The organism is Flavobacterium kayseriense, from assembly GCF_014305095.1.
GTDB lineage: Bacteria > Bacteroidota > Bacteroidia > Flavobacteriales > Flavobacteriaceae > Flavobacterium > Flavobacterium kayseriense.
This window is the reverse complement of the sequence record NZ_JACRUI010000004.1, coordinates 57,672-173,014: the sequence shown is the minus strand read 5'-3', so window position 1 is coordinate 173,014 and position 115,343 is coordinate 57,672. Positions and strand designations below refer to the sequence as shown.

Here is a 115,343-nt window from a genome sequence, read left to right as displayed (position 1 = left end):
AAATACTTTTCTCTGCAAGTATTCCTTTAAAAGATTTGCTACGCGATTCTATTTTAAACCCTACTAAATCAATTCCTGTTTGGAAGATGGAGAAACCGGGGTTTGACAAAAACGAACATGTGATTGCCAATACGGCTAAGCCAAATCCAAATGGTACTTTGGCAGAAATTAGAGCGTATCTAGAGAGGAATGCAGATGATAAAAAGGCTATTGTGCTAAATAAACTAAATTTTCAAAGTGAAACAAATCTATCTTCTGATGTAAATTTTAATCATTTTTTTGAAGTAAGTCCCAACAATAACGAAGAGCCAAAAGCAATCACAAAGGGATTTTATAGTTTTAGTACCGCCGATTATACTCCGAACGGAAAACAGATTATTCTGTCTGGAGATGTTGATGATACTGAAAATCCAGATCGCTCTCAGGAAAGTGAAATTTTTATTGTGGATACTGATGGTAGTAATTTTAAAATGATACTAGGCGAAACAGGTAAAAGATTTAGTGGTGCTTCATTATCTACATCCGGTAAATGGTTGGCATTTGTAACAAGTACCACTTCTTTTGTCACAGTACCTACATTAGCTATTATGCCTATTAATGGTACGGAAAAAGACATCATAACGATTTCGTTTGATCGTAATAAATCAGATCTTACTTGGAGTAAAGATGATAAGTTTTTATATTTCACAGCTCAAATGAATGGGGGGAATGTTCTACACAAACTAAACATTGGAACTAAAAAAATAGAAGCTTTATCCAGTGTTGATGAGGGGATTACTAGCTTTGATATAAACAATAATACAATAGTGTTTTCTAAAACGCAGGTCATCAATCCATCTGAATTATTTTTAGCTGATGCTAATTTAAAGAAAGAGCGAAAAGTAAGTAACTTTAATGATTGGGTTTTAACTAAAAAATTATCGATTCCAACAAAGAAATCCTTTGTGAACGAATTAGGAATGACGGTAGAGTATTGGGTAATGCAACCTTCTAATTTTAAGGCGGGAGAAAAGTATCCTTTGCTTTTAGAAATTCACGGTGGTCCATCAGCAATGTGGGGACCTGGAGAGGCAAGTATGTGGCATGAATACCAATACTTTTGTAGTAATGGGTATGGAGTAGTATATAGCAATCCCAGAGGTTCTGGAGGGTACGGTTTAGATTTCCTAAGAGGGAACATCAACGATTGGGGAACAGGTCCATCAAGTGATGTATTGACTGCACTAGATAAAACTGTAGACGAAGGATGGGCAGATAAATCAAAACTGCTAATAACTGGAGGATCGTATGCGGGTTATTTGACCGCTTGGATTATTAGTCATGACAATCGTTTTAGAGCAGCGTGTGCACAACGTGGGGTTTACGATTTAAATACCTTTTTTGGAGAAGGAAATGCTTGGAGATTGGTGCCAAATTATTTTGGAGGGTATCCTTGGGAACCAAAAGTAAAAGAGATTTTAGCACGTGAGTCGCCTATAAATTATGTACAAAATATAACAACACCTTTTATTATTTTCCACGGTGGTAACGACAGAAGAACAGGTTTTATCCAATCCGAGATGCTATTTAGAAGCTTAAAAGTGTTAGACCGTCCAGTAGAGTTTGTGGTACATCCCGGTGCTACTCATGAAATTACAAGAAACGGTGATAACCGCCAACGTATGGATCAAATGTTACGTACCTATGAGTTTTTCCAACGTAATTTAGATAAAAAATAGAGTATGCTATTTAGTTGAAGCATAATTTCAGATTAAATCAAAATACTATTTTCTATAAACGACAAATCCCTATCGAATTCGATAGGGATTTGTCGTTTATGAGATTATATCTTTTATTTTTCTAAGCACTCAACAGATGTGAATTTGTATTTTACTTTTTCGAAATCAATAGGTTCGCCTTTTGCGAAATAAGAAGCGCCTAATGCAAATTCGATCTTACCATTACCTAAAATTAATTCATTACCATTTTTTAAAAATGCCATGGGATTTTTAAACGTCTTTTTTTCATTAGTACCTTGAATAAAGGTATAGCTTGCAAATAAAGTGTCACCACGAAATTCTCCCACAATTTGGCCTAATTTTGTTGGCTTATTTTCGATCTTCATTTCGAGATCACCAGTAACCGTACCTGCTTTTAAGGTGTTTATTTTTAGATTAAGAGTGTCTTGCTCGTAAATGGCTTTGTAGCACTCAGTACTTACCGGAGTCTCAATACTAGTTTTGGCAGCATCGCCTTCCTTTGCAGTTGTATCATTTTTACAACTTGTGAATCCAATACCAGCCAATAGTAAACATAAAATATTAAAGTTTTTCATAATTGGTTCTCTTATTAATTAATAATTTTAATAGTAGTTTAGCTAATTTACAAAATTATTACATGCCATGCGTCACAGTCAAGACTAAAACTTTTTTTAAATGGCGGGATTAGTACTTAGGTACATACTTTCTCTGCTTTGGAGTCTGATTTTTTAAATTTTGTACTCATTGTTGATCCTACGGATGCGATTACAACACATATGACCGCTATGATTTCATTAGTTGTTAAGTACTCTTGCAAAAACAATAAACCGCAGATAGAAGCAGCTGCAGGCTCTAAACTCATTAATATACTAAAAGTTCGCGCCGGTAATTGTCCTAGTGCTTTCATTTCTAGTGTAAACGGAATAGCACTGGAAAGCAGTGCTAAGGCGATACCTAAGTAGAAAAAATCAGGAGTCATATTTTGAAATCCTTGTCCTATAATTCCAAAAGGAAGAATTAATAGTGTTGCAAAAAGCATTCCTACTGCGACAGCTTCTCCGCCTTTCATTATTTTGGATACTTTTCCTCCCAACACAATGTAAGCAGCCCACAGTGCACCTGCAACTAAGGCAAATACAACACCTAAAAGATCAACACCATTGTCAGACCAAGGCGCTATTAAGACTATTCCGGCTGCTGCTAAAAGGATCCACAAATAATCCAATAACCTTTTTGAACCTACTACTGCAACTACTAACGGACCTATAAATTCTAGTGTTACTGCCAGTCCAATCGGGATACGCTCTATAGCGAAGTAAAATATCAAGTTCATTGCTCCCAGCGATAATCCGTAAGGAATCACGACTTTCCACTGGCTAGCATTTATTTTAGACAAATTAGGTCTATATACGGCTAGTAAAATCAAGGCAGAAATTCCTATGCGTAACGAAGCGGTAGCAGCAGCACCTAATTCAGGAAAAAGCGTTTTTGCAATGGCAGCTCCAGATTGAACGCTTATTATAGCCAAAAGCACAGCAGGTATAGGAGGGATATTAAAAAGTTTTTTCACGTAGACAATTTCAATTTAGAACTGTAAAACTACAAAAAATAGAATTTGGTAACGGTGGTCTGTTGGCTAAGTATTTTAAAACGGGGAAAGAGGTTATTGTCTTCTGAAGTTTAGACTTGCGATGGAATTCAAACTTGGGAACGTTTTGACTACTTTTGAATAAAAATAATCCCCATGAGTTTTAAACATGTCTTTAACGCAAAATTAAATTGGACTTCAAAAGAAGAACTAGTGCCCTCTAGCGCTAAAAAGTATACTAAAAGTCATTCGATTGTTGTTGAGGGAAAAGAAATGATGCAAGTTTCGGCTGCCAAAGCTTTTAAAGGTGATCCATCCTTATATAATCCCGAGGATTTATTACTTAGTAGCGTCGTTTCCTGTCATATGATGTCGTATTTATATGTTTGCCAGCAAAACGGAATTGAGGTTTTGTCTTATCAAGATAATGCGGAGGCCACTTTAGAGGTTTTAGATAATGGTTCGGGACGATTCATTGAAGTTCGTTTATTTCCGCAAGTGATCATTAGTAACAAAGAGCAAATTGCTCAGGCACTTCTATTACACCAAGAAGCAAATAAGCTTTGTTTTATAGCTAACTCTTGTAACTTCTCAATTGTGCATCAAGCAAATTGTGAAGCTGTTTAACAATTGATTTTGTAGAAATAGAGGATAAATAAATTACTCTCCCATTTTATATCTCGGCAAATTAATCTCATGTGCTTGTGGGTAAGGTGCTCTTTGGGTACTACTCACATCTTCCTTCATTCGTTGTTGGGTGATAAATTGATGATCTTTCGAATCAGAATACCTTGGATCAGGTACAAAAGGGAGTTTTGCCATTTTTAAGATGGTTAGTGTAGGGAAGTGGTAATCAACTTCAACAGTTCCTAGTAGTAAATAGCAGCCGCCACCTTGAAAAGGGTATTCGATCAAATTATCCGGAAAATGAGTCGTGTCAAAATAAGTACCTTCATAATCTACCCAAGTGCCAAAATACATGGTTCCTCTAGCTGTGGGAACTTGTTTTCTCGAAATAAGGTAACCAAGCATACGCACTTGTTTTTTATGGTGTTGATCTAAATTTTGTGCCATAACATCGCCTCGATACGGACTTTGTAGTAATTCAAAAGTAGTAAATGAAGTAGGGAATCCTAAGAGTTCAATCTCGTCAAAAGCATCCTCAAAACGGGAGCGTTCTAATTTTGGTAATTGGTATTCCTTTACAGATTCTTGCAGCAGTAGCATTTGATGATCTGATGGCGCCGCATTAAACAATAAACTTGCTAAAACTAACAACTGATTTTTTGTTTTACCGGTTTCCCTGAAAGCACCTATAAAAATCAACAATTTCAAACTCTCTAATCCAATTTTTATTCGATTGCAAAAATCTTCTAACGAAAGGTATTCCCCATTCTGTGTTCGTTCGTTTACAATAGTCCAAGCTAATTTTTCTGCTAAGCCTTGCAAATGCATAAAGCCTAAATAAACGTCTTTGCCGTATAAGATAGTGGTAAATTCGCTTTTATTCACACAAGGATTATGGATTGTAGCTCCTGACATTCTCGCTTCGTGTACATACACTTCGGTTCGGTAAAAACCACCTTGGTTGTTTATGACAGCCACCATAAATTCTATAGGGTAATACACTTTTAAGTACAAACTCTGGTAACTTTCGACCGCATACGAAGCAGAGTGTGCCTTGCAGAATGAATAGCCCGCAAAGGATTCTATTTGGCGGTAAATTTCATGACTTAGTGCTTCGGTATGTCCTTGTTGTGCACAACTGATAAAAAAATCGTCTTTTACTTTTTGCAAAGCCGCTAGCGATCGTCCTTTGCCACTCATAGCGCGACGCAAAATATCGCCATCGGCAGCAGGCAAACCACCAAAATGCAGGGCAATTTTAATCACATCTTCCTGATAGACCATAATACCGTAAGTTTCGCCCAATTGTTCTTCAAAAACCTTATGGAAATATTCAAATTGACTGGGATGATTGTGCCTAAAAATATACTCTTTCATCATACCTGATTTTGCCACTCCGGGTCTAATAATAGAGGATGCGGCTACCAAAGTTTTGTAATTATCACATTTTAAACGGCGCAATAATCCACGCATGGCAGGGCTTTCGATATAAAAACAACCTATGGTATTTCCTTTTGATAAGTAGGTATTGGCTTTGGGTTCATTTTTAGAAATTTTTGTATCCCGAATATTAATTTGGATGCCTCTGTTTTTAGCAACCAGTTTTACTGTGTCGTCAATATGGCCAATGCCTCGTTGACTCAATATGTCAAATTTCTCGAAACCTATTGCTTCTGCCACATGCATATCAAAAAGTACTATTGGAAAACCTTTTGGAGGCATTTCTAGCGGTGTATAATTGGTAATAGGCTCTTCGGATATGATGATGCCACAGGAATGCATGCTACGCTGGTTGGGGTATTTTTCTAATAACATGCCGTATTCTTGCACCTCTTTGACCACGCTATTGCTTTGTTGCAAGCGCATGGGGTTTTTGGCTAGGTGATCGAGTTCCTCTTTGGGTAAACCAAAAACTTTGCCGACTTCTCTAAAGATCGAACGGTATTTGAATTCGACATTTGTACCACAAAAAGCCACATTTTCGTACCCATAACGATTAAAAATGTATTCTAGAATTACATCTCGCTCTTGCCAGCTCCAATCGATATCAAAATCAGGTGGGCTTTTGCGATTAACATTCAAGAAGCGCTCAAAATACAAGTCGAGTTCGATGGGACAGATATCAGTAATTCCAAGGCAATACGCAATGATAGAGTTGGCGCCGCTTCCTCTACCAATATGCAAGAAACCACGGCTATTACTGTACCTGATGATGTCCCAAGTGATTAAAAAATAGCCGCTAAATTGTAATTCGTGAATCACTTTAAGCTCTTTCTCGACTCGTGCTAGTGCGGCTTTATGACCTTTCCCGTACCGCCATTCCATTCCTTGATGCGCTAATGTTGTAAGTAATGCAATGTCACTTTCGGAGGAGTTGGTATAATTTTTTTTGTTTTTTGGTGTCTCAAAATCATACTGAAAATCACAACTATCAATAATCATTTGGGTATTAGCAAGCAATTGTGGATAGTCTTTGTAAACTGCCCGCAAGCGTTCCTCAGTTACCATGACCTCTGTAGGTGCAGCGATGTCTTGAGGAGTCAATTTAGACAACAAAATATTGTTATCAATTGCTCGAAGTATTTTGTGTAATTGGTATTCTTTTTTAGTGCGGAAAGTGACAGGTTGTAATACCACCATTTTATCTAAATGGCCTTTGTAGCCAAATAACTTCCCTACTTCTTCCGGTCGAATACCAATATATTCGTTCGTTTTTAATACCGATGGCGCTTTCGCGAAAGCGTAAATAATGATTACCTCTTGAAAATTTGGAGCCTCTAGAGGTAAAGGGGTTTGGTCGAAATTATGCTTGGTCAAAAACCGATTCATCTCTGCCAATCCGCTTGCATTTTTAGCCAAACCAATGTATCTAAATTCATTTTCCCAACGAAATTCGATTCCAACCAAAGGTTTTATGCCTGCATTTTTACATCCGATAATAAAATCATAAATTCCTGTAACGGTATTGATATCTGTTAAGGCCATAGCGGTAACGCCTGAACGAAAGCCTTTTTCGATTAAATCGTCAAGCGGAATCGTGCCGTATCGCAAGGAGTGAAAAGAATGACAGTTGAGGTACATGGTAGTTATATAATGAGATTTGTATTTTTTGGTTAACACAGATTCTACAGATTTTCTCAGATAGATCCAATAAAAAATCTGTATAAATCTGTAAAAGCTGCGTGCTGAAATATCTAGCACTTTTAATTAAACAGAATAATCATCACAATAAAGTGAAAATGCTTTTTTAGAATAATTATATTTTTATTTCACGCAGATCTAGCTAATTTTCGCAGATGTACCAATAAAAAATCTATATAAATCTGTAAAATCTGCGTGCTGAAATATCTAGCACTTTTAATCAAACAGAATAATCATCACAATAGAGTGAAAATGCTTTTTTAGAATAATTATATTTTTATTTCACGCAGATCTAGCTGATTTTCGCAGATGTGCCAATAAAAAATCCGTGAAAATCCGTGAAAATCTGCGTGCTGAACTATCTAGCACTTTTAATTAAACAGAATAATCATCACAATAGAGTGAAAATGCTTTTTTAGAATAGTTTACATTTTTATTTCACGCAGATCTAGCTGATTTTTGCAGATAGATCCAATAAAAAATCTGTATAAATCTGTAAAATCTGCGTGCTGAACTATCTAGTACTTTTAATTAAACAGAATAATCATCACAATAAAGTGAAAATGCTTTTTTAGAATAGTTTACATTTTTATTTCACGCAGATCTAGCTGATTTTCTCAGATGTACCAATAAAAAATCCTTGAAAACCTGTGTTTAATTTTAATAAATCGCAATCGCAATAAATTCATACGACAAACTAAAAATTCCGTTTCAAAATAACATCCTTCGTATTAGGTTTCAAGGCTGCACCTGCGCACCGCATGACGGCATCAAAGCCATACCTGCTTTTCATTTTATCCATCGCAGCGTAGAGCGATAACATTTCCTGCGTATCCTCAAAAAGATCAATTTGATAAGTTCCGCGTACCAAACCACTAAAACGAACACCCACTAATCGCAATCGCATTCGACGTTGGTACAGCACTTCAAATAAGCCTAAAACTTTTTGCGTTAGCAAATGATCGGCTGAGGTATAAGCAATTTTGCATTGCTTCGTTTCCGTATCAAAATTGGCATACCTTATTTTCACTACAACTGTTGAGGTTAGCCACTCCTCAGACCGCAATTGAAAAGCCAATTTTTCGACCATACCACACAAAATGGCTTTTAGATGTGTTATATCGATTGTGTCTTGTACAAAAGTATGTTCAGTAGCAATCGATTTGCGTTCGGTATACGGTTCGACTGGATTGTTATCGATGCCATTGGCTTTTTTCCAAATCTCGACTCCATTTTTACCAATCATGCGTTGCAACACTTCGGCTGGCATTTCGGATAACGTTTGTATGGTTCGAATTCCAATGCGCGACAAAGTCTGAAAAGTCACATCACCTACCATAGGAATTTTTTGGATCGAAAGCGGATTCAAAAAAGCACGTACTTGATCTTGTGGAATGTCTAAATGTCCTTTGGGTTTGCCTTCTCCAGTACCAATTTTGGAAACCGTTTTATTAATCGATAAGGCAAAACTTATCGGTAATCCTGTTTCTTTCAGCACCCGTTGTGCGAGTTCATTCGTCCATTGGTAACAACCATAAAAACGATCCATTCCTGTAATGTCGAGGTAAAATTCGTCGATACTTGCTTTTTCGGTAATAGGCGATTTTTCTTGAATTACTTCGGTCACCGTATGTGACAATTGAGAGTAGCGCTCCATATCACCTTTGATGACCTTGGCTTGGGGACAAAGTTTAAGCGCCATCGCCGTAGGCATCGCGGAACGTACTCCAAAACGCCTGGCTTCATACGAGCAGGAAGCCACAACACCACGATCACCTCCACCAATAATCAACGGAATTCCTTCCAATTGAGAGTTGTTCAATCGTTCACAAGACACAAAAAAAGTATCCAAATCCATATGTACAATTGCGCGAGCCATTTCGTTTTATTTTAGATTACAAAATTAGCACAGATAAGAACATTTTTTCATATATTTGTTGTTACAAATTATAACAAATTAGTTATGTCCTTATTTTCAGACAATATCAGAGCCTTGCGAGTGAAGCATAAAATTTCGCAGGAAAAAGTAGCAGAAAGCCTTTTGATTACTAGGGGAAGGTATGTGAAATACGAAGATGGAACCTCGGAGGCACCCTATGAAATCCTGAAGAAAATAGCGCAGTATTATCAAGTGAGCATCGACTTATTATTGTCGGTTGATATTCGGAAAGTAGAGGTCAGTGATTTGTTAAAACTCGAAAACAACCGACTTATTTTACCTATTCAAGTAGATCAAATGGGAGAAAACCGAATTGAAGTTGTTACCCAAAAAGTAAAAGCGGGTTACTTAAGCGGCTATGCCGATCCGGAATATATTGAGCAACTGCAGCAAATATCTTTACCATTTTTGGGAGTGGGCAAATACCGTGGTTTCCCTGTAGAAGGGGATTCGATGCCGCCACATCAAGACGGAGATATTATTGTAGGACGTTATGTAGAACGCTTGGGCGAAGTGCTAGATGGGAAAACCTATATTTTGATCACGAGGAGCGAAGGTATGGTGTACAAGCGATTAAATAAAAACAAAAAGAACGCTTTAGTAGTAGCCTCTGATAATTATTTCTATCCGGCTTATGAAGTCAAAGCTTCGGATATTCTTGAAATTTGGGAATACCAATGCAGTATTGCAAGAAGTGATAAAAAGACAGAAGCTTTAGAAAACGATACCATCAAAAATATGTTTGTTGAATTGAAACGAGACATTAACGAAGTAAAAAACACTATTGGGCTAACCACTTAGTATTGGTTTAAAACTATAATAAGAATCAATTGTATCAAGAACATAAAAGCTGTTTACCCTTTTATATTTAAAATGAAAAATCAAGAATACGCAATAGTAGATATTGAAACCACAGGCGGAAATGCCACTCATAGCCGAATTACCGAAATAGCAATCATAATTCATGATGGTGAGCAAGTAATTGATCGTTGGGAAACACTAGTAAACCCTCAAAAAGATATTCCGCCAGCTATATTTGCCTTAACAGGTATTACCAACGAGATGGTTAGTAATGCTCCTGTTTTTGATCTAATTTCGGATAAAGTATTTGAGTTACTGTCTGACCGCGTATTTGTGGCTCATAATGTAAACTTTGATTATTCTTTTGTGCGTCATGAACTAGAACGAGCGGGTTTAAAATGGACTGCCAAGAAATTATGCACCGTAAGAGCCGCAAGAAAAATTAGACCAGGACTGCTTTCGTACAGTTTGGGCAGACTTTGTGATTCATTAGCTATTAATTTAGACAACCGCCACCGAGCGGGCGGTGATGCTGATGCTACCGCTATCTTGTTTAGTCGTTTGTTAGAATGGGACACTGATCAGGAGATGGATAAAATGATCAAGAAAACCGCCCCAGATCAACGATTACCTCCTAATTTACCTAAAGAAGATTTTGAACAATTGCCTGAAAAACCAGGTGTATATTATTTTTATGACGAGCACCATAAAGTGATTTATATCGGTAAAGCCGTTAATTTAAAAAAACGAGTAGCATCCCATTTTACAGGACATAAAATCACACCACAACGACAAAATTTTTTACGTGAAATTTACGCGATTACCTTTGAACTATGTGGTACTGAGTTGATGGCTTTGTTGCTAGAGTGTACCGAAATTAAGAAGCTATGGCCCATTCACAACAAAGCATTAAAACGTTTTGAGCCTAAATTTGGTTTGTTTGAGTACGAAGCTAGAAACGGTTATCGCTACTTAGCTGTTGGTAAACTAGCTAAAAACCAAAGTTGTATTGAAACCTTTGATACTATTTACGGTGGTATTAATTTACTGCAAGACTTAGCCAAACAGTTCGATATAGATCAACGATTTTGTAAATACGGAAGCTTATCTGATGGTGTGTTTGCAACACCAATAGATGTTACTCCATTACCAGAAATTGATTACCACAACGACCAAATTCAAGCGGCACTAGATTTTCATATCTCTAACAGACCAAGTTTTGCTATTATTGATAAAGGACGAAATAATGAAGAACGCAGTTGTATTTGGGTCGAAAACGGACACTTTTACGGAATGGGATATCTTGATACTGATGTTGTAATTAATGACCTTTCTGAAATCAGAGAGTATGTGACGCCTTATCCTTCGAATCAATATATAACGGACCTGCTTTATTCTTTTGCACAAAAATATCCATCTAAGATTCAAATTCAGTCCAAAGAAAACGCAGAGTTATAGACTTCCCACTGTGGTTTTTAGATCGGTTATTACTTATTTAGTAGTACACTTTTCCAATTTCTATATTTGAGATAAAGCGACTTCTCACATGTAAGCTAAAAGTAACAATAGCAGCACGATTAGCGGTTAAAAGGAAAGATAATAGAAACAGTATGTGTTAAAACTAACAAAACTTTAGCAATTGTTTGAAAACCAAGACTGTAAATATGTCGTAAATTACAAAAGATACCTAATTGAGCGGAGTAAATTGACCGAAAACGTTATCTACTCATAATCAATTACTTATAATAATATTCAATCTTTAAACAGTATAAAATGAAAATACTAAGTTACTTATTTGTGTTTTTCACAGTGATAAGCTGCACTAATGCACAAACAAAAAAATTATCTCTTGAGCCTAAAAACGGACAAGCTGTTGCTGTTTTTGCATCAGGATGTTTCTGGTGTACAGAGCATGTTTTTGAAGCCGTTGTAGGCGTAAACGAAGCAATATCTGGATACAGTGGAGGATCAACTAAAAATCCTAGCTATGAACAAGTAGGTTCTAATAGAACGGGTCACGCTGAATCGATCGCTGTTTTTTACGATCCAAAGGTAATTTCGTATAAAGAGTTGGTGAATGTGTTTTTTGCATCGCAAGACCCGACAACACCTAATCAGCAAGGGCCAGATCGTGGATCATCTTATCGCTCGATTGCTTTTTATAAAACTCCAGCTGAGAAAAAAATTATTGAAGACAAAATTAAGGATTTGACTGCTAAGAAAGTATTTGCTAATCCAATAGTTACAGAGGTGAAGCCTGTTGTTGATTTTTATGAGGCAGAAGACTATCATCAAGATTACGTTAAAACTAATCCTAATCAGCCATACGTTAAAGGAGTTTCAGTACCTAGATATAACAAGTTCAAAGCTGCTTACAAAGGTAAATTAAAACCAAATAATTAAAATCATGAAAAGATACCATCAATTTATTGCTACTATATTAATCTCCTTTAGTTTTATTGCTTGTTTACAAGCTAGTAAGGGGAAAAAAGAAGTAGCCGAGACAGGGAAAGAAATACAAGTGGAGCAGTCTACTTTATCATTATCAGACACTATTTTGAAAAAAGTAGTTAAAACCGATGAGCAATGGAAAAAGGAGCTAACTCCTAATCAATATTATATTTTACGTGAAAAAGGGACAGAGCGCCCTTTTCAGAATGAATATCATGACAATCATAAAAAAGGAACATACTACTGCGCAGGATGTAATTTGCCTTTATTTACATCAAAAACTAAATTTGATTCAGGCACAGGATGGCCTAGTTTTTATGATGTTTTAGACATGAGCAGAGTAAAAGAAGTAGTAGATAAAAGTGCAGGAATGGTTCGAGGAGAGATCGTATGCGCGCGTTGCGAAGGACATTTAGGACATCTTTTTGATGACGGACCTAATCCTACAGGACTACGTTATTGCATGAACTCCGCTTCATTGACATTCGAAGAAGCAAAGTAATAATTTGGTTAATTATTCGAAAAAAGGGCGTTTGTTTCATCTGAAATAAACGCCCTTTTGGGTTTCATTCTTGTTATATTTTTAAAATTTATTCATAAAAGTGATGATACTAAACAAGTATTTAGAAGATTAAGTACTGCTCTTGTAAATTATGAAGGAATTTTGAAGCGATACAAACGATTGTTTTAACGGAACTCTAGGTAGAAATCGCAATACAAACCGTTAGATTGTATTTTTATATTTAATTAAAATATTTTTTTGAATTTTCCAAAATATCATTTTTACTATGTTCGCCTAAATAATAATAAAATTTACCATCTGGTTTGATCAAAATATAATTGCCGTATCTTATTTCATAGGGAAAAAATAATTTCTTAAATAAATTGTTTCGGTCTGCAATCCACTTAATCCTATCCGCATGATAATAGTGTAAATTATCAGATTCTGGAGCATTTATCCAAAATTGACTAATATCTGCTATTTTATGAAGATTTTCCAAGTAATCGTTGTCTAAAATATTCCAATTTGATCTCGATTTAGTATTAGCGGCTTTTTTAGGAAAAGCAGTTAAATAGTTTATCACAATATTTTGTGTTGTGTCAATTCGCTTAGCGCTTATTTCAGTCAAATACTCTTTTAAGTTCATAAACGTCATTTTGTCTAAATGACCAAATTTTTGACGAGTAACTAACATTCCTACTTTAGTGGTGTCATTTTCGTAATATACATCTAAATTTTTATGATGGTCAATACTTTCTGTGAATTTTTGTTTCTCAACTTTTTCTCCAATTTCATTGTAGAAAACTTTTTGTTTACGTTGTCCAAAAAGTAAGGAAGTAAAACAGATTAGGATAATTATTATTTTCATATTTTTTTTTAAATGAGTTATTAAGTTGGTTTATACTTGTAAGTAAAGTTAGGCGCGTAGCTTTTAGTTGGATTTCAACGAAAATACTAATATAATTGTGGCTAAGTACTAAATTTAGAAAATTGCAATTTGAGGCTAGTATTTATTACTTAAATAAATTTCCAACACTCCTAAAAATAGTTTTCTTTTTTCTTTTAACAATTATAACTTCACCCATTAATTGTTCTGCAGCACTCATTTCAACTTTTAACTCTTTTGTTGTATTGGTTACCTCTATTTCTTTTCTTTCCATGCCAATGTAACTAAAGGCTAATGTTATTTTTCGGTTAAAATACTTTGAAGGAATTTTTATTTTAAAATTTCCATTAATATCTGAATTAACATTATTCTCTGTGCCTAATTGTATGATGCTTACTCCTGGCAATGGATAACTTTTACTGTTTTCTGCCATGGATTTCTCAACGACTTTTCCGTTAATCTCAACATAATCGTTTTTGATATTTTTTAATTTGGAATTGTTTATACTATTTTCAACGATTTCGATTTTGTCCTTTTTGTTTTGTGAGAACGAAGGTTTGGCTAGAAAAATAAATGTAATGGTAAAGAATAATGCAATCCGATTAAAAATATTTTGACCTGTTGGTTGTAGTTCCTTATTGATTTGATGAGGTAAAAATCGCCCACAAATATTGTCTGATTTTTTAATGTTGTCTAAAAGGTGTTGGTCTGAATAAAATTGAAAATTAATAACTTCTTTTTTACACTTTGAGCAAAACTTACCTTTTTGAGATGAAGTCATTTCATCCCATTTCTCATTGCATGGTTTAGGTATTTTAATTGTGTAGAACATTCAAATTTTAGTTTTATTTGCCTTTTGGTAGACATATTTATTTTATATTTAGGTTTTAACCTTCGTTATAAATCGCTACAGTTTAAAGTTAAAATTTTTTTCGAGACGTAACTCTAATTTTACCAAAGAATCCGAAATATTTTAAAAAAAGCTATTAGCACTCGATTATCTTCAGAATAGTAGTTATTGAATTTCGTTTCGTAACATGAATAAAATCATCAAAATTACTAATGTAACTATGTTAGTTTTAGATTTAATATATTTCTGTTCGTTAACGTTTATAAATATTTGGATCATCAAATATCCACTAATTATTACGATGGGTAAATAGTCCAATATTATTTCAACATACCAAATTTCTGAAATTCTGCTTGCAGTGGCACTTTCGCCATAGATTCCGCAAAAAGCAAAAATCTCAATTACAAATAGTAATAAAAAAATCACAAAAAGTAGTACGCTTTTAATTGCAATACTTTTATATTCGGTTTCTAGTTTAGAGAGTTTTTGTAAATTCAAAATGAGTCATTATTACAATAAAAACATAAAGTAATTGTCAAAAAATGTCTTCCAAATAAAAAGTATTTGTATTTCGGTTTGGTCACTAAAATTCCACTATAAACTGGTATTTGGATTATAGTTGTGATAAACCGAATTAAACTTATTTCATTATTTAAGTTGGCTTGTATCATTGTAAAAGGTAAAATTACTTTTGCAGGAATATATGTTTCGTGTGCTCCAGCTGCAAAGATTATCGCTACATCATACATAAAACTGCAAGAATTAATATGTTCGATTCTATTTTCATTTGAGTGAGTTATAACTACAAACTCACTCAAGTTTATGTGTTTTTTCTTAATTCACAAAATAAATGTCAAAGTATTTTCTTTCAATTATTAATTTAAATCTTTGTATGATTGTATAATAACTGTTTAATTGCGTGAGGGATAGCAGTGAAAAGCCCACAAACAAGTGTAGCGATAGCGTAACTTGTTGCGGACTTGTAACGGATAGCCCGACCCGCTTAACCCATGAAATGAGGGTTTAGCGGGTCACGCCCAAAATAATATAATTGTAATTTCTGTAAATTAGTTAGCTATGAGAACGATTATCTTTGATAAGCCGCAACTAATTGTTTGGCTATCTCAAGAATATCAGCTGCTATAAAATTAGGTGCAATGGACAAAGGATAGATTGCTTGTCCTTCACGAGTGATAAAGCCTGTGGCTAATCCTGCATGTGCAGCGCCTGCTATGTCCCAACCATGCGCTGCGATCATAATCATTTGTTGAGGTTGTACCCCTAGCTTCTCGGCTGCCCATAAATAGGTTTCCTGCGCTGGTTTGTACTTAGCAATGGTGTCGATGCTTAATGCTTGCTCAAAATAGTGGGTGAGCTTAGAGTTTTTTAGTTGCTCTTGCAAGGCAGCATCTGGAGAGTTAGTTAAGGTTATTAATCGAAAACCATTGTCTTTCAATAATTGCAATCCCTTGATCACATCAGGGTAGGTTTGCAATGATTTGATAGTTGATAAAGTAGCTTTTATTTCCTCAGGAGTTACAGTAACTTGCAGGGAAGTGGCCGCCATATCGAGTGTTGCCGCTGCGATGGTCGTGAAATTATGGTATTCATTAATGCTGTTAGATACGGTTGAGTAATGCAGCAACATTCCAAACCAAATTCGGAAACCTTGTTCTTGCCGTAAAAGTGTATTGATGGCTTTTTTTAGGGGCGTCATATCGAGTAAAGTTTCGTTTACATCGAATATGATTACGGGCTTAGTTGTTATTTGGGTCATTGTTGTGTGCATTACTTATTTATACCATTTTTTAATCGTTTCAAGTGCAGGCTTGCCTTGCGGAGTATAATCGACATTGTTTTTCTTTTGTTTGTGATACTCATCAGCATACCATTTCCATGCAAATCCGCCTGCAAACCATGACTTTTTGCTTAAGGTCTGAAACAAAGCTTCGTACGCATTGGCTTGCGCCAAATTATTCATAGTTGTTTGGATTTCGGTCCAAGGTGCTTTTGCGGCTTCATCAGAATTGCGGTAGCCAAACTCGGTGAAAAGTATTTTTTTATTTATTTTAGTTTGGAGTTTTTCCATCTTTAGGATGTGTTCTTTCCAAGCTTTGTTTAGCTCTGCTACCGTTGGAGTAACAGCATCAGACAATGGAAAATACGCATCGATACCGATATAATCAAGTTCATTCCAGAATGGGACTTTATCAAAATCATCCCAGTTAGCAGCATAGGTTAATTTCCCAGTATATATTTTACGAATTTTTACAATTAATTGCGACCAGTATTGCGGACGTTTTGCGATTGAATTCCCTAGTTCAGTTCCAAAACAAAAGAGTTCCATCTTTTCGGATTGGGCTAAGCGTGCAAAATCAAGAATGTATTTCTCATAATCAGCCTCCCATTTTTCCCATTCGGCATCATTTGAAAAGTCAAGAATTCCAGTATAAAAGCCATGGTTAACCCATAAATGAGGTTTAAGCATTACGCTCATTTTATAATCGTGCGCTAATTTATTGCTCGCTATTATCCCCTCAGTCCTTTCACCCCACCATTGGCGTTTATTATTATATCGAATAGCGGCATTTTCAATGTCGACAAAAGCGTAGGGAATCAAGGAAACAGAATTGACGTGATGAGCTTGTAGCTCTTCAAGTGTTACGCTTCTTAACTCTTTGATGGGAGCAACTAAATTCATCCCTTTGTATTCTATCTTAACAGCACGAGGGATTATTGACTTTGCGCTATTAAAGTGAAAAAAGGCATAGCTACTACTAATAATTAATAGAGCCACAGAGAGTATGATAGCGTTTTTTTTCATAAAAGTAAAGTTACTCATTTTAAATAGTGAAACTAAATTATTGTCAAATTTTAAGTTTTTTTTTCGGTTTTTCTAAGCAATTTATAGTTTCTATTTTCACTTTAGAGGTAATTTAAGTTGCTTTTTTTGAAGCAGTTTTACGTAAAACCAATTTTTATATCGCTACCTTTTCAAGTATTCTCTTATCCCATAGCTTGCCACAACGCCTTCTCCTGTAGCTGCTGCCACTTGCGCAATAGCACCAAAACGACAATCGCCTGCGGCAAAAATACCCGGAATGCTAGTTTGATTTAGTCCTTTAGTGAGAATGTGACCACTTTCAGACAGGTTGATTAATCCTTCAAAAGGCTTAGTATTAGGAAGTAATCCAATGAAGATAAAAACGCCGTCGGCCTTTATTTCGTTCTCTTTGTCAGTTTCATTATCGGTGTAAGTCATTGTTTCAAAACTTCCGCTATCGTTGGCAATAAATGCTGTTGGCGTTTTATTTAAAAAAACTTCAATATTAGAGAACGTCTCTAGTTTTTCACTGTAGATTTCATTTGCCGAAAACTGCTCACCTCGATGAATGATACTTACTTTTTTGCAAAAGCCTGCTAAAAACATTCCTTCTTCGAGTGCGCTGTTTCCGCCACCAATTACAATTACTTCCTTGTCGCGATAAAAGGCGCCATCACAAGTAGCGCAGAAATGAATTCCAGAACCAATAAGTTCTTGTTCCCCATCGATGCCAAGGGTGCGATAAGTACTTCCTGTCGCAATAACAATTGATTTAGAGCGATATTCCTGGGAAGGGGTTGTTACTTTAAAAAAGTTTTGCGCTTTCTCTATGTTTTGTATTTCTTCTCCCGTTTCTATTTTGGCTCCTAGTGTTTCGGCTTGACTTTCCATTCGATCCATTAAATCAGGGCCAGATACCTCTTTGAAGCCGGGATAGTTCTCTATTTTTTTTGTTATATATGCATTCCCTCCAATATTGGTTTTTTCTAAAATGATGCTATCAAAACGATCTCTTTGTGCATATATAGCAGTAGTAAGTCCAGCCGCACCACCACCTATAATGAGTACATCATATATTTTAGTGTCGGCTACTTTATCGATACCGAGTAACTTTGTTAGTGTAGCGTTATCTGGGTTGGAATAGGCTTTGTCGTTGAACAAAATGGTTGGTATGATTCTTTTTCCATTATTAGCATTCATCACAAATTCACTCGCTCCCTCAGTTGTCTCAACATCTATGAATTCAAAATTTATTTGATTGTCTTGTAAAAAATGTTTTGCACGCTGGCAATCAGGACACCAATCGGCTCCATACATTACAAGTTTGCCTTGCTTGTTAATGCCTAATGTTTGGGCTAATTCATGATTTTGAGGATTACTATAGGCAGTATCATTGATTAAAACGGTTGGAATGATTCGTTTTCCTTTATTATAACCTTCTACCAGTTGTGATGCCTCAGGAGTAATGTCAATATTTATATATTCAAAATCAATTTTATTTTTTGCAAAAAGCTCTTTTGTTCTTCTGCAGTCTGGACACCATTCAGCACCATACATTTTTATTTTTTGTTCCATTTATTTTAGTTTTGTCAGCTATCGCTGTCGTTTTATTTAATTGTTTTTAAAACTGCTAAAAGCATGTCGCCACTAATTCGTTGTTTATAATTAGGGTTAATGTATTCAAAAACAATTTCTCCTTTAGTAGTAACGATTAGTACTGTTGGCACCGGTAAAACAGTTGCTGTTTCTCCTTTTTGCCCTTGGGTAGCTACATATCCTTTTATTGCTGACGGCGTTTGAAAAGCGATGCCAACTTCCTTTATGAATGCACCGTTTTTATCGGATAGTACTTGGTATTTGATTTTATCTTTCTCCTCGGTATTTTTTAGATTTCTATAATCGTCTGGACTAACAGCAACGATTTGGTAACCTAAATCTAAAATTTGTTGCTCTATATCCACTAAACCTGATAATTGAGCATTACAATAGGGGCACCATCCACCTCTATAAAATACTAAAACTGTTGGCTTAGCTGTTAGTATGCTATTAAGCGCTATCGTTTTTCCATCTGCATTTAGTAATTGAGCAGGGGGTAGTATTTCTCCAATTAAAAGTGGACTGATATCCTCTGCTTGTAGTGGTGCTGTTTGTGCGTTAGCTGAGATAGTAAAAAAAGCAATAAAAACTAATGCTAAAATTGTTTTATACATGTGATTGTATTTTTAATTAAGGGATTAAACTAAGTTCATGAAGTTACGAATAATTTTCTAAATGGGATTCCCAACTGTAGGATTCAAACCTAATTTTATAAGGAGTTGTATCTACTGCAAGTACTTTAGTTAGCGCTTGTTTTATGCCTTTTGTTCCACCAAAATCAGCACGGTACCACAACAGTAACTTGGAAGTTGTAATGGTTTTAGTGCGATGATCTATAGTTGTCTCTTGCTCAAGAAAGGAATGCATTGCGCTATCCAATTGTTGATCTGTTTTTTCAAAATTGTAGAAAGCGATAGGAGGGCAGCTCTTGGCACCGCAATTTAATGCAAAGTGAATTCGAAAATCGATTGTTTGCACTTCCATATCTATTAATAAGGTAGATGCAAAAGGATTTCTTAAGTAACCAAAACTCCATTTCCAGCGATTTTTTCTTAAAATTCCGTGCTCGATATCGTCGAGACTAAAAAGATTTTCAGCAATAGGAATCTTCTTAGCACTAAAAATAGTTTTGCGATTAACTGCTGATTTACGTGCCTCTATTTGATAAAAGGCGTTGTAAATATTGATCCAAAATGCCTTTTTAGCCGCATCTTTATTTAGTTTGGCTTTTAATTGAGTCAAAGTGACTGAATGCAAAAAGAGTTGTTCCTGTTCCGTATCTAAATTCATTTTTACATTAAGTAATAATTTTTCAGATATAGAAAGTAAGCAGTTTGGGCAGTCCATAGGTAGCTATTTAGAAGATTAAAATAAATTATTACATCATTTTTGATCGGAATAAAGCAGTGTTGTTTTTTCTGCTTTCATTATCTGCTGCTCAAATAAAATATAGCACACTACTAAGCCATATTCCACGGCGATGAGCCAATAGTTCTCTTTGAACTCAGGAGTTGAATACGCTATATAACTTAGGAAGATGGTAAAGCTCCAAATTATTGGAAAGTTGTATTTTGTAAATATACCTATTAGTATCAAGTTTATGACATACCAAGGATGAACAGTAGTCGAGCTGAAGAAGTAAACGGTAAGGACTAATAAGAAGCTATTAAAAAGCTGCAACGTATTGATGTTCTTTTCCTTCAAACTTTGATAAGCGATAAATAAAATAATGCAAACAGGAATGATTTTTCCTGTGATATGGATGATATTGTAACCTGTAATCCAAAATCCTATTTCTCGAATGATGTAATAAACACTAGCGTTGAATTCAAAATTCGTAAACCATAATCCAATAGTTTCGCTGTAATTTTGAATTAGTGCATTAGAAAGAAAGGGAAGAAAAAGTAGAACATTAACTCCGACTACAATTATATAAAACACGATTGCTTTACCCCATCCTAATTTTTTTAAGAACAGAGGTAGAAGGAGTAAGGGCAATAATTTTACGGATATGGAAAGTGCTAAAATAACGGCGGCCATTTTCCATTTATTTTGCTCTAGCAAATACATAGACCATACGAAGAAGAAAAGCATTACACCCTCAAAATGTAAATTTCCTGTAAGTTCAATTAGTACTAGCGGATTCAAAATGAAATAGAAAATTCGGTGCTTAGCAACTCCTAATCGACCGAGTAGTTTACTACCAAAATAAAGTGTTCCTATGTTTGCTGCTATAATGAGAATACGCATTGCAATTACCGTACTTAGTATGGATTTTGTACTAAAAAAGGCCGCTACTGCAAAAATAAATTGGTTTACAGGAGGATAGTTAGAGTAATGCTTTGCGCTTAAACTTCCCATACCACTATACAATTCTTTAGCATTAGGAATGCCTAAGTCTGATTGAAGAATCAGGTCTTTTGGTAACTGTAAGTAAGGGTTCATTTGCTGAATCAATAAATACCCGTCCCAAATGAATCTAAAGTAATCCTGTGATAAATTAGGCAAAGCCAAAAGGACCGCCAATTGAAACAAAACTGCCGTAATGGTTAGGAACTTAAAATCATCCTTTTGCCATTTTATAATTTGTACAAAAGACAAAAATAGGACGCTTACACATATTATCAGATTTATAAATTGCGAACGATCAAGAAAATACGCTAGGTACGTGTAAAGGAAAATACTTAGGGTGATTAAACCATAAGTTTTCTTGTTATTTAGTTTACTATTTATCATTTATTCCCAACTACTGACTTGACAAATACAAAACCAAACCCTAGAAATAACATTAAATGGAGGGCAATTAAACTGTAGTCATTCAAGCGTATTGCGCTATACATAGCGAAAAGAAAATAAAGTATTAGTATTCCTTCGGCGATGATATTTTTAGAAATGGTTTGAGAGATATAGCTATTCTGTTTCCATTTGTCTTTTAGCGCTTCGATGTTAAGTTTTGGAGTTCGCACAAATTCGCTTTTTTTGCCCCATAGACCCTCTAAAACGGCGATAGTATTGTGAAAAGAAAAGCCCATGGCAATCGTATAAAAGGTAATAAAAAGACCCATATAGCTAACGAAGTTTCTAAAGCCGCCGCCGTGAATACTTTTATATGTAGCCCAGTAACTAATGAAAAACAGGATAGATGTAACGATAAAGAAAATTAGTATGTCAAATACTCGATTAAATACTGGGAATTCATTTTTGATATACAGCATGGGTACACTTAATATTGCCATTGTAAAAATGGCTAAAAACATGGTGCTGTTTAATAAATGCAGCATTCCATGTGCTTTCGTTTTAAACCCAATTGATTTTGATTGCAATACACGCGAAGCGTTTTTACTAAAATTTTCGGCTCCGCCTTTGTTCCATCTAAATTGTTGCGATCTTGCAGCACTTATTATGGCTGGAAGTTCCGCTGGTGTCACGACATTTTCTAAGTACTTGAATTCCCATTTTTTTAACTGAGCGCGGTAGCTTAAATCAAGATCTTCGGTTAACGTGTCACTTTCCCAATTACCAGCATCTATTATGCATTGTTTCCTCCAAACACCTGCGGTACCGTTGAAATTGATAAAATGTAATTTTGAATTTCGTCCTACTTGCTCTATGGTAAAATGCGCATCTAATGCAAAAGCCTGAATTTTTGTTAAAACAGAATAGTCACGGTTTAAATGTCCCCAGCGGGTTTGTACCACTCCAATTTTTGGATTCTTAAAATAAGGGATTGTTTGGTAAAGCCAATCTTTTTGAGGTACAAAATCAGCATCAAAAATAGCGATAAATTCTCCTTTAGCAGTAAGTAATCCTTCCTTCAAGGCGCCAGCTTTATAGCCAGTCCTATTAGTTCTGCGTATGTGAGTAATATCAATACCAGTGGCAGCTATTTGTTTGATTAATTGGGCTGTTTCTATCACACTATCATCAGTACTATCGTCAAGAACTTGTATTTCTAGCTTGTGCTGCGGATAATTCATTTGAGCAATAGTAGTTAAAAGGCGTTCTACTACGTATTTTTCATTATAGATAGGTAATTGTATGGTCACGAAAGGAGTTTCGCTCGGGTTATTAAGATCGTATTGTTGTGATTTGTCTTTTTGTTTTTTGCTTTTAAGATAATTTAGCAACAAATTAAAATGAGCCAAACTATACAAAAACAATAGTACAATCGAGATGCTGTATAGGATTACTATGATGTAAGAAAGTTGTAACATTTTATTATTTAAAGGTATATTTAAAGATCCATCCTATTATTTTTACTCCAGCCATAATCGTGCCTTTAACCGTACCCGATACTTTAGAAACGCCAATTCTATTTTTGTAACGAACTGGAATTTCTTTATAGCTCATTTTTTGTTTCAAGACCTTTAGTTGCATTTCTACTGTCCAACCATAGGTTTTGTCTTCCATGTTTAAAGCTAGTAATTTATTATATTTAATTGCTCTAAAAGGACCTAAATCAGAAAATTTTGCATTAAAAAATATTTTCATAAGAGTTGTCGCTAGCCAATTCCCAAAGACTTGTTGCGGAGTCATGGAATGCTTTTCTCTAAGTGAAGCTACTCTTGCACCTATTACAAAGTCAATATTATCATTTTGTATTGGAGCTATTAACTTAATTAATTCCTCTGGATAGTCTGAATAATCACCATCTAAAAAAACAATGATGTCTGGTTTTATTTCTTGATTAGCAATGTAGTCCATTCCCTTTAGGCAGGCAAAGCCATAACCTTTGCGACTTTCAGACAATACTGTTGCTCCTGCATTTTTTGCCACTTGAATAGTGTTGTCTGTCGAGTTGTTACTTATTACAATAATCTCGTTGACAAAGGTTGGAATTTCTTTAATTACGTTGGCAATTGCTTTTTCTTCATTATAAGCAGGGATAATTACTTTTATGTGATTCATTAGAAGCTTATTTTATTGTCTTTTTTGAATTCTGATAAAGAATTCCATTCTTTTAGTTTTTTACCCATGGCATATTTTTCAGCTCTAATGATATTGTTCTTTTGATAAATTAAAGTTAATCCATTTAGCTGATCGTTTTCGAATTCACTTTTTTTATCAATTTGTTTATTGGATTTATAGAAAACCCACCATTTGCATTTTTTATTTTCCTCAAAATGTCCTTCTGCTTTTTTGTTTCCGTTTTCAAAGTAATAAAACCAGTAGTCTACTTTTTGATTTTGGTTTAGCCAGCCTTCTGATTCCATATTTCCATTTTTAAAATAGGTTTTATGATACGTTTTCTGAGCGGAAGTTTGAATAAAGACAAACAAAAACAAAATATAAATTGCTTTTTTCATGTTATTTGTTGTTTAGTAAATCCATCAAATTGACGTCATTACCTAATAATATTTCGTTTGAATTGATACGTCCTGCTGGAGTATCGTTTTCTAATTTAAGTACACCACGCGGACATACAGCTGCACAAATTCCACAACCTACACATGAAGAGCGTACTATGTTTTCACCTTTTTGAGCATAGCTACGTACATCAATCCCCATTTCGCAATAAGTAGAGCAATTTCCGCAAGAGATGCATTGACCTCCGTTCGTAGTAATTCTGAATTTTGAAAATAAGCGTTGCTGTAAACCTAATATTGCTGCCATTGGACAACCAAAGCGACACCAAACACGATTTCCTAAAATAGGATAAAAACCAACGCCAACCACGCCACTAAAGGCAGCTCCTATAGCAAATCCGTACCATTCACGTAATGAATTACCATCAATAAAAAGGATGTTTCGGTTACCAGAAAAATAATTGATAAGTAAAGATATAATTATAATAGCTACCAACGATAGCATCGTATAAACAGCATCGGCATCTAAGTCTTTTCGTTTGAAAATAAATAAAACACTTGTAAAAACAGCAAGGAAAATAACGATGCCCCAAATGAAATGATCTTTAGTAATAAAACTAATCTCTGGATTGTCTGATAGAAACGTGAAAAGAACGGCAATCGTCATTACGAATGAAAATACCAATACAGAGTGAATCATCCATCTTTCTATTTTCCATGCGGTAACAGATTTATTAGACAAATGTCTAAAACTATCTCCAGCTGTCTCAGCAAGACCTCCACAACCACAAACCCATGAACAATACCAGCGTTTTCCGTAGAAATAAGTTAATATGGGAGAGATGATAAAGATTAAAGCTATTCCAAAAATTAACATAAACATTCCTAAATTACCACCGTCGAACATGGCTTTTAAATGCCAATCATTAAAGAAGTAATAATTAAGAGGCCACATGTTTTTTATATCCTTTGCGAAATACGCTTTTTCTGGATTTAATTTTTCTAGAATTTCAGGAATTAGAAATGCAAATCCTAATTGAAAAAACATGACCGATAAAGTACGGAATAATTGGTATTTATTATGGCGGTATTTTAAAATAAATTTATATCCAAGGCCAAGGATAGCAATAGTATATAAGGTTCCATAAACAAACCATTGACTTGCCGCTTTACCATTTAAAACATAACTAAGCGGATCAAAAAAGCCTACAATTCCTGTATTACTACCACCTTCTTGCGCCAATCCTAAATATTGAGGAAACCAATACAGTACGATATAAAAAGAGGTAAGTATGATACCTGTCATCCAAGCCCAACTCCCTTTACTAGTAAAGTCCTTGTGCCAAACGCCATTATTTTTTATGCCTTCGGGCTGATTTAAATAGGTTCTATTAGCATAGATTGTTATTCCTGCTAAAATAGCTGTTATAGAAGCAGTTAACCATACGCCTTTATTAGGGAACGATACATTAAAGAGCGCTAGTGTCATGATAAAAAGACCAACTAATCCCAGAGTAATCCCTAATTTTTGAACACTATCCATTTGCATGTTCTCATGAGATGCGATAGATATATTTTTGATTGATTTACTCATTTTTTAGTTTTGTTTAGTAGCAAATTGGCTAATGAATTGTTTTTGAATTGCTTGATTGTAGGTTGTATATAATTCGGGGTCAAAATTTGCTGTTGCTAAGTTTGCGATTACATACTCTACCGTTTCTTTTTTAGTTAACACGGCATCAAAAAACTCATGTCGCATTCGAATTCCAAAAGTATTAATCCCTAAAAAGGTGTGATCTTTTTTATCAAAAGCGATTCGGATTGCTTTTTTACCTGAATCATGTTCCCAATAAAAGTGCTCCTCATTTTCTTTGGCTTTAGCCCATACCCAACCGTAGGTTTGATATTCTATGTCTAAAAACTTAGCTGAATTAAACCAATGTCCAGGAGAGTATTTTGTGGGTGTTCCAGTGAGTGTTTGTGCTAATGTCTCTCCCATCATTCTTCCAGTGTACCACACTGCCTCAATTGGTCTACGCTGGTCAATTGCTTGTTGTTGTTCAGCACAGTCTCCAATAGCATAGATATCTTTAATATTGGTTTCTAAATAGCGATTAACTTTGATTCCTTTGTCTAGTTCAATTCCTGATCCTTTTAAAAAAGCTATGTTTGGTGAAACACCGGCAGTAAGACCTACAATTTCACATTCAATAGTTTCTCCTTTATCAGTAAGTATTGACTTTACACGTCCATTTTCATCTGACGTAATTTCAACTAAATTGGTATCTAACCTTAAATCGATATGGTGCTCAAGGATATGGCGATTAATCATCTGGCTTTCGCCAAAAGGTAATACACCGCTCCAAAATGATGCTTCACGCACAAGAAATGTAACGGCGATGTCTCTCGATCGAAGCATTTCAGCTAATTCAATGCCAATTAGGCCGCCACCTACTATTACTGCTCTTTTTGCTGTAGGAGCCCATTCTTCTAAGGATTCTAAATCTTGTTTGTGATACAGGCCAGTCACTCCTTTTAAATCTTGTCCAGGCCAACCATATTTATTAGGTTTAGAACCTGTTGCCAAAACTAATTTATCAAAACTTATTTTTGTATCATTTTCTAATAGAATTTCTTTTTGATCCGGTACAACTGAAGTTACCAACCCTTGAATTAAATCGATATTATTTTTTTTCCAAAAATCATTTTCGTAAGGCTGCGTGTGTTCTAATTTCATGTGCCCCATGAAAACATACATTAGCGCTGTACGTGAAAAGTAAAATTCATGTTCAGCAGATACAATTGTGATTTTCGAATCTGATTTTTTTCTGATATGTCGTGCCAGCGTAACACCAGCAACTCCATTTCCAATAATAACAATATGTTCCATGTTAAAGAATTTTTTGGTTAGGTTAGTAGCAAATTAGATTGATGCTAATGGTTACACTTTTAGTAATCGAATTAAAAAATAGTTTATTTAGTTTTGAAGTCGGCGCCTGCATTAAAATAGTCCGCATCCACTGCAACAAATTTTATATTGGTTAATGTAGCGTGTCCTATTTCATCAGTTAGTCCTTTACCTTCTTGCCATCCCCAGAAAATCCATTTTGTGGCAACGGGTATACCATTTATAGGAGTATAGTCTAAATATTGTATGGCATGAGGATTTTTTTCTGCTTCTGCTTTTCCGCTTTTTACGGTAACTATATAAGCTGCTTTATCAATTAAATTGGTAGTTGCATCTGCATAGACCACATACCAATCATCGGGTGCATCTCCTGTTCCTGATGTAAAAGTTAATTTTTCAGTCAAGAATTTATTGCTGTCTTTTTCTTTATTATCATATGCAGTCCAAATCGTTCCTGGATCAGTAAGTTTGTAAGGAAAGAGGAAAAAATAACTCCAAGTGTAAGCATCAAATCGAACCGCCTCTTCATTAGGAATAGTACTATCATAAAATACTTTATCCTTGTCGATAACTATTTTAGCACCATTTGTATATTCAATAACACCCTTACTTGAATTAGTCAGAAGCGTAAATTTTGCATTCATTCTTTCCGTTCCTCCAAATTCTAGTTTTAAATCAAATTGTATGGCTTCTTTTGATGAAAACTCTTTGGCGAGATGTGCTTTTTCAACACGTTCTGCAAAAGTTACGTTTTCTTCATTTGATTTGCATCCACTGATAGTAATTACAAGAGAAGCTAATAGAGGTAGAATATTAATTTTCATTACAATCTAATTTATTTAAATTAACGTTTATTTTATTGTTTTTACTTAACTAATTATGAGTGCTTTATGATGTTTAAAGTTGCTCTTCTTCTATTATATAAAAACACTAATTACAAATATAACTTTTAGTTTCAGTCTACTTTTAGCATTGGAAACAATTATTATTTGTAGGTACAAATATCAGTAATTTAGATGGGATTACAATTAGTTTAGATTCTTTTTATTGAAAAACAGGAGTAATAAATCAAAGTGTTCGAGCATCACAATACTCATACTTTAACTATTTTTAAAAAAAACAGCCGCAAAAGTTGATTTGCGACTGTTGATTACAATAACCAAAAACAATCTCGGTCATTACTTCTTAATTAAATTTTCTTATGGTAATAACACTTTGTCAATAATGTGTACGATACCGTTTGTACATTTGATATCAGGAATTACCATGTTCGCTGGAGTAGTTATTCCATTACTTTTTACTGTAAATGCTCCGTTAGCAAAAGCACTGTAAGTCAATGTTCCTCCACCAGCTGTCATAGCTGTTAAGCCAGTTTGCTCAGATGTGAATTTACCTGTTCCAACTGCATGGTTCAATAAAACTGAAGCTAAGAATGATGGTGATGCTGCTGATACAGCTGCTACATTTGGAAATCCTGCTGCGATAAAGGCAGCATCTGTAGGTGCATAAATAGTGAAATTGTTATTTGGATCGGATAAAGTAGATGCTAATCCTGATCTTACAACTGCTGCTACTAAAAAGGTAAGTTCTGGTTTTTTGAATACACCTCCACCTGCAACAGCTTGCGCCGATGCAACAATGTTTGCACCCGTAGCAAGCATAACTTTGTCGATTGCATGAACAGTACCATTGCTTGCTGCAACGTTAGTTATAACAATTTTTGATCCATTGATATACAAATCATTTCCTCTTGCAATAAAACGTCTGGTTAGACCTTGTAATGCTGATCCTGAAGTACTACCCGCTGTAAACTGAGTAGATGGTAAGTTTCCGTTAGAAACGTGATATAGTAGTGTGTTCGTTAAAAATGTATTATTTAACGCTCCTAGGCTGCCTGCATCAACTAATCCTAATCTAGCAAAAGCATCATTTGTAGGTGCAAAAACGGTAAAGTTTCCAGAGGCGTCTCCACCGTTTTTGTTACTTAAAACTACTGCTACTCCACCTTGAATAGCTGCTGCTTCAAGTGTACTGAATGCTGGGTTTGTTACTGCGATGTTTGCAATAGTTGGTTTTTCGTCAGCGTAATCGTCATTACAAGATACTAATGAAGCTAGTAATGTAAATGCTAATAAAGCACTTTTTATATTTGAATTTTTCATTTTCTTAATTTAAAGTTGTTGATTAAAATTTGTATACTACTGCACCATAGTAACCAGTTGCTTTTCCGATGTTTCTACCTGCTACTAATGTACTAGCACCTGCAGCTAAACCGAAATCTTTATAAAGAGGAGTGTACAAATTCACACCCACTTTAGTATAATTAACTGTAGTTGCTGGGAAGAATCCTTGAAAACCTTCTCCTAAAATATCGACACCGCCGTTAGTTTTTTGACCAGCGATATAAGCATCTCCATAAAATTTAGAAGCAGCATATCCTAATTTAAGTTCTGATGTTATAGAATTTGGTACATCATTTGACGCTAGATTTACACCAAATTGTCCAGAAGCAAAAACGCCGTTATCCATTTTGAACATTGCAAGTCCAAGTCCGCTAACTGTTGTACTTCTATTTCCAATCGCGATAATAGATTGTAAACCTTCATCAGCTCTGTAATCACTAAGTGGTGTTTTCAATCCTACTGCACCAATTAATCTTAGAGAAGACTTTCCAAAGTTATGGTAGTATGGATTGTACTTTAAGTAGAAAGATACATCTTGAAATCCGCTTCTTTCGTTAGAAAAGTTTAAATTATTCAAAACATCTTGAGAAGCACTTCCTTCAGCTTGAATATAAGGTACTGATAAAACAAGATCTAATTTATCAGATACTCCATAAGTGGCATACAAATTGGTACTGTTTAATTGTACTTCATTAAACACAGGCACACCATCTGTTTCTTGTGGCACCAAGTATACTTTATCATATTTTTCGGAACTATAAGAAACTGAAATGTTTCCTTTTCCTTTACCTTGCATAAATCCACTAATTGGACTTTGAGAATGAGCTGTATTAACATATCCAAATGTTGTCACAGCTAGAATGAGTAATAATTGTTTTTTAATCATAATATTAAATTGTTTTGTTATACTTTCTATCATTTACGGGAGATAGATTGTTATGGTTTTAAAAAAAGTAAAAAAAAACATAATTATTTATTAAATAGCTGTTTTTCAGCTTCTTAAAATTAAGTTAAATAATGTTGTTTTTAATGTTTGTAGCAACTTCGCGGTAATTAAGAGCTAATTTTCTGAGTTGTATATGATTCACCATTTTTTAAAAGGAGGAAGGTTAATAGGAGAGCATATTTGTATCTAAATCTATATAGGTAGATGATAGGATAGGTATAAGACTATTTAAATTTTGTATGCATCACAGTCTATTTATATCGTTGCAGTATTTTATCAGTTGCAACGAGATCAAAGTATTTTATTGCGTTAGAAATGTGAAAATTTTATGGACATCATCATCTACTCTATGGCCCTAACGATGCAACGGTAGTTTGTTGCTATTTTATAATGGCCAAAAAAAAAGTAAGACTATAATTGGATTATAGTCTTACTTAGGAGGAATTATTTTTTTTAGAAAACCAATCAATAAATACAAATTTTTAACAATAATCTGTAAAAGTAGAGCCTACAAATCTATTGGAAATTCTAATTTTGAGAGATAAACAGTTATTCGTTTAGACCCCAGTTGTATTCTTTAAAATTTACTTGAGCATTACTATTTATTTTTGTAGTACTGAATTGGTTTAAAAAATCAATAACAGAACCTTTTGTTTTAAAGTCGGCTGCAAACCAATCAAATATTTTTGAAACTTCAATTTTGCTAGCCGTAATTGTGTTTTTAGATTTATCGTTAATAAAACTTTTTGTCACTGCTTTTAGTTGCTGCTCCAACTTTGCTTCGGTAAACGCTTCGTTTAATAAAATAGGACATGAAACAGAGGCACAGTTGATCGCAAAGTGTATTCTTGGTTCATCCATTTTACGAAGTATTTCGTTTTCGATTCCTTCTAAACTGTATTTTTTTCCAGCAAGAGAAATAAACTTTTTACCCCAAGGGTCATTAATATCTTTGATACTCTTAGTGGGATAATTATCAATAATTAACTTAACTGTATACGCATTGTATGCATTGATCCAGTAGGCAAGAGTCGCATTTCTTGAGGTCGATTTAGTTGGTACATTTGCTGATAACTCATTAAGGTACGCTGTCACAGCTTTGCTATCCTTTTGAAAACCTTTGTAATTAACAAGGCCACTTTTAGAAACATTTTTTTGCAATAAAGCCGTCCAATTAGCATGATTAATTGCTGCTACTTCACTTTTTGATGCAACTACAGTACTTGGTTTTTCAGTTTTAGTAACTATTGTTGTTTCCGTTTTGGTAATTATTTTATCGTTTTCAGCTATCGAGATATTATCATTAGCTACTTCTATGATCGAAGTAGTGACTGTGTCCGAAGTGGTTACCACTGCCGTATCAGTTGAGGTCATCGAATTATTATCAGAAGCAGTGCTCTCTGCGCTATCTTTCGTTTTTCCACAAGAAAGTAGTGGTAACATTAGTAAAGCTAATAGGAAATTTTTCATAGAATAAATTTTTAGTTATTGTAAAATTGTGTTTAGGAAAACATTTCCTCTTGAGATTTAATTATTTTTTAATGGATATAATTCTTGTTTAATAAAATTTTTCGGGAATTCTCCTTCGTCATTAAAACCAAGTTCAATATCTCTACCGCTACTTGGGATATAATTAGTTTTAAATATGTAATCCCAAAGACTTAAGGAAATTCCAAAATTCACACCATACTTGTTAGGGATTTCCTTACTATGATGCCAGATGTGCATTTTAGGATTATTAAAAAGGTACTTTAAAACTCCATAATCCCATCCTAAATTGGCATGGTTTAAATGACCTATTGCTATAGTTATAAAATGGACAATGAAAACATCTTCTAAGTTTACGCCTCCAACCAAAATGATAGGAATATATAGCAGCGATTTGTAAACAATGGGTTCCATCCAATTGTATCTAAAATGAGCTGCAAATCCCATTTCTTTCACGCTATGATGTGTCTTATGTATTTTCCATAAAAAAGGTATGGTGTGTAAAAGACGATGTACGTTCCATTGCAAAAAATCACTTGTGACAAAAAATAGTAGTAAGGCTAAAGGTTTTGATAACGATGAAATAGAGAATAATTGAATGGAAGCTAATTCAAGTCCAACTATTTTAAGTCCGTCATTTATAAACTGTTCTGCAACATTCGATAATGCAATTAAGAGAATTAAGTTCAGTAGAAAAAAATTGAAGAACAAGTAAAAAAGATCTAGCCAAAAATCTTTACGAAAGATAGCTTGCTGTTTTCTCCAAGGAAATATAATTTCTAGAAACCAAACTACTAATGAAATTGCGATTAAACCATAAAAGTAATTGTCCCATTTCCAGAACAAAATTTCGTTTTTTAAATAATTGAAATATCCACTGTACGAATTTAAAAGGATATCAAAGTATTTTTCCATTTTATGAGCTGTTAGTTTCAAACTTTATTTTTACTTTACTGCGTGTAATTTAGAACTTAATTTAGGTTGTAAAAATAAGATTTAATTCTCGTAAACCTTTATTCCTTTATCTAAGTATTGACTCCACCTTTTATTGTAGGTGTGAACACTATCAGTCGCCTTTTTTTGATTGTTATAAACAGTTCCATTTGCATTTTTATACTCAAATATTCCGCCGTACAAATTATAAACATTTTTATAACCCATCTTTTGCAATTTTTCCGCAATTTTTTCACTGCGGACACCAATAGAGCAATAAACTGCTATGGGCGTATTTTTACTATTTACTTTTTTAGTCACCTTTGTTTTGTCAAATTTACTGTAACCAACAAAGATCGCATTCTTAATATGGCTCGTGTTAAATTCTTTTGGCTCTCTCGCATCTAAAACCACCATCTCAGGTTTAGCTTGCAATTCTTGAACCGATATATAAGGTACCGTTTTATTATTTAATCTATCTAGTTCTTGCGCAATCGTGTTTTGTGCTTGAACAAATGTAGTAAGTAGTAAAACAATTAGAGTAATTTGAATTTTCATGTTAGTGCTTTTTATTTTTTATCAATGAATTCATTTGTAACGTATCATTTACTATACCATACTTTTATTAATTTAAATTTTGTTACCTCTATTTAACCTTATCTCCTTTTATATACGAGATTTAATCCGTTTGGTTTTAAAACAAAAAGTTATTTATTTTCGTATAGACTTACTCTTATACATTAACGGTGTTAAGTAGCACCTTTTTTTCACGGTAAAAGCATTGTGGGAAGTACTAGTAAAGAATGATCTAGATTTTTATTGAATTAAAACAATTGCCATTTTGACAGTTAGTTACCTTGATCTCGTTATCCTAAAATTTGTGGTTTTTTCAAAACGCAGTATGTATTATTAAAAGTTGGCTAACAACTACTATTATTAAAGTAACTATTTGTTTTGTTACTAAATTAACTACCTAATCAATTATAGTAGGTATTAGGTAGTTAAATTATAGATTTTATATTTTTAAAATTGAAACTTGAATTAATTTACAATTTATTACAAACATTATTTTACTTAAACCATTTTTACTGTTTTTCGTTCTAATATAAATTTAGTTTTTTGGTATCGTAAAATAAAATATTGAACCTTTGCCCAATTTTGATTCCACCCAGATCGAACCACCTAGAAACTCTACTTGTCTTTTGACAATAGAAAGCCCTATACCCGTTCCTTCATACTCTTCGTTGTTATGTAGTCTTTGAAAAATAACAAAGATTTTTGAAAAGAATTGAGAGTCGATTCCGATTCCATTATCTTTTATGCTAAACTGCCATTCAAGCTCTTTTTCTAAAGCGTTAATTTCAATAATAGGCGCAATACCTTCAGTCGAATACTTTATAGCATTGTCAAGTAAGCAGTGAAAAACTTGAGTTACTGCTGCTTTGTATGACAATAGCACTGGTAGGCTATCTGAATTAATTTCAACAGACTTATTTTTTATACTACTTCTTCGTAATAATTTGTAGCTATTTATAATTTCATTTAATTCAATACTTTCCTTTTCTTCAGTTGATTTGCCAGCTCTTGAATAATCTAGTAGATCTAGAATTATTTTCTTCATTCTTGTAGCGCCATCTGTAGCAAAATAGATGTATCGTAATGCCTTTTCATCAAGTAAATCACCATATTTGCGCTTCAATAGGTCCATAAAACTGGATATCATTCGCAGCGGTTCTTGTAAATCATGCGAAGCGACAAAAGCAAACTGCTCTAGTTCTTCATTAGATCGTTCTAGCTCTTGGGCATGTAATTTTAAGCTATGGTTCAATTCGCTTAATTGCAATGTCAATTGTTTTTGATGCGTAATATCAGTCATGGCACCCACCATTCGAATTGCTTCACCTAAATCATCACGGATGATTAATCCCCTGTCAATTATATAAATAATCTCTCTTTTGTCATTATATATCCGGTATTCAAATTCCCAACGATTAACAGTAGGATTAGCTAAAGCTTCATTAACACTTTCTTGAATTTTTGCAAGATCGTCTTCATGAAATTTATCTTTCCATAAATCAGTACCTACTAAGGTCTGTAGTGTTGTCCCGCCAAAGAATCGCTCTATAGCTTTTGAACGGAAAAAAGTATTGTTTATAATGTCCCAATCCCAAATTGCATCGTTAGTTGCCTCAGTTACTTTTTCAAATCGCTCGTTAGATTTGCGCAATTGCTCCTCTATTCTTTTACGAGCAGTAACATCACGGAAAAATACCGATAAACCATTAGTTGATGGATAAATATGATTTTCAAACCACATATTATAAGGTTCATAATATTCTTCTACATAGCAATACTCTTGTGTTTTCATAGCTTTTTCATAAGCACGATGTAACGATTGATTACGTCCTTCGGGAAATTCAGTCCAAATGTGTTTACCCACTATCGTTTCTGGATCAGTATTGAAAATTTCCCCCGCTTTTTTGTTCATATGAGTATAACACCAATTGGAGTCCAGAGATACAAAAGCTTCAGTGATGCGCTCTAGAATGCTATTTTTTTCTTTATAAACAAGTATGAATTCTTCTTCCGCTTTTTTACGCTCGGTAATGTCTAGTACAATGGCAATAAAACTTTTTTTGTTACCAATTGACACTAATTGTAAATGAACTTCAGTAGGATATAGGGTTCCATCTTTTCGTTCATGTGAAGTGAAAAATATAATTTTGCTTTTTTCTTTATTTATCAGTGGACTAATTAAATCTTTAAAGGATTCTAGGTTGAAGTCGGGCTTAATGTCGAAAGGTGTTAAATTACGTATCTCATCTTCAGTATAGCCAAGATTTACCAATGCACCTTTATTTAAATAATTAAACTTAAAGGTTTTATAGTCAAAAATATAAATTTCATTAAGGCTATTTTCGATGGTGGTTAGTAAACTGTTTCTCTCTAATTCAGACTTTTTGCGTTCTGTAATATCTTGACAACTACCAACTGCAATTAAAGGAGTTTCATTTTCATCAAAATCTACTTTCCATCGCTCTTCTACTGTTTTTTCTGTGCCATCTTTTGATAGGATGCGGTGTTCAATAAAGTGATTACGCTTCGTGCTATCCATTAATGAATCGCCTAAGGCTTTCTCAACTTTTTCTTGATCTAATGGATGAACGTGGCTCATGAATTTTTGATGGTTCATGTCCTCGCCATCATTATCAATTCCAAAAATGCGATAGGTTTCATCAGACCAACTTAGCGTAAAATCTTTCAAGTTAGTTTCCCAACTTCCTATTTTAGCGATTTTTTGAGCATTTTCGAGATGAGTTTGCTGCAATTGTAATTGAAAGGCTAAAGCTCGATATTCTTGCTCGCTTTGCACTATTTTTAGTTCTGTATTTTTACGTTCGGTAATATCTTGGAAACTTCCGTAAATTTTCACACAAACATTATTGATTCTTTCACTTTTACCTGATGCCTTAACCCAACATTTATTTCCTTTTCCTGTGATTAAAAGTAATTCTTCTTCAAACTCAACTCCGTCTTGAATCAAACGATTTATGGCACGCTCCGTAAGCGTTTTGCTTTCTCCAATTTGGAGTTCAATTAAACCGGTTAACGAAGGATCATAATTTTTGTCTAGTTCTAAAATATCCCAGATAATTGGCGACCAATACATACCATCTTCACGTTCGTTTAAAACATCCATTTCCCAACTTCCTAAACGTGCAATTTTACTAGCCTCCTCAAGAAGCATTTCATTTTTAGCCTCTTGCGTAATATCTAAAACAATAGAGTTAAATAGGATAGTACCGTCAACTAAAAAACTAGGAGTTCCGTGACCTATGTGAGTTCGTAACTCCCCATTTGGATGCATATATTTAACTCGACTGGTCCATTTCGCTTTGTTTGTAATTGAGCTAAGTATGCTGTTTTGTACTTCATCGAAGTGATCTGCTTTTTTAATTTGATTCCACACTATATTGAAACCCTCAGTAACTTGGTGTTTTGTAAAACCCCATAATTCTTCAACATCACCTTGAATAGATCTAATAGAATCAGTTCCGTCAGGGTGTATTAAATACTGGAAAATAATTCCGGGAAGATTATTTGAAAGAGATTGTAATCGCTGTTCAACATCCTTAATAGAACTGATATCTTGAAAGCTACCGTAAAATTTAGTACATGCGCCATTTATGAATTCAGGGTTCCCAATTGATCTAACCCATATCTCTTTTTTATTTGTGGTAACTACTACTGCTTCAAAATCAAAGGCTTCACCGCTGCTTATTGAATTGGAGATTCCAGTTTTTACCATTTCACGGAAATCTTCTCTGTAAAAGGTAATAGCTGATTCTAATTCTGGTGTGTAGGTATTTGGATCTGTTTCGTGCATTTTATGAACCTCCTCAGACCAATACAGTGATTGATTACTAAAATCGACTTCCCAACTTCCTATTTTAGCGAGTGATCCTACTTTTTCGTTCAGTTCTCTTAACTTCTTTTCTTCTGTAATACTTTTTACAATCGAGAAAACTACGCCTTCATCTATGGAAGGTTGACTATTCCAACTTAGCCAAACTATTTCTCCTTTTTTAGTTAGGTAACGAACTTCAAATTTAAAGGTCGATTGTCCTTTGATAATCTTTTCGAATTCTGTTGCTGCAATATCAATGTCTTCAGGATGAATGAATTGTTTGTAGGATTGAAATAGTAACTCCTCTTCTGTGTAACCAAGTATTGTAGTTACAGCTTGATTAATTTTCACAAATCGACCATTAAAATCAATCGTACACACGATATCGGGTATAGATGCAAACATTATGTTTAAATCAGTTTCTAGTTTTTTACGGTTTAATTCTGACGCAATAAATTGTTCTAAGTGAGCAAGGATTTCACAATGTTTTTTTAGATAAGCAACATCTTTCTTAGTACCAATTTGAAGAACGCCTATAACCTCATTTTTAATAATTAATGGCACACCTAGTAGCGATTTTAATCCTATTTTTTCAGCTGCTTTTTTTCTTACAAATTGTTTGGATATTTCGATACGATCCCATAATATTTGTGTTTTTTCAGCCCAAACAGTACCGCATAAACCTTCGTTTAATTGCAATGAATTGACACCTTCGGTAGTATCGTAAAAAATTAAATCGTTTTGATTTCCTAGGTAGTGACATAACAATTTCATTGCATTTTTTTCTACAGAGGGTACCCATAATTCAATTAAGTCAAATTTCCCAAAATTACTAAGGGTCTTACACAAAGATTTAGCCGCTTTTATGTAATTTTTTTTCGTGTTGAAATCAGTACTAATTTGTGCAAGTAGTTCTTTTTCTAATTCTTTATTTTTTTGTAGAGTGACATCACGTTCTATAGCAATCCAGTGTGTATACCATCCATTATTATCAGCTACAGGTGTAACTGTAAAATTAATCCAAAATTCTTCCCCGTTTTTCTTATAGTTAATAGTAGTCACTTCATAAGATTCCCATTTCCTTATCGCTTCACCTAACTTCTGCAAATCCTCAGAATTTGAATTTGGACCTTGTAGAATGCGAGGTGATTTACCAATTACTTCCTCAGCAGTATAACCGGTCATTTTGGTAAACGCATCATTGACATAAATAATTATTGGCCCTGGATGATCTAATGGTTCAGCTTCGGTAATTAAGACAGCATCATGTGTATTAGTGATTACACTCGTCAATAATTTTAATCGCTGCTCTTCCTTTTTTTGTTTAGTAATATCTCGAGATACTGATATTATTTGATCGATAGGCTCACCTTGCTTACCTACTGGCGATACTAAGACATCCCACCATTTAGGTGTTCCTTTGGCAGTAGCACATAAGGCTGTAAAGTGAGCCACTTCGCCACTTAACGCTTTGTCTAGTGCCTTTTGTACTAACAGCTCATTTTGAGGTCCCCATAAAGTCGACCATTTTTTGTTTTTAACGGTTGAGAAATCATCTATTTCCATTTGACACAACCCGTTGTAATTCATGTATTGAATTTGACCTTCGATGTCTAGTATTTTAAAACAATCTGGACTGCTTTCTAAAACAGTACGATTAAACTGTTCACTAGCTTCAATTTGTTTTCTAGTATTTATAGCTTCAGTGATATCTCTCGAATTAGCCACTAACCCTTGCACAGCTGGATTGTCAAGCATGTTGGTTAGGACTGTTTCAATCCAACGCCATTCATGCTTTCCGTCTCTAAGACGAAAGGGAGGTACAACTACTCTTTTTTCAGTAATAACCTCTTTCATACTCGTCATACAGTGTGCTGCATCATCTGGATGAACAAAATCAAAAACGCTTTTATGGAGGAAATCTTCAGGGGTTATTCCCAGTATTGAAGTCGTAGTGGGGCTAGTATAAATGTACTTACCCTCTGCATTGACGATGCTAATCATGTCTGAGCCATCTTGAACTAAGGCCTTAAATCTCAGTTCACTTCGCTGAATTAGTGCGTCTTGTACTACTTTATCAGTGATGTCTCTAGAGTTAGAAACAATACCGTTTATTGCAGGGTTATCTAACATATTTGTTAGTACAGTTTCAATCCAACGCCATTCCTTTTTGTAATTTAAAAATCGATAAGGCTCTACAACAACTGTTTTAGTACGGCTTATTTTTTTTAAACTCTCTAAAGTTCGCTGTTCATCATCTGGATGTATAAATTGAAAGGCATTTTTACCAATATACTCTTCCGGAGTAAAGCCAAGGACTATTTGATTTGTGGGACTAACAAATTTATAATTACCATCTTCATCTAATATCGTAACCATATCAGAGCCCTCTTGAACTAGGGCTTTAAAACGTTGTTCGCTTAACTGGATGATTTTATCATGCTCATTTTTTTCTTTACCATCTCTGGCAACACAGTATATTAATTTGGTTTCGCTATCCCATCGAGCAGACCATAAATTATAAGCAATATCCCCATTTTTCTTTTTGTATCGGTTTTCAAAAGATCTAATTTCTTCCCCGTTGAAGATAGCACTTGTAATAGCATTAGTTTTAGCGATATCTTCCTCTAAAATTAAATCTAGAAAAGGTGTATTAACCAATTCTTCGGGCAAATAGCCCCACAGGTCAACTACAGCCGCACTGATGTAAACAAAATAACCTTCACTATTTATTGTACAAAAAACATCTAATGAGGCATCAATCAATTGATTGGCTTCTGAACGTTGCTTTACTATTCGGGTAATATCTTTCCATTGACAAGCGATAGCGTATACCTTACTATCAGCATCATATAACGGCTCGAAAGTATTTTGACCATATTGAATTTTTTTTGTTTCTGGATGATAAAAGTGTTCCTCTATCTCAAAGTGCTCACCTTGAAATGCTCTATCGTAAAATGCTTTCCATTTTTCAGTGTAGCCTTCGCCAAAACCTTCTGCAAAAACGGGTTTATTAAGCTCTTTTTTTGCTCCGGTACCTTGCAGCATTAAATTTTGATAACTTTTATTGGCATAGACAAGTAGGTAATCTCTATCAACTACCCAAAAAAGTGCTGCACTTTGGTCTAAAAGCTGGGTGGTATAATCATTTTGTTTCATGCAAAAAAAAAGTATTTATTGATTTCTTTGGGGCTTCTTATTACTCTGATTAACTTAAATATTGCAATTAAACAATTAATTAGTAACATTGTCGTCACGAATTTAAAGGTTTATCAATGCTGTCTTATTTTAAAAAATCTAGAAGTATACAGGTAAAATTTAAAATAATGACTTTAAAATAGAAATTTTATTTTTAAAAAAGTACAAATTTCTTTCTCTCCTAAAATAATACTTTAATACTATTGTACAAAATAATAGTATTTTTTTTCTAATTTGATCGTAAACAACCTGTTGTGAATTATTTTTCAAGATAAAGCTACTAAATATATAAAGTTGGCAAAATAGTCTAATTGTTACTTTGTAATCGATTACTGATTAGTGAATTGTTTTTTATCATAACAGTTGAATGTAAAGTAATTTTAAAAAAAAAAAACATTTCATGACAAAATGGACTATTGTCTTTGAGGGTGTACTGCGTAATGAAGTCTAAAAATGAAATACTTCTACTTTAATTTTTACAATAAGCTACATTTTGAAATTGGTGATTAGTTTTGTTAGCTATCATTTTTTATTTACCATAGACTCTAAATTGTGAAGTAACATTAAAAGTGGAACATAAATAAGACAGTGAAATAGTAAACAATCGATACGATTTCTTTGTCAGAAGTTCTGGCAATTGCAACAGTACAGACAAAATCAAACTGATGTTCGTTTTTACTACATAGAAAAACCAATGATTTTACTTTAAATTATGATCAAAAGAATGTACACAAACTAAACAGGTATGTTGTCTTAAAATATAGCTAAAGGAATCTCACTAAATGATTATTTATATTTCGAACTAGTAGTGGATTCTTCTCTAATGATTTTCCGTACTGGCTATTTGTGATTATGGTCCTAGTTACATGTTGTGTTAACTCGCCGTTTGGAAAGACGAAACCTTCAATATCAAATTGAGCGAACTCGTCACGCGCTTTATAGATAAGGATGCAGGAACTCATGTAGAACACTGTTAAAGTGAAATTGTTTTGTACTGTGGTATAAAATTAGATTGACAAGAAATAGAAATCATAATTTTCGTGTATTCGATTAGGTTATTTTTAGATGTCGTTGAGCTGCAGTTTAAATTTCTTAAAAATATAAATCAGGTAAAGATTTCTTGAAACATAAAAAAGCGGTAAATTTAAAGTATTATTCTTCACTGATATTATTAAATAGATAGTTAAATGAAATTCAAATATTACTATTATTTCACCATTTTATTTTTAATGCTTTCTTGTTCGAAAAAAGTAGAAGGAATACATCCCACTGTTAGTGATGTGACCGAAAGTGTCTATGCCTCGGGAGTAATTAAGGCTGATGATCAATACACTGTTTTTTCTACTGTAAACGGTATTTTGCAAACTATAAAAGTAACCGCTGGAGAATCTATTAGTCAAGGGCAGTTATTATTCGAAATAGAAAGCAAAAAAGCCGACCTTGATACTCAAAATGCGCAATTAACTTTCCAATTGAGTGCAGAAAACAGTCGTTATATTCAAGATCGCATTGCTGAAATGGAAATTAAAGTTCAGGCTGCAAAGGACAAACTAACTCTTGACGAGTCGCTTTTGAATAGGAATAAAAAAGTAAGAGCTCTGGAAGGTATTTCTGAGGTTGATTTTGAAAGAATCGAACTGACGTATAAAAGTTCAAAACTTAATTATGAAAGTACTACAAAACAATTGTCGCAACTCAGATCGCAATTAAAAAATGATCAAAACCGAAATAGTAATAGACTGAAATACTCGCAAAAATCGCAAAGTGATTACAATATAAAAAGTGCTTTTACAGGACGTTTATTTGATGTCTTAGTCAAGGAAGGGAGCTTGGTAACTAATCAGACTCCGCTTGCCATAATAGGTAAATCAGATTCGTTTTTATTGGAATTAGAAGTAGACGAAAACGATATGGTTCGAGTGGCTATTGGTCAAAGAGTGGTGGTAACGATGGATAGTTACAAAGGACAAACTTTTGACGCTACAGTAGATAAAATTTATCCCATCATGGACGAGCGTTCTCGTACTTTTAAAATCGAAGCGCACTTTGTACAACCACCTCAAAAACTATATCCTAACCTAACGGCCGAAGCCAATATTATTATCAAAACCAAGAAGAACGCCATCACTATTCCGAGAAGTTATTTGATAGATAATCAATATGTACTCGTAAATGAAGATGAAAAAAGAAAAGTAAAAATTGGCTTGAGTGATTACGAAAAGGTAGAGATAGTAGAAGGATTAAAAAAAGAAGAAACGATTTACATTCCAAAACAGTGAATTACAAACTGATTTTAAATATCGCTTTTCACTTGCTAAGAGCCAGACTGAAACAAACTATTGTTGCTGCCGTGGGAGTTACTTTTAGTATCGCTATGTTTATCTCTTTGGTTAGTTTTATGAGCGGTTTAAATGATTTGCTCGATGGGCTAATGCTAAATAGAACGCCGCATATCCGAATGTTTAATGAAGTAAAACCATCGGAAAATCAACCTCTGTCATTATCGAAGGATTATAAAAAAAATACCGTTTTCATTCATTCGATCAAACCAAAAGATAGAGGTAGATCGATCTACAACAGCATGTCGATTATTAGTACTTTGAAGCAAGACAAACGTGTAATTGATGTTGCACCAAAGGTAACGGCCTCTGTTTTATTTAATTCTGGGACAATTGAGATTTCCGGCTTTGTGAACGGAATCGATGTGGTTGCAGAGAACACTCTTTTTAAAATTAGTGATTATATAAAAGAAGGTAAATTATCAGATTTGAATCAGAATAACAGTATTATTATTGGAAAAGGATTGTCGGATAAGATGTTACTTTCAAAAGGAGATATCATAAAAGTATCTACTTCAAATGGGAATTTAGCCTCTTTAAAAATAGTAGGTATTTCAGAAACTGGCATTGCCGATATAGATAATATGTCGAGTTATACGGCATTGACGACCGCTCAAACATTATTGGGGCAACCTAAAAATTATATTACAGATATTCAGGTGAACCTTTATAACAAAGAAGAAGCTGTGGCGATGGCCAAAGAATTCCATAGCACGTTCAACTTAGATACAACGGATTACTTGGCTGCAAATGTGCAATTTGAAACCGGAAGTACCGTTCGAAGCATTATTTCTTATGCAGTAGGAATCGTCTTGTTGATTGTAGCTGGTTTTGGGATTTATAATATTTTGAATATGATGATTTATGAAAAGATGGATAGTATTGCAATTCTCAAAGCCACAGGATTTTCTGGTAGCGATGTAAAATGGATTTTTATATCCTTATCTGTCATAATTGGTGTTGCAGGAGGTATCTGTGGATTAATTTTCGGTTATATATTTTCGAGTATTATTGATGTAATTCCATTCACGACGACTTCTGTGCCTTCTGTGACCACCTATCCCATTGATTATAATAGTAGTTATTATGGTATCGGAATTGTGTTTGCACTGTCTACAACAATCATCTCTGGTTTGTTTCCGGCGATAAAAGCAAGCAAGGTTGATCCCGTTGAAATTATTAGAGGAAAATAAGATGAAAAACACCGCATTAGAAACTAGGAGCTTAGTGAAATATTTTTATAATCCGACGAAATTTCAAGTCATCAAAGATGTTAATTTAAAAATTAATTATGGTGAATTTGTTTCTATTGTAGGAAAATCGGGTTGCGGTAAATCGACTTTGTTGTATTTATTATCCACAATGGATACGGATTATGAGGGACAGTTATTTATTCATGATGAACTAATTACGGGACAATCGGATAGAAATTTGGCTAAAATCAGAAATGAGAAAATCGGATTTGTATTTCAATTTCATTACCTATTACCTGAATACAATGTGCTCAACAATGTTATGCTTCCGGGACTTAAATTGGGAAAATATTCAAAACAAGAATTAGAGCAAAAAGCGATGAAGCACTTAAGAACCTTAGAAATTGAGCAGCATGCTTTAAAAATGCCCAATCAATTGAGTGGAGGCGAAAAGCAGCGGGTTGCTATTGCCCGTGCTTTAATAAACGATCCTTTGATCATCATGGGCGATGAACCTACTGGGAATTTGGATCGTAAAAGTGGAGATATTGTATTTGATATCTTCAAAAAATTAGCTACAGATTATAACCAAACCATTCTTATCGTTACGCATGACCCCGATTTTGCACAAAAAACGGATAGAATTATCACTATGGAGGATGGTAAGATCGTTTCTTGAAGAATCAGATCTAAATATTGGGTTTTCCTTATAATTATAAAAAATTTGACAATCTATATTTTTGATGTGGCTTACTTGATAGATTTGACTACTCAAATACGGGGAGGAAGTTTATTATATTATAAGGAAGCTTTGTGCTCATAATGTCAAGTTCAGGTGCTTTTTTACTATGAAATGGTTCCTATGCTAATTAATATTATTTTAAAAATTATATAAATGGATCCACATAAACTAAAATTATTGAAAGAGCTCGCTCAACTTGGGGATGTAAAGTATTTTACCAAAAGCAAAAAGTATATTATAATAGCTGAAGAGACAGTAAAACTAAAAACACAAGCTGATGCTATTTTGTATTTTTTACAAAAGTTAGATATTGATATGGTGAATTCTATTTTAGCAGATAATCGTACATATCAGAATTTTGAAAAGAAAAAATTCATCAGGAAACTGGATAATGCAATGGATGTGTTTCTTACCGCAGGTGATACTTTTTTAAACAAGTACATAGGGTTTTGCAATTCACAAGAATGTAATTTCAAGTGCAGCGGCTATTCATTTGTAGGGAATAATTCAAGTAACTATTTTGACTTAATTATTGAAGTTGAGGAGGGTATTGTACATGATATTTATGAATGCTCAAAATTTAAATGCCAAGAAGAAGGAGTAAGAAGAAAGATTCAAGTAGAAATTGATAAAAACGACATGCCTTTTTAAAAGCTATTTTGAAATAAACAGTAGGTCTAAGTTTGTTTTTACTTTAACAGTATATCATGATATTCTAAAAATTTGCTAAATATCCCTTTCTAAATTCAGCAAAAAAAAGTATAAATTACTACCTTAAGTTGGCGCCTAAAAAAACAAAACCCTTGTAAACAAAAAAGGTTTACAAGGGTTTTTGTGGAGTGAATGAGACTAGAATCGAACACCTTCTTTCTTTTTTAGGGCTTTTGACTAAGTAAAATTAATTTTTATCAAAAGGCTTGAATTACAATATAAACTCATGGTTTTTTAACCAGTTTTTGCAATCTGTAGTCCAATTTAAATCTATATCTTTTGGTTTTATTCCAAATCCATGTCCTCCCTTTTCATAAAGATGTAATTCGACTGGAACCGAATGTTTTTGTAATGTATTGTAATAGATCAAACTATTTTTAAAAGATACTGATTTATCATCAGTTGCATGTACAAGAAAGGTTGGTGGAGTGAGACGGTTCACTTTTTTTTCAGATGAATAATTGTTTACAAGCTCTTTATTTGGTCTTTTTCCAAGCAATGCTGTTTTCGAGCCAGAATGTGAAATATTTTTTTGCATCGAAATTACTGGATATATTAGGATAGCAAAATTTGGTCTAGCACTAGTGGTATCAATTTCAGAAGTCACTTTTTTATCATATTGTGTAGATAAAGTAGCTCCCAAATGTCCTCCAGCAGAAAATCCAATGATACCAATTTTATCAGGGTTAATGTTCCAGTTTGTTGAATTTTTTCTGATGTAACGCATAGCTTGTTGGGCATCTTGCAAAGGTCCAATCGCTTTATCTTTCATGATTTTGTCGTTCGGTAAACGATATTTTAGTAAAAAAGCAGTTATGCCAAGTGAATTTAACCATTCTGCAATTTTGACACCTTCTTTATTCATTGATAGATGCGAATAACCTCCACCTGGTAAGATAATAACTGCAGTTCCATTTGCTTTTAGGTCTTTAGGAAGGTAAACTGATAGTGTTGGTTTAATTACAAAACTTACTCCCTCGACGGTATTATTAAATAATTCTTGGTTTTCGATGTAACTTAAATCTTTTAATTCTCCAGGTATTCCATTAGGCCAAATTGGAAAAGTGGACTGTTGTGATACAGCATTGTTTAATGATAATATGCTTATGATACTATAAATTACAATGATTTGTTTTTTTATGATTTTTGACATTTTCAATTGTTTTTAGTTTGATTTGAATTATTGCGATAGGGATCGCTAAATGTATTTTTAAATGCGAAAGTTAATTTTTTAATATATTATCAGTTTAATCAAACTTTTTATATCGGTAATGTTTTTTATTCTGCTAATTTAATTATTTTAAAAAAAAAGTTGCAGTATAATTTATAAAAGTTATATTTGTGCAATCGATTACATTTTTAATTAAATAAGTGAAATCATTTTTAATCTGATACTTTCAAATTGTAATAAATTTAGAAAGTACCACGCTTTTTACAACGAAGCCAATTCATACTCATATAATTTTTAATTATGACAAATAAAACTAAATCAATTGGGAACTATCGATGGGCCATCTGTAGTTTGCTTTTTTTTGCAACTACAATTAACTATTTAGACAGACAAGTACTTTCATTAACGTGGAATGATTTCATTGCACCAGAATTTCATTGGACTAACAATGATTATGGTAATATTACAGCCTTGTTCTCTATTTTTTATGCTGTTTCGTTGTTGTTTGCAGGTAGGTTAGTTGATGTTTTAGATACTAAAAAAGGATTTCTTTGGGCAATAGGTGTTTGGTCTGTCGGAGCTTGCCTACATGCTTTTTGTGGTATTGCCACTTCAGGTATTATTACAGGAAATTGGTTTGTGGGCTTTGAAGGCGCAAAAGATGCATTAAAAACAGTCAGTGATACTGGCTTGGTTATATCGGTAAGTGTTACTCTATTTATTTTTGCTCGTTTTGTATTGGCTCTTGGTGAAGCAGGAAATTTTCCAGCAGCCATAAAAACTACAGCTGAATATTTTCCTAAAAAAGATCGTGCTTTTTCTACTAGTATATTTAATGCAGGCGCAACTGTTGGTGCATTAGCTGCACCTATAACTATTCCGTTTATCGCAAAAGCATTTGGTTGGGAAATGGCATTCATTATTATTGGTGCTTTGGGGTTTATATGGATGGGTTTTTGGATTTTTATGTATGACAAACCAGAAAATCATCCTAAGGTAAGTGCAGATGAGCTCTCATATATTCAGCAAGATGTAGTTGCAGATAGTAAGATTGCAGGATATGTGCCAGAAACCGCAGTAAAAGTAACATTAAAACAATGCTTGCAATACAAACAAACATGGGCTTTTGCTTTTGGTAAATTTATGACGGATGGTGTATGGTGGTTTTTCTTATTCTGGACGCCAGCTTATCTGAGTTCGGTTTATGGAATGGATTCTACGCAAGCCGCTTTACCATTGTTTGTTTTATATATGATTACTTTATTATCGATTATTGGTGGTTGGTTACCTACTTATTTTGTTGAAAAGAAAGGAATGAATCCCTATGAAGGGAGAATGAGAGCCATGTTGATTTTTGCGTTTTTCCCATTATTGGCAATGATTGCGCAGCCTTTAGGGCATATTAGTTATTGGTTGCCTGTAATTATTATTGGAATTGCCGGTGCGGCTCATCAAGCTTGGTCAGCTAATATATTCACGACCGTTGGGGATATGTTTCCTAAAAAAGCAATTGCCACCATTACCGGTATTGGAGGATTAGCTGGTGGTATTGGCTCAACTTTTATCAACAAGGGGTCGGGGATGCTGTTTGATTACAGTAAAGAAACGAATATGTCTTTCATGGGATTTGAAGGTATTGAATCTGGATACTTTATTATATTCTCCATTTGCGCTGTTTGTTACTTAATTGGTTGGGCGGTGATGAAAACTTTAGTCCCAAAATACGCGCCAATTACTGATATGTAATATTTTAATAAGATTTTGAATTATAAGGAACTAGTTCTCTATCTCTTTTTTACAAAATCAAAAACTCAAAAATCAATTTTTAAAATAGAAAAATGGATTAACGAATGAATAAACATTTAGGTTTATTGATATATTTAATACATTTGTAATCGATTGCATTAAAATTTAAGTTATGGCAAAATATAGTTCAAGATACGCTTCTAGTCCAGAAGCAGTAAAAAAATACGATACACAACAATTAAGAGACGAATTCTTAATTGATAATTTAATGGTTAATAATGAGATCAGTTTGACTTATTCGCATTACGACCGTTATGTTGCAGGTTCGGCTGTTCCTATTAATGACTTGGTCTTAGAGAGTATAGATCCATTAAAAGCATCTTATTTTTTAGAAAGAAGAGAAATGGGGATCATAAATGTTGGCGGAAGCGGTTCTGTTGTTGTTGAAGGAGTTACTTATGAATTGAATTTCAAAGATGCTTTATATATTGGAAGTGGAAATAAAGAAGTACTTTTTAAAAGTACTGATCCAAAAAATCCAGCAAAATACTATATCAATTCAGCTCCAGCACATACTAGTTATCCTTCGAAAAAAGTGAGTTTGGCCGAAGCCAATAAACTAGAATTAGGGACAATGGAAACAGCAAATCATCGAACGGTTAATCAAATGATTATTGGTGGTGTAGTAAAAACTTGTCAATTGCAAATGGGTATGACAGAATTAAGACCTGGTAGCGTTTGGAATACTATGCCAGCACACGTTCACGATCGTAGAATGGAAGTTTACTTTTATTTGGATATTCCAGAAAATCAAGCGGTATGTCACTTCATGGGGCAACCGCAAGAGACAAGACATATTTGGATGAACAATCATCAAGCGGTAATTTCTCCTCCATGGTCCATTCATTCAGGATCAGGGACTAGTAACTATACTTTTATCTGGGGAATGGCAGGTGAAAATTTAGATTATGGCGATATGGATGTTTGCAAAATCAATGAATTAAGATAAAATACTATGACTTTATTTAATTTAGAAGGTAGACGTGCTCTTATAACAGGCGGAACTCATGGTTTAGGTATGGCTATGGCCGAGGGATTAGCAATCGCTGGTGCAGAGTTAGTGATCACAGGAACTACTCCGTCAAAAATGGAAGAAGCGCTTACCTATTATAAAAGCAAAGGTTATACTGTCTCTGGTTATTTATTTGATGTAACAGATGAAAATGCTGCTTCAAAAAATATAGAATTAATAGGGCAAGAATTGGGAGATATTCACATATTGGTTAACAACGCTGGAATTATAAAAAGAGAATTGGCCATAACAATGCCTGTCGCAGATTTTAGACAAGTGATTGATGTGGATTTAGTTGGCCCTTTTATTATGTCTCAATTAGTAGCTAAGCAAATGATTGAACGCAAGGAAGGGAAAATCATTAATATCTGTTCTATGATGAGTGAACTAGGGCGAAATAGTGTTTCGGCTTATGCTGCCGCCAAAGGAGGATTGAAAATGCTAACTCGTAATCTAGCAACAGAATGGGCAAAATACAATATCCAAGTGAACGGAATAGGTCCAGGCTATTTTGCAACTAATCAAACAGAACCGATTCGTGTGGATGGACATCCTTTTAATGAATTTATTATTAATAGAACGCCAGCAGCTCGATGGGGAGATCCTGAAGATCTTGCAGGAACCGCAGTTTTCCTTGCTTCAAAAGCAAGTAATTTTGTAAACGGACAAATTGTTTATGTTGATGGAGGGATATTAGCTACCATCGGGAAACCTTCAAACGAAAATTAATTTTTAAGACATCTATAATGAGTACTACATTTATAAACGATAATTTTTTATTAGAAAATAAATACGCGGAAGAATTGTACCATAACTATTCTAAAAATCAGCCTATTATTGATTATCACAACCATTTGTCTCCGAAGCATATTGCCGAGAATACCGTTTTTGACAACATTACTCAAGTTTGGATCAATGGTGATCATTACAAATGGCGCGCCATGCGTACGTTAGGGATAAATGAACAATTTGTCACAGGAAATGGTTCTGATAAGGATAAGTTTATAAATTGGGCAAAAACAGTTCCTTATACTATGCGTAATCCTTTGTATCATTGGACGCATCTGGAATTAGCTCGTTACTTTGATATTTATGATTTGCTAAATGAAAAATCGGCAGAGTCAATTTATGAACAAGCTTCGGCTAAAATAAATTCCTCGGCATTTAGTACTCAAAATTTACTTACCAAAGTAAATGCGGAATTTGTGTGTACTACCGAAGATCCAATTGATACTTTAGAGTACCATAAACAATTGGCCAAAAGCGATTTTAAAACCAAAGTAAGTACTGCCTTTAGGCCTGATAAAGCGATCTTAATTTCAGTTGACGGCTACAATGAATACATTGATGCGCTAGCTCAAGCTGCTAAGGTAGAAATTAATAATTATACCAATTTGTGTACAGCATTACTTAACAGGATAGACTATTTTGATAAAAACGGTTGTAAATTATGTGATCATGGTTTAGATCAAATTTATTTTGAAAGTTTCACACAAAGTGAAGTGGATGCTATTTTCAAAAAGAAAAGAGAAAATGGAGTATTGAATAATGAAGAAGCTTTGAAATTTCAAAGTGCCATTTTATTGTTTTTATCTGAAACCTACCATCAATACGGATGGGTACAACAATTTCACTTAGGAGCTTTACGAAACAATAATGCCCGTATGCATAGAATTCTTGGGCCCGATACAGGTTGGGATTCAATTGGAGATTATCCGCAGGCACAAAAACTATCGTGCTTTTTAAATGCGTTAGATAGTAAAGATAAGTTGACTAAAACAATCATTTATAATCTAAACCCAGCAGATAACGAAGTGATGGCTACTATGATTGGAAATTTTAATGATGGAAGCGTGAAAGGAAAAGTGCAGTTTGGATCAGGATGGTGGTTTTTAGATCAAAAAGACGGAATGACAAAACAATTAAATGCACTTTCAAATATGGGGTTAATTAGTTGTTTTATAGGGATGTTAACCGACTCAAGAAGCTTTTTGTCATTTCCAAGACATGAATATTTCCGAAGAATTCTTTGTAATCTTTTAGGAGATGAAATAAAAAGAGGGGAGTTGCCAAATGATATGGAATGGATTGGTAAAATGGTGTCGGATATTAGTTATAACAATGCCAAGGAGTATTTTAAATTTTAATAAAGACTAGTATTTAATTTAAACACAATGAATAAAGTTGTTGCTTTTGGTGAAATAATGTTGCGTCTTTCTACAGAAAGGCATTTGCGTTTTGCGCAAGCGAAAACATTTACAGCTACTTATGGTGGTGGTGAGTTCAATGTTGGGGTTTCGTTAGTAAATTATGGTATAAATGCTGAATTTGTAACTCGCTTACCACAAAATGAAATTGGTGCTTGTGCTTTGAGGGAAATGCGTAAGATGAATGTAGAATCTAAAAACGTGATTTTTGGCGGAGAGCGCCTAGGTACCTATTATTTAGAAACTGGTGCAGGAACTCGTGGGAGTAATGTAGTCTATGATCGTGCTCACAGTGCAATGGCTACCATTCAAAAAGGAATGATTGATTGGGAAAAAGTACTGGAGGGAGCTACCTGGTTTCATTGGAGCGGAATTACAACAGCGATCTCTGAAAGTGCTGCCGAAGCTTGTCTTGAAGCTGTTAAGGTAGCGCATCAATTAGGTTTAACGATCTCTTGTGACTTAAATTATCGCGCTAAATTATGGCAATATGGCAAAACCCCTAGTGAAGTAATGCCCGAGTTGTTAGCCTATACAAATGTTGTTTTGGGAGATATAGATACCGCTTTTTTTATGTTAGGTCAAGTCAAAGTAGATCCGAATTATGAAGATCTAAAGTCACTCCCTGTTTTATACAGTAAGTTGTTTACTTTATGTCCGAATTTAAAAATTGTTGCTACAACATTGCGTTATTCAGTTAGTGCTTCGCATCAAAGAATTGGAGGTGTTTTATTTGACGGAAAATCAATTTTTAATGCAGCCATTCAAGAAGTAACTCCTGTTGTAGATCGTGTAGGTAGTGGTGATGCATTTATGGGAGGATTAATTTATGGATTGTTGGAATACAAAAATGATAAGCAGAAAGCATTAGATTTTGCTGTTGCAGCTTGTTGTTTAAAACATACTGTTTCAGGAGATTATAATTTAGTTACCTTAAATGAAGTTGAAAATATGCTGGACGGAAATGTTTCTGGTTTAGTATCTAGATAAGAGATTATGGCAAAGTATTCAAGAATTGAAGTAGCAACTGTGATGAAAGAGAACGGAATGGTTCCTTTATTTTTTCATTCAGATATTGAGTTGAGTAAAAAGGTATTGAAAGCCTGTTACGATGGAGGTTCTCGCTTAATGGAATTTACCAGTAGAGGTGATTTCGCTTTTGAAGTTTTTGGAGCCTTAAATAAATATGCTTTGGCTGAATTACCTGGAATGATCTTAGGAGTTGGCTCAGTTACCGATGCTGCTGCAGCTTCACTTTATATGCAACTAGGAGCTAATTTTATTGTTACTCCAGTTTTGAGAGAAGACATCGCTTTGGTTTGTAATCGCAGAAAAGTACTGTGGTCGCCTGGATGTGGAACTTTAACAGAAATTGCAAGGGCGGAAGAATTAGGATGCGAAATTGTAAAATTATTTCCTGGAGACGTTTACGGTCCGCAGTTTATTAAGGGAATAAAAGGACCATGCCCTTGGACTAGTATTATGCCTACAGGTGGTGTTTCTACTAATAGAGAAAATTTAAAGAGTTGGTTTGACGCTGGTGTAACCTGCGTGGGTATTGGGTCGCAATTGATTTCAAGCGAAATATTAGCGAATAAAGACTTTGAAGGCTTGCGATTAAAAGTTCAAGAAACCTTGTTAACTATAAAAGAGTTAAGGAGTTAATTAATGCATTTAGGGAGCAAAACAAGACGATAGAAGATAATACATAGGATTTTGAAAAATAATTTGGCATTAGCAGGGAAGTCTATTGTAATTACAGGAGGAACTGGGGTTATAGGTGATTCATTTATAAAAAGTGTTTGTAATGCAGGTGCTTCGGTTGGGATTTTGGGTAGAAACGGAAAAGTTGCAGCCCAAAGGGCTAGTGAAATTGTAAAAATGGGAGGAATTGCAATTCCTTTGATTGCAGATGTAACTAGTGAAGCGCAGTTAATTGCAGCTCGGGATAAAATGTTACAAGCTTTTGGCAAAATTGATGGACTAGTTAATGCTGCAGGAGGTAATATTCCGGAGGCAGTTATACAGCCTGATCAAGATATTTTCAAACTCAATATGGCAGCCATTCAAGAAGCGATGAATTTGAATTTGTTTGGGTCAATACTACCAACACAAGTTTTTGGCGAAGCGATAAAAAATAATGGCAGGGGTAGTATTGTAAATATTTCTTCGGTTACGGCTCACTTAGCTGTTACTAAAGTATTGGGATATAGTTTAGGCAAAGCAGCCATAGATTGTTACACCCAATGGTTTGCAGTAGAATTGGCAAAGCGTTTTGGAGATAAAATCCGGATGAATTCAATAGTTCCTGGATTTGTATTAACCGAGCAAAATAGAACGCTTTTAACTAACAAAGACGGTAGCTTAACTGAAAGAGGCCATCTTATCATCAATAAAACCCCATTTAATCGCTTTGGGACAGCACAAGAACTCGAAGGAGCACTCGTTTGGTTACTAAGTGATGAATCTCAGTTTGTTACTGGCTCAAAAATCACTGTTGACGGAGGTTTCTCTGTGTATAGCGGTGTTTAGATATCGAGAAATTTATCAAATAAAAAAGTACACTTTATATCCATATATAATGAAAAAATTAAATAGAATAAGTACAGGTTTAGAAAAATTGCAGCCTATCAAAGTACTGCAATTTGGCGAAGGGAATTTCCTAAGAGCATTTATCGATTATGCGTTTCAGGAATTAAATGAAAAGGTAGATTTTAATGCTGGAATTGCTGTCGTACAACCTATTGAAAACGGAATGGTCAACATGCTAAACGACCAGGATGGCTTGTATACTTTGTTCATGAAAGGCTTGACAAAAGGAAAAGAAATTCAAGAGAAAATAGTGATTTCAAACTTGGTATCAGGAATCAATCCGTATACTGATTTCAATGATTATTTGGCTTTAGCTAAAGAAGAAGAGTTGGCATTTATTATTTCGAATACAACAGAGTCAGGTATTGCTTATGTAAGTACAGATACTCCAACGATGCAGCCACCAAGTTCGTATCCAGCGAAGTTAACAGTACTTTTACACGAAAGATTCAAACATTTTAACGGAGAGGCAGCAAAAGGATTGGCGATTATTCCTTGTGAATTAATTAATAACAATGCCGATACGCTTAAAGAAATTATATTAAAATACAGTGATGATTGGAATTTAGGAGCTGATTTTAAAAACTGGATTGAAACTAACAATTCATTTCACAACACCTTAGTAGATCGGATTGTACCAGGATATCCAAGAGCCGAAATTGATGCTTACAATAAAGAACTAGAGTACGCAGATAATTTAATTGTTACTGCCGAAACATTTTTTCTTTGGGTAATTGAGGGAGGATCTGATTTAAAAGCAAAATTACCATTCGATAAAACAAATCTAGACGTTAAAATTGTTGCAGATATGCAGCCGTATCGCACTAGAAAAGTCAGAATTTTAAATGGTGCACATACAGCAATGGTTCCTTTCTCATTAATGTATGGAAACGAAACGGTAAAAGAAACAGTAGATAATGCTTTTACTGGGGCATTTATCAATAAAGCGATTTTTGAAGAAATCAATGAAACAATTGCAATGGATAAAGTAGAATTAAATTTGTTTGCAGATGCAGTTTTAGATCGTTTTAGAAACCCATTTATAAAACACAATCTTTCTAGTATTGCCTTGAATTCGATTTCAAAATTTAAAGTTCGTGTCTTACCAAGTGTTTTGGGATATATTGAAAAATTTGATAAGGTACCAACAAACTTGACTTTTGCATTTGCGTGTTTGATTCGTTTTTATAAAGGATCTTGGAATGAAGAGACTTTGCCAGTTGATGATAGCAAGGAAATTACAGATGCTTTTCAACAAATATGGGCGTCAAATAGCAGTACAAAAGTAGTTGCACAAACTTTGTCAAACCAAGATTTCTGGGGAGAAGATTTAACAAAAATCAAAGGATTATCAAGTGCTTTAGTATTGGCATTGAATGAAATTGAGGCAAATGGAATTGAGCAAGGTTTTGTGAATTTTAATAAACAAGTTTAGTAGTAGTCACGAATTATAGTATTTATAATTATGCAAAAGAAATTAATAAAAGTAAATCCATCTGATAATGTGGCGGTGGCTTTAGTAAATCTCACTCAAGGAGAAGAGATACAATTTGAAGGAGAACTGATCAAAGTACTTACTGATGTAAAGATGAAGCACAAAATTGCGATGACTGCATTTGACAAGGGTGATCGTATTATTATGTATGGTGTTTTGGTAGGAAAAGCAAGCGAACGAATCGAAAAAGGTGGTTTGCTTTCGACGCTAAATGTGAAGCATGAAAGTGATAAAGTAACGGGAAAGACAGAAACAATTGGTTGGACTGTTCCTAATGTAGATAAATGGAAAAACAGAACTTTTCAGGGCTATCATAGAGAAGATGGCCAAGTAGGAACCGAAAATGTATGGTTATTTTTTCCATTGGTTTTTTGTGAAAATAGAAATATTGAAATTTTAAAAGATATTTTCGAAAAGGAATTAATGAAGCCAAAAGAAAACGATTACCAATTGTTATTGCGTTCATTGGTAAATTCTGAAAGTGGAGTAGAAGGAAATAGTGGCGGTTCTAATGAAACGGATCTATTTAAAAATATAGAAGTAAAATTCATCACGCATCAAGGTGGTTGTGGCGGAATTCGTCAAGATTCGCATAGTTTAGCCAAATTGTTAGCGGGTTATGTCAATAATCCCAATGTAGCAGGTGCAACAGTTTTGAGTTTGGGGTGTCAAAACTTACAAATTCAGATCTTTAAGGATGCACTAAACGAAATAAATCCCAATAGTACTAAACCCGTGTTGATTTACGATCAACAACAAATCGGTACTATTGATGCTATGTTAAGTAGTGTTGTAAAAGATACTTTTGAAGCCATTAAAAAGGCAAATGAGTTGGAGAGAGCACCTGCACCATTATCCAAATTAACAATTGGCCTAGAATGCGGCGGATCAGATGGTTTTTCGGGTATTTCGGCCAATCCTACATTGGGAGTAACTTCGGATCTATTAACTGCTTTAGGAGGAACAACAATACTTTCAGAGTTCCCTGAATTGTGTGGAGTTGAACAAGAATTAGTGAATCGTTGCAATGAAGAAGAAGATGGAGTACGCTTTTTGGAGCTAATGAAATGGTATGAAAAAACGGTTGTCGATGCTGGATCTGGATTTGACATGAATCCGTCTCCGGGGAATATTAAAGACGGTTTAATTACCGATGCGATGAAATCAGCTGGTGCTGCCAAAAAAGGAGGTACTTCGCCCATTGTAGGGGTTTCAGACTATGGAGAATATATTTCAAAACCAGGTTTAAACTTGCTTTGTACTCCAGGCAACGATGTGGAATGTACAACCGCAATGGTAGGATCGGGTGCTAATATGGTTCTTTTTACTACAGGTTTAGGAACACCCACAGGTAACCCTATCGCACCTGTCGTAAAAGTTTCCTCTAATTCTGAGTTAGCCAGAAAAATGTCGGATATTATTGATATTGATACTGGAGGAATTATTACAGGCGAAAAATCTATAGAGGAGATGGCTGATGAAATGCTAGAATTTATAATTAACGTAGCCAGTGGTACCATTAAAACAAAAGCTGCTATTCTAAATCAGAATGATTTTATCCCTTGGAAAAGAGGAGTTTCTTTATAGTAATTTATTTAGTTTTGTTTAAGTTGATAAGCGTGAAAGTTATATACTTCACGCTTTTTTTATTTGGGAAATTTTAAAGATGATTTTCTGATGTGAAGCTCAGGCATCAAGACAACTTTTTTTTCTATTTTTAAATTATCACTATTATTTATTTGTTCCAAGAATACTTTGGCGGCCATCCTACCCATCTCTAAAGGTGACTGATCTACAGTTGAAATTGATAGCTCCATAAACTTGGTAAAAGGTTCATTTCCAAAACCGAAAACACAAAACTCTTCTGGAATTTTCACACCAAATTCTTTTAATTTTTGAATCGCACCTAATGCCGCGAAATCACTAGTAGAAAATATAGCAGTTGGGGGATGATCGAGTTTTAATAATTGTTCCACTACTTCTCGACCAACTACAACGTTACTCTTTATAGTTATGATATAATCTTCAATCAGTTCAATAGAATTATCTGCTAGAGCTGCAACATAACCATTGTATCGATCTTCATATATTTCTAATGAGCGATCTCCTGACAGAAAAGCGATTCGCTTATTTCCTTGGTCAATTAAATGCTGCGTTGCCAAATAAGCACCTTTAAAGTCATTAATAGTAACAGAACTAACACCTTCCATATTTTTTTTCCTGTCAAAGAAAATTAGTGGAACATTTTTTTGTACTATTCTTTCAATAAAGGAATCATTTTTTTTAGAAACATTTGAAATTGACATCAATATACCATCCACCTGAGCATTTAATAAGGTGTTAATATTTTCAATTTGCCTCTCCTCATCTTCATGAGTTTGACATATAATTACTTGATAACCGTTAGGTTGTAGTTCTTCTTCTATTCCTCTTATAACTGAAGCAAAGAAATTGGTATTGATTCTAGGAACTATGACACCGACGTTATTACTTTTTCCACTTTTAAGAGCTAACGCTAATTTATTTTGTTTGTAATTCATCTTAGCGGCGGTGCTCATCACAAGAGTACGGGTAGCAGAACTTATTTTCGGGTTATTGTTTAGAGCCCTAGAAACAGTAGCAGCTGTTATATTTAACTCTTTTGCAATATCGTATATTGTAGTTTTGTTGCTCATGTTGTTTTTTAAAGCGGTAAAATTAAACTTTTTTTTTGATTATGGGGCGTATTTGTTATCGATTACATTCTTGCTTCTACTACTATATTAATCTCTTTTTTGAACCTTAATCTAGGATAAGCATACCTCATTAATACCATGGACAAATATATAAGATGTAAAATCTTGCTGTGTTTTGGCAATAATCGCTTTTAGTAGATCCTTAAGGAAGCATAAAGCACTAATAATTTGCTATATTTTTACTGTATGTATAATTAAATGTATTTTTTTCTATTTGATATGAATTTTTAATAGTTTTTTTTTGGTAAATTAAAAAAATATAGATAGGTTTGTGCAATCGATTACATTTATTGTTTTAATTTTTAATTCACATTATTTAAATATTTGAATTATGATGTTGTTCTGCAAAAAATGGGTTAAAAATTAATTATATTCTGCTTAGATGTTACCATTCTTTTTAAATTAATAATCTTCTATATGTTAGAAAAATGAAAATACTACGAAATATTTACTTTCTTGTTTTAATAGCATTGTTTTCATCTTGCAAAGGACAGCAATCTTCAAATAGTGTTACCAAGAATGCTTGGCGTGAAATGGAGCAAATAGTACTTAAAGTGAAAGAGCCAACATTTGTTGACAAAACATATAATATTTTAGATTTTGGAGCAAAGTCTGATGGTATGTTCAATAATACTGATGCTATCAATAAAACTATATTACATTGTTCGAATAATGGTGGTGGAAGGGTTCTTGTTCCTTCAGGAAGATATGCCACGGGTCCTATAGTTATGGAGAGTAATGTAAATTTACATTTAGAAGCTGGTGCTGAGTTATTGTTCAGTACTAACCCTGCAGATTATCCTATTGTTCACACATCATATGAAGGTACTGAATTAATGAACTATTCTCCTTTGATTTATGTATACAAAAAGAACAATGTATCGGTTACTGGCAAAGGTATTCTAAACGGGCAGGCAACTAATGAAAATTGGTGGCCATGGTCGGCAGGAACTTCTTATGGATGGAAAGCAGGTATGCCAAGTCAGAAGGATCCTTTGAATCTGTTTCGTTTGATGGAGATGGCACAGCAAGGTGTTCCAGTTTCGGATCGTGTTTTTGGCGATGGAAATTATTTGAGACCCACCTTTGTTGATTTTTTTGAATGTACTAATGTTTTATTAAAGGATGTGAAAATTATAAATGCCCCTTTTTGGGTTATTCATCCTATGAAATCATCAAATGTTATTATTGATGGAGTAACTGTCGAAAGTCATGGTCCTAATAATGACGGTTGTGATCCTGAATATTCAAAAAATGTAATTATTAAAAACTGTACTTTCAATACAGGAGATGATTGTATAGCGATTAAATCAGGTAGAGATGCTGATGGTAGACGAGTAGGTATTCCTAGTGAAAATATTATAGTACAAAATTGTAATATGATAGATGGGCATGGAGGAGTAGTTATGGGTAGTGAAATTTCTGCCGGAGTGAAAAATGTATTTGTTGAAAATTGTATAATGGACAGCCCAAATCTTGATCGTGCAATTCGTATCAAATCAAATTCTAAACGAGGCGGACTTGTAGAGAATGTATACGTTAGAAACCTTAAGATCGGACAAGTAAAAGAAGCAGTATTGAAAATTAATATGTTTTATGATGTATATGGTAATCAAACGGGAGATTTTATTCCACAAGTACGAAACGTATTCTTAGAAAATGTAACTGTAAAAAACGGTGGGCAGTATGGTATATTGGCACGAGGACGTAAAGAATTACCTATTCAGAATGTGCTTTTCAGCAACGTGAAGATTGATAAGGTAGATGATGCCTATTCAATAGAAAATCTTGAAGGATTGAGATTTATAAATACCTACATCAATGGAGTTTTGATGAAAAATCCAAAATTAAACTAACGACAACCAATTTAAAACTAACAAACGACTAATTATGATTACAACACATTTATTTAAAAAAGGTAATAACATTTTTTTAGCCTTTCTTTTATTGCTTGGTATATTGTCAGGTAATACTATGAATGCTCAGGGTAGTGTTATTATTACTGGGACTGTAACTGATGCAGCTAATATGCCAATTCCCGGTGTGAATATTATGGAAAAAAGCACTAAGAACATTGTAACTTCTGACCTAGATGGTAAGTTTTCCATGCGCGTAGCAGGACCAGGTAGTGTATTAATTTTTTCGTATTTAGGTTATGAATCATTAAGTAAAACAGTAGGGAAAGATAAGTCACTGAGTATTGTTTTAAAAGACTCTACTTCAAAATTAGATGAAGTAGTTGTAATTGGTTATGGAACTACTCGGAAGGCTGATTTAACCGGTTCAGTGTCTACAATTTCAGGGGAGGAATTGAAAAAAACACCAATTTCTAATGTTGCTGAAGCTTTGACGGGGAAAATTGCAGGAGTTCAAATTACTTCATCTGAAGGCTCTCCAGATTCTGAAATAAAAATTAGAATTAGAGGTGGTGGATCACTTACTCAAGATAGTTCTCCATTAGTCATTGTCGATGGTTTTCCAGTCAATAGTTTGAGTGATATATCACCATCAGATATTGCAAACATTACAGTATTAAAAGATGCGTCATCTACTGCTATATATGGTTCTAGAGGAGCAAATGGAGTAATTATAGTTACAACAAAAACAGGTAAAGATGGCAAAATATCTGTTAGTTTTAATACTTTTTATGGTATCAAGAAAATCGCTAACACAATAGATGTATTACAGCCAGAAGATTTTGTAAAATGGCAATATGAATATGCTTTATTAAGAAACGACGTTAGCTCCTACGAGAGATATTTTGGTCAATGGCAAGATTTTGATCAATACAAAGGGCTCAAAGGTAATAATTGGCAAAAACAAATATACGGCCGCTTAGGGGAAGTAAATAGTCGTGATTTAGGGATCCGCGGAGGGAGTGAAAAATTAAATTATAACTTTAATTATGCTCATTATGATGAAAAGGCCATTATGGTTGGATCTGAATTTAAAAGAAACAATTTATCGTTTAGTATGAGAAATAAAGCAAGTGACAAAATTGATTTGTCTTTTACTATGCGTTATTCTGATACAGAAATTAATGGAGGAGGAGTAAATGAGCAAAACGAGATCTCTTCTGCAGATGCTCGACTTCGACACAGTGTTGGGTATTCACCAATACCTTTACCAGGTTTAACCACTGATAATACTGATGAAGCAGTTTCTAGTTATTTAGTTAACCCTTTTGTTTCAGTAGCAGATAATGACCGTTTACAAACGAGAAAGAATTTTAACATGCTTGGTAGTTTGTCATGGGATATATTTAAAGATCTTAAATTTAAAACGGACTTAGGTTTAGATAATTTTAATTACAAAGATTATCGTTTCTACGGACGCTCAACTTATTATGTTAATAATGTGCCTACAGCAACTAATCAGGGCAGTCCAGCTCTAGTTATAAGTAATCGTGACAATATTCGATTTAGAAATGCCAATACTTTAAATTATGATTTTAAAAATTTACTTGGTACAAATCATAGAATAAAAGTTCTAGTAGGGCAAGAAATGATTAAGTTTAAATCAAATGAAATAGAAAGTACAATACATGGATTTCCTAAGTTTTTTGACTTTAATACTGCTAAAAACCTGACAACTCAGGGAGTACCACAAGGAGTTGATAATAATTATAGCCCTGATGATATTCTATTGTCCTTTTTTGGAAGAGTAAATTATGATATAAAAAATCGTTACTTGTTCACCGCAACTTATCGTGCTGATGGATCAAGCAAGTTTCTAGGTAATAATCGCTGGGGTTATTTTCCTGCAGCTGCTGCAGCATGGAAAATTAGCGAAGAGGATTTCATGAAAGATATTTCTTGGCTTAGTTCTCTTAAGGTAAGATTAAGTTATGGGGAAGCTGGAAATAATAATATTCCAACTGGGCAAACAGTTCAAAACTTCCAATCATCAACTTCAACTTGGATAAATGGTGTTACTAATTATTGGGCTGCTTCAAAGACTCTTGCTAATCCTGATCTTAAATGGGAAACTACAGTAACTCAAAATTTAGGAGTTGATTATGAGTTTTTTAAAGGGCGCGTAAGTGGTACATTTGAATTGTATAAAAATCTCACTAAAGATCTCTTGATTCGTTTTCCAGTTCCTGGAACTGGCTATGATTTTCAATTCAGAAATATGGGAGAAACCCAAAACACAGGATTTGAAGCTTCAATAAATGTTGTTGCAATTGATAAAGCTGATTATGGATTAAATTTTTCTGCAAACATTGGATTCAACAAAAACAGGATAAATTCATTAGGTCTTTTAAATGATTTTGGACAAAATACAAATTGGGCTTCTACGCAAATCGGAAATGATTATGTTGTAAAAGTAGGGCAACCAATAGGCTTGATGTATGGGTATAAAAGTGACGGTAGATACGAAGTCTCTGATTTTGATTTTATTGGAGGAAATTATGTTCTTAAAACAGGTGTAGCAAATAGCTCTAATGTTGTGGGAGCAGTTAGGCCTGGGACAATGAAGTTAAAAGATTTGGATGGTGATGGTCTTGTTGGTGCGAGTGATCTTTCAGTAATCGGAAATGCAAATCCAAAACATACAGGAGGTATGGTTATTAATGCCAATGCATATGGTTTTGACTTGTCAGCTGCCTTTAACTGGAGTGTTGGTAATGATGTTTATAATGCCAATAAAATTGAATTTACAACATCTAATTTGAATGGACAATACAGAAATCTTAGTACGGTAATGGAAGATGGAAACAGATGGACTAACCTTGATCCAAATTCAGGACAATTAGTTACAGATCCAACTGCACTCGCGGCTCTAAATGCAAGTACCACTATGTGGTCACCTTATATGTCTCGTTTTGTTTTTAGTGATTGGGCAGTTGAAGATGGATCATTTTTAAGATTAAATACGCTTAGTTTGGGGTATACTTTACCTAGTAAGTGGATTTCTAAATATGGAATTTCTAAATTCAGGTTATATACTACTGCCAATAATGTGTTTATTATCACTAACTACTCGGGCCTCGATCCTGAGGTTTCCACAAGAAGGAATACGCCATTAACGCCAGGTGTTGATTACTCTCCATTTCCAAGAAGTAGACAACTAGTTTTTGGTCTTAATCTAAATTTTTAATTTTAAAAGTATCAAAAGATGAAACATAAAGTAATTATTGTATCACTAATTTTATCAGGTTTTTTTGTTGGTTGTCAAGATTTGGCTGATAATTTTTTAGATGCACCAGCAATATCAACTCTAGATGAGTCGGTTATTTTTTCCACTCCAGGTTTAGCCAAAGGCGCAATCGATGGTATAAAAATACCTTTTGCAGAAACAAATTCCTATCGAGGTAGATTTTTACCTTTTTATGGACTTAATACCGATACAGAATGGCTTAACACTTCGCAAACAGCCGGTGACAACGCTGACCTATGTGTCTATGATACCAAGCCTAATAATACAAATATGAATACTACCAACAATGCTTGGGCAATGATGTATTCAGGTATCGAACGTGCAAATATTTGCATTCGTGGGCTTCGTGCATTTGGAAATCCAAATCCAGGAAATGAATTAGGGCAATTACTTGGGGAAGCCTTAACATTGCGCGCTATTTATTATGCCGATTTAATTAAGGCATGGGGAGATGTTCCAGCACGTTTTGAACCTATAAACTCAGAAACTTTGTACTTGCCAAAGTCAAGTCGTGATGAAATTTATAAACGGCTTATACAAGATTTGGGAGAAGCAGCAACCTTAGTTGCTTGGCCTAATCAGAGTCCTGCAACGGCAACGGTAGAGCGAATTAATAAAGCATTTGTAAAAGCTTTTCGTGCTCGTTTAGCAATGGCCGCAAGTGGTTTTCAACAGTACCCTGATGGTGTACGTCGAAGCAATGATAGTGAACTTTCAGTAGCAAAAATGTATAAGCTAGCTTTAGATGAAACTCGCGAGGTGATGCAAAGTGGAACAGCTCGTTTAGAATCATCATTTGAGACTTTGTGGAGAAAATACAATGAAGAGAATATCGCAGCAGGCGGCGAATCATTGTGGGAATTACCTTTTGCAGAAGGAAGAGGACGTATGCTTTTTACTTTTGCTGTGCGTCATACTACAAGTGATCAATTTCATGCAAATGGTAATAATCGTGGAGGAGTAGCAGGACCGCTTCCCACTGTTTTCTATGATTTTGATGAAGTCGATACACGAAGAGATGTTAGCTGTGTACCTTATAGATATGGAACTGCTGTAAACGGAATTGCAAAGCAAGAGTTGGGTAGGTCTGATACTTGGTATTTTGGTAAATATCGCTATGAATGGACCAAGCGCTTTATCACTTCAACTAACGATGATGGAATCAATAAAATGTATATGCGTTATGCGGAAGTACTTTTCATAGCAGCTGAAGCTGCAAATGAATTGGAAGGTGCGACGGCTGCGGCACCTTATTTAAAAGAAATTAGAAGAAGAGCTTTTGCAACTCAGTTGCATCCCGTTAAAGTAGATGCTTACGTTAACAACTTAATAAGTAAGCAAGCAATGTTTGATGCTATTGTAAAAGAGCATAAGTATGAATTCACTGGTGAAATGGAGAGAAAGCAAGCGCTAATACGCTGGAATTTGCTTAAAAATAATTTAGACGAAGCAAAAGCTAAAATGACTAATTTACAAAATAGAACTGGTGAATATGCAGATGTACCAACTACACTTTATTACAAATTTAAAGCAGATAATGTATCATTGACTATCTATGGTTTAAATAGAGGAGAAATTGCTAATCCAGGGCCTGATTACTCTGCATTTTCATGGCAGTCACTAGTAGATACAAAGGTTAATTCTTTGTATAAAACTGGGGTTAATCCTGATAACAGGCAGTTTTGGCCTATATGGCAGGTTTTCATCGATGGTAGCAATGGAAAATTAGTAAACGACTATGGCTACTAAAAATTTAAATAATTTAATTCAATTGTGATTATGAAAAATACATTTAAAATAAAAGGTTTAGTTGCTTTGCTTTTGTTGTCATCTTTTATAATAGGATGCACAGGATACGGTGAAGAGTTAATAAATGGACTTGAAGTGAGTAGAGCTTTTGCGCCAATAAGCCTTACAGCTAGAGTTAGAAATCAAACAACTGTAGAACTTAATTGGACAGTAAAAGAAAATATAGATTTTTATGAAGTAGAAATTAGTGCAGATGATCCTTTATTTACTTCTATATTTAAGAAAATAAAAGTGGCTCCTACTGAGTTACCATTACAGGTTGCCTTGGAGGGAGAAACAGTTTATTCTATAAGGGTAAAAGCAATTAGTGCTGTTGGACGCGAGGATTCTAAATGGTCAATTGTTACAGTTACGACTTTGTCCGAGCAACTATTTTTAGCATCTCAGGATGCGGATATTCAAGCCAAACAAGCTACTTTTAGATGGGTTGCAAATAGTAATGTTACTGAATTAGTGGTTAATCCGGGAAATATTCGCAAGGTTATTTCAGCATCTGAAAAAGCTGCTGGTGTCGCAACTGTAACTGGTTTGGTGGGAGACACATCCTATACTGTTGATTTATTTAATGGTACAAAAAAAAGAGGATTTAAAAGTTTTAAGACTTTGGTAGATATAGGGAATGGTATTCTAATTAATCCAACTGATGACCTTAATGCAAAAATTGCATCCGCTAGCGCAGGTGCTGAATTGTATTTGTCTCCTGGGGAATATAAGGCATATGTGGGAGAAATAATTCTAAATAAATCGATTACAATTAGAGGACTTTACCCATATAATAAACCTAAAGTGTATCTTAAATTTACCCTTAATTCAGGAACTGCAGATGTATCTTTAGTAGATCTAGACTTAAATGGAGATACAGCGATAACAGGTGCGAATTCAGCTGTATTAACTATCGGTAATACTAGCACCACTTATGGCAATTTACTAATTAGAGGTTGTGATGTCCAAAATTATGAGAGATCATTAGTATACGCTTCAATGGCAAGTTCTAAAGTGAGCTCTGTTACTGTCGAAAATTGTAAAGTTACAAATGTTAATACAAACGCAGGTGCTGATTTTATAGATTTCAGAACAACTTTCGTCGGGGCAGTTAGTTTAAAGACTTCAACTTTCAATAATTGCTCAGCGGGCCGAGATTTCGTTAGGGTCGATGCTGGTACTTTTTCAGGAACTGGCTTAACAACGAATGTGTTAATAGACAGATGTACTTTGTACAATGTTTCTAATATAGCTAATGTACCAACAACTGCTCCTAAAAGACTGTTATATGTTCGCTCCTTAAATAATGCATCTATAGTTAAAAACACTTTAGTGGCTGAGACAAGTGCAGTTTACTCTAATCAAACAAATACAGCAACCCCAAGTTATACGGCTAATTACTATTTTAATGCACCATTTGTTATGGATGCAACGATCTCTGGTAACAAGCCTGATACATCAGGCGTCGTAGCAAATCCACAATTTGTAAACGCAGCTGCTGGTAATTTCAAAATTCAGAATCAAACTTTAATTGATAATGGAATTGGAGATCCGTTTTGGAGATAAAATAACTTTTAGATTTTAAAGGCTCGGTTTTTATCGAGCCTACTTTTTAACTTGATTTATGATTAATTAAAGACGAAATCAAAATGAGAATAATTTACATTTTACTAATAGTTAGTTTTTTTTCTTGTTCGAAAGAGGAAACGCCAAGTGTTGCAGCTACTATAAATGTTAAGAGTTTAACTATTGTAGGCGATAATATTACAACTGGAACTAGCAAGCAATTTAGTGTTTCAATATCACCTGAAAATGCAACAAATAAATCAGTAGCTTGGCAGTCCTCTGATAGCACAATTGCTGAAATATCATCCAGTGGTTTACTTACTGCCAAACAAAATGGTACCGTAACTATATCGGCTACTGCTATTGATAAAAATACAGTTATTGCAACAAAAATCATTTTAATTTCCAGTTTTGCTAGTGTACCTACTAATGAATTTTATGTTAGCAATGCAGCAGAATTAACAGCAGCAATCGCCAAGGTTCAAGCTGGTTCAACGATAATACTGAATGAAGGCACTTATGTATTCAATTCTAAAATTAATTTGACTGTTTCAGGTACTCCTGATAAATTAATTACCTTAAAGGGACAAATAAATAAAAACAGACCGAAAATAGATTTTTCGTCTATGCCTGAAAATTCTTCAAACCAAGGGATCGTGCTTCAAGGTAATTATTGGCACATAAAAGGCATAGATGTTTATAAAGCAGGAGATAATGGATTGCAGGTCAAGGGAAATAATAATCTAATTGAGTTTTGTACTTTTTCAGAATGTGCAGATACTGGACTTCAGTTAGATTCGGGTGCTGCAAATAATACTATTCTTAACTGTGACTCCTACTTTAATGCCGATTCAACACTCGAAAATGCTGATGGTTTTGCCTGTAAATTGACAGCGGGGACTGGAAATAGATTTATTGGCTGTAGAGCTTGGCAAAATCTAGATGACGGTTGGGATGGATACCTTAGAGGTACAGATAATATTACAACTACTTATACTAATTGTTGGGCCATCAAAAATGGGTATTTAAAAAGTGGAAGTAAAGGTTCAGGCGATGGAAACGGTTTCAAAACGGGCGGTAGTGATGATAAATTACTTAAGCACAACGCAATTTATAAAAATTGTTTGGCTGTTGATAATGTTGCAGATGGTTTTGATCATAATAGTAATAGAGGTGTGGTAGAAATATATAATTGCTCAGCCTATAATAATGGAGTTAATTATTCTTTTAGTAATACAAATCCCTTGGCTAAGCTAATCATGAAAAACGCATGTTCTATGGGAGCTTTTGGATCAGCTGGGGCCGCAACGACTGACGTAACTAATAATAGCTGGCAAAACGGAATTGTTACTGATGCCGCTGATTTCAAAAGCTTAGCAAGTTCTCAACTATTACAAGCTCGAAAAGCAGATGGTAGTTTACCTGATATTACATTTATGAACCTTGTTTCAGGAAGTGATTTAATAGATAAAGGAATTGATGTTGGGTTACCCTTTAAAGGTAACGCTCCTGATATTGGTGCATTCGAGTTTTAATAATCATGAAAGGATGTACTTTGTATAAGAAAATATTTTTTCAGCTTATTTTAATAGGGAGTAGTTTTTTTTGTTATTCACAAAATAAAATTCAGAGAGATACTTCCTATACCGTAGCAAGTACTTATAATAAATTAATTAAAAAATATCCTGATATTAATGTTGTTTCAAAACAGATTGAAAACAGTATAACAGAAGAGACGGAAGTTATTTACAAAAAAATAGGAAACAGGATTTTGAGGTTAGATGCCTATTATTCAAGTTTTCCGGATAAACACCCTGCCGTTTTATTGATTCACGGTGGAGGATGGAAGTCAGGAGATAAATCAATGATGAGTCCAATGGCCGCTAAACTGGCTGCAAACGGCTATTCATGTTTTACGATTGAGTACCGTTTATCTCCAGAAGCGAAGTATCCCTCCGCAATTTACGATGTTAAAAGTGCAATTCAGTTTGTGAAATCAAATGCAGCAAAGTTTAATGTAGATACGACTAGAGTTGCTGTTTTAGGCTGTTCCTCAGGCGGACAAATGGCAGCTTTAGTTGGGACTACTAACAAAAATAAGGAATTTGAGGATAAAATTGATTTGAAATCAAAAGTTAGTACAACTATTCAAGCGATAGTCAATATAGACGGTATTTTGGCATTCAAACATCCAGAATCTAATGAGGGCGAAATGGCGGCTTTATGGCTAGGTGGGACTTATGATGAGAAGTCATATGTTTGGAATGATGCATCGGCTCTGAATCATGTTGATGAAAAGGCACCACCAATATTGTTTATTAATAGTAGCTTTGATCGATTTCATGCTGGTCGAGACGACATGATTTCAATCTTAAATAGAAATAATATATATTCTGAGGTAAAAACAATTGTTGGTTCGCCTCATTCTTTTTGGTTATTCGATCCTTGGTTCGAGCAAACTGTTGAGTACACAACACAATTTTTACAGACAATCTTTAAAAAAATATGATGAAAGCAACAACGTTATTTTCTGCGGCTATACTAATAGCATTTTCAAATTGTAAAGCACAATCTACATATGATATATCAACTGCTAAGTCCTATGCAGAGATATCTGTCAAGCAAGGAGGTAAATGGGAGGGTCGTAAATATATTGGAGGCACATTTAAAAATGTAGATACTCTGAGGCTAGCTCCCGAGCATACGGATCATTCGTTTGATATACGATACGAAGGACCAGGATGGGAAAGCAATAAAATTGGATATCGATTGTATTTAGATTGGCGAAATGCTATTGATATTTATGGAAAAAAGACAGAAGCTATCATTCTGCCTCAAGTAGGTCAAGATGGTTTTGATTCTTATCACGAAATGAGTGATTGGGGAGCTGATATACTTAAGGCTGGGAAAGGAATTGGGATCGGTTCTATCGATCGTTATGTGAATAATGAAAAACTACATTTTTATGAAGTAGATGTTACAGAAGCAACAGTTAAAAACACAAGAGATAAATCGATTGTAAAAATCGATTATACAGGTTGGAAAACAGCTTCAAACAAGATAAATTTCATGTCAGAATTAACAATTAAACCTGATGATAGATATACCCAACATACTATTAAAGCTTCGCAAGCTATAGAAGGTATTTGTACAGGAATTGTCAAACAAAAAAATACAGAATTACTCCTAAAAAGTAGTACCAATAAAAAATGGGCATATCTTGCAACCTATGGGATTCAATCATTAGTGCCGGATAATTTGGGAATGGCTCTGTTTTATGAAGTAAGTACAGTAGCTGATGTTGTTGATGCTGAGTTTGATCATCTTTTAGTTTTTAAACCAACGACTAAACCTGTTTCTTTTTACTTTTTAGGTGCATGGGAACAAGAAAAAAATGGAATCAAATCAAAACAGGAATTTGTAAGCTATTTAGATCAAAAACTAGAAGAGCTTAATAGAAAAAATAAAATTTAATACTGATGTTTAGTTCCATTTTGAAACCGACTTTTTTTTACAAGTATCTAATCTTGTCATTGCTGTTTTCTAGTTTAAAAATATCAGGGCAAATGACAATTGTGAAAAGTCAAAAATGGTCTGAAAGAGCAGCTATTTCTGTAATGAATAATTACCCCAAAGCTTGGCAAATTGATGATAACAAAAAGCCAAAATGGGACTATAAAATGGGTTTTTTACTTTTTGCTTTTGATAAATTATATCAGAAAACAAATAATAGCACCTACTTGAGTTATATAAAAGAGTATACGGATGAACTTATTGAAAGTTCAGGAGAAATAAAGGGATATAATGTTTCGGACTACAATATTGATTTTGTTAATCCAGGAAATGTACTGTTTACACTTTATGATGTCACGAAAGAGGAAAAGTATAATCAAGTAATGCTTCAATTAAGAGATCAAATTAAAAATCAACCTCGAACTGCAAGTGGCGGGTTTTGGCACAAGCAAATATATCCCAATCAAATGTGGGTAGATGGTTTGTATATGGCAGAACCTTTTTATACTCGATATACAGTTGGATATGAAAATGCGGATTCTTTAGATGATATCGCCCTACAATTTAGTTTAGTGCACGACCACTTTACAGATGAAAGAACAGGATTGTTATATCAATGTTGGGATGAAAGTAAACAAATGGCTTGGGCAGATCCTAAAACAGGTACTTCTCCCACTATTTGGGGAAGAGGCATTGGCTGGTATATGATGGCTTTGGTTGATGTATTGGATTATTATCCTAAAAATCATCCTAAACAAAAATTGTTAGTGTCCTATTTAAAGGAGATTGCTCAAAGTGTTTTGCGATATAAAACAAACTCGGGTTTGTGGTATCAAGTTACTGATAAACCCATGTTAAAAGGTAATTATCTCGAGTCGTCAGCTTCGGCAATGTTTATATACGCTTATTCTAAAGCAGCTAATAATGGTTATTTGTCTTCCAAATACAAAAAGCAAGCCCAAACCTCTTTTGTTACTTTTATAAAAGAGTTTGTCTCTGTCGATGAGAAAGGCAACTTGAATATTAAGAATGTCTCACCAAGTATAGGTTTAGGAGGAAATCCCTTTAGAGATGGGAGCAATGCTTATTACATTACGGGTAGGCCCAAAGAAAATGGCTCGCCTGCTCTAGCGGCTTTTATATTAAGTGCAATTGAATTAGATAAATAGAAATTAGAATCATAAAAATGAGAAAAAACGCAAAAATACTTAGCATATTATCGTTTGTAGTACTTTGTTTGATAAGCTTTGCAAGTTGCAAAATGATATCACAATCAGCAACAAAGCAATCAGTAATTATTTCTAAGGACTTGAAGTGGTCAGAAAGAATGGCGCAGTCCGTGATGAAACGCCATGAACAATCGTTTATGATAGATGATGCTACGGAGCCCAAATGGGATTATGTTCATGGACTTGTTTTAAAGTCTATTGAAGAATTAAGTAAGAAACACAATAACCCTGCATATAAAAATTATATCAAGAGTTATGCAGATATTTTAATTGATGATAAGGGTGTTATTAAGACGTATAAATTAGAAAATTATAATATTGATATGGTTGTTGCTGGTAGGATTTTATTTGATTTATATTCTTCCACTAAAGACAATCGCTATTTGGTTGCAATGCACATGTTGAGAAAACAAATAGAACAACAACCAAGGACATCAAATGGAGGTTTTTGGCATAAGAAAGTATATCCAAATCAAATGTGGTTAGATGGATTATACATGGGGGAACCATTCTATGCTCAATACACGATTACATTTGAAAAAGGGAAAAATCTTGATGATGTGGCTAAACAATTTGAATTGATCCAGGAACATGCAACAGATAAAAAAACGGGATTGTTATATCACGGTTGGGATGAAAGTAAAAAAATGCCATGGGCAAATCCAGAAACAGGTACTTCACCTAATTTTTGGTCAAGATCGATTGGTTGGTATATGATGGCTTTAGTTGATGTCTTAGATTATTTTCCAAAAGATCATCCAAAACAAAAAGAGTTAGTAGGTTACTTGAATACTATAGCAGAGAATTTAGTAAGGTTCCAAGATAAATCAGGATTATGGTATCAAGTAACTGATATGGGACCAAAAGAAGGAAATTATCTGGAAGCATCAGGAAGTGCTATGTTCACCTATGCTTTGGCAAAGGGAGCAAATAAAGGATATTTACCTCCTAAATTTAAGGCTTTAGCAAATAAAGCTTTTGACGGATTGACGCAAAAGTTAATAAAAGTAGCTGTTGATGGTGAAGTTACAATCACGCAAGCCTGTGCTGTTGCTGGTCTTGGTGGTAATCCATATCGCGACGGTTCCTATGAATATTATGTAAACGAGCGTAAAAAGGACAATGACCCTAAAGCGACAGGGCCTTTTATTTTAGCAGCGTTACAATTAAATAGATAATTAAAAAACGGAGCATGAGATTTTCGAAAGTTTACCTATTGCTATTGTCTGTGAGTAATCAATATATGACTGCTCAAGTAAATATTGAAAATACTATTTCAAAAGTATGGATAGCAGATAATGGAGATGGAACCTATAAAAATCCCATCCTTCATGCTGATTATTCTGATCCTGATGTAATAAGGGTTGGTGAAGATTATTATATGACTGCTTCATCCTTTAATTGTATTCCAGGACTGCCCATACTTCATTCTAAAGATATGGTTAATTGGGAGTTGGTTAATTATGCACTTCAAAAACAACCTCCATTTGATGTTTATGATACGCCACAGCATGGAAATGGTGTTTGGGCACCTTGCATTCGCTACCATAACGAGATGTTTTATATTTACTATCCAGATCCTGACTTTGGTATTTATATGATTAAAACCAAAAATCCAAAGGGACTCTGGTCCGAGCCAACATTAGTTAAGGAGGGTAAAGGAATCATAGACCCATCTCCGTTATGGGATGATGACGGCAAAGTTTATCTTGCTTATGCATTTGCCGGAAGCAGGGCAGGAATCAAAAGTATTTTGGCAATTTGTACATTAAATTCAGAGGGCACGGCAGCAAATAATGATGATGTTATGATAATTGACGGTCATATAGGCGAGGGAACTATTGAGGGGCCCAAATTGTACAAACGAAATGACTTTTATTACATATTTGCGCCCGCGGGAGGAGTAGCTACTGGATGGCAAACTGTTTTGCGTTCCAAAAATATTTATGGTCCATATGAAAAAAGAAAAGTATTGGAGCAAGGTAATACGAAAATCAACGGACCTCATCAAGGAGCTTGGGTACAAACGGTAAGCGGTGAAGATTGGTTTTTTCACTTCCAAGATAAGGGAGCATATGGAAGAATTGTCCATTTACAGCCAATGAAATGGCAAGATAATTGGCCTGTTATAGGTGAAGATAAAGATAAAAATGGCGTTGGAGAGCCTGTAGCAAGTTATAAAAAACCAAATGTGGGAACAATATATCCTATAGTAACTCCTCCTGATTCAGATGAGTTTAATGCTCCAAAATTAGGATTACAATGGCAATGGCATGCAAATCCAAAACTCTATTGGGGGCTTCCTTCTAGTAGTGGGTATTATACTTTATTTTGTCAGCCTAAAGTCGAAAACACAATAAATTTATTTGAAGTACCAAATCTTTTGTTGCAAAAATTCCCCTCGAATCAATTTACTGCTACCGCAAAAATGACTTTTAACTCTAGATTTGATGGGGAGAATACTGGCTTGATAATTATGGGTTTGGACTATAGTTATCTTAAAGTACAACAAGATGATGGAGCATTATTCATTTCTCAAGTCAATTGTAATAATGCAGATAATAAAGGTATCGAAACTAAAACCGAAAGCATAAAGCTGGCTAATAAAACGTTTTATTTACAGGTTAAAGTAAAAGAGGGAGGAATCTGTAGTTTTTTTTATAGTGTAGATGGGAAGCAGTTTGAATCCGTAGGGAACGATTTTAAGTCCACAGCAGGAAAGTGGATTGGTGCTAAAATAGGTTTTGCAGCACTTAGAGAGGGAAAAATAAATGATGCTGGAAGCGTGGCAATTGATTGGATTAGATTTAATAAAAATAATTAAAATAGAAGAAAATGAATCATTTTAAAAAAGTTGTAATTTTTGTGTTATTTTCTTGCGTAAGCTGCATTAGCATTCATGCGCAAGTAAACGATAAATCATGGAAAAGTATTACTGAAATAGAGGATGCGAACTGGTTTTCATCAAATGAAGCAAAAGCAATTGCCGAAAATGTATTGCTTTATCAACGAAATATTGGAGGCTGGCCTAAAAATATTCAAATGCAAAAGTCACTTTCTGATACTGAAAGAAACCAATTAGTTTTATTAAAATCAGATCTTCATGATATAACTACTGATAATGGAGCAACCTACCAAGAAATGGTATTCTTGTCAAAAATTTATAGGCAAGTTCCTGATATAAGATATAAAAATGCTTTTTTAGCGGGATTGAATTATATTTTAGAGGCACAATATGATAATGGGGGATGGCCGCAATTTTACCCCTTGAAAAAAGGCTATTATACTCATATTACGTACAATGATGATTCAATGGTAAATATTTTAAATGTACTCAAGGAAATTAAAGATAAAACTAATTTTTACTCGATTCAACCATCTGACGAAGTCTTGGCAAAAGTCACGACAGCCTTTAATAAAGGAATCGATTGTATTATAAAAACGCAGTACAAACAAAATGGAGTTCTGACTAGTTGGTGTGCACAGCACGATGAGAAAACTTTGGCACCTGCTAAAGCTAGGGCATATGAACTTCCCTCGTTAAGTGGAAAAGAATCCGCTCAAATTGTTCTGTTATTGATGACGATTCAAAAACCATCAAAGGAAGTAATCAATGCAATTAATAGCGCTGTAATTTGGTTTGAAAAAGTTCAAATTAAAGGTTTGAGAGAGGATCGAATCGTTCAAAACGGTAAAGTTATTGATAAAAAAATGGTTCCTGATAACAATGCACCTGCTTTGTGGGCTAGATTTATGGAATTAGATAATAACAAACCTTTCTTTTGTGATAGAGACGGAATCAAGAAATACGATTTATCTGAGATAGGAGAAGAACGCAGAAATGGCTATGCGTGGTACACCAATGAGCCTAAAGAAGTATTTAAGAAATACGAACTGTGGAAAAAAAAAATCTAGTTGAAAATGATAAGGCTACAATAATAACCAAAAATTCAGCAAAAGACGAAAATAATATTATCGTAGCACAAGACGGAACTGGTGATTTTTATAAAATTCAAGATGCCGTAAACGCAGCAAAATCTTTTCCTGACGAAAGAATCACAATTTTTGTGAAAAATGGAATTTATAAGGAAAAAGTTAAAATCCATTCTTGGAATCCTAAAATAACATTAGTTGGTGAAAGCAGAGATAAAACAATTATAACTTTTGATGATTATTTCAATAAAATAGGTTTGGGTAGGAATAGTACTTTTTATACCTATACTGTTTTAGTTGAGGGGAACGATTTTTATGCAAAGGACTTGACTATAATCAACTCATCGGGAGAAGTAGGACAGGCAGTAGCATTAAATGTGAATGCTGATCGAGTAATGTTTTTGAATTGTTCTCTAATAGGCAATCAAGACACACTTTATACTTCAGGGGAGGGGACTAAGAATTATTTTAAAGACTGCTATATAGAAGGTACTACTGATTTCATATTTGGCGATGCTACCGTTTTATTTGAAAATTGTATTATCAATAGTAAAAAAAACTCCTATATAACTGCGGCCTCAACTCCACAAAACAGCTCTTTCGGTTATGTTTTTAAAAACTGTAAACTGATAGCAAATGAGGGGATTGATGAGGTTTATCTTGGAAGGCCTTGGCGTATTTATGCTAAAACTGTTTTTATAAATTGCGAATTGGGAAAACATATAAAGGAAGTCGGCTGGCATAATTGGTCTAAATCAGATGCCGAAAAAACCGCTTTTTATGCGGAATATAATTGTACTGGAGAAGGTTTTAAACCTAAAGAAAGAGTTTCATGGTCACATCAATTAACTAGGGCTCAATCTAAAAAATATACTCTAAATTTAATTCTTGGTGATAAGGGAAGAGACTTAAAAAACATCTGGTATTTAAACTTTAAATAAAATAATATGAAAAATAGGTTGATGATTATTTTGTTGATTACTTCTAGTTGTTTTGCCCAAAAAACAACAATATTTAGCATTGGAGATTCAACTATGGCAAGTAAAGTAAATCCTGCAGAAAATCCGGAGCATGGCTGGATACAGGTGCTAGCGCCATTTTTTAATAGTAGTATCATTATAGATAATAGAGCAGTAAATGGTCGAAGTACCCGCAGTTTTTTAAATGAAAACAGATGGGATTCCGTATGCAAAATATTGAAAAAAGGTGATTATGTTTTTATACAATTTGGGCACAACGATCAAAAAGTAGAGGACCCAAAGCGCTATACAAATCCACACACTGCCTACCGTTACAATTTAATTAAGTTTGTAATGGATTCCCGTGCAAAGGGAGCAACTCCTATTTTATTTTCATCTATCGTTAGAAGGAATTTCAATGAAAATGGTGTCTTAGTTGATACACATGGCGATTATCCCATGGAGACCCGTTTAGTAGCGCAACAATACAATGTGCCTTTTATTGACCTAAATTATTTAACAGAAAAACTGGAAGAGTCCTATGGTATGGAAGAATCAAAAAAATTGCATTTACATTTTAAAGCGGGAGAAAATTCATATTATAAACAAGAAAAAAACGATGATACGCATCTATCAAACTTAGGGGCTACGGAGGTTGCTAAATTAGTAATAGCTGCCTTAAAAATGAGTGATTTAGATTTAAAAAAACATATAAAGTAGATCAATATGAAAAGCATATACTTATACTTACTAATGATGTTTTGTTTCCATAGTATATTGGCACAGCAAAATACTAAATTAGTGTCTCAAGAAATAGAAAGAATTGTTAATCGCATTAAATTACCAAATATTGGAACTTATACAGTAAATCTGAAACAATTCGGTGCTCGAGGAGATGCAATTACAAACTGTAAGCCTGCTTTTGATAAAGCTATGAAAGCATGTGAAAAGCGCCAAGGCGGAAAAATATATGTTCCAAAGGGCGAATATCTTGTTAATGGTCCTATTCATTTTAAAAGCAATATAGAACTACATCTAGAAGAAGGAGCAGTAATACGTTTTGGTTCTAACCCACTAGATTATCCAATAGTGTTAACTAGTTGGGAAGGGACTATGCTTTATAATTATAGTCCGATGATCTATGGTAATAATGTTGAAAATATTGCTATTACGGGTAAAGGAGTGATTGATGGTGAAGCGCATGATACATGGAACAAATGGAAGTCTTTAGAAAAAAAAGATCAACTATTAAGTAGAGAAATGAATCATAATAATGTTGCTGTAAAAGATAGAATATTTGGTCAAGGTCATTATTTAAGGCCACAGCTCATTCAGTTTATCAATTCTAAAAATATTTTGCTTGAAAATTTTAAAATTGAAGATGCTCCATTTTGGTGTATTCACTTATTGAAGTCTAAAAGTATCACAATTCGCGGAATCAGTTATGACGTTCAAAATTATAATAATGATGGTATTGACCCAGAATATTCGAGTGATATTTTAATCGAAAATATTAAGTTTAATAATGCAGATGATAATATCGCGATTAAGGCAGGTAGAGATGATGAAGGCCGATCAGCATTAGATGGTTCGTCAGAAAATATTGTAATAAGAAATTGCGAGTTTAAGGGGTTACATGCTATTGTTATTGGCAGTGAAATGTCTGCAGGCATACGTAATGTATACGTAGATAATTGTAAGGCTAGTGGATATTTAAAACGAGGAATTTATATTAAAACAAATTCAGATAGAGGAGGGTTTATTAAAGATATTTATTTTTCTAATATTAGTTTAGGTAAAGTAGAGGATTGTATTTACATGACCGCAAACTATCATGGAGAGGGAAGTGGTTTGTTTCCTTCTAAAATTTCAGATATTTATATTTCTAACATCAGTTGCGAGAATGCTTCAAATGCTGCTATAGTTATTGAGGGATTTCCTGAAAGTAAAGTAGAGAACATTACATTAGAAAATATTAAAATAAAAGCTGCTAAGAATGGAATGACATTAACCAACACGAAGAATATTAGTCTGAACGAAATTATAATAGGAGATCAAATTGGAGTACCTAGTGCAGTAAAATAGGTATCAATTGTTTCTAAAAAAACAAATTTTGTTTAAAAAAAACCCTTGTAAACATTGAGTTTACAAGGGTTTTGTGGAGTCGCCGGGAATCGAACCCGGGTCCAAACAAGCAACTAAAAAGCTTTCTACGCGTTTATTTCCTGATTAGATTTTCGATAGTGAGCTAGGCCAGAAACAGCCACACACTACTTATCTTCTTAATTTTGAAATCCACCCGAAGCTTATGGAAATCTAGGTTTATTTTTACGGTTCTCCTGGACTGAACGCCACAAACCAAGGCTTTCAAGGAGAATCCAGCTTTCCTATCTGATAGGAACGTGGCGTAATCGTACTGTAATTCGGATTATGCAGCTAAAGCGTAGTTATTTTCGCCGTGTAAAATTGTAAGATCTTATATTTACGAGCAAGGTCTCAATGCTCGACGTGCTTACTTCTCAATTCGACTTGCTGTCAAAACCAGTCGACCCCAAATTATTTCAAAATCTATTAATTTTGAGTGTGCAAAAATACAATTTTTAACTTGAATAATTATACTTTGATTACTATATCTACTGCAAATATTATTCCTCTTTGTCGTCTCCACCTAATTTAAAAGGATAATCACCAAATAATTTCGAAAGTTTACGTACTTGATAGGTTTTCGTTGTGAACTTATTGGACAAAGCAATAATTGTGACCTTCTCTTTTTGTAATGTGATAAAGGATGAGGTATTACCATGCCACCAACCATTATGGAAATAAAAGTTTTGGCCTGTTTTCCAGTTAATAATTCTGATCCCTAGTCCATAATTTTTTTCTCCGGGATGTTCGTTACTAAATCCGGTGTAAACTAATTTTAAAAGTTTAGGATTTAAAAAACCAGGTGCATTGCGGGCTAAATCAAATTTCAACAAATCTCTTGGAGTAGAGTAGATATTTTTGTCTCCATATACAGCATCAAGATAGTCTTTACCTATTTCTACTTTATTGCCCTTGTATGAAGTTACTGCTGTGTCTTTATCAGTTTCGTAATCAAATACATAGGTGTTTTTCATTGAAAGCGGCTTAAATATCATCCTATCCATGGCTTTCTTGTAACTCATTTTTGTCACTTTTTCAATTACTAATGCTAATATGGCATAGTTAGTATTACAGTAAGTGAATCGAGTGTCAGTTTTTGACTCTAGTCTAATATCCTTTGTAGCCATGATATCAAGAATATCTTGGTTTGTTAATATTTTGTGTCGATCCCATACTCCATCTTTTTTGTCAGTAAAGTAAGCATAGTTACGCATCCCTGATCGGTGGTTTAAAAGTGTTTTAATCGTTACATCAGGGTAGGGGAAAGTCGGTAATATTGTATTGACTTTTTGATCTAATTTTATTCTGTTAGCATCTATAAGTTTTAAAACTGCCGTTGCAGTGATTATTTTACTTACCGAAGCTAAGTGAAGTGGAGTAGTGGCAGTGATTGGCGTTTCGGATCTGAAATTTGCCATACCTTCATATTTTTCGAAAATAATTTGCCCATTTTTCGCTACTAGAATACTTCCATTCATGCTGTTATTTGGCCACGTTTTAGTATAAAAATGATTGATGGCATTTTTTTTACTGCTAACGTAATTAGGATCTAGACGAGCCGATTTTTGAATCGCTGGTTCCAAATGCGGCATTGTATCCTTGGGTATTTCAGTAGTTTCCTGTTTTTGATCGGTTGTGTTTTCTTTACACGAGCCTAAAACCAAAAGTAAAAGGAGTATTTGTAGTATATTTGCTTTTTTTCTTAAAATCATCAGTGTGGTGCTAGATTGGCAAATATATAGAATCAATCTCTTTTGTTAAATATTTTAATTAATGTTAACAGTATTTTACCAGGTTTCCTAAATGCTTTTGTATTGTTTTGGAGTTCAGTCTTTAATAATCTCTACATTAACTTTTAAAGAGAAAAAAGTGTTTAAATCAATCCTAATTGTTATATTTATAACAATTAAGCCGCGTTTGGTTATATTAATTTATTTTTAAGTAGTACAAAATTATGAAGTTCGGAATTTTAAAAGAAAGAAAGAGTCCGCCAGATAGAAGAGTTGTTTTTTCTCCTGATGCTCTGGTACAATTACAACAAACATATCCTACCGCAGTTATCAAGGTTGAAAGTTCAGATATTAGAATTTTTACTGATGATCAATACAAGGCAGCAGGTTTTGAGGTTTCGGAAAATTTGGAGGACTGTGATGTTTTATTCGGTGTAAAAGAAGTTCCTATCGACAGTTTAATAGCTAACAAAAGTTATTTCTTTTTTTCTCATACTATTAAGAAACAGCCCTATAATCAAAAATTACTCAAAGCTATTTTAGAAAAGAATATTGATTTGTACGATCATGAAACCATCGTCGATGCTAATAACAGGAGATTAATTGGTTTCGGTAGATATGCTGGAATAGTGGGTGCGTACAATAGCATTCGTGCCTTTGGCTTAAAGTTCGAACTGTTTAAACTACCAAAAGCGGAGACATTGTCTGGTAAAGAGGACTTAATTAGACAACTTAAAAGAATTACTTTACCACCTATTAAATTTGTCATCACCGGAACGGGCAAAGTTGGTGGCGGAATAAAAGAAATTTTAGACGCTATAAAAGTAAAACAAGTTACCGTTGATAATTATTTAACCAAAAACTACGCTCAAGCAGTCTATGCACAAATAGATGTAATGGATTACAACAAACGAATTGATGGTCAGGTGATTAATTGTAAGGACTTTTATATGAATCCCGCTGCTTACGTAGGTGATTTTGAGCGTTTTACTAAGGTGTCAGAAATTGTGATTACAGGGCATTTTCATGCTAATGAAGCGCCTGCTATTCTTACCAAGGAAATGCTGCAAAGTAAAGATTGTAAGATTAAAGTGGTTGGAGATGTTTCTTGCGATATTAATGGACCAATTGCTTGCACTTTACGTGCTTCTACTATTGAAAATCCTAACTATGGCTATTTAGCGTCAGAACATAAAGAGGTAGATGTTTTTCATCCGGCAGCTATAGTGGTTATGGCGGTAGATAATTTACCATGTGAAATACCTAAAGATGCTAGCGAAGGTTTTGGTACTATGTTTTTACAACATGTTATTCCTGCCTTTTTCAACAGTGATAAAGATGGAGTTTTAGCACGTGCTAAAATGACAGAGAAAGGAAAGCTTACCCCTCGTTTTAGTCATTTACAAGACTATGTTGATGGTAAATAAATAACAAGTAGGACTTGTAAATAGATAATATGCAATTTTAAATTACTTATTTACAAGTCCTTATTTTTTAAACCATTTCTTCTGGTTTTACCCAAGCATCAAAGTCTTCAGCAGATACAAACCCTAGTCGTACTGCTTCTTCTTTCAAAGTGGTTCCATTTTTATGCGCTGTTTGCGCTATTTCGGCTGCTTTGTAATAGCCAATTTTTGGATTCAAAGCGGTTACTAACATTAGAGAGTTAGAGACTAATTCCTCAATTCGTTTGTAATTTGGTTCTATTCCTTGCGCACAATGTATATCAAAAGAGGTACAAGCATCACCTAGCAATCTTGCTGATTGTAAAAAATTTGCAGCCATCACGGGTTTAAAAACATTAAGTTCATATTGACCTTGCATTCCTGCAACAGTAATTGCAGCATCATTTCCTATTACCTGTGCACAAACCATTGTAAGTGCTTCACATTGCGTTGGGTTTACTTTTCCGGGCATGATAGATGATCCAGGTTCGTTTTCAGGAATATGTATTTCTCCTATTCCAGACCTTGGTCCTGAGGCAAGCATCCGAATGTCATTTGCTATTTTGTTAAGAGAAACAGCAATTTGTTTTAAGGCACCATGGGATTCTACGATGGCGTCGTGAGCAGCAAGTGCTTCAAATTTATTAGCTGCAGTAACAAAAGGGTAACCTGTAAACTGTGCGATATATGTTGCTACATTTACGTCGTAACCCGGAGGTGTATTGAGTCCTGTCCCTACTGCTGTGCCGCCCAGTGCGATTTCAGATAAATGAGGTAAAGTATTTTGTAACGCTTTGATACCATAACTTATTTGAGCTACATAACCTGACAGTTCTTGTCCAAGCGTAATAGGAGTAGCATCCATAAGATGTGTGCGACCTATTTTTACCACATTGATGAATTCGGTTGCTTTTGTCGCTAATGTATTTCTAAGATTTTCAAGAGCTGGAATTGTAAGCTCTACAATCATCTTACAAGCCGCGATGTGCATGGCGGTAGGGAAGGTGTCATTAGAGGATTGAGACTTGTTGACATCGTCATTAGCCTTAATAACTGGTTCTCCTTCTCCTATTGCAAATCCTTGAATTACTTGTGCACGATTCGCTATAACTTCATTAACATTCATATTGCTTTGCGTCCCTGAACCGGTTTGCCAGATCACGAGAGGGAATTGGTCCTTTAATTCGCCATTTAGTATCTCATCGCATACGGTTGCTATAGCGTCCCGCTTTTCGATGGATAAAATACCAGAATCACAGTTGGTGTAAGCAGCTGCTTTTTTTAAATAGGCAAAACCTTCAATTATTTCGTGTGGCATAGAGGCAGCAGGACCTATTTTAAAATTATTGCGGGATCTTTCGGTTTGTGCTCCCCAATATTTATCGGCAGGAACTTGAACTTCACCCATGGTATCTTTTTCTATTCTGAATTTCATTTTGTGATGGATTTAAAATTATGATTTATAAAATACGGTTGAAGGATTTGGAATGCCCTAGCCCAGATAGCAATGGAAATCCCACGCTTTTTTGCGTGGATTGTAATGGATAGCTGGATAAAGCTCCAAGTTATTCTCAAAAATACGGATAAATAGTATTTTACAAAAATTGGATTGGTTTTTTATTGCTATAAAAAAATATTACGCTTATATTTGTGGCTACATTCAAAATTCCGGAAAACATGTTTGAATTTTCACAGTATTTAGGCTTTTTACTTTTTTTAACTATCCTTACTATAGGATTCTGGTTAATGTTTTTTCTAGTTAGTTTCGTATCCTATTGGGTAGGTGGAGCAACTTGGGAAGCTTATAAAGAGAAAAAAGCTAAAAAGAAAGCAGAACAATCAATGTAAATTGATTTGTGCATAAAAAAAGGACCCGTGTATGCGAGTCCTTTTTTTTATAGCCTAAAGTTAAATAAAAAAAGGACTCATTTTCATGAGTCCTTTTTTAAATATTATCCTGGAAAACCGCCACCATCTTCTTCTCTATTTGTTGGTGCATTTTTATCTCTATCTGTTTTCTTTTTGTTGATACGGTAAGTAAACGATAAATTAAATTGTCTTCTTCTCCATTGCATTTCACTTGATGAACTAACACTTGGTAAGTTAACTTCTGATCTCATTTTTCTTGAGTTAAAGATATCACTAATGTTAAATGCAATTGTTCCTTTGTCTTTTAAGACATCTTTACTAAGTGAAGTATTGATACCATAAACTCCTAAGCTTCTTCCTTGAGCTGTTCTACTAGGACCGCTATACGTTCCGCTTAACTGCCAGTCAACTTTGTAAGGTAACGTTAATCTTGAATTCACTCTTGTAAACCAGTTTGTTGCTTGGTTATCTAAATTTTGAGTAATCTCTACATTGTTTGAGTTTATGTAACTAAAATCTCCTGTAGTTGTAGCATTGAATAAGTTGAAGCTACTGTTGATTTTCCAGTTTTTAGTTGGGCTGTAATTTACAGTAAATTCAAGTCCAAATTTTTGTTCTTTACCAATGTTGATCGGTGTACTTAAAATTACGGGCGTAGTACCTACAAAATCTCCGTTTTCGTAACGTACAAATGAGAATACATTTTTAGTGTTTTCAAAGTACATCGAAGTATTGAAAGTTACTTTGTCCCAACGATTGATGTATCCAATGTCAAATTTATCAGTCAAAGAAGGATCCAAATCTGGGTTTCCTTGAAATATATTGATATTACTAGAGATATTTGGAGTTGGATCTAAGAATCTTCCTCTAGGTCTAGATAAACGTTTACTATAGCTTAAAGAAGCACCGCTCTTGTCTGATATCTCATAATTGATAAAAGCACTTGGGAAAAAATTATTATACTTTTTATTATTGAAATTATTTGCATTAAGTAAATTGATGTCAATATTGGTATCTTCCCATCTTAAACCAAATAGGTAAGATAATTTATTTACTTTAAAACCGTACTGTGTATAAATCGCATTGATTTTCTCATTGTACTGTAATACATCAGGGCTAATACTTCCTACCGTTGTTCCAGGGAAACTAAAGTCTTTAGTTAGTTCGTTAAAGTTTCCTTTGTATCCTGCCTCAAATTGGCTTGATTCACCAATAGGTAAAACGTAATCGGCTTGAATTTGAAATTGCTTTTGTACACTGATATTTGCAGTTCCACCAAATGTATTTCTATCAGGGAATGTATCATTGATTCCAGTGATCGTAGAGCTGTCATCGTCATTATCTCTACTGTAAAGACCATCTAAAGTTAATTTATGACCTTTGTTGTCAAAATTTTTCAAATAATTAGATGCGAATTCAAGGCTATTACCACTTGTTGAACCAATATTTGAACGAACGCTAGAGTCGGTAAAATTTCTGTTAACATCAAAATTATTGAAATTAACTATATCCTCTGTACTACCATTATTGTCTCTGTAACTAACGGAGTTAGTCCAAAAGGTGTTTGGAGTAATAGACCATTCAAAACCAGTTTTAGTACTGATTCCTTTTCTTAATCTTTCTGTATCGCGGGTTTCATCTATAAATCCAGTTGTTGAACCATCAGTAGCAAAATACTGTGAATTTGTTTTACCAGCACCTTGATTATTTCTATAGTTGTAACCGGTAGTGGTAAAGTAATTCATTTTCTCGGTTTTATAGTTTAAGTTTCCACTTAAACCATAAGTCTCAGGATATCCTGTCGAGGCGATAAATGTTCCATTTAAACCTAGATTTTTTCCTTTTTTAAGTATGATATTTAAGATACCAGCTCCACCTTCTGCGTCATAACGAGCAGATGGATTTGTGATTACTTCTACTTTATCAATTGCATCTGCAGGAATTTGGCGCAAAGCTTCGGCCATATTCAAGGCGTTAGATGGACGACCGTCAATGAAGATACGAACGTTATCGCTTCCTCTTAAACTTACGTTTCCTTCGACATCTACAGAAACAGAGGGTACATTTTCTAGTACATCACTTACTGTTCCTCCTTTTACAAGCATGTCTTGTCCTACGTTGTAGACTTTTTTGTCTAGTTTAATCTCTACAGTAGATTTTTCGGCACGAATAATTACTTCGTTCAATTGTGCTGCATCCTCTACAAGACTAAACGTACCTAAATTGGTGTTTTCTGTCAAACTGCGTTGGTTTAAATCGATTGATTTAAAAGAAATAAATTCGATTTTAATATTATATGTTCCAGGAATCACGTCAATATTAAATTCTCCTTTTGGACTGGTTATCCCACCAGCAATCATTTTTGGGTTTTTACTATTAATGAAAGTTACTGTGGCATACTCTAAAGGTTGCTTTGTTGTTTTCTCGATAACAATTCCAGTAATTTTTATTCTTTCTTTTTGTGGTGCTGCATCCTGCGCAAAGGTAGTAGCGAAACTAAAAAATAAACTAAGGGTTAAAAGATACTTTAAAAAATTTTGCATTGGTTTTATGTTTTTTTAAGGATAAGACGCCAAAAGGTCAATTTAGTTTAATCTACAATTCATAAATAATTGTTAAAAATAAAAAACAACTATTTTAGGAATTCAGAAACCTGGCTTAAGTCTCTGCCTATGATGGCTTTATCTCCCTTTATCACTATGGGTCTTTCTATTAAAATAGGATTAGAAATCATGGCATTTATAACCTCTTGATCCGTTAATGACCTGTTTTTGTAATTATCGATCCATATTTTTTCCTTTTTCCTGACCAAATCCAGCGGTGCTAACGCTAGTTTTTGAAGCAGTAAAGAGAGTTCCTCATAGGAAGGAGGAGTTTCAAGATATTTTACTATTTCATACTCAACAGCATTAGTTTCTAAAAAAGTCAAACAATTTCTTGACTTTCCGCATCGAGGATTGTGGTATATTTGTATAGGAGTCATATTTATTATTTAGAAGATTTATATAAAGGAGGCACTATCAGACTACAAAAATAACGGTTGAAGCTTTAAATAAAGTATAATATTTAAATTATAACAGATGTTTATAGAACAAGGAATAACTAAAGGGAATTTTTTTGGGAAATATTTGATGGGTTCAGTGCTAATCTTTTTTGCATCAGCAATAGGACAAACGCCATTGATTATTGCGATAGCTTATGAATCTGCCACTTCGGGTCGTGCGTTTCCAACTGGTAATGATACTATGATGCGATTTTTTGAGCCTAACTTAACGTTGTTTTTACTCCTAATATCGTTTGTATTTGCTTTGTACGGTGTGTTTTTAGTAGTTAAATATCTGCATAAGCAAACCATGTTATCAGTAACTACCGCTAGGAAAAAAATTGATTGGTCTCGCGTTTTTTATTCCTATATAATCTGGAGTATATTTACTGTTTTATCTACAGCCTTGTATTTTTTTATTACACCTCAGGACTTTGTAGTCAATTTTAAACCCGTTCCCTTCTTCATATTACTTGCGATTGGTACATTACTTATTCCTATTCAAACAACCACTGAAGAGTATGTTTTTAGAGGCTACTTAATGCAAGGTTTTGGTAATTTATCTCGTAACAAATGGTTTCCCTTATTAATGACCTCTTTAATTTTTGGAGGAATGCATTTTTTTAATCCTGAAGTGACAAAAATGGGTAATATCTTGTTAGTTTATTACGTAGGAACAGGTTTGTTTCTAGGAATACTAACACTCATGGATGACGGACTTGAATTAGCGTTAGGATTTCATGCTGCCAACAATTTAATTGGTGCGTTATTGGTCACTTCTGATTGGACTGTTTTTCAAACTCATTCTATTTTAAAGGATATTTCAGAGCCGGAAGCAGGTGTTGATGTTATCCTGCCTTTAGTGGTGGTGTACCCGATTCTTTTGTATATCTTTAGTAAGAAATACCATTGGACAGAATGGAAGGAAAAACTAACAGGGAAAATCAAACCGCACGCAAATCAATAAAAGGTAATATCTAACGAACAATGGAAAACGTAACTTATCAGAATGTTCACAATCGTTTTAAACTAAATGGGAATCATTTAAATAAACAAGATTTATGTAGTTTATCCTATGCCTTAATTAAGGAAGGGGATGTGTTTGAGAAATCCATTGGTGATTTTTTATTGGACTGGTTTGACCAAAATACTTATATTGACCTACAAACTTCTGGGACGACCGGACTGCCTAAGCTAATTAGGATGAATAAGCAAAATATGGTGAATTCTGCTCTAGCAACAGGTGATTTTTTTGATTTAAGTCCGGGAGATAAAGCGTTATATTGCTTACCTACGCGATACATTGCAGGAAAAATGATGTTGATTAGAAGTTTTATTCTAGGGTTAGAAATCGATTTTGTTCCGCCTAGTACTCATCCCTTAGCCAAAAACACAAAAGTATATGACTTCATAGCCATGGTGCCTTTGCAAGCTCAGAATTCATTACAAGGGCTGAGATATGTAAAAAAAATGATTGTTGGTGGTGCTAAGATGAGTAAAACACTCGAAAAAAGTTTACTTAAGGTGCCAACAGTGGTATACGAAACCTATGGTATGACCGAGACGATTACTCATATTGCAGCTAAAAAGATAGGAGAAAAAGCATTTTCTATTTTACCAAATATTGTGATTTCTCAAAATGAAAACAACTGTTTGGTGATCGATGCACCAAAAATTACTGACGAACATATTGTTACTAATGATTTGGTCGAATTGATAAATGATCATCAATTTGTGTTCTTGGGACGTATTGATAATGTGGTGAATAGTGGTGGCATAAAACTAATTCCGGAACAAATAGAAGAACAATTATCAGCACATATTCCCGCTCGCTTCTTTGTTGGAGGAATTCCTGATGCCGACTTTGGCGAAAAGCTAGTACTAGTAATCGAGGGTGAAAAAACAGCTTTATCTGAACATATTTACGATGGCTTAGATAAGTACCAAAAACCAAAAGAAGTTTATTATATTTCGAAATTTATAGAAACGGATAATGGCAAAATTAAAAGAAGAGAAATGCTAGAGAGTTTATAATTGCACAATCTTTAGTTTAACAAAAAAGCATCATGATAGTAGTGTCATGATGCTTTTTTGTTTTGCTTAAGTATTGTTATCAACCAATTAGTTCTTTAATAAAGTCGCACTTTTCAAATCATTAATAATCCACTGAACTTCTGGATCTTTACCTTCAATTTTATCTTGAAGTGTTGGCGTGACTTCATGATCTGGATAAATACCGTGTCCCAAAATGGTTGTTTTGTAATAAGGAACGACATTCATGACGCCTATTCTTACCTTTAATTTAGAATTAGGCAATTTAATTTCAGGCATAAATCCGGCAACAGTTCCGTTATAAGCACCACCTGTTTCTTGACCTACAAAAGTCGCTCGTCCAGATCCTTTTAAATTAGAAGAGATAATACTGGAAGCAGAGAAGCTCCCTCCATTGATAAGTACATAGAGTTTCCCCGTAAATGCGGTTGCTTTTAGTTGCTGTACCTTAGTATACCATTGGGTATAATATTTCCCATCCTCCTCTTTACGTACTTCAAATAAAGCGTAGGTGTAGGCAAGTGGTGCAAAAATTATTTTGATGATCTTTTCAGGTAGTGAACCGCTTTCAAAATAGCTACCTCGTACTAAACTAGCTCTTGAAACCACTTCAGACTTGTCTAAGAAAACAAAACTTGAGTCGGCTAAGTACGAATACAATTCTGCAATTTCAGCTAGTCGTCCACCACCATTAGAGCGGAGATCTAGAATGAGTGTTTTCGCTTTACTAGCTTGTAATTGCTCGAAACTCTCTTTGTAAAATTTGTTATAACTTTTGTTTTTAAAACCTCTAATTTTCATGTAAGCCACACTACTGTCTTTTGTTGCGAAATTAAAGTTACGGGTGAAGTTTTGAGCCTCTTTGTTGTAGCCGTTAATTCGTTTTTTTCTTCTTAATGCTTTTGCAGCTTCTTTCTGAGCTTGTGTTAAAATTTGTTTTACTTGTGGAACTTTTTCTTTAAGACTGTCTTTTTTAGGCTTTTCGGAAACTTTTCTAAATATGGTAATGTCTTTTATGCTATCCTTAAACTTAAACCGGTATTGAATACTGTCCATAATTCCTTTTTCAGAAGTGAAGTAGGAAGCCATTTTTCTGCTTGCCATAGCGCTTTTATAAGTGGTGTTAAAGCCATCTGAGGAAAAGTACTTGTCGTATTCTGTAATTAATTCAGAAGGTTTGATGGTATTCATACTAACGATTTCCGTTCCTGCTTGAATCGACGGATCGTGTGATTTATTTTTAATTACATAGAGTTTATCGTCTATGACATCCAAATCAAATTGCGAAATAGGACCAACACCTTTTTTTTCTAATAGTTTAGCTTCTTTTTTAGTCAATTGTTTGGTTGGAGTATATATAAACGAATGACCTTGACGCACTGCTGCTACCAACGGACTTAGTTTTTTGTAAAAGCCAAGAGGTTTAAGCGGACTAGTAATCGTAGTTTTGAGGCTATCGAATTTGTAATCTAAAGCAGATTTATCGATATAGCCATGTAAATTAGGATGTAATTGCTGAAGTTTTCTATAAGTATAATCGACATCTTGCTTCATTTCTTCCACTGAAATAAGCGTGTCCAATTGTGCGTTTTCTTTTTTAACTGATGAACATTCGATGAAAAGTATCGCTGCAAATGTTATGAGTAGTATTTTTTTCATGCTATACATTTTTGGTAAGTATTTTTTCATAGGCTCTACGAGCACTTCCTCTAAAATAGACTTGTCCACAATAGGCATAACCTAATTTTTCAAAAATAGTAATCATGGCTTGGTTATCAAAATTAGTATCAGCTTTGATACTGTAAATTTCATTAGCTAAAGCAAATTCTTCTATGTAGTAGAGTAGTTTTTTAGCTAATCCTTTCCCTAATTGATTCTCGGCTATCGCAACTCTGTGAAAAACAACAAAATCATTGTTGGTCAACCATTGTCCTTCAATATTCGCATATTCCGGTTCGTCGTTAATTAGGAGTGCAACATAACCTACGATATCCTCATCTTCGAGCAACACATATCCAGCATTTTTAGTAATATCATTTAGGATCACTTCTGGATTAGGATAACCATCTTGCCATTGGTTGCTTCCATCTGCTTTTCTACGAGCGATTGCTTGCTGAAGAATGACCCATATTTGAGGAATTTCGCTTGTTGTGGCTTTTCTAAATTGTTGTTGCATAGGTTTTTAGTGGATTATTTTATAGAGCTTAGGATTATTTTTTATATTCCAGGCTTACGGTTTTCTTAAAATAGTATGAAAAGTAAAATATAAAGTGCTAAAAACAGTCTATAAATTTGAAATCAAATATATGTTTTTATTTGAATTAAGAAGTACTTCTCCTTTTTGCAGTTAGCAATCGATATCTAAAACTGTCGTAATACAAACTAATCAATAAGATAGCACCTGCGATAATCAACGTATTTAACTTTATATTGGACGTAGTGTATAAAATTCCTCCTATCAATCCACCTGCAAAAAAGAAAGTAATGATAGCAATTCTAAGTTTGATATTGTCTTTTAGTTTCTCTCTTTGAGAAAAAGTATTTTCAAAAAATAACTGAGAAATATCAATTCCTAGATCGGTAAAAAGGCCCGTAAGATGGGTTGTTCTCACTACGGCGTTTGAAATTTGTGTCACAAATGAATTTTGCATACCCATAGCAAAAAGAAGTAAACAGATAATACTATTAGGATAGGTAATTTCGATTAGATTACTTATCAGTGCTATCCCAATTAAAATTAAAGCTTCGATTACAGTTGTTATAACAAAGAGGTTTTGTTTTTCTTTTTTTCTAAAAGTCTCAATAATAAAACTAGAAATAAAAGAGCCTAATAGAAAAGAGAAAATAAAAAGAAAGTAAATGGTTCCTTTCCAAAATTCGAAATTCATTACATCATTTATAAAAAGTGCAAAATGTCCGGTTACATTAGTAGTTAATTGCTTGAAGGATAAAAACCCCGTCACATTAACAATTCCGGCAACAAATGATAAAATAGTGGCAATTCGTAGGTTGTGCTTTTTAGTTCTACTCTTGCCTTGATGTTTGAACATGAGATTTTGTTTTTAAAATCGGTTAACCATCAATGCTACTTATAGCGTAGTAGTTAAATCAATTTCGAATGGTTTGTTATTTTCTGTCGCAATGAAGGTAGTAAGAAATACGATGGTAAGAATGGAAACATCATCTTTTAAATAATTGCTTATTCATTATTTGAGCTTTTTACTTGTAATATGGTTTTGATTTGTACTTACTAACTACTATCATTTGCCTTCAAAAACTTCAATTATTTTAGAACTTTTTACGGTTTATTTTAAAAGGTATTCCTCCGTAGTCTTTACTGTAGCATAGAACGAACTTAGTCCTGCCAAGAATGCATTTTGCACATCGTCTGCTTTTACTTTTTTACCATTTATTTCCAAATCTCTAGTTGCAGTAGCATCGCTAATCAGTGTGCATTCAAAATCAAAATCTTTTGCTGCTCTTACCGTGGCGTCAATGCACATGTGTGTCATCATACCTACAAGTACTAGTTCACTAATATTCTCCGATTTTAAATAGTCTAGCAATTCTGTTTCTCTAAAACTGTTGGGGTAATTTTTTATGATCAGTTTTTCTCCTGTTAAAGGCGTCACATTTTTGTGAATTTCTTGACCAGATGTATTGGGTAAGAAGAAAGTACCGCTAGCTGATGCCAAATGCTGAATGTGAATAATAGGTAAGTTATTTTCTCTGAAATTTGATAATACCTGTTTTGCTTTTTCACTAGCTTCTAATGCACCCACTAATTCCATGGCTCCGTTTTCGAAATAATCGTTTTGAATGTCTATGATAATTAATGCTTTGCTCATGATTTTATTTTTAAATGAAAGGTAAGGAAATATGACCATTTAAATAGTATGCGAGTAGTTTTTATATTATTTAGTAGCTTGGTTTATCAATCGTTTAATTAATGTTATTCTCTTAAGATGATTTGGAAAATCGTAATCTCTTAATTTTCGGATTAACGAAAACTTGATGTGAAACGGTAATTCCATTGAATCCCAGCTAACTCAAAATATTGACAACCAGCTATTTTACTTTTTGTTTATCTATAAATTTAACTAGCACTTTGCTATTCGTCATCAATAGATACCCAATTAGAGTTTTAATAAAATGAAAAATTAGCCAAGCTAAATTCGGATAATTTCCAATAAGTTCTTTCTGTTGAATAAACTGAAAAATTTCTCTGATTAGGTTAGGAAAACTATCAATAAAAGTTGTTCCACCAATTAGAATTACTATAATTTTTAAAACAGTATTTTTAGAAACTGTTGTGTCAATTCTGTTTTCGGTAAAATGTTTTTCTAATCCAAGCTTAGAAAGTAGCGAAGAAGTTTTGAATAAGAACAAGCAGGCAATTAGAACGTACGCAAAGAGAGCAATTATTCCAAAGACTAATTCAGGAATCGCTGTATTCCAACCTTTGATGAATTGACTTGTGAATAATGTTACTGCTATTTGAGGAAATATGTATAGGCAATTCAATAATAGCCATAATCCAATTCCTTTAAGTATGATGTTCCAAAAAGTTTTAATATCCATAGTCATTTTTTAGGTTGTGGTGAGTGAAAATCTCTGTTAACATCCATCTACCACCAAATATACATCACTTTTCTTTATTTGTCAGAAATTATTGTGAAAATTTAGACTGCTGTCATTTAGCCCCGATAGCAGCGGCATCTCCCGCCTTTTTTTGGCGGGAATACAGCGTATAGCGGGAGAGTTGCTGAACTGAAAAATAGTGTGTTGCTCCTAAAAAAGAATAATAGTGTATTAAACCTGAATCACTCCTAGGTTAAATTGTTTTTCGATAGGCGCGTGGTTAGCCGCTTCGATTCCCATAGAAATCCAAGTACGGGTATCGAGTGGATCGATAATGGCATCTGTCCAAAGGCGAGAGGCAGCGTAATATGGTGAAACTTGTTCGTCATAACGGGCCTTGATCTTAGCGAAAAGAGCAGCTTCCTTAGCTTCGTCTACTACTTCACCACTTTTCTTTAATGATGAGGCTTCGATTTGTGCTAATACTTTGGCGGCTTGTGTTCCGCCCATTACAGCAAGTTCGGCACTTGGCCAAGCAAAAATTAAACGAGGATCGTATGCTTTACCACACATCGCATAATTTCCTGCACCGTAGGAGTTACCCACGATAACCGTGAATTTAGGCACCACAGAATTACTGACGGCATTCACCATTTTGGCACCATCCTTAATGATGCCGCCTTGCTCTGATTTAGATCCTACCATAAAACCAGTAACATCTTGAACAAAGACTAAAGGAATTTTCTTTTGGTTGCAATTAGCGATAAAACGTGTTGCTTTGTCAGCACTATCAGAGTAGATAACACCTCCAAATTGCATTTCGCCTTTCTTGGTTTTTACTACTTTTCGTTGGTTGGCAACAATTCCTACTGCCCAACCGTCGATGCGTGCATAACCTGTAATTATTGTTTGTCCGTAACCGTCTTTATAAGCTTCAAACTCCGAGTTATCTACCAAACGATTGATGATATCCATCATGTCGTATTGCTCGTTACGGGCTTTCGGAAGGATTCCGTATAATTCTTTTTCGTCTAAAGCTGGTTTTTCGGCTTTCACACGACTAAAACCAGCGGTGTTATAATCCCCAATTTTATCTACGATATTTTTTATTTTGTCAAGAGCGTCTTTGTCGTCTTTGGCTTTGTAATCAGTAACGCCTGAGATTTCGCAGTGTGTCGTTGCTCCACCAAGAGTTTCATTATCGATGGTTTCGCCAATAGCAGCTTTTACCAAATAGCTTCCCGCAAGGAAAATACTTCCTGTACCTTCTACGATAATAGCTTCGTCACTCATGATAGGTAAATAAGCTCCACCAGCAACACAACTACCCATGATTGCTGAAATTTGGGTGATTCCCATGCTACTCATTTGAGCATTATTTCTAAAAATACGTCCGAAGTGTTCCTTATCAGGAAAAATTTCATCTTGCATTGGTAAATAAACCCCTGCACTATCTACTAAGTAAATGATAGGTAAGCGGTTTTCCATTGCAATTTCCTGTGCGCGCAAGTTTTTCTTGGCAGTTATAGGAAACCAAGCACCCGCTTTTACAGTAGCATCATTAGCAACCACGACACATTGTTTTCCTCTAATAAATCCTATTTTAACCACGACACCACCTGATGGGCAGCCACCGTGTTCCTTGTACATTCCTTCGCCTACGAAAGCACCAATTTCTATTGCTTTTGCTTTTGGGTCTAACAAATAATCGATACGCTCTCTAGCAGTCATTTTTCCCTCAGCATGCAATTTTTCGATGCGTTTTTCACCACCACCTAATTTTACTTTCGAAAGGTTGTGCTTAAATTGCGATAATAAAAGTTTATTGTGATCTTCGTTTTTGTTGAAGTTTAAATCCATCTTGTAATAGGGTTATAAATAGTTGGTGCTAAATTACAAAATCAATCGAAATAAATTTTATTATTTAGAGTCGATTCTAAAAAATTTTCGCTTTAAACATAAAAAAACAGAAGCGAACTTCTGTTTTTTTATGAATATGATAAAATCTATGCGTTTACTTCTTAGATTCGTTAACAAGTCTTTTTAGTATAGCCCATTGTTTTAAAGCATCTCTAGCTTCTACTGCTGGATAACCTAAAACGGTTTTACCTGCAGGAACGTCGCTAACAACACCTGATCCTGCACCAATTATAGCTCCGCTACCCAAAGTAGTATGGTCCTTAATAGAAGCGCTTCCGCCAATGATGACACCATCGCCTAAAGTTACGGATCCAGCTAAACCACTGTGTCCTGCCATAATACAAAAACGACCTAGTTTACTATTATGTCCTATTTGTACTAAATTGTCAATTTTACAACCATCACCAAGAACGGTTGAACTGAATTTTCCTCTATCGACACAAGAATTAGCCCCTATTTCGACTCCGTTGCCTATAATTACATTACCTATTTGCGGAATCTTAACTAATCCTCGTTGTGGACAAGGTCTGAAACCAAAGCCGTCTGCGCCAATAGTCGCATTAGGATGAATAATACAATCATTCCCAATATGACAACGCTCTCTAACAACGCTACCCGACCATATAACAGTGTTAGTACCTATAGTAGAGGCATCAAGAATCGTGACATTTGGGTATATAATGGCGTTAGCACCAATTTTTACATCGGGACCAATGTAGCAACCTGCACCTATTTTAGCACCAGTACCAATTGTAGCCGTATTATCTACTACTGCCGAAGGATGGATATCTACCGAAAATGCAGGCATAGGATGTGCAAATAATTCCAGCACTTGTGACATGGCTAAGTCGGCATTTTTTACTTTGATAAAAGCTCTATTTTCTCCAGGTTGTATGGCGATGTCCTCATTTACGACGGCAACACATGCCTTAGAGTTGGCCCATATTTTTTCGTATTTTTTATTTCCAATAAATGAAATTTCTGTTTCGGATGCTGCTTCTAATTGCTCAGGAGCAGTAACTAAGTGTGATGTTGATCCTATAACTTCTCCCTTAAGGACTTCATTTATTTCTTGGACTGAATACGATTTCATAAGTGGTAAGTTGCTAAATAGTTAAATTCGAATTCAAATAAAGTAAATAGTTAGTGAAATTCCAAATGCTTTATGAATAGGGAATGGAAGATTAACTAAAAATAGAGTTTAGATTGATGTATTGTGAATAAATTGCGAATTTACATAGCTGATGCTTCAAGTTTAATAGTATGAAGTTCTTGTTACAATGCGAAACTGGGGACAAAAAAACCGACATGAACTATGTTCTGTCGGTTGTAGAGATTAATTTATTTTAGTAATGAAAAAGTTGTTTTATTCAAATCGCATTCGCAAGTTAAAACAACTGTAAAGCTACCGTTTTGTGATAAAGTTTAGATAATTACCAATGGTTAAGTTTAATTGTATTTTACGGTAATTGGAATTTTTAATTTTTGAACCGTGTCCTTGCCATCAATTTGAGCAGGAACCCATTTTGGCCCATTTGCCAAAACTTTTATAGCTGCCAAATCCATCTCTTTGTTAATGCTTTTTATAATTTCAAAGTGATTCAAACTACCGTCTAATTCTACGTTAAAACCAATGATTATTTCTCCTTGGCTGCTGTTAGGTTGGCGAAAATTTTTAGCAATATAAGTATAGAATTCTTTAGGTCCGCCAGGAAATTGAGCTTCTTTACGATACGGAAAAAAGGCAATTTCGTTTCCGCTCTCGTCAAAGCACTTGCCATTAACAAAATCTCCATTTTTAAAATTCTCTTTTCGTTTTATAATGCCATTCTCATAATACGAAGTTGTAACTCCTTCAATCTTGTTTTTAACGTATTGTACTTCTCGAGCTTTACTTCCGTTTTTATGCCACTCAATCGATGGACCATCCTTCATTTTCTTGCGGTAGTTTGAAAACAAATCACTGTTTCGTTTGGTACCATCAAGGAAGTAGGTTGTTCTTTGCGTTCCCTTTTCAACTTCTTCGTATGTGCTATAATATACTGCATTTTCTGCCGAAGGTAATTCTTTGAAATCCTCGGTAAAGTAGACTTTTTCTTGGCTGTAGAAAGTAATTGAAATCAGCAAGAAGAAAAATAAAATTGATTTTTTCATGAGTAGGATACTTGATTTTTCAGCAAATGTATTAAAAAAAGTCTTACAGAAAATTGAAAATTTTCGGTAAGACTTAAATTTAACTTTAGGATAATATTACTCCTCTTCTTTTTGTCCCATCATCATTAAGTAGGCTTTTAAAAAGTCATCGATTTGGCCATCCATTACGCCGTCTACATTGCTAGTTTCATGTCCGGTTCGAACATCTTTCACCAGTTTGTAGGGTTGCATAACGTAGTTCCTAATTTGGGAACCCCATTCGATTTTCATTTTGCCGGCTTCAATATCGGCGCGTTGTTCTTGCTTTTTCTTTAATTCGATTTCGTACAACTGAGAACGAAGCATTTGCATGGCGCGTTGTCTATTGTCTTGCTGAGAACGCGTCTCTGAACATTGAATTTGAATTCCTGTAGGTTTATGGTACAATTGTACCTTAGTCTCGACCTTGTTCACGTTTTGTCCACCCGCTCCACTAGAACGTGAGGTTGTAATTTCGATATCGGCAGGATTGATTTCTATTTCAATACTATCATCCACTAAAGGATATACATAAACAGATGCAAATGAAGTATGTCGCTTAGCATTACTATCAAAAGGGGAAATACGCACCAATCGATGCACACCATTTTCACCTTTTAGATAACCAAAAGAATAATCGCCTTCAAATTCGAGTGTAACGGTTTTAATACCGGCAACCTCCCCACCTTGATAGTTCAATTCTTTGATTTTATAGCCATATTTTTCACCCCACATCATGTACATACGCATAAGCATGGAGGCCCAGTCACAACTTTCTGTTCCACCAGCACCAGCAGTGATCTGCAAAACGGCACTTAAGGTGTCTCCTTCGTCAGAAAGCATGTTTTTGAACTCAATGGCTTCAAGATGATTTTCAGTAGCTAGATGTTGCTCATCAAGTTCCTCAGCAGTGAGTTCACCCTCCTTATAAAACTCATAAGCAAGTTGCAACTCATCCGTAAGTTCGATGGCTTTATTGTAGTCCTCGATCCATTTTTTTTTATTTCTAAGATTCTTTACAATTAGTTCTGCTTCTTTGGCGTTATTCCAAAAATCAGGAGCAAAAGTCTTTTCTTCTTCGTTAGAAATTTCAATCAGTTTGGCATCAACGTCAAAGATACCTCCTCAACGCACCAAGGCGCTCTACAATACCTTTAATTTGTTCGGTAGTTGTCATAAATTATGTAATTTTGTAGGCAAAAATAGAAATTTTTTACGTCAGACCAACTTAGAGTTGTTCATTTAAATAAAACATATGGAAATAAATTTAGTTAGCGATACGGTTACTAAGCCCTCATACGAAATGTTACAGTATATGTTTAACGCCCAAGTGGGTGATGATGTATACAAACAAGATCCCACTGTTATTGAATTAGAGTCGAGTTTAGCGACTATGTTTGGGATGGAAGCCGCTTTGTTTTTTCCTTCAGGAACGATGGCAAACCAAACAGCCTTGAAATTACATACCCAACCAGGAGAACAAATTATAGCCGACAAATATGCGCATGTGTATTTGTATGAAGGTGGAGGAGCATCGTTTAATAGTGGTGTTTCTTTTAGTTTGCTAGATGGGAAGCGCGGTATGATAACAGCTGATCAGGTAGCAGGCGCGATTAACGATCCTGAGTTTTACCATAACCCGCTAACGAGTTTGGTGTGTGTCGAAAATACGACTAATAAAGGAGGTGGTGCTTGTTACGAATTAGAAGATCTAAGAGAAATTAAAAAAGTTTGCGTAGCTAATAATTTGAAATTTCATCTTGATGGAGCACGTATATGGAATGCATTAGTTGCCAAAAGGCAAGACCCAAAAGCATTTGGAAAAATATTTGATACGATATCGGTTTGCTTGTCTAAAGGTTTGGGAGCTCCTATCGGTTCGGTTTTATTAGGAGATAAGGCAACGATTCATCGTGCGCTTCGCATCCGAAAAATATTTGGTGGTGGTATGCGTCAGGTTGGTTATTTGGCTGCAGCCGGAATTTATGCTTTGAATAATAATATCGAAAGACTTGCAGAAGATCACCGCAGAGCTAAGGAATTAGGAGCGATGCTAAGCTCTAAAAGTTGGGTTGCTAAAGTAGAACCAGTAGAAACGAACATACTTATTTTTACACTAGCCCCTTCTTATGACGAAAAGGTTTTAATCGAAAAGTTGAAACAGAAAAATATTTCGATAAGTTCGATGGGACAGGGCAAGTTACGTATTGTTACCCATCTTGATTATAGAGAGGTGATGCATACTTACGTATTGGAAACGCTTTCTAAGTTTTAAGAGAAAAGTAAATAAAAAAATGAGTTACAAATCAATTGTAGTAACTCATTTTTTTTGTTTTAAACGATAGGTTTTATCCTGTCTATTTAAATAAATTATCCATTCCTGGAATCATTGGCATATCCATTTTAGCCACAGCATCAAGTTCAGCTTCGTTGACTTTCGTTGCTTTTTCGATTGCTTTATTAAGTACTAAAATCATATAGTCTTCTAGTTGCTCTTTGTCTTCTAAAAGTTCGTCTGCAATGGTGATTGATTTCACTTTTCTATTTGCAGTTAAGGTTACTTTTAGTAATCCATCTGTACTTTGCTCATCAACGAGAACAGTATCTAAGCGCTTTTTTGTCTCTTCAATTTTATTTTGGGTCTCTTTTAACTTACCCATCATTCCCATTAAATCCATTTTTGTTCTTTTTAAGTTATTGAATACGAAATTACTGTTTTTAGGGCAATAAGCAATGTAAAATATTCATAAAAGGGGGAATCTAAACCTTGTTTGTGTTATTTTTGCAGCAGCTTACACAAATACGAAAGTCCAAAAAATGATAGAAAAGATACAGCCGCCCGTTGCTACAATTATACCAACCACTTTTGAAAAATTTGACGATACGAGAATTGATAATTATTTTTGGTTAAATGACAGAGAAAATCCTGAAGTAATTGATTATTTGAACAAAGAAAATCAATATTACCAAGACATGACCGCAAGTCAAACTGGTTTTCAAAAAGAATTGTTTGAAGAGATGAAAGGCAGAATTAAGGAAGATGATGAGTCTGTTCCTTACCTATACAATGGTTATTATTACATCACTAGATTTGAAACAGGTAAAGGGTATCCTATTTATTCTCGAAAAAAAGGTAGTCTCGATGCAGCAGAAGAGATTATGTTTGACTGTAACGCATTAGCCGAAGGGCACAAGTATTTTAAATTAAGTGGTTTAAGTATAAGTATTGACAATCAATATGCTACTTATGCGCTTGATTTAGTAGGTCGACGTATTTACACCCTACATGTTAAAAACCTCTTTACGGGTGAAATATTAAAGGATACGATTGAGAATGCTACTGGTAATTCTACTTGGGCAAATGACAACTCAACTATTTTCTATACGAGACAGGACGAAAAAACGTTACGTTCTGATAAAGTTTTTAAACACAAAGTAGGAACAGAGACTGCTACTGATGAGCTAGTTTATTTTGAAAAAGACGATACTTTTAATGTAGGTGTTGGAAAAGAAAAATCAAGAAAATATATTTTAATAAGCTCTTCAAGTACCTTAACAACAGAATTTCGAACTTTACCTGCAGATATTCCTGAAGGGAAATTTAAGGTATTTCAGAAACGTAAGAGAGGACATGAATACAGCATATCCCATTACGGAGACAGTTTTTACATTGTAACAAATAAGGATGAGGCCACCAATTTTAAATTGATGAAAACGCCTGAAATAGCTACTACCATGGAAAATTGGGAAGAGGTTATTATGCATAGGGAAGATGTTTTACTAGAAGATATTGATATTTTTAAGGATTATTTAGTCGTTTCTGAGCGAACTAATGGCTTGAACAGAATACGCATTATGCCTTGGAGTGGAGAAGGGGAGTACTTCCTGCCTTTTGAAAGCCAAACCTACACAGCATATACGTCTACTAATGTTGATTTTGATACGGACATTCTTCGTTATGGGTATCAATCTATGGCGACACCTTCGTCGGTTATTGATTTTAATATGAAGACTAAAGAGAAGGTCGTTTTAAAAGAGCAAGAGGTTCTGGGAGGAAAGTTTGATAAAAATAATTATATCGAGGAACGTGTTTGGGCTACGACTCAAGATGGTACAAAAGTTCCGATTTCTATGGTTTACCGAAAAGACATGGAAAAGAATGGTGAAAACCCGTTGTTGCTTTACGCATACGGCTCTTACGGCCACTCTATGGATGCATATTTTTCGACTACTAGATTATCGCTTTTAGATAGAGGTTTTATTTATGCTATTGCTCATATTCGAGGTGGAGAAGATTTAGGCCGACAATGGTATGATGATGGCAAGCTACTTAAGAAGAAGAATACATTTACTGACTTTATAGATTGCTCGAAATATGTTATTATGCATAAATATACTTCGTCAGCGCATTTGTACGCAGAAGGTGGCTCTGCAGGAGGACTATTAATGGGAGTACTTGCGAACGAAGCGCCTGAATTGTATAATGGAATTATTGCACAAGTCCCTTTTGTAGATGTGATGACAACGATGTTAGATGATACCATCCCGCTTACGACAGGAGAATATGACGAATGGGGAAATCCAAATAAAAAGAAGTATTACAACTACATGCGATCATACTCCCCTTATGATAATGTAAAAGAGCAAAACTACCCTAATATGTATGTTTCAACAGGATTGCATGATTCACAGGTGCAATATTGGGAGCCTGCTAAATGGGTTGCTAAGCTACGTACCATGAAGACAAATGATACTGTTTTATATTTAGATACGAATATGGATGCTGGACATGGTGGAGCATCTGGGCGATTTGAAGCGCTTAAGGAATTGGCAAAAGAATTCACTTTCTTGTTCGACTTAGAATCGATTACAAAATAATTACGCTTTATTAGGAATAAAAAAATCCCATTTGCTTAAGCAAATGGGATTTTTGAGTTTTATAAGACTAGGAATTGCTTAATCCAGCAACTGTGGATTGTTTAAGATCAATTCGATCTTTTTAATAGTAATAGTTATTTGACTCATTTGTAATTCTATATTTCTGAAGAATAGGCTGATGTCTCTATTTACCCAACTCTCAGAAATGACTCTTGAACCCAAACTAATTCTTAAAATAGCGCTTTCAATATCATTTGTGTACTTAACATTTACTGCTTGACCAATATGACATTTTTGAGCAGCTAATCTAATAATCTCTAGAGATGCATCTTCAAACTGTTCTGATAAATCAGAATTCAATAAGCTGTACAGTTTTTTTACCTTGTCAACAGACAGCGGTTCGTTTTTTAGAAGAATAAAGAAAGGGAATATGGTACGAATGTTTCTAATTCCAAATTCCTTACTATTGTAACTCTTCATTTTAGTTTCGTCACCATAAATAGGTTCTAAAAAACTAGCTTCATGTATCGATTCTTCAACAAAGTTACAAAACATCTCGATACCCATGTTACGGTACAAAATAGGCGTTTTGTAGTAGCGATCCATTTCGACTATTGCCGCATTCCATCGCATGTATGACCCATAATTATATCCATCAGACAATTTGGTAGAACAAAACCAAGAGGCAGGCCAGTCTGAATTATTGTAATATTGAGTTAGTCCTTTAGGTAAGGGATTTGTAGCAGAATGAATCAGCTTTGTTACATTTTTAGGTAAAATCAAAGCACCAGCATAAGGAGGGCCCGTAAAAAACTTGCTACCCGTAACCGTCACGATGTACCCTTTATTTAAATAATACTGAATGTCTTTTGGATCTAACCTCAATTGCGAACCATCTACGATAATTTGCATGGATAGATTTTCAATTTTGTTCAGTTTTTTGATTAAGTCATCGCTTGGAGATTGATAGCCTAATTTTGATTGATCCATGGTGTGTAATACAACCTGTCTGCCTTCCTCTTTTGTTTTGGTAACAGCGGCAAATACTTCTTCATCTAATTGACTAGTCGATTTTAAAGCGCCGTTTTCATCTCTAAACGGAATTTCGATTAAATTGACATCTCTAAATCCTTCGATACGTTCTCCTTTTTTAATTGGATAATTTAAAGCTGTAGTATTTTCAAAGTGACATCCACGCAATGCTGCGGCTACTCCGCTTCCTGTTTCATCCGAGGCTACTAAGATATGTGTAATTTCTTTTTGACAGATGGTTTGTGTTATGGCCGCAATCTGAAGGGAAGAGTCAGTTCCAGAAGGTGAAAATATGATTTCACATTCTTCATTAAGTTTAAAAATTTTTCGAAGACTACTTTTTAATAACTCAGAAAATTCAGTTGTCGTTTTCTTAAAGCCGTTTTTTAAGCTATTTCTAATCAAGATACTTCGTACTTTATCTGTCTTGTCAAAGGCAAAATTAGAAACGCTAGAAGCAGTAGAGGATGCAAAAGTAAAGGCTTCAGGTCTAGGGAATGGTCTGCAACCATATTTATTCAACAAATGAATTTCGTCAATATTTAATCTAAGGTCACCTCCGGCCATTAATAAATATTCGGTTGGTTTAGCTAAATTATCAACTATTGCTTTCCATGATGCGTCAATTACAGCATCCGAAGTTTTAAGTCCATGAAAAGACTGTAGTTCTTCATGTTTTGATAATGTTTCTGCAGCTGAATCCGAATTGTCTTTAATCAAATTTATTAAAACAGAATCCAGATTTTCTAATTTTTCTTTATCATCTTTAGGAAGTAAATTATAAAAAATTTTAATTACTTCTAAGGCGGTAATATCACACAAAGCGATATCTTTTTTATCGTTATTTAGGGCTTTATACCATAATTGCCATTCGATTCCATAGCGTAAGTAAACTAACGCTAAGATAGGTTGGTCCAAAAAAGCAGCACCAATAATAATCGATTTATTAGGTACGATTTTAAAAACCGTAGGTTCACTAGTAGAAGTGATTATGTTGATATTGTTTATTTTTGGTACGGTGTTGAATCTTTTTAGGATGCGTACTAAATAATTTACATTCTCTTTTTCAAATAAACTTGTTCTATTGTATTGATTTTCAATTAGAATATTGTTTGTCATAAGGTATTTTATTTAAGTGTTCCTTTGAACGATTTTAATCTAGTTCGAGTACTTTTAATTGTAAAAAACTTCTTTTATTGGAAGCACTTATTAGCATTAAAAATCACTCAATATTTTTGTTTATTTGTCTTTAATAATTAGACTGCTGTTTACTGCCTGTATTAATTTTAAGCGTTAAACAAGTACGAATATTCTTTTTGATTCTGTGAAATAGCATCTGTAAAAGAGCTTATAATTTGCCTCTTAAGCACCATTTAATTCTTAAAACGAAGGCAAAGATAATGAACTTGTATTCGTATAAAAAACATATCTCTTTTTAAAACTATATAAAAAACCGCATAGTATAATTAGATAGTTATTTCTAACGTATGCTTAACGGTCGGATAGATTACTAAAAGTGAATTTACACTATTAAATGAAACTAATGCAAATCTTTTTTCTTTAGATAGTCATTTGAGAAATGGTAATTAAAACGATGGCCGCTAGCGCAAAAACTAGACCGACGTAGTTTTTTGTATTTAGTTTTTCTTTAAATATTAAAATCCCCACCAAGCTTCCTATAATGATAACCCCCATATTCATGGCTGCAAAGACAGTCGACGGATTTTTAGCAAAAGCTTGGTGTGCTTTAAGATAAAATAAAATATTACTAAAGTTAAAAACACCTACTAATGCACCTAAAACCAAGTTGATAGGAGCTATTTTTATTTTTTTGATAATCAGTTCGTATATCACAATTGCGATCATGATGAACAGCGAAATCCCAAAAACAATAAATAGAGAAGAAGTAAAGGGCAAGCTGGTAGCTAAAGCAATTTGCTTAAACAATATATCAATTGTGCCAAAACCAATTAAAACAACCATTGGATAGACCCATTTGTTGTTCTTGTTCTCTGCCTTCTTACTAAGAATAAGCAATAAGGCCGGAAGTGCAATTACAAATGCAATTACTTTTAAGGTGTTAAATTCCTCATTAAATAGCAGCCAAGCGGCAAGAATGGGAATAAAAAGTGATAACCGCTGCGCAGCATCTGTTTTTACAATTCCCATATACTTTATAGATGCAGCTAAAAACAGGAATATAGAGGGAAGTAAAATTCCAAGCGGTACATAGATACTCCATGGTGCAGTTGCATCTATATCAGTGATAGTAGGCTTAAAAATAAAATAGCATAATGATATTGCAAAAGCGTAATTCCAGGCTACAATTTGCGCGGTATTGATAGTGTATTTGCGACTTATCTTAAAAATAACACCTACGATCACACTACTTAAAATACTTAAAATAAGGAATAACATATTGTTTTATTTATATTCTACATTCTGAAACAAAAAAACTCTAGCCTAAGCTAGAGTTTGATATTTAATTAGGACCAAGTATTATGCTTCTTCCATGGTGTGATATACATTCATCACATCGTCATCTTCTTCTAGTTTTTCAATCAACTTTTCTACGTCGGCCATTTCGGCTTCTGTCACTTTTTTAGTGATTTGCGGAATTCTCTCAAAGCCAGACGAAAGAATTTCGATACTTCTGCTTTCTAATTCTTTTTGGATCGTTCCAAAGCTTGTAAAAGGAGCGTAGATTAAGATTCCATCCTCGTCCTCAAAAACTTCTTCAGCACCAAAATCGATCAATTCTAATTCTAATTCTTCAGCATCAAGGCCTTCAGCAGGAATTCTGAAATTACAAGTATGGTCGAACATGAATTCAACCGATCCTTGTGTTCCCATTGTGCCGTTGCATTTGTTAAAGTAACTTCTAACATTAGCAACCGTTCTGTTGTTATTATCAGTAGCCGTTTCGATCAAAAGTGCAATTCCGTGTGGAGCGTAGCCTTCAAACAAAGCTTCTTTGTAGTTGGCAGTATCTTTATTGCTGGCATTTTTAATAGCGCGCTCTACATTGTCCTTAGGCATATTGGCAGCCTTAGCATTTTGTATTACAGCTCTTAATCTAGAGTTGGCATCTGGATTTGGACCACCTTCCTTAACCGCCATTACAATATCCTTACCTATTCTAGTAAATGTTTTGGCCATTGCTGACCAACGTTTCATTTTTCTACCTTTTCTAAATTCAAATGCTCTACCCATTTCTGATTATTTTTTGAATTGAATTTTCAACTTTCACGAAGAGAAATCAATGTTTTGTATTTTTAAGTCTGCAAAAATAACGCTTTTCATTTTAATTCAAAAAAAATAAAACGTCGCATGCACAACTAGTACTTTTACTTCTTGTAAAACGGCAATTTTACCACTTTTGCAGGTACGTCGTTTTTACGAATACGAATGTAAATGTCTCCATCCACAGCAGCATTTGCTACAGTAACATAGCCTAAACCAATTCCTTTATTCATAGAAGGTGACATCGTTCCCGAAGTAACAATCCCGATAACAGCTCCGCTTGCATCTACGATTTCGTAATCGTGTCTTGGCACCGCGCGTTCCTGCATTTCAAAAGCAACTAGTTTTCTGGTAATACCAGCTTCTTTCTGCTTTTTCAAATTTTCAGAGTTGGTAAATTCTTTTGTGAATTTAGTAATCCAACCTAATCCTGCTTCTAGTGGCGAGGTAGTATCGTTGATGTCATTCCCGTAAAGGCAAAAACCCATTTCAAGACGCAACGTATCACGAGCTGCAAGACCTACAGGTTTGATTCCAAAAGCGGCTCCAGCCTCAAAAACCTTATTCCAAATCGTTTCTACTTGGTCATTTTTACAATAAATTTCAAATCCTCCTGATCCAGTATACCCTGTAGCAGAAACAATTACATGTTCGAAACCAGCAAAATCAGCTACTTCAAAGTGGTAATACGGAATCGCGCTCAAGTCAATCGATGACAAGGATTGCATTGCTTCAACGGCTTTTGGTCCTTGAATTGCTAATAAAGAGTAATCATCAGATAGGTTTTTCATCTCGACACCCAAATCATTTTGTGCCGAAATCCAATCCCAATCTTTGTCAATATTCGACGCATTTACAACTAGTAAATATTGCTCTTCTTTCATTTTATAAATGATCAAATCATCTACAATTCCGCCATCATTGTTTGGCAAACAAGAATATTGTGCTTTCCCCACAGTCAAAACTGAGGCATCATTCGAAGTTACTTTTTGAATCAAAGCCAATGCATTTGGTCCAGAAAGTAAAAACTCTCCCATGTGTGACACATCAAAAACCCCTACAGCAGTACGAACCGTTTCGTGTTCGGCATTAATTCCTTCATAAGTAATGGGCATGTTGTATCCCGCAAACGGAAGCATTTTAGCTCCCAAACCTTCGTGTATGTGCGTAAGCGCAGTATTTTTCATTGTGTTTCGGTATAAAATTTGAAGTGGCTAATTTATTTAAAAATTATCATATTTAGCCCATAATTTATGATTAATCCATATATTTTGAAGCCTTTTCCTGCTGTACATTGCAAGTCCTCACCCTGTAATTTGTTTTTATAAAGTACCACTAAGCTTCTTTTAGTCGCTTTGTGGTCCTAATAAAAACTAAATTCCATTATTCCGGGCTTTTCATTTCCATCAGGGCTAGGAAAATGCGTCTCTGGATCCTAATTTTAATAAAAAAAACGACAAATCCATAAATTTAGACTTGTCGTTTTTCATAATTATTTGACTAATATGCTTAGTACTTAGCAGCTTGTCCTGCTTTAGGTATCGATGCTTTTATAAAATCTCTAATATCTTCATTAGCGGTTTCAAGATCTTGTTTTCTGAGGTACATCATGTGTCCGCTGCGGTATCCTTTCCAAGACATTTTATCTTTCAATTTTCCGCTAGGATCCATTTGCCACATATTGTACTTAGCATTAAAATAATCGCAAGCACCATCATAATATCCAGATTGCACCAGTAAATGCAAATACGGGTTTTGAGCCATCGCCTGACGCAAGTTTTCTCCAGTATTATCATTAGAGTTATCCCAAGGGCGTACAGGACCAAACATATTATAGGTAAAGTCGGTTTTGTATTTCAAATCGTTACGCAAGTACATGTTTATTGCAGGGGTAAACGAATGCAACCACGACGTTAATTCGGCATTAAAATCGACACGGTCACCCGCATCTTTTTTGTCAATACCTTTGTATCTAGAGTCAAGTCTACCTACGGTAAATCCTTGGTCTCTCAATAATTCTTTCCAGAAATATCCAGTAGGCACATCAAGGTTATTTTGTAAAATCACCTTTTCTGACATACCTGAGTAGCGTGCCATCTTTGCTGCAATTTCTTTTCTTTTCCCTTCCTCAAGCGCGCCTCCTTTGCTCATGGCAGGCAAAAGTTCGTTCATGGTAAATTCCTCTACTTCGGGTAACATATCATTTAAATCTTTGCTTTGTAAGTCGGCAGGAAGCATTTTGTGGTACCAAGCAGTAGCAGCAAAATAAGGTAATTTCAAAGCACCATCCGTAGCTACTCCACGATTAATTCCCAAAGTAGTTGGAGAAACTAATATTACACCATTCAAGTACATCCATTGTTTTTCTTGAAGCTCTAGAGCCAACCCAGATACTCGAGTAGTTCCGTAGCTTTCTCCTATAAGATACTTAGGAGAGGCCCAACGATTTGTTCTTGTTACAAAGCTACCAATCCAACTTGCTAAGTATTTTACGTCAGCGTTAACACCAAAAAATGTTGCTTTGGGCGTATCCTTACTTATAGCACGAGAATAGCCTGTATTAACAGGATTTACGTAAACTATATCAGCAACATCAAGAATAGAATATGGGTTTTCTTTTATTCCGTAAGGCTGTACAGGATATCCTTCATCATCAATCTTTAATAGAGTAGGACCGGTATACGCTATGTGCATCCATACTGATGCAGATCCAGGACCTCCGTTAAAAGAAATAACTAACGGACGTGATTCATTATTTTTCACATCTGTACGTTCATAATACGTGTAGAACAAGCCAGCGATCGCTTTTCCGTCTTCATCCCAAACAGGCATAGTTCCGGTAGTGGCTTTGTAAGGTACTTTTTGTCCTTTAATGGTGGTAACATGTTCTGTTATGACACTTTTATCAGGATTGAAAACTAGATTACTCTCTGAAGGTTTTTCGTTTTTCGCAGCACTCTTATCGGTAGAGTCTGTTTTTGGTTGTGCTATGGTGCTCATAAAGCTAGCAATAGCTACGAATAAATAGAGTGTTTTTTTCATAAAGGAGATAGTTTATTGGAATTGGTTTTACCGTTAATTTTAGATTACTAAAGTATGATTTTTTGAGATAATAGTAAACATCTAGGAGGTCTTTTTTATTGATTTCACAACAAAATTGATTTTAAAGGTAATTAACAGCAAAGAAATAAATTTTAAAAGTAACCAGATTAATTGGCTTAAAGAGATGGTAATTCGTTTAAAAGCGTATTTTTATATAAATTTCAGCAAATGTATTTTATACCTATAACTAAAAAAGAAATCCAAGATCGCTATCAGATCGTTAGTGCTTTTGCTCACAAAGGCACTCAAGGTCATGCTTTACTAATCGCCGGTAGCTATGGGAAAATGGGCGCTGCTGTTTTAGCGTCAAAAGCAGCAATTAAAACGGGTTGCGGACTTGTAACTGCATTTGTGCCTGAATGTGGATATGACATCCTTCAAATTGCAATTCCAGAGGTAATGGTTATTACTGATGTTGCCCAAAGGCATCTGTCTAATGTTAAGTTTCAAATCAAACCGCAAGCCATAGGTATTGGACCCGGTATAGGGCAGGAGCAAGAAACACAAAAAGCGCTACATGATTTTCTAGTCTCTAACATAATACCTCTAGTTCTTGATGCCGATGCCTTAAATTGTGTTTCACGGAATAAAGAATGGCTGCATTTACTGCCCTCAAAAACAATCGTAACGCCCCATCCTAAAGAGTTAGAGCGGCTCATTGGTCCTTGGGAATCTGAAGAGGAGCAATTCGAAAAAACTATTGCTTTCTCAAAACAATATAATTTAGTGGTCGTAATGAAAGGAGCACCGACTCATATTATCGATGGAGAAACTGTTTACAAAAATACGACAGGAAATGCCGCTTTAGCAACCGCAGGAAGCGGCGATGTATTAACCGGAATGACTACAAGTTTGTTAGCACAAGGATATGAAGCAGTCAATGCTGCTATTTTGGGAGTCTACCTCCACGGACTAACTGCCGATATCGCCATTACTGAAACTGGAACGCAGTCTTTTATTGCTTCAGACATTATTTCGAATATAGGGAGAGCATTTTTAACTTTAGAAAACGACACAAATAATTAACTAGTTATATTAATTATTGTGAGCATTGTTATTTGTAAATTTGTACCTCAGTAAATTTCAATTATGACAACTAACCTGGATCTTCGCACCGTAAATGTAACACGGTACATCACCCCATTGCGCGAGGGTGGTTCCTTACCCGCTTTGGCGGAAGCCGACGATGATTATAAATATGTACTCAAGTTTAAAGGAGCAGGACATGGCGTAAAAGCTTTGATTGCCGAACTTTTAGGAGGGGAAATAGCGCGCGTTTTAAAGCTGGCTATTCCAGAATTAGTGTTTGCAAATCTTGACGAAGCCTTTGGTCGTACGGAAGCCGATGAAGAAATACAAGATCTTCTACAAGGAAGCCAGGGATTAAATTTAGCATTACATTTTTTGTCAGGAGCAATTAATTTTGATCCTGTCGTGACCGTAGTTGATGCTAAAATGGCGTCTCAAATAGTATGGCTGGATGCTTATATAACTAATGTTGACAGAACGTTTAGAAATACAAATATGCTGCTATGGCACAAAGAGTTGTGGTTAATTGATCATGGAGCAAGTTTCTATTTTCACCATTCTTGGACCAATTGGGAACAACATGCTAAAAGTCCGTTTAAGTTAATAAAAGATCACGTTTTGCTACCGCAAGCGAGTATGATCAAAGAGGCTGATGACATGTTTAAAACTATTTTAACGCCATCTACCCTACAAGCTATTGTACAATTAATTCCCTTAGATTGGTTGCAATGGCAGGATACCGATGAATCTCCCGAAGCCATTAGGGAAGTCTACTATCAATTTTTAGTGACTAGATTGAACCATTCTGAAATTTTCATAAACGAAGCACAAAATGCAAGAGAAGCACTTATATGAGTATGCCGTAATTCGGGTTGTGCCAAGGGTAGAACGTGAAGAATTCCTAAATGTAGGAATTGTACTTTTTTGTAAAAAAGCCAAGTTTATAAAGATGATTTATACAGTTAATGAAGCAAAATTAGCTCTATTTTCTCCTGATTTTGAGTGTGAGCAGTTGCAACGGAATTTAGATTCTTTTCAAAAAATTGCTCATGGTGCTAAAGAAGGTGGTCCTATTGCTCAGTTCGATATTCCTTCTCGTTTTCGCTGGTTAACAGCATTGAGAAGTTCTGCAATTCAAACATCACGGCCTCATCCGGGACTTTGTGATGACTTAGAGCGTACCATCAGCCGGCTACATGAAGAAATGGTCTTATAGTTTAGTCTATAAAGCAATTGCTTTCTCTAGTACCACAAAATCTAATGTTTCGCTCCCTAACACAGAATGTAAATGACTTTTTGGAAAAGGTGCTTTAAGGCCCGTATCTACGTAGCCTTTACGAATATAATATGCTATTAATTCTGATCGGATTGATATTACAGTCATCACTATTTTAGGCAAGTTTAATTGTTTTGCGTGAAGGTCAGCTTGCGCCAAAAGTTTGGCACCAATACCACTATTTTGTAGTTGAGGCGCTACGCTCAGCATTCCCAGATACAATTGCTTCTCCTCGGCTGTTAATAAAACACAGCCTAAAATTTGGTCAGCTTCAGTATATTTTAACAACGTATTTTTAGGGTCTAACAGAATTTGAGTTAATTCCCCTCCGTCAGTTCTTTGGCCTCCTAGTAATTCTGCCTCAGTTGTCCATCCTGCTTTAGAGGATTCGCCACGGTAAGCGCCATTGATTAGTGAAAGTAATGCAGGAATATCTTGTAGAGTAGCTTTTGTAATCATTTGTGTGATATTAGGTCGGCTTTTTATTTATTACGCAAAGATAGAAAAACAAGGGATTATGGAGTAGTAACTTTTACTAAATACCTACTATGGAAGAATCTAAAATGAATTAAGTTATTGTTTTTTTGTAGTATCAGTTTGAGGCTCTTTTTTAAAAGGCTATTGAGCTTAGAACAAACGGATTACCGCCCATAATGCCATGCTAGAAATCAGAATCCAAAGTGCGATACCTTGCGCTAAAGGCTTGTACCCAACAGCTGAAAGCACTTCTTTTGATAGACCGCATCCGATAAGAAAAAGAGTCAATGTTAAACCTGATTTTGCAATAGAAGTAAGATAGGAGCTGATTTCCTGTACAAAGGGTAGGTAGGTATTAGCAATCATGGCCAAAACAAATAGACCAATAAAATATGGAATCTTGACCTTTGTGCCTTTACTTTTGAAAATAAAAGTCGACAAGAAAGCGATAGGTATAATCCACAATGCTCTCGCTAATTTAACGGTTGTTGCTATTTCAAGAGCCTGCGGTCCGTACTTACTAGCAGCACCTACAACTGAGCTAGTGTCATGAATAGCAATAGCACACCACATTCCGAATTGTGTTTGTGATAAGTTGAGGTAATGTCCAATAAATGGAAATAGTAGTAATGCAATCGAATTAAGTATAAAAATAGTTCCAAGTGCAATAGATATTTGTTTTTCTTCGGCTTTAATAACCGGTGAAATGGCAGCTATCGCACTACCTCCACATATAGCAGTTCCCGCGCCAATTAAATAGGATGTTTTTTTGTCAATTTTTAGCGCTTTACCCAAAAAATAACCTGCTGTTAAGGTAACAATGATCGATATAATCGTGAATATAAGACCATTTTGTCCCGCTTTTAAAGCACTCTCTACGTTCATACCAAAGCCTAAACCAACTACCGATATTTGCAAGAGTAAATGGGTAGCCTTGTGATTGAGATGCAAGTAAGGGTGACCTATAAACTGAGCGATTATTAATCCCATCAGCAATGCGATAGGAGGAGTTATAAAAGGAGATAAACAAAGTACAAATGCTACTAAAAAGATAAGCTCTCTGGTAGTTATGCTTTTGTCTAGTATTTTCTTTCTATTTGGTTCTTGTTCTTTAGTTGGCATTGCTTAAAATAATGATCTGTTTTAAAACAATGCAAAGAACTACTTTATTTGCTACAAAAGGAAATTGTATTTTGCGATCTAGTATAACTAAAAGTTATACTAGATCAGATATTGAATCGTATCAGTGTTAATTTTATTTCCCTAGATCAACACCTTTTATAAATTGAATTACGCCTCTCATAAATACTTTTTGATCGTCCCACATCGCTAAGTGGCTCCCATTAGGGCAGTACAAGTAACTGCCATTTTCCACTAATTTACTCTGCTCTTCCATCGCTTTTGGATCCATGGTGTCATATTTAGCACCTACCATTAGCGTAGGAACTGCAATTTCTTTTAATCTGTTTTTGACATCCCAATTAGCAAGACGACCACCTATCCCAAACTCGCTCGGACCTTGCATAAGGGTATAAACCTCGTTATTTGTATGTTTGAAAGAACGATTTACCGCATCAGGCCATTCTTCTAATCTGCATAGGTATTCTTTGTAAAAATTGGGTATTAACAATTCCATATAGCGAGGATTAGCGAAATCCTTTTTTGCTTCTAGCGCTCTAATCTCAGCAAGTACCTCGGGTTTCATCTGTTTAGCTAGCACATCGTTTGCATAGGCTCCATATTCTGTACCGCTAGCCATCATGTTGCTTACGATTAATCCTTTTAAGTTTTTTTGGTATTTCAAAGCATACTCCATTCCTAGAATTCCTCCCCATGAATTTCCTATCACATAAAAGTTAGAGCTATCGGCGCCAATTGCTTTACGAACTTGCTCCACCTCTTCTACAAATCGGTCAACGGTCCATAACGAACTGTCTTTTGGTTGATCGCTATAGTAAGAGCCTAGTTGATCGTATTCGTAAAACTCGAATCCTTCTCTTTGAAAAAAAGTTTCAAAACACTCCATATACTCGTGGGTCATTGCGGGACCACCGTGAAGCAATAAGATTTTAATTTTTGGATTTGTGCCAAAGCGTTTCGTCCAAACCTTAAATTCACCAACGGGCGTTTGGATCGGGATCATTTTAACACCTGCCGTTTCTAATGAATCGCCATAGTTGAAATAGTTAGAAACAAAGATCTCATTTGAATTTGATTTTTCTTTGCAGGATGTTAGTATCAGAAAAACGAGTAGTAAGGAAAGATAACGCATTTTAGTTTTTTTGGTTGGTTATGAAAAAACTAAGATAACGAAAACGGACTAGTTTTTAATGGTACATTAAACTATTATTTAATTCGTTTAATTAAATGTAAATCAAATCATTACTATGGAATAGCGATTAGAATTTATACTTATCCTAGTACATTTATTTTTAGTTCTTATATTTGTTCGTGTATATAATGGAATTCCAAATAGAAAAATCATGATCCTAAATAAATCACTTGTAATTGAAGGAGCTTCACAGCAAAAAATGGCAATAGACTTGAGCTATGCCGAGTCAAAAGAGCAGAAAGGAATAATTATTTTTTGTCATGGATTTAAAGGTTTTAAAGATTGGGGATGTTGGAAAATGGTTGCCGACTATTTCGTAGACAATGGTTTTGCTTTCTTGAAGTTTAACTTTTCACATAATGGCTTGGGATTGGAAGATTCAATTGATTTTGATCAATTAGACAAATTTGCAGTGAATACTTTGGGAAAAGAAATGGAAGATATAAAAAGTGTCGAGGAGTTTGTGGTTAGCAAATTGCCAACGATAGTTCCAAATATTGATACCGATACAATATTTATCATTGGGCATAGTAAAGGCGGTGTTTC

General features: G+C 34.5%; 93 protein-coding genes and 1 other RNA gene (2 of these 94 cut by a window edge). 43 read left to right on the top strand and 51 right to left on the bottom strand.

Annotated features, from left to right (window positions below):
- A protein-coding gene (locus tag H8R22_RS12070) for a S9 family peptidase (protein WP_187010643.1) crosses the window boundary here: on the top strand, nt 1-1,718 show its 3' portion. It extends 439 nt beyond the left edge of the window; the window shows 1,718 of its 2,157 coding nt (coding positions 440-2,157); the start codon falls outside the window, past its left edge; the stop codon is at nt 1,716-1,718.
- A 113-nt stretch (nt 1,719-1,831) separates the two neighbouring features.
- Here H8R22_RS12070 and H8R22_RS12065 read toward each other — a convergent pair whose 3' ends face one another.
- A complete protein-coding gene (locus tag H8R22_RS12065; protein WP_187010642.1) occupies nt 1,832-2,314 on the bottom strand; it encodes a hypothetical protein in 483 nt (160 codons plus the stop codon).
- Between the two features lie 116 nt (nt 2,315-2,430).
- A complete protein-coding gene (locus H8R22_RS12060; protein ID WP_187010641.1) occupies nt 2,431-3,309 on the bottom strand; it encodes an EamA family transporter in 879 nt (292 codons plus the stop codon).
- 174 nt (nt 3,310-3,483) lie between these two features.
- Here H8R22_RS12060 and H8R22_RS12055 point away from each other — a divergent pair, with 174 nt between their 5' ends.
- Nucleotides 3,484-3,954 (top strand): OsmC family protein, encoded by a 471-nt coding sequence (locus H8R22_RS12055; protein ID WP_187010640.1) that lies wholly within the window; start codon nt 3,484-3,486, stop codon nt 3,952-3,954.
- A 33-nt stretch (nt 3,955-3,987) separates the two neighbouring features.
- On the opposite strand, the gene H8R22_RS12050 is transcribed toward H8R22_RS12055, so the two are convergent.
- Together H8R22_RS12050 and dinB are read right to left on the bottom strand one after the other, a co-directional pair.
- Entirely contained in the window at nt 3,988-7,035 is a 3,048-nt protein-coding gene (locus H8R22_RS12050; RefSeq protein ID WP_187010881.1) for a DNA polymerase III subunit alpha, read from the bottom strand.
- A 757-nt stretch (nt 7,036-7,792) separates the two neighbouring features.
- Nucleotides 7,793-8,974: a DNA polymerase IV gene (gene dinB, locus H8R22_RS12045; protein ID WP_187010639.1), complete on the bottom strand. Its 1,182-nt coding sequence runs from the start codon at nt 8,972-8,974 to the stop codon at nt 7,793-7,795.
- 84 nt (nt 8,975-9,058) lie between these two features.
- Between dinB and H8R22_RS12040 the strand changes: the two genes are divergently transcribed.
- The 4 genes from H8R22_RS12040 to msrB all read left to right on the top strand — a co-directional run bounded on the left by H8R22_RS12040 (nt 9,059) and on the right by msrB (nt 12,788).
- The gene (locus H8R22_RS12040) at nt 9,059-9,835 is read left to right on the top strand and encodes an XRE family transcriptional regulator (RefSeq protein WP_187010638.1); all 777 of its coding nucleotides are present in this window, start codon (nt 9,059-9,061) and stop codon (nt 9,833-9,835) included.
- Between the two features lie 72 nt (nt 9,836-9,907).
- Nucleotides 9,908-11,293 (top strand): exonuclease domain-containing protein, encoded by a 1,386-nt coding sequence (locus H8R22_RS12035; protein ID WP_187010637.1) that lies wholly within the window; start codon nt 9,908-9,910, stop codon nt 11,291-11,293.
- 315 nt (nt 11,294-11,608) lie between these two features.
- On the top strand, nt 11,609-12,238 hold the full coding sequence (msrA, locus tag H8R22_RS12030) for a peptide-methionine (S)-S-oxide reductase MsrA (RefSeq protein ID WP_187010636.1): 630 nt from the start codon (nt 11,609-11,611) through the stop codon (nt 12,236-12,238).
- A 4-nt stretch (nt 12,239-12,242) separates the two neighbouring features.
- Nucleotides 12,243-12,788 (top strand): peptide-methionine (R)-S-oxide reductase MsrB, encoded by a 546-nt coding sequence (gene msrB / locus H8R22_RS12025; RefSeq protein ID WP_187010635.1) that lies wholly within the window; start codon nt 12,243-12,245, stop codon nt 12,786-12,788.
- A 241-nt stretch (nt 12,789-13,029) separates the two neighbouring features.
- On the opposite strand, the gene H8R22_RS12020 is transcribed toward msrB, so the two are convergent.
- The 22 genes from H8R22_RS12020 to H8R22_RS11915 all read right to left on the bottom strand — a co-directional run bounded on the left by H8R22_RS12020 (nt 13,030) and on the right by H8R22_RS11915 (nt 41,276).
- On the bottom strand, nt 13,030-13,656 hold the full coding sequence (locus H8R22_RS12020) for a hypothetical protein (protein ID WP_187010634.1): 627 nt from the start codon (nt 13,654-13,656) through the stop codon (nt 13,030-13,032).
- A 145-nt stretch (nt 13,657-13,801) separates the two neighbouring features.
- Entirely contained in the window at nt 13,802-14,506 is a 705-nt protein-coding gene (locus H8R22_RS12015) for a carboxypeptidase-like regulatory domain-containing protein (protein WP_187010633.1), read from the bottom strand.
- A 183-nt stretch (nt 14,507-14,689) separates the two neighbouring features.
- Complete coding sequence (locus H8R22_RS12010) at nt 14,690-15,022, bottom strand: hypothetical protein (RefSeq protein ID WP_187010632.1); 333 nt, start codon at nt 15,020-15,022, stop codon at nt 14,690-14,692.
- 589 nt (nt 15,023-15,611) lie between these two features.
- A complete protein-coding gene (locus H8R22_RS12005; protein WP_187010631.1) occupies nt 15,612-16,301 on the bottom strand; it encodes a haloacid dehalogenase type II in 690 nt (229 codons plus the stop codon).
- Nucleotides 16,302-16,316: 15 nt separating this feature from the next.
- On the bottom strand, nt 16,317-17,348 hold the full coding sequence (locus H8R22_RS12000) for a glycoside hydrolase family 113 (RefSeq protein ID WP_187010630.1): 1,032 nt from the start codon (nt 17,346-17,348) through the stop codon (nt 16,317-16,319).
- A gap of 162 nt (nt 17,349-17,510) precedes the next feature.
- Nucleotides 17,511-18,923, bottom strand: a complete 1,413-nt coding sequence (locus tag H8R22_RS11995) for an FAD-dependent oxidoreductase (protein ID WP_187010629.1) — start codon at nt 18,921-18,923, stop codon at nt 17,511-17,513.
- A 32-nt stretch (nt 18,924-18,955) separates the two neighbouring features.
- The gene (locus H8R22_RS11990; RefSeq protein WP_187010628.1) at nt 18,956-19,558 is read right to left on the bottom strand and encodes a peroxiredoxin-like family protein; all 603 of its coding nucleotides are present in this window, start codon (nt 19,556-19,558) and stop codon (nt 18,956-18,958) included.
- A gap of 43 nt (nt 19,559-19,601) precedes the next feature.
- Nucleotides 19,602-20,291, bottom strand: coding sequence for a DUF547 domain-containing protein (locus tag H8R22_RS11985; protein WP_187010627.1), 690 nt, complete (start codon nt 20,289-20,291; stop codon nt 19,602-19,604).
- A gap of 36 nt (nt 20,292-20,327) precedes the next feature.
- Nucleotides 20,328-21,545: a polyprenol phosphomannose-dependent alpha 1,6 mannosyltransferase MptB gene (gene mptB / locus H8R22_RS11980; RefSeq protein ID WP_225878966.1), complete on the bottom strand. Its 1,218-nt coding sequence runs from the start codon at nt 21,543-21,545 to the stop codon at nt 20,328-20,330.
- 131 nt (nt 21,546-21,676) lie between these two features.
- Nucleotides 21,677-23,158: a cellulose synthase family protein gene (locus tag H8R22_RS11975; protein WP_187010625.1), complete on the bottom strand. Its 1,482-nt coding sequence runs from the start codon at nt 23,156-23,158 to the stop codon at nt 21,677-21,679.
- A gap of 4 nt (nt 23,159-23,162) precedes the next feature.
- On the bottom strand, nt 23,163-23,852 hold the full coding sequence (locus H8R22_RS11970) for a glycosyltransferase family 2 protein (RefSeq protein WP_187010624.1): 690 nt from the start codon (nt 23,850-23,852) through the stop codon (nt 23,163-23,165).
- Nucleotides 23,852-24,250, bottom strand: coding sequence for a toxin-antitoxin system YwqK family antitoxin (locus H8R22_RS11965; RefSeq protein WP_187010623.1), 399 nt, complete (start codon nt 24,248-24,250; stop codon nt 23,852-23,854). The genes H8R22_RS11970 and H8R22_RS11965 overlap by 1 nt, the downstream gene beginning before the upstream one ends.
- A 1-nt stretch (nt 24,251) precedes the next feature.
- Complete coding sequence (locus H8R22_RS11960; RefSeq protein ID WP_187010622.1) at nt 24,252-25,844, bottom strand: 4Fe-4S binding protein; 1,593 nt, start codon at nt 25,842-25,844, stop codon at nt 24,252-24,254.
- A gap of 3 nt (nt 25,845-25,847) precedes the next feature.
- Nucleotides 25,848-27,140, bottom strand: a complete 1,293-nt coding sequence (locus H8R22_RS11955) for an NAD(P)/FAD-dependent oxidoreductase (protein ID WP_187010621.1) — start codon at nt 27,138-27,140, stop codon at nt 25,848-25,850.
- Nucleotides 27,141-27,223: 83 nt separating this feature from the next.
- Nucleotides 27,224-27,982, bottom strand: coding sequence for a hypothetical protein (locus H8R22_RS11950; protein WP_187010620.1), 759 nt, complete (start codon nt 27,980-27,982; stop codon nt 27,224-27,226).
- A 375-nt stretch (nt 27,983-28,357) separates the two neighbouring features.
- Complete coding sequence (locus H8R22_RS11945) at nt 28,358-29,320, bottom strand: fasciclin domain-containing protein (protein ID WP_187010619.1); 963 nt, start codon at nt 29,318-29,320, stop codon at nt 28,358-28,360.
- A gap of 22 nt (nt 29,321-29,342) precedes the next feature.
- Nucleotides 29,343-30,227 carry a hypothetical protein gene (locus tag H8R22_RS11940; protein ID WP_187010618.1) on the bottom strand — a complete coding sequence of 295 codons (885 nt, stop codon included), beginning with the start codon at nt 30,225-30,227 and terminating at the stop codon, nt 29,343-29,345.
- A gap of 609 nt (nt 30,228-30,836) precedes the next feature.
- Entirely contained in the window at nt 30,837-31,757 is a 921-nt protein-coding gene (locus H8R22_RS11935; protein WP_225876023.1) for a DUF547 domain-containing protein, read from the bottom strand.
- Between the two features lie 57 nt (nt 31,758-31,814).
- Complete coding sequence (locus H8R22_RS11930; protein ID WP_187010617.1) at nt 31,815-32,690, bottom strand: sterol desaturase family protein; 876 nt, start codon at nt 32,688-32,690, stop codon at nt 31,815-31,817.
- An 81-nt stretch (nt 32,691-32,771) separates the two neighbouring features.
- Complete coding sequence (locus tag H8R22_RS11925; protein ID WP_187010616.1) at nt 32,772-33,266, bottom strand: rhodanese-like domain-containing protein; 495 nt, start codon at nt 33,264-33,266, stop codon at nt 32,772-32,774.
- Nucleotides 33,267-33,819: 553 nt separating this feature from the next.
- Nucleotides 33,820-40,275 (bottom strand): PAS domain S-box protein, encoded by a 6,456-nt coding sequence (locus H8R22_RS11920; protein ID WP_187010615.1) that lies wholly within the window; start codon nt 40,273-40,275, stop codon nt 33,820-33,822.
- An 803-nt stretch (nt 40,276-41,078) separates the two neighbouring features.
- Nucleotides 41,079-41,276, bottom strand: a complete 198-nt coding sequence (locus H8R22_RS11915) for a hypothetical protein (protein ID WP_187010614.1) — start codon at nt 41,274-41,276, stop codon at nt 41,079-41,081.
- 225 nt (nt 41,277-41,501) lie between these two features.
- On the opposite strand from H8R22_RS11915, the gene H8R22_RS11910 reads away from it, so the two are divergent.
- The 4 genes from H8R22_RS11910 (at nt 41,502) to H8R22_RS11895 (ending at nt 45,239) form a co-directional block, all read left to right on the top strand.
- Complete coding sequence (locus tag H8R22_RS11910) at nt 41,502-42,593, top strand: efflux RND transporter periplasmic adaptor subunit (protein WP_187010613.1); 1,092 nt, start codon at nt 41,502-41,504, stop codon at nt 42,591-42,593.
- On the top strand, nt 42,590-43,846 hold the full coding sequence (locus H8R22_RS11905) for an ABC transporter permease (RefSeq protein WP_187010612.1): 1,257 nt from the start codon (nt 42,590-42,592) through the stop codon (nt 43,844-43,846). The genes H8R22_RS11910 and H8R22_RS11905 overlap by 4 nt, the downstream gene beginning before the upstream one ends.
- 1 nt (nt 43,847) lies before the next feature.
- Nucleotides 43,848-44,525 (top strand): ABC transporter ATP-binding protein, encoded by a 678-nt coding sequence (locus tag H8R22_RS11900; RefSeq protein ID WP_187010611.1) that lies wholly within the window; start codon nt 43,848-43,850, stop codon nt 44,523-44,525.
- 216 nt (nt 44,526-44,741) lie between these two features.
- On the top strand, nt 44,742-45,239 hold the full coding sequence (locus H8R22_RS11895) for a hypothetical protein (RefSeq protein WP_187010610.1): 498 nt from the start codon (nt 44,742-44,744) through the stop codon (nt 45,237-45,239).
- A 271-nt stretch (nt 45,240-45,510) separates the two neighbouring features.
- Here the strand turns inward: H8R22_RS11895 and H8R22_RS11890 are convergent, their stop codons facing one another.
- Entirely contained in the window at nt 45,511-46,452 is a 942-nt protein-coding gene (locus tag H8R22_RS11890; RefSeq protein WP_187010609.1) for an alpha/beta hydrolase, read from the bottom strand.
- A 318-nt stretch (nt 46,453-46,770) separates the two neighbouring features.
- On the opposite strand from H8R22_RS11890, the gene H8R22_RS11885 reads away from it, so the two are divergent.
- The 9 genes from H8R22_RS11885 (at nt 46,771) to H8R22_RS11845 (ending at nt 57,169) form a co-directional block, all read left to right on the top strand.
- Nucleotides 46,771-48,216 carry an MFS transporter gene (locus H8R22_RS11885; RefSeq protein ID WP_187010608.1) on the top strand — a complete coding sequence of 482 codons (1,446 nt, stop codon included), beginning with the start codon at nt 46,771-46,773 and terminating at the stop codon, nt 48,214-48,216.
- A gap of 172 nt (nt 48,217-48,388) precedes the next feature.
- Nucleotides 48,389-49,225, top strand: a complete 837-nt coding sequence (kduI, locus tag H8R22_RS11880; protein WP_187010607.1) for a 5-dehydro-4-deoxy-D-glucuronate isomerase — start codon at nt 48,389-48,391, stop codon at nt 49,223-49,225.
- 6 nt (nt 49,226-49,231) lie between these two features.
- Nucleotides 49,232-50,017, top strand: a complete 786-nt coding sequence (locus H8R22_RS11875) for a gluconate 5-dehydrogenase (protein ID WP_187010606.1) — start codon at nt 49,232-49,234, stop codon at nt 50,015-50,017.
- A gap of 17 nt (nt 50,018-50,034) precedes the next feature.
- On the top strand, nt 50,035-51,435 hold the full coding sequence (gene uxaC, locus H8R22_RS11870) for a glucuronate isomerase (protein ID WP_187010605.1): 1,401 nt from the start codon (nt 50,035-50,037) through the stop codon (nt 51,433-51,435).
- Nucleotides 51,436-51,462: 27 nt separating this feature from the next.
- On the top strand, nt 51,463-52,485 hold the full coding sequence (locus tag H8R22_RS11865; protein ID WP_187010604.1) for a sugar kinase: 1,023 nt from the start codon (nt 51,463-51,465) through the stop codon (nt 52,483-52,485).
- 6 nt (nt 52,486-52,491) lie between these two features.
- The gene (locus tag H8R22_RS11860) at nt 52,492-53,160 is read left to right on the top strand and encodes a bifunctional 4-hydroxy-2-oxoglutarate aldolase/2-dehydro-3-deoxy-phosphogluconate aldolase (RefSeq protein WP_187010603.1); all 669 of its coding nucleotides are present in this window, start codon (nt 52,492-52,494) and stop codon (nt 53,158-53,160) included.
- A gap of 51 nt (nt 53,161-53,211) precedes the next feature.
- Nucleotides 53,212-54,027 (top strand): SDR family oxidoreductase, encoded by an 816-nt coding sequence (locus tag H8R22_RS11855; protein ID WP_187010602.1) that lies wholly within the window; start codon nt 53,212-53,214, stop codon nt 54,025-54,027.
- 49 nt (nt 54,028-54,076) lie between these two features.
- Nucleotides 54,077-55,522, top strand: coding sequence for a tagaturonate reductase (locus tag H8R22_RS11850; RefSeq protein WP_187010601.1), 1,446 nt, complete (start codon nt 54,077-54,079; stop codon nt 55,520-55,522).
- A 30-nt stretch (nt 55,523-55,552) separates the two neighbouring features.
- Nucleotides 55,553-57,169, top strand: a complete 1,617-nt coding sequence (locus tag H8R22_RS11845; protein WP_187010600.1) for a UxaA family hydrolase — start codon at nt 55,553-55,555, stop codon at nt 57,167-57,169.
- 59 nt (nt 57,170-57,228) lie between these two features.
- Here H8R22_RS11845 and H8R22_RS11840 read toward each other — a convergent pair whose 3' ends face one another.
- Nucleotides 57,229-58,257, bottom strand: a complete 1,029-nt coding sequence (locus tag H8R22_RS11840; RefSeq protein WP_187010599.1) for a LacI family DNA-binding transcriptional regulator — start codon at nt 58,255-58,257, stop codon at nt 57,229-57,231.
- Between the two features lie 488 nt (nt 58,258-58,745).
- Between H8R22_RS11840 and H8R22_RS11835 the strand changes: the two genes are divergently transcribed.
- The 14 genes from H8R22_RS11835 to H8R22_RS11775 all read left to right on the top strand — a co-directional run bounded on the left by H8R22_RS11835 (nt 58,746) and on the right by H8R22_RS11775 (nt 78,556).
- Complete coding sequence (locus tag H8R22_RS11835; RefSeq protein WP_187010598.1) at nt 58,746-60,173, top strand: glycoside hydrolase family 28 protein; 1,428 nt, start codon at nt 58,746-58,748, stop codon at nt 60,171-60,173.
- 34 nt (nt 60,174-60,207) lie between these two features.
- The gene (locus H8R22_RS11830) at nt 60,208-63,420 is read left to right on the top strand and encodes a SusC/RagA family TonB-linked outer membrane protein (RefSeq protein ID WP_187010597.1); all 3,213 of its coding nucleotides are present in this window, start codon (nt 60,208-60,210) and stop codon (nt 63,418-63,420) included.
- An 18-nt stretch (nt 63,421-63,438) separates the two neighbouring features.
- Nucleotides 63,439-65,229 carry a RagB/SusD family nutrient uptake outer membrane protein gene (locus H8R22_RS11825; protein ID WP_187010596.1) on the top strand — a complete coding sequence of 597 codons (1,791 nt, stop codon included), beginning with the start codon at nt 63,439-63,441 and terminating at the stop codon, nt 65,227-65,229.
- Nucleotides 65,230-65,259: 30 nt separating this feature from the next.
- Complete coding sequence (locus tag H8R22_RS11820; RefSeq protein WP_187010595.1) at nt 65,260-66,837, top strand: DUF4957 domain-containing protein; 1,578 nt, start codon at nt 65,260-65,262, stop codon at nt 66,835-66,837.
- Nucleotides 66,838-66,920: 83 nt separating this feature from the next.
- A complete protein-coding gene (locus tag H8R22_RS11815; RefSeq protein WP_187010594.1) occupies nt 66,921-68,372 on the top strand; it encodes a right-handed parallel beta-helix repeat-containing protein in 1,452 nt (483 codons plus the stop codon).
- A 5-nt stretch (nt 68,373-68,377) separates the two neighbouring features.
- Nucleotides 68,378-69,346, top strand: coding sequence for an alpha/beta hydrolase (locus H8R22_RS11810; RefSeq protein ID WP_187010593.1), 969 nt, complete (start codon nt 68,378-68,380; stop codon nt 69,344-69,346).
- A complete protein-coding gene (locus tag H8R22_RS11805) occupies nt 69,343-70,311 on the top strand; it encodes a DUF4861 family protein (RefSeq protein ID WP_317171761.1) in 969 nt (322 codons plus the stop codon). Before H8R22_RS11810 ends, H8R22_RS11805 begins: the two co-directional genes overlap by 4 nt.
- Nucleotides 70,312-70,403: 92 nt before the next feature.
- Nucleotides 70,404-71,519 (top strand): glycoside hydrolase family 88/105 protein, encoded by a 1,116-nt coding sequence (locus H8R22_RS11800; protein ID WP_225876022.1) that lies wholly within the window; start codon nt 70,404-70,406, stop codon nt 71,517-71,519.
- 17 nt (nt 71,520-71,536) lie between these two features.
- Nucleotides 71,537-72,757 carry a glycoside hydrolase family 88/105 protein gene (locus H8R22_RS11795; protein WP_187010591.1) on the top strand — a complete coding sequence of 407 codons (1,221 nt, stop codon included), beginning with the start codon at nt 71,537-71,539 and terminating at the stop codon, nt 72,755-72,757.
- 14 nt (nt 72,758-72,771) lie between these two features.
- Nucleotides 72,772-74,403 carry a glycoside hydrolase family 43 protein gene (locus H8R22_RS11790; RefSeq protein WP_187010590.1) on the top strand — a complete coding sequence of 544 codons (1,632 nt, stop codon included), beginning with the start codon at nt 72,772-72,774 and terminating at the stop codon, nt 74,401-74,403.
- A gap of 11 nt (nt 74,404-74,414) precedes the next feature.
- Nucleotides 74,415-75,494, top strand: a complete 1,080-nt coding sequence (gene pelA / locus H8R22_RS15640; protein ID WP_225876020.1) for a pectate lyase — start codon at nt 74,415-74,417, stop codon at nt 75,492-75,494.
- Complete coding sequence (locus H8R22_RS15635; protein WP_317171760.1) at nt 75,476-76,453, top strand: pectinesterase family protein; 978 nt, start codon at nt 75,476-75,478, stop codon at nt 76,451-76,453. Before pelA ends, H8R22_RS15635 begins: the two co-directional genes overlap by 19 nt.
- A 6-nt stretch (nt 76,454-76,459) precedes the next feature.
- On the top strand, nt 76,460-77,191 hold the full coding sequence (locus H8R22_RS11780; RefSeq protein ID WP_187010589.1) for a rhamnogalacturonan acetylesterase: 732 nt from the start codon (nt 76,460-76,462) through the stop codon (nt 77,189-77,191).
- A gap of 6 nt (nt 77,192-77,197) precedes the next feature.
- Nucleotides 77,198-78,556 (top strand): glycoside hydrolase family 28 protein, encoded by a 1,359-nt coding sequence (locus H8R22_RS11775; protein WP_187010588.1) that lies wholly within the window; start codon nt 77,198-77,200, stop codon nt 78,554-78,556.
- Nucleotides 78,557-78,627: 71 nt separating this feature from the next.
- Here the strand turns inward: H8R22_RS11775 and ssrA are convergent.
- Together ssrA and H8R22_RS11765 are read right to left on the bottom strand one after the other, a co-directional pair.
- Nucleotides 78,628-79,024: a transfer-messenger RNA gene (gene ssrA / locus H8R22_RS11770) on the bottom strand.
- A 92-nt stretch (nt 79,025-79,116) separates the two neighbouring features.
- A complete protein-coding gene (locus H8R22_RS11765) occupies nt 79,117-80,328 on the bottom strand; it encodes a serine hydrolase domain-containing protein (RefSeq protein WP_187010587.1) in 1,212 nt (403 codons plus the stop codon).
- Between the two features lie 242 nt (nt 80,329-80,570).
- Here H8R22_RS11765 and H8R22_RS11760 point away from each other — a divergent pair, with 242 nt between their 5' ends.
- Nucleotides 80,571-81,773 carry an NAD(P)-dependent oxidoreductase gene (locus tag H8R22_RS11760; protein WP_187010586.1) on the top strand — a complete coding sequence of 401 codons (1,203 nt, stop codon included), beginning with the start codon at nt 80,571-80,573 and terminating at the stop codon, nt 81,771-81,773.
- Nucleotides 81,774-81,840: 67 nt separating this feature from the next.
- On the opposite strand, the gene fumC is transcribed toward H8R22_RS11760, so the two are convergent.
- A complete protein-coding gene (fumC, locus tag H8R22_RS11755; RefSeq protein WP_187010585.1) occupies nt 81,841-83,226 on the bottom strand; it encodes a class II fumarate hydratase in 1,386 nt (461 codons plus the stop codon).
- Between the two features lie 242 nt (nt 83,227-83,468).
- Between fumC and H8R22_RS11750 the strand changes: the two genes are divergently transcribed.
- A complete protein-coding gene (locus H8R22_RS11750) occupies nt 83,469-83,639 on the top strand; it encodes a hypothetical protein (RefSeq protein WP_187010584.1) in 171 nt (56 codons plus the stop codon).
- A 104-nt stretch (nt 83,640-83,743) separates the two neighbouring features.
- On the opposite strand, the gene H8R22_RS11745 is transcribed toward H8R22_RS11750, so the two are convergent.
- Nucleotides 83,744-86,203, bottom strand: coding sequence for an outer membrane beta-barrel family protein (locus H8R22_RS11745; protein ID WP_187010583.1), 2,460 nt, complete (start codon nt 86,201-86,203; stop codon nt 83,744-83,746).
- Between the two features lie 89 nt (nt 86,204-86,292).
- Entirely contained in the window at nt 86,293-86,643 is a 351-nt protein-coding gene (arsC, locus tag H8R22_RS11740; protein WP_187010582.1) for an arsenate reductase (glutaredoxin), read from the bottom strand.
- Between the two features lie 97 nt (nt 86,644-86,740).
- On the opposite strand from arsC, the gene H8R22_RS11735 reads away from it, so the two are divergent.
- Both H8R22_RS11735 and H8R22_RS11730 read left to right on the top strand, forming a co-directional pair.
- Nucleotides 86,741-87,670, top strand: coding sequence for a CPBP family intramembrane glutamic endopeptidase (locus H8R22_RS11735; protein WP_187010581.1), 930 nt, complete (start codon nt 86,741-86,743; stop codon nt 87,668-87,670).
- A 20-nt stretch (nt 87,671-87,690) separates the two neighbouring features.
- Complete coding sequence (locus tag H8R22_RS11730; RefSeq protein ID WP_187010580.1) at nt 87,691-88,737, top strand: AMP-binding protein; 1,047 nt, start codon at nt 87,691-87,693, stop codon at nt 88,735-88,737.
- Nucleotides 88,738-88,824: 87 nt separating this feature from the next.
- Here H8R22_RS11730 and H8R22_RS11725 read toward each other — a convergent pair whose 3' ends face one another.
- The 9 genes from H8R22_RS11725 to prfB all read right to left on the bottom strand — a co-directional run bounded on the left by H8R22_RS11725 (nt 88,825) and on the right by prfB (nt 98,605).
- Nucleotides 88,825-90,414 carry a S41 family peptidase gene (locus tag H8R22_RS11725; RefSeq protein WP_187010579.1) on the bottom strand — a complete coding sequence of 530 codons (1,590 nt, stop codon included), beginning with the start codon at nt 90,412-90,414 and terminating at the stop codon, nt 88,825-88,827.
- Nucleotide 90,415: 1 nt separating this feature from the next.
- Nucleotides 90,416-90,931, bottom strand: a complete 516-nt coding sequence (locus tag H8R22_RS11720; protein ID WP_187010578.1) for a GNAT family N-acetyltransferase — start codon at nt 90,929-90,931, stop codon at nt 90,416-90,418.
- Nucleotides 90,932-91,076: 145 nt separating this feature from the next.
- Nucleotides 91,077-91,805 carry a YoaK family protein gene (locus H8R22_RS11715; protein ID WP_187010577.1) on the bottom strand — a complete coding sequence of 243 codons (729 nt, stop codon included), beginning with the start codon at nt 91,803-91,805 and terminating at the stop codon, nt 91,077-91,079.
- Between the two features lie 255 nt (nt 91,806-92,060).
- A complete protein-coding gene (locus H8R22_RS11710; protein WP_187010576.1) occupies nt 92,061-92,603 on the bottom strand; it encodes a cysteine hydrolase family protein in 543 nt (180 codons plus the stop codon).
- 220 nt (nt 92,604-92,823) lie between these two features.
- Nucleotides 92,824-93,336 (bottom strand): hypothetical protein, encoded by a 513-nt coding sequence (locus tag H8R22_RS11705; protein ID WP_187010575.1) that lies wholly within the window; start codon nt 93,334-93,336, stop codon nt 92,824-92,826.
- 231 nt (nt 93,337-93,567) lie between these two features.
- Nucleotides 93,568-95,196: an acyl-CoA carboxylase subunit beta gene (locus tag H8R22_RS11700; protein WP_187010574.1), complete on the bottom strand. Its 1,629-nt coding sequence runs from the start codon at nt 95,194-95,196 to the stop codon at nt 93,568-93,570.
- 154 nt (nt 95,197-95,350) lie between these two features.
- The gene (gene lpxD, locus H8R22_RS11695; protein ID WP_187010573.1) at nt 95,351-96,349 is read right to left on the bottom strand and encodes a UDP-3-O-(3-hydroxymyristoyl)glucosamine N-acyltransferase; all 999 of its coding nucleotides are present in this window, start codon (nt 96,347-96,349) and stop codon (nt 95,351-95,353) included.
- Between the two features lie 356 nt (nt 96,350-96,705).
- Complete coding sequence (locus H8R22_RS11690) at nt 96,706-97,410, bottom strand: energy transducer TonB (protein WP_187010572.1); 705 nt, start codon at nt 97,408-97,410, stop codon at nt 96,706-96,708.
- A 96-nt stretch (nt 97,411-97,506) separates the two neighbouring features.
- Nucleotides 97,507-98,605, bottom strand: a protein-coding gene (gene prfB / locus H8R22_RS11685; protein ID WP_187010571.1) for a peptide chain release factor 2 whose coding sequence is annotated in 2 segments (ribosomal slippage) — nt 97,507-98,541 and nt 98,543-98,605 — 1,098 coding nt in all. Because the reading frame shifts where the segments join, the coding sequence is not laid out codon by codon here.
- A 78-nt stretch (nt 98,606-98,683) separates the two neighbouring features.
- Here prfB and H8R22_RS11680 point away from each other — a divergent pair.
- Complete coding sequence (locus H8R22_RS11680) at nt 98,684-99,703, top strand: threonine aldolase family protein (RefSeq protein WP_187010570.1); 1,020 nt, start codon at nt 98,684-98,686, stop codon at nt 99,701-99,703.
- Nucleotides 99,704-99,785: 82 nt separating this feature from the next.
- On the opposite strand, the gene H8R22_RS11675 is transcribed toward H8R22_RS11680, so the two are convergent.
- Nucleotides 99,786-100,106 carry a YbaB/EbfC family nucleoid-associated protein gene (locus H8R22_RS11675; RefSeq protein ID WP_187010569.1) on the bottom strand — a complete coding sequence of 107 codons (321 nt, stop codon included), beginning with the start codon at nt 100,104-100,106 and terminating at the stop codon, nt 99,786-99,788.
- A gap of 139 nt (nt 100,107-100,245) precedes the next feature.
- Here H8R22_RS11675 and H8R22_RS11670 point away from each other — a divergent pair, with 139 nt between their 5' ends.
- Nucleotides 100,246-102,306 carry a S9 family peptidase gene (locus H8R22_RS11670; RefSeq protein ID WP_187010568.1) on the top strand — a complete coding sequence of 687 codons (2,061 nt, stop codon included), beginning with the start codon at nt 100,246-100,248 and terminating at the stop codon, nt 102,304-102,306.
- 78 nt (nt 102,307-102,384) lie between these two features.
- Here the strand turns inward: H8R22_RS11670 and H8R22_RS11665 are convergent, their stop codons facing one another.
- The 5 genes from H8R22_RS11665 to H8R22_RS11645 all read right to left on the bottom strand — a co-directional run bounded on the left by H8R22_RS11665 (nt 102,385) and on the right by H8R22_RS11645 (nt 109,623).
- Nucleotides 102,385-104,457, bottom strand: coding sequence for a hypothetical protein (locus H8R22_RS11665; protein ID WP_187010567.1), 2,073 nt, complete (start codon nt 104,455-104,457; stop codon nt 102,385-102,387).
- Between the two features lie 441 nt (nt 104,458-104,898).
- Complete coding sequence (locus H8R22_RS11660; RefSeq protein ID WP_187010566.1) at nt 104,899-105,756, bottom strand: EamA family transporter; 858 nt, start codon at nt 105,754-105,756, stop codon at nt 104,899-104,901.
- A gap of 81 nt (nt 105,757-105,837) precedes the next feature.
- Nucleotides 105,838-106,551, bottom strand: coding sequence for a YebC/PmpR family DNA-binding transcriptional regulator (locus H8R22_RS11655; protein ID WP_187010565.1), 714 nt, complete (start codon nt 106,549-106,551; stop codon nt 105,838-105,840).
- Nucleotides 106,552-106,685: 134 nt separating this feature from the next.
- The gene (gcvT, locus tag H8R22_RS11650; RefSeq protein ID WP_187010564.1) at nt 106,686-107,768 is read right to left on the bottom strand and encodes a glycine cleavage system aminomethyltransferase GcvT; all 1,083 of its coding nucleotides are present in this window, start codon (nt 107,766-107,768) and stop codon (nt 106,686-106,688) included.
- A gap of 322 nt (nt 107,769-108,090) precedes the next feature.
- On the bottom strand, nt 108,091-109,623 hold the full coding sequence (locus H8R22_RS11645) for a S10 family peptidase (protein ID WP_187010563.1): 1,533 nt from the start codon (nt 109,621-109,623) through the stop codon (nt 108,091-108,093).
- 228 nt (nt 109,624-109,851) lie between these two features.
- Here H8R22_RS11645 and H8R22_RS11640 point away from each other — a divergent pair, with 228 nt between their 5' ends.
- The 3 genes from H8R22_RS11640 (at nt 109,852) to H8R22_RS11630 (ending at nt 111,928) form a co-directional block, all read left to right on the top strand.
- Nucleotides 109,852-110,709, top strand: a complete 858-nt coding sequence (locus tag H8R22_RS11640; RefSeq protein WP_187010562.1) for an NAD(P)H-hydrate dehydratase — start codon at nt 109,852-109,854, stop codon at nt 110,707-110,709.
- A gap of 63 nt (nt 110,710-110,772) precedes the next feature.
- A complete protein-coding gene (locus H8R22_RS11635; RefSeq protein WP_187010561.1) occupies nt 110,773-111,567 on the top strand; it encodes a HipA family kinase in 795 nt (264 codons plus the stop codon).
- Nucleotides 111,545-111,928, top strand: coding sequence for a DUF3037 domain-containing protein (locus H8R22_RS11630; RefSeq protein ID WP_187010560.1), 384 nt, complete (start codon nt 111,545-111,547; stop codon nt 111,926-111,928). The genes H8R22_RS11635 and H8R22_RS11630 overlap by 23 nt, the downstream gene beginning before the upstream one ends.
- Nucleotides 111,929-111,934: 6 nt before the next feature.
- Here H8R22_RS11630 and H8R22_RS11625 read toward each other — a convergent pair whose 3' ends face one another.
- From H8R22_RS11625 to H8R22_RS11615, 3 genes are all read right to left on the bottom strand, one after another.
- The gene (locus H8R22_RS11625; RefSeq protein ID WP_187010559.1) at nt 111,935-112,447 is read right to left on the bottom strand and encodes a GNAT family N-acetyltransferase; all 513 of its coding nucleotides are present in this window, start codon (nt 112,445-112,447) and stop codon (nt 111,935-111,937) included.
- Nucleotides 112,448-112,615: 168 nt separating this feature from the next.
- Nucleotides 112,616-113,587, bottom strand: a complete 972-nt coding sequence (locus tag H8R22_RS11620) for a YeiH family protein (protein ID WP_187010558.1) — start codon at nt 113,585-113,587, stop codon at nt 112,616-112,618.
- Between the two features lie 133 nt (nt 113,588-113,720).
- Complete coding sequence (locus H8R22_RS11615; protein WP_187010557.1) at nt 113,721-114,737, bottom strand: proline iminopeptidase-family hydrolase; 1,017 nt, start codon at nt 114,735-114,737, stop codon at nt 113,721-113,723.
- 211 nt (nt 114,738-114,948) lie between these two features.
- On the opposite strand from H8R22_RS11615, the gene H8R22_RS11610 reads away from it, so the two are divergent.
- Nucleotides 114,949-115,343, top strand: partial view of an alpha/beta hydrolase family protein gene (locus H8R22_RS11610; RefSeq protein ID WP_187010556.1) — the 5' portion only. 451 nt of this gene lie beyond the right edge of the window; only the first 395 of its 846 coding nucleotides appear in the window; it begins with the start codon at nt 114,949-114,951; its stop codon lies beyond the right edge, outside the window.

Coding starts and splice junctions, on each gene's coding strand:
- H8R22_RS11725 (WP_187010579.1), bottom strand. CDS start 90,414: ATGAAAAAAATACTACTCATAACATTTGCAGCGATACTTTTCATCGAA.
- H8R22_RS11935 (WP_225876023.1), bottom strand. CDS start 31,757: ATGAAAAATTTCCTATTAGCTTTACTAATGTTACCACTACTTTCTTGT.
- H8R22_RS12050 (WP_187010881.1), bottom strand. CDS start 7,035: ATGTACCTCAACTGTCATTCTTTTCACTCCTTGCGATACGGCACGATT.
- H8R22_RS11960 (WP_187010622.1), bottom strand. CDS start 25,844: ATGAGTAAATCAATCAAAAATATATCTATCGCATCTCATGAGAACATG.
- H8R22_RS11790 (WP_187010590.1), top strand. CDS start 72,772: ATGAGATTTTCGAAAGTTTACCTATTGCTATTGTCTGTGAGTAATCAA.
- H8R22_RS11910 (WP_187010613.1), top strand. CDS start 41,502: ATGAAATTCAAATATTACTATTATTTCACCATTTTATTTTTAATGCTT.
- fumC (WP_187010585.1), bottom strand. CDS start 83,226: ATGAAATTCAGAATAGAAAAAGATACCATGGGTGAAGTTCAAGTTCCT.
- H8R22_RS11765 (WP_187010587.1), bottom strand. CDS start 80,328: ATGATTTTAAGAAAAAAAGCAAATATACTACAAATACTCCTTTTACTT.
- H8R22_RS11615 (WP_187010557.1), bottom strand. CDS start 114,737: ATGCGTTATCTTTCCTTACTACTCGTTTTTCTGATACTAACATCCTGC.
- H8R22_RS11845 (WP_187010600.1), top strand. CDS start 55,553: ATGCAAAAGAAATTAATAAAAGTAAATCCATCTGATAATGTGGCGGTG.
- H8R22_RS12005 (WP_187010631.1), bottom strand. CDS start 16,301: ATGACCCAAATAACAACTAAGCCCGTAATCATATTCGATGTAAACGAA.
- H8R22_RS11640 (WP_187010562.1), top strand. CDS start 109,852: ATGTATTTTATACCTATAACTAAAAAAGAAATCCAAGATCGCTATCAG.
- H8R22_RS11865 (WP_187010604.1), top strand. CDS start 51,463: ATGAATAAAGTTGTTGCTTTTGGTGAAATAATGTTGCGTCTTTCTACA.
- H8R22_RS11975 (WP_187010625.1), bottom strand. CDS start 23,158: ATGTTACAACTTTCTTACATCATAGTAATCCTATACAGCATCTCGATT.
- uxaC (WP_187010605.1), top strand. CDS start 50,035: ATGAGTACTACATTTATAAACGATAATTTTTTATTAGAAAATAAATAC.
- H8R22_RS11655 (WP_187010565.1), bottom strand. CDS start 106,551: ATGGGTAGAGCATTTGAATTTAGAAAAGGTAGAAAAATGAAACGTTGG.
- H8R22_RS11900 (WP_187010611.1), top strand. CDS start 43,848: ATGAAAAACACCGCATTAGAAACTAGGAGCTTAGTGAAATATTTTTAT.
- gcvT (WP_187010564.1), bottom strand. CDS start 107,768: ATGAAAAATACTGCGCTTACGCACATACACGAAGGTTTGGGAGCTAAA.
- H8R22_RS11710 (WP_187010576.1), bottom strand. CDS start 92,603: ATGAGCAAAGCATTAATTATCATAGACATTCAAAACGATTATTTCGAA.
- H8R22_RS11645 (WP_187010563.1), bottom strand. CDS start 109,623: ATGAAAAAAACACTCTATTTATTCGTAGCTATTGCTAGCTTTATGAGC.
- H8R22_RS11715 (WP_187010577.1), bottom strand. CDS start 91,805: ATGTTCAAACATCAAGGCAAGAGTAGAACTAAAAAGCACAACCTACGA.
- H8R22_RS11675 (WP_187010569.1), bottom strand. CDS start 100,106: ATGGATTTAATGGGAATGATGGGTAAGTTAAAAGAGACCCAAAATAAA.
- H8R22_RS11850 (WP_187010601.1), top strand. CDS start 54,077: ATGAAAAAATTAAATAGAATAAGTACAGGTTTAGAAAAATTGCAGCCT.
- dinB (WP_187010639.1), bottom strand. CDS start 8,974: ATGGCTCGCGCAATTGTACATATGGATTTGGATACTTTTTTTGTGTCT.
- H8R22_RS12015 (WP_187010633.1), bottom strand. CDS start 14,506: ATGTTCTACACAATTAAAATACCTAAACCATGCAATGAGAAATGGGAT.
- H8R22_RS12040 (WP_187010638.1), top strand. CDS start 9,059: ATGTCCTTATTTTCAGACAATATCAGAGCCTTGCGAGTGAAGCATAAA.
- H8R22_RS11950 (WP_187010620.1), bottom strand. CDS start 27,982: ATGAAAATTAATATTCTACCTCTATTAGCTTCTCTTGTAATTACTATC.
- H8R22_RS11670 (WP_187010568.1), top strand. CDS start 100,246: ATGATAGAAAAGATACAGCCGCCCGTTGCTACAATTATACCAACCACT.
- H8R22_RS11810 (WP_187010593.1), top strand. CDS start 68,378: ATGAAAGGATGTACTTTGTATAAGAAAATATTTTTTCAGCTTATTTTA.
- H8R22_RS12020 (WP_187010634.1), bottom strand. CDS start 13,656: ATGAAAATAATAATTATCCTAATCTGTTTTACTTCCTTACTTTTTGGA.
- H8R22_RS11890 (WP_187010609.1), bottom strand. CDS start 46,452: ATGTCAAAAATCATAAAAAAACAAATCATTGTAATTTATAGTATCATA.
- H8R22_RS11885 (WP_187010608.1), top strand. CDS start 46,771: ATGACAAATAAAACTAAATCAATTGGGAACTATCGATGGGCCATCTGT.
- H8R22_RS11620 (WP_187010558.1), bottom strand. CDS start 113,587: ATGCCAACTAAAGAACAAGAACCAAATAGAAAGAAAATACTAGACAAA.
- H8R22_RS11945 (WP_187010619.1), bottom strand. CDS start 29,320: ATGAAAAATTCAAATATAAAAAGTGCTTTATTAGCATTTACATTACTA.
- H8R22_RS11735 (WP_187010581.1), top strand. CDS start 86,741: ATGTTTATAGAACAAGGAATAACTAAAGGGAATTTTTTTGGGAAATAT.
- H8R22_RS11920 (WP_187010615.1), bottom strand. CDS start 40,275: ATGAAACAAAATGATTATACCACCCAGCTTTTAGACCAAAGTGCAGCA.
- H8R22_RS11630 (WP_187010560.1), top strand. CDS start 111,545: ATGCAAGAGAAGCACTTATATGAGTATGCCGTAATTCGGGTTGTGCCA.
- H8R22_RS11730 (WP_187010580.1), top strand. CDS start 87,691: ATGGAAAACGTAACTTATCAGAATGTTCACAATCGTTTTAAACTAAAT.
- H8R22_RS11835 (WP_187010598.1), top strand. CDS start 58,746: ATGAAAATACTACGAAATATTTACTTTCTTGTTTTAATAGCATTGTTT.
- H8R22_RS11745 (WP_187010583.1), bottom strand. CDS start 86,203: ATGCAAAATTTTTTAAAGTATCTTTTAACCCTTAGTTTATTTTTTAGT.
- H8R22_RS12055 (WP_187010640.1), top strand. CDS start 3,484: ATGAGTTTTAAACATGTCTTTAACGCAAAATTAAATTGGACTTCAAAA.
- H8R22_RS11795 (WP_187010591.1), top strand. CDS start 71,537: ATGAGAAAAAACGCAAAAATACTTAGCATATTATCGTTTGTAGTACTT.
- pelA (WP_225876020.1), top strand. CDS start 74,415: ATGAATCATTTTAAAAAAGTTGTAATTTTTGTGTTATTTTCTTGCGTA.
- H8R22_RS11665 (WP_187010567.1), bottom strand. CDS start 104,457: ATGACAAACAATATTCTAATTGAAAATCAATACAATAGAACAAGTTTA.
- H8R22_RS11915 (WP_187010614.1), bottom strand. CDS start 41,276: ATGAGTTCCTGCATCCTTATCTATAAAGCGCGTGACGAGTTCGCTCAA.
- msrA (WP_187010636.1), top strand. CDS start 11,609: ATGAAAATACTAAGTTACTTATTTGTGTTTTTCACAGTGATAAGCTGC.
- H8R22_RS11965 (WP_187010623.1), bottom strand. CDS start 24,250: ATGAAAAAAGCAATTTATATTTTGTTTTTGTTTGTCTTTATTCAAACT.
- H8R22_RS11830 (WP_187010597.1), top strand. CDS start 60,208: ATGATTACAACACATTTATTTAAAAAAGGTAATAACATTTTTTTAGCC.
- H8R22_RS12035 (WP_187010637.1), top strand. CDS start 9,908: ATGAAAAATCAAGAATACGCAATAGTAGATATTGAAACCACAGGCGGA.
- H8R22_RS11780 (WP_187010589.1), top strand. CDS start 76,460: ATGAAAAATAGGTTGATGATTATTTTGTTGATTACTTCTAGTTGTTTT.
- H8R22_RS11820 (WP_187010595.1), top strand. CDS start 65,260: ATGAAAAATACATTTAAAATAAAAGGTTTAGTTGCTTTGCTTTTGTTG.
- H8R22_RS11840 (WP_187010599.1), bottom strand. CDS start 58,257: ATGAGCAACAAAACTACAATATACGATATTGCAAAAGAGTTAAATATA.
- H8R22_RS11930 (WP_187010617.1), bottom strand. CDS start 32,690: ATGGAAAAATACTTTGATATCCTTTTAAATTCGTACAGTGGATATTTC.
- H8R22_RS11805 (WP_317171761.1), top strand. CDS start 69,343: ATGATGAAAGCAACAACGTTATTTTCTGCGGCTATACTAATAGCATTT.
- H8R22_RS11775 (WP_187010588.1), top strand. CDS start 77,198: ATGAAAAGCATATACTTATACTTACTAATGATGTTTTGTTTCCATAGT.
- arsC (WP_187010582.1), bottom strand. CDS start 86,643: ATGACTCCTATACAAATATACCACAATCCTCGATGCGGAAAGTCAAGA.
- kduI (WP_187010607.1), top strand. CDS start 48,389: ATGGCAAAATATAGTTCAAGATACGCTTCTAGTCCAGAAGCAGTAAAA.
- H8R22_RS11990 (WP_187010628.1), bottom strand. CDS start 19,558: ATGTATAAAACAATTTTAGCATTAGTTTTTATTGCTTTTTTTACTATC.
- H8R22_RS11955 (WP_187010621.1), bottom strand. CDS start 27,140: ATGGAACATATTGTTATTATTGGAAATGGAGTTGCTGGTGTTACGCTG.
- H8R22_RS12000 (WP_187010630.1), bottom strand. CDS start 17,348: ATGAAAAAAAACGCTATCATACTCTCTGTGGCTCTATTAATTATTAGT.
- H8R22_RS11705 (WP_187010575.1), bottom strand. CDS start 93,336: ATGGATATTAAAACTTTTTGGAACATCATACTTAAAGGAATTGGATTA.
- H8R22_RS11970 (WP_187010624.1), bottom strand. CDS start 23,852: ATGAATCACATAAAAGTAATTATCCCTGCTTATAATGAAGAAAAAGCA.
- H8R22_RS11750 (WP_187010584.1), top strand. CDS start 83,469: ATGTTTGAATTTTCACAGTATTTAGGCTTTTTACTTTTTTTAACTATC.
- H8R22_RS11995 (WP_187010629.1), bottom strand. CDS start 18,923: ATGGAACAAAAAATAAAAATGTATGGTGCTGAATGGTGTCCAGACTGC.
- H8R22_RS11825 (WP_187010596.1), top strand. CDS start 63,439: ATGAAACATAAAGTAATTATTGTATCACTAATTTTATCAGGTTTTTTT.
- H8R22_RS11895 (WP_187010610.1), top strand. CDS start 44,742: ATGGATCCACATAAACTAAAATTATTGAAAGAGCTCGCTCAACTTGGG.
- msrB (WP_187010635.1), top strand. CDS start 12,243: ATGAAAAGATACCATCAATTTATTGCTACTATATTAATCTCCTTTAGT.
- H8R22_RS11985 (WP_187010627.1), bottom strand. CDS start 20,291: ATGGACTGCCCAAACTGCTTACTTTCTATATCTGAAAAATTATTACTT.
- H8R22_RS11625 (WP_187010559.1), bottom strand. CDS start 112,447: ATGATTACAAAAGCTACTCTACAAGATATTCCTGCATTACTTTCACTA.
- lpxD (WP_187010573.1), bottom strand. CDS start 96,349: ATGAAATCGTATTCAGTCCAAGAAATAAATGAAGTCCTTAAGGGAGAA.
- H8R22_RS11760 (WP_187010586.1), top strand. CDS start 80,571: ATGAAGTTCGGAATTTTAAAAGAAAGAAAGAGTCCGCCAGATAGAAGA.
- H8R22_RS11815 (WP_187010594.1), top strand. CDS start 66,921: ATGAGAATAATTTACATTTTACTAATAGTTAGTTTTTTTTCTTGTTCG.
- H8R22_RS11875 (WP_187010606.1), top strand. CDS start 49,232: ATGACTTTATTTAATTTAGAAGGTAGACGTGCTCTTATAACAGGCGGA.
- H8R22_RS11720 (WP_187010578.1), bottom strand. CDS start 90,931: ATGCAACAACAATTTAGAAAAGCCACAACAAGCGAAATTCCTCAAATA.
- H8R22_RS11680 (WP_187010570.1), top strand. CDS start 98,684: ATGGAAATAAATTTAGTTAGCGATACGGTTACTAAGCCCTCATACGAA.
- H8R22_RS12065 (WP_187010642.1), bottom strand. CDS start 2,314: ATGAAAAACTTTAATATTTTATGTTTACTATTGGCTGGTATTGGATTC.
- H8R22_RS11860 (WP_187010603.1), top strand. CDS start 52,492: ATGGCAAAGTATTCAAGAATTGAAGTAGCAACTGTGATGAAAGAGAAC.
- H8R22_RS11925 (WP_187010616.1), bottom strand. CDS start 33,266: ATGAAAATTCAAATTACTCTAATTGTTTTACTACTTACTACATTTGTT.
- H8R22_RS11660 (WP_187010566.1), bottom strand. CDS start 105,756: ATGTTATTCCTTATTTTAAGTATTTTAAGTAGTGTGATCGTAGGTGTT.
- H8R22_RS11700 (WP_187010574.1), bottom strand. CDS start 95,196: ATGGATTTAAACTTCAACAAAAACGAAGATCACAATAAACTTTTATTA.
- H8R22_RS11800 (WP_225876022.1), top strand. CDS start 70,404: ATGACAATTGTGAAAAGTCAAAAATGGTCTGAAAGAGCAGCTATTTCT.
- H8R22_RS11940 (WP_187010618.1), bottom strand. CDS start 30,227: ATGATTAAAAAACAATTATTACTCATTCTAGCTGTGACAACATTTGGA.
- H8R22_RS11635 (WP_187010561.1), top strand. CDS start 110,773: ATGACAACTAACCTGGATCTTCGCACCGTAAATGTAACACGGTACATC.
- H8R22_RS11690 (WP_187010572.1), bottom strand. CDS start 97,410: ATGAAAAAATCAATTTTATTTTTCTTCTTGCTGATTTCAATTACTTTC.